This is a genomic window from Kitasatospora sp. NBC_01560, assembly GCF_045208415.1.
Lineage (GTDB): Bacteria > Actinomycetota > Actinomycetes > Streptomycetales > Streptomycetaceae > Kitasatospora.
In genome coordinates this window covers 8,098,669-8,214,011 of record NZ_CP109364.1, presented here as the reverse complement: position 1 = coordinate 8,214,011, position 115,343 = coordinate 8,098,669, and the positions used below count along the sequence as shown (strand labels likewise).

Annotated in this window: 91 protein-coding genes (1 of these 91 running past the window's edge); 48 read left to right on the top strand and 43 right to left on the bottom strand. The window is 74.5% G+C overall.

Annotated elements, in window-relative coordinates; all coding sequences use genetic code 11:
• Together OH807_RS35540 and OH807_RS35535 are read left to right on the top strand one after the other, a co-directional pair.
• A protein-coding gene (locus OH807_RS35540) for an RNA polymerase sigma factor (RefSeq protein ID WP_406207766.1) crosses the window boundary here: on the top strand, positions 1–288 show its 3' portion. It extends 330 nt beyond the left edge of the window; 288 of the gene's 618 nt are visible here — the last part of the coding sequence; the start codon falls outside the window, past its left edge; the stop codon is at positions 286–288.
• The gene (locus OH807_RS35535; protein ID WP_406207764.1) at positions 285–926 is read left to right on the top strand and encodes a hypothetical protein; all 642 of its coding nucleotides are present in this window, start codon (positions 285–287) and stop codon (positions 924–926) included. The genes OH807_RS35540 and OH807_RS35535 overlap by 4 nt, the downstream gene beginning before the upstream one ends.
• A 67-nt stretch (positions 927–993) precedes the next feature.
• On the opposite strand, the gene OH807_RS35530 is transcribed toward OH807_RS35535, so the two are convergent.
• Positions 994–1,665 carry a TetR family transcriptional regulator gene (locus OH807_RS35530; protein WP_406211355.1) on the bottom strand — a complete coding sequence of 224 codons (672 nt, stop codon included), beginning with the start codon at positions 1,663–1,665 and terminating at the stop codon, positions 994–996.
• Between the two features lie 104 nt (positions 1,666–1,769).
• On the opposite strand from OH807_RS35530, the gene OH807_RS35525 reads away from it, so the two are divergent.
• Both OH807_RS35525 and OH807_RS35520 read left to right on the top strand, forming a co-directional pair.
• Positions 1,770–2,726, top strand: a complete 957-nt coding sequence (locus OH807_RS35525) for an oxidoreductase (RefSeq protein ID WP_406207761.1) — start codon at positions 1,770–1,772, stop codon at positions 2,724–2,726.
• Positions 2,727–2,899: 173 nt separating this feature from the next.
• Complete coding sequence (locus OH807_RS35520; protein WP_406207759.1) at positions 2,900–3,826, top strand: NADP-dependent oxidoreductase; 927 nt, start codon at positions 2,900–2,902, stop codon at positions 3,824–3,826.
• A 122-nt stretch (positions 3,827–3,948) separates the two neighbouring features.
• On the opposite strand, the gene OH807_RS35515 is transcribed toward OH807_RS35520, so the two are convergent.
• The 4 genes from OH807_RS35515 to cseB all read right to left on the bottom strand — a co-directional run bounded on the left by OH807_RS35515 (position 3,949) and on the right by cseB (position 9,642).
• A complete protein-coding gene (locus tag OH807_RS35515; RefSeq protein WP_406207756.1) occupies positions 3,949–6,552 on the bottom strand; it encodes an FtsX-like permease family protein in 2,604 nt (867 codons plus the stop codon).
• Between the two features lie 94 nt (positions 6,553–6,646).
• The gene (locus OH807_RS35510) at positions 6,647–7,381 is read right to left on the bottom strand and encodes an ABC transporter ATP-binding protein (RefSeq protein WP_406211354.1); all 735 of its coding nucleotides are present in this window, start codon (positions 7,379–7,381) and stop codon (positions 6,647–6,649) included.
• 219 nt (positions 7,382–7,600) lie between these two features.
• On the bottom strand, positions 7,601–8,956 hold the full coding sequence (locus tag OH807_RS35505; protein ID WP_406207753.1) for a sensor histidine kinase: 1,356 nt from the start codon (positions 8,954–8,956) through the stop codon (positions 7,601–7,603).
• Complete coding sequence (cseB, locus tag OH807_RS35500; protein ID WP_406207750.1) at positions 8,953–9,642, bottom strand: two-component system response regulator CseB; 690 nt, start codon at positions 9,640–9,642, stop codon at positions 8,953–8,955. The genes OH807_RS35505 and cseB overlap by 4 nt, the downstream gene beginning before the upstream one ends.
• Before the next feature lie 329 nt (positions 9,643–9,971).
• Between cseB and OH807_RS35495 the strand changes: the two genes are divergently transcribed.
• Both OH807_RS35495 and OH807_RS35490 read left to right on the top strand, forming a co-directional pair.
• A complete protein-coding gene (locus OH807_RS35495) occupies positions 9,972–10,568 on the top strand; it encodes a hypothetical protein (RefSeq protein ID WP_406207747.1) in 597 nt (198 codons plus the stop codon).
• 68 nt (positions 10,569–10,636) lie between these two features.
• Positions 10,637–11,149 carry a GNAT family N-acetyltransferase gene (locus OH807_RS35490; RefSeq protein WP_406207745.1) on the top strand — a complete coding sequence of 171 codons (513 nt, stop codon included), beginning with the start codon at positions 10,637–10,639 and terminating at the stop codon, positions 11,147–11,149.
• A 40-nt stretch (positions 11,150–11,189) separates the two neighbouring features.
• Here the strand turns inward: OH807_RS35490 and OH807_RS35485 are convergent, their stop codons facing one another.
• From OH807_RS35485 to OH807_RS35475, 3 genes are all read right to left on the bottom strand, one after another.
• Positions 11,190–11,588, bottom strand: coding sequence for an Imm50 family immunity protein (locus OH807_RS35485; RefSeq protein ID WP_406207743.1), 399 nt, complete (start codon positions 11,586–11,588; stop codon positions 11,190–11,192).
• Positions 11,578–12,099 carry an Imm50 family immunity protein gene (locus OH807_RS35480; RefSeq protein WP_406207741.1) on the bottom strand — a complete coding sequence of 174 codons (522 nt, stop codon included), beginning with the start codon at positions 12,097–12,099 and terminating at the stop codon, positions 11,578–11,580. The genes OH807_RS35485 and OH807_RS35480 overlap by 11 nt, the downstream gene beginning before the upstream one ends.
• Before the next feature lie 110 nt (positions 12,100–12,209).
• On the bottom strand, positions 12,210–12,650 hold the full coding sequence (locus OH807_RS35475) for a hypothetical protein (protein ID WP_406207739.1): 441 nt from the start codon (positions 12,648–12,650) through the stop codon (positions 12,210–12,212).
• Positions 12,651–12,822: 172 nt separating this feature from the next.
• On the opposite strand from OH807_RS35475, the gene OH807_RS35470 reads away from it, so the two are divergent.
• Entirely contained in the window at positions 12,823–13,149 is a 327-nt protein-coding gene (locus OH807_RS35470; protein ID WP_406207737.1) for a hypothetical protein, read from the top strand.
• Positions 13,150–13,399: 250 nt separating this feature from the next.
• Here OH807_RS35470 and OH807_RS35465 read toward each other — a convergent pair whose 3' ends face one another.
• From OH807_RS35465 to OH807_RS35450, 4 genes are all read right to left on the bottom strand, one after another.
• Complete coding sequence (locus OH807_RS35465; protein WP_406207735.1) at positions 13,400–13,678, bottom strand: hypothetical protein; 279 nt, start codon at positions 13,676–13,678, stop codon at positions 13,400–13,402.
• Between the two features lie 266 nt (positions 13,679–13,944).
• Complete coding sequence (locus tag OH807_RS35460; RefSeq protein WP_406207733.1) at positions 13,945–14,286, bottom strand: hypothetical protein; 342 nt, start codon at positions 14,284–14,286, stop codon at positions 13,945–13,947.
• Between the two features lie 306 nt (positions 14,287–14,592).
• On the bottom strand, positions 14,593–15,114 hold the full coding sequence (locus OH807_RS35455) for a hypothetical protein (protein WP_406207731.1): 522 nt from the start codon (positions 15,112–15,114) through the stop codon (positions 14,593–14,595).
• A gap of 88 nt (positions 15,115–15,202) precedes the next feature.
• Positions 15,203–16,045: a hypothetical protein gene (locus OH807_RS35450; RefSeq protein ID WP_406207729.1), complete on the bottom strand. Its 843-nt coding sequence runs from the start codon at positions 16,043–16,045 to the stop codon at positions 15,203–15,205.
• A 127-nt stretch (positions 16,046–16,172) separates the two neighbouring features.
• On the opposite strand from OH807_RS35450, the gene OH807_RS35445 reads away from it, so the two are divergent.
• Complete coding sequence (locus tag OH807_RS35445) at positions 16,173–17,321, top strand: winged helix DNA-binding domain-containing protein (protein WP_406207727.1); 1,149 nt, start codon at positions 16,173–16,175, stop codon at positions 17,319–17,321.
• A 61-nt stretch (positions 17,322–17,382) separates the two neighbouring features.
• Here the strand turns inward: OH807_RS35445 and OH807_RS35440 are convergent, their stop codons facing one another.
• The 4 genes from OH807_RS35440 to OH807_RS35425 all read right to left on the bottom strand — a co-directional run bounded on the left by OH807_RS35440 (position 17,383) and on the right by OH807_RS35425 (position 23,717).
• Positions 17,383–18,210, bottom strand: coding sequence for a hypothetical protein (locus OH807_RS35440; RefSeq protein ID WP_406207725.1), 828 nt, complete (start codon positions 18,208–18,210; stop codon positions 17,383–17,385).
• A gap of 395 nt (positions 18,211–18,605) precedes the next feature.
• Positions 18,606–21,290 carry a class III lanthionine synthetase LanKC gene (lanKC, locus tag OH807_RS35435; protein WP_406207723.1) on the bottom strand — a complete coding sequence of 895 codons (2,685 nt, stop codon included), beginning with the start codon at positions 21,288–21,290 and terminating at the stop codon, positions 18,606–18,608.
• 566 nt (positions 21,291–21,856) lie between these two features.
• Positions 21,857–22,948, bottom strand: coding sequence for a vWA domain-containing protein (locus tag OH807_RS35430; protein WP_406207721.1), 1,092 nt, complete (start codon positions 22,946–22,948; stop codon positions 21,857–21,859).
• Positions 22,949–23,093: 145 nt separating this feature from the next.
• Positions 23,094–23,717, bottom strand: coding sequence for a LysR substrate-binding domain-containing protein (locus OH807_RS35425; protein WP_406207718.1), 624 nt, complete (start codon positions 23,715–23,717; stop codon positions 23,094–23,096).
• Positions 23,718–23,729: 12 nt separating this feature from the next.
• Here OH807_RS35425 and OH807_RS35420 point away from each other — a divergent pair, with 12 nt between their 5' ends.
• Both OH807_RS35420 and OH807_RS35415 read left to right on the top strand, forming a co-directional pair.
• Positions 23,730–23,918, top strand: coding sequence for a carboxymuconolactone decarboxylase family protein (locus OH807_RS35420; RefSeq protein WP_406207716.1), 189 nt, complete (start codon positions 23,730–23,732; stop codon positions 23,916–23,918).
• Between the two features lie 243 nt (positions 23,919–24,161).
• Positions 24,162–24,734, top strand: a complete 573-nt coding sequence (locus OH807_RS35415; protein ID WP_406207713.1) for a DUF4344 domain-containing metallopeptidase — start codon at positions 24,162–24,164, stop codon at positions 24,732–24,734.
• A 131-nt stretch (positions 24,735–24,865) separates the two neighbouring features.
• Here OH807_RS35415 and OH807_RS35410 read toward each other — a convergent pair whose 3' ends face one another.
• On the bottom strand, positions 24,866–25,330 hold the full coding sequence (locus tag OH807_RS35410; RefSeq protein WP_406207710.1) for a rhodanese-like domain-containing protein: 465 nt from the start codon (positions 25,328–25,330) through the stop codon (positions 24,866–24,868).
• 151 nt (positions 25,331–25,481) lie between these two features.
• Positions 25,482–26,864 (bottom strand): helix-turn-helix domain-containing protein, encoded by a 1,383-nt coding sequence (locus OH807_RS35405; protein WP_406207707.1) that lies wholly within the window; start codon positions 26,862–26,864, stop codon positions 25,482–25,484.
• A gap of 319 nt (positions 26,865–27,183) precedes the next feature.
• Between OH807_RS35405 and OH807_RS35400 the strand changes: the two genes are divergently transcribed.
• Together OH807_RS35400 and OH807_RS35395 are read left to right on the top strand one after the other, a co-directional pair.
• Entirely contained in the window at positions 27,184–30,378 is a 3,195-nt protein-coding gene (locus OH807_RS35400) for a M28 family peptidase (RefSeq protein WP_406207704.1), read from the top strand.
• Between the two features lie 209 nt (positions 30,379–30,587).
• Entirely contained in the window at positions 30,588–31,904 is a 1,317-nt protein-coding gene (locus OH807_RS35395; RefSeq protein WP_406207702.1) for a cytochrome P450, read from the top strand.
• A gap of 73 nt (positions 31,905–31,977) precedes the next feature.
• Here the strand turns inward: OH807_RS35395 and OH807_RS35390 are convergent, their stop codons facing one another.
• Positions 31,978–34,179 (bottom strand): discoidin domain-containing protein, encoded by a 2,202-nt coding sequence (locus tag OH807_RS35390; protein WP_406207699.1) that lies wholly within the window; start codon positions 34,177–34,179, stop codon positions 31,978–31,980.
• A 311-nt stretch (positions 34,180–34,490) separates the two neighbouring features.
• Positions 34,491–35,735, bottom strand: a complete 1,245-nt coding sequence (locus OH807_RS35385; RefSeq protein ID WP_406207696.1) for an ROK family protein — start codon at positions 35,733–35,735, stop codon at positions 34,491–34,493.
• A gap of 176 nt (positions 35,736–35,911) precedes the next feature.
• Between OH807_RS35385 and OH807_RS35380 the strand changes: the two genes are divergently transcribed.
• The 4 genes from OH807_RS35380 to OH807_RS35365 all read left to right on the top strand — a co-directional run bounded on the left by OH807_RS35380 (position 35,912) and on the right by OH807_RS35365 (position 40,482).
• A complete protein-coding gene (locus OH807_RS35380; RefSeq protein ID WP_406207693.1) occupies positions 35,912–37,228 on the top strand; it encodes an ABC transporter substrate-binding protein in 1,317 nt (438 codons plus the stop codon).
• 1 nt (position 37,229) lies between these two features.
• Positions 37,230–38,156 (top strand): carbohydrate ABC transporter permease, encoded by a 927-nt coding sequence (locus OH807_RS35375; RefSeq protein ID WP_406207691.1) that lies wholly within the window; start codon positions 37,230–37,232, stop codon positions 38,154–38,156.
• Positions 38,156–38,998 (top strand): carbohydrate ABC transporter permease, encoded by an 843-nt coding sequence (locus OH807_RS35370; protein ID WP_406207688.1) that lies wholly within the window; start codon positions 38,156–38,158, stop codon positions 38,996–38,998. Before OH807_RS35375 ends, OH807_RS35370 begins: the two co-directional genes overlap by 1 nt.
• Positions 38,999–39,132: 134 nt before the next feature.
• Positions 39,133–40,482, top strand: a complete 1,350-nt coding sequence (locus tag OH807_RS35365; protein WP_406207686.1) for a GH1 family beta-glucosidase — start codon at positions 39,133–39,135, stop codon at positions 40,480–40,482.
• Between the two features lie 97 nt (positions 40,483–40,579).
• Here the strand turns inward: OH807_RS35365 and OH807_RS35360 are convergent, their stop codons facing one another.
• From OH807_RS35360 to OH807_RS35340, 5 genes are all read right to left on the bottom strand, one after another.
• On the bottom strand, positions 40,580–41,440 hold the full coding sequence (locus OH807_RS35360) for an excalibur calcium-binding domain-containing protein (protein WP_406207683.1): 861 nt from the start codon (positions 41,438–41,440) through the stop codon (positions 40,580–40,582).
• Between the two features lie 242 nt (positions 41,441–41,682).
• Complete coding sequence (locus OH807_RS35355) at positions 41,683–42,021, bottom strand: PRC-barrel domain containing protein (RefSeq protein WP_406207680.1); 339 nt, start codon at positions 42,019–42,021, stop codon at positions 41,683–41,685.
• 48 nt (positions 42,022–42,069) lie between these two features.
• Entirely contained in the window at positions 42,070–42,330 is a 261-nt protein-coding gene (locus OH807_RS35350) for a GlsB/YeaQ/YmgE family stress response membrane protein (protein ID WP_406207678.1), read from the bottom strand.
• Positions 42,331–42,444: 114 nt separating this feature from the next.
• Positions 42,445–43,080 carry an NIPSNAP family protein gene (locus OH807_RS35345; protein WP_406207675.1) on the bottom strand — a complete coding sequence of 212 codons (636 nt, stop codon included), beginning with the start codon at positions 43,078–43,080 and terminating at the stop codon, positions 42,445–42,447.
• 218 nt (positions 43,081–43,298) lie between these two features.
• Positions 43,299–44,672, bottom strand: coding sequence for an FAD-dependent oxidoreductase (locus OH807_RS35340; RefSeq protein WP_406207672.1), 1,374 nt, complete (start codon positions 44,670–44,672; stop codon positions 43,299–43,301).
• A gap of 200 nt (positions 44,673–44,872) precedes the next feature.
• Here OH807_RS35340 and OH807_RS35335 point away from each other — a divergent pair, with 200 nt between their 5' ends.
• From OH807_RS35335 to OH807_RS35320, 4 genes are all read left to right on the top strand, one after another.
• Positions 44,873–46,690, top strand: a complete 1,818-nt coding sequence (locus OH807_RS35335; protein ID WP_406207670.1) for a sensor histidine kinase — start codon at positions 44,873–44,875, stop codon at positions 46,688–46,690.
• Positions 46,687–47,400, top strand: a complete 714-nt coding sequence (locus OH807_RS35330; protein ID WP_406207668.1) for a response regulator — start codon at positions 46,687–46,689, stop codon at positions 47,398–47,400. The genes OH807_RS35335 and OH807_RS35330 overlap by 4 nt, the downstream gene beginning before the upstream one ends.
• Before the next feature lie 192 nt (positions 47,401–47,592).
• Positions 47,593–48,375 carry an ABC transporter ATP-binding protein gene (locus OH807_RS35325; protein ID WP_406207665.1) on the top strand — a complete coding sequence of 261 codons (783 nt, stop codon included), beginning with the start codon at positions 47,593–47,595 and terminating at the stop codon, positions 48,373–48,375.
• 143 nt (positions 48,376–48,518) lie between these two features.
• Positions 48,519–51,095 (top strand): ABC transporter permease, encoded by a 2,577-nt coding sequence (locus OH807_RS35320; RefSeq protein ID WP_406207662.1) that lies wholly within the window; start codon positions 48,519–48,521, stop codon positions 51,093–51,095.
• Positions 51,096–51,150: 55 nt separating this feature from the next.
• Here the strand turns inward: OH807_RS35320 and OH807_RS35315 are convergent, their stop codons facing one another.
• The 5 genes from OH807_RS35315 to OH807_RS35295 all read right to left on the bottom strand — a co-directional run bounded on the left by OH807_RS35315 (position 51,151) and on the right by OH807_RS35295 (position 61,095).
• Complete coding sequence (locus tag OH807_RS35315; protein ID WP_406207659.1) at positions 51,151–51,717, bottom strand: exonuclease domain-containing protein; 567 nt, start codon at positions 51,715–51,717, stop codon at positions 51,151–51,153.
• A gap of 99 nt (positions 51,718–51,816) precedes the next feature.
• Entirely contained in the window at positions 51,817–52,551 is a 735-nt protein-coding gene (locus tag OH807_RS35310; RefSeq protein ID WP_406207657.1) for a hypothetical protein, read from the bottom strand.
• Positions 52,548–56,975, bottom strand: coding sequence for an NEW3 domain-containing protein (locus OH807_RS35305; protein WP_406207654.1), 4,428 nt, complete (start codon positions 56,973–56,975; stop codon positions 52,548–52,550). Before OH807_RS35305 ends, OH807_RS35310 begins: the two co-directional genes overlap by 4 nt.
• 30 nt (positions 56,976–57,005) lie before the next feature.
• The gene (locus OH807_RS35300) at positions 57,006–59,456 is read right to left on the bottom strand and encodes an endo-beta-N-acetylglucosaminidase (RefSeq protein ID WP_406207652.1); all 2,451 of its coding nucleotides are present in this window, start codon (positions 59,454–59,456) and stop codon (positions 57,006–57,008) included.
• Positions 59,457–59,901: 445 nt separating this feature from the next.
• Positions 59,902–61,095, bottom strand: a complete 1,194-nt coding sequence (locus OH807_RS35295; protein WP_406207650.1) for a LacI family DNA-binding transcriptional regulator — start codon at positions 61,093–61,095, stop codon at positions 59,902–59,904.
• A gap of 145 nt (positions 61,096–61,240) precedes the next feature.
• Here OH807_RS35295 and OH807_RS35290 point away from each other — a divergent pair, with 145 nt between their 5' ends.
• From OH807_RS35290 to manA, 7 genes are all read left to right on the top strand, one after another.
• On the top strand, positions 61,241–62,527 hold the full coding sequence (locus OH807_RS35290) for an ABC transporter substrate-binding protein (RefSeq protein WP_406207647.1): 1,287 nt from the start codon (positions 61,241–61,243) through the stop codon (positions 62,525–62,527).
• Between the two features lie 268 nt (positions 62,528–62,795).
• Complete coding sequence (locus tag OH807_RS35285; RefSeq protein ID WP_406207644.1) at positions 62,796–63,668, top strand: carbohydrate ABC transporter permease; 873 nt, start codon at positions 62,796–62,798, stop codon at positions 63,666–63,668.
• A 2-nt stretch (positions 63,669–63,670) separates the two neighbouring features.
• Complete coding sequence (locus OH807_RS35280; RefSeq protein WP_406207641.1) at positions 63,671–64,579, top strand: carbohydrate ABC transporter permease; 909 nt, start codon at positions 63,671–63,673, stop codon at positions 64,577–64,579.
• Positions 64,580–64,622: 43 nt separating this feature from the next.
• Complete coding sequence (locus OH807_RS35275; RefSeq protein ID WP_406207638.1) at positions 64,623–65,894, top strand: glycosyl hydrolase; 1,272 nt, start codon at positions 64,623–64,625, stop codon at positions 65,892–65,894.
• Positions 65,895–66,028: 134 nt separating this feature from the next.
• Positions 66,029–69,079: an alpha-mannosidase gene (locus OH807_RS35270; RefSeq protein WP_406207636.1), complete on the top strand. Its 3,051-nt coding sequence runs from the start codon at positions 66,029–66,031 to the stop codon at positions 69,077–69,079.
• 129 nt (positions 69,080–69,208) lie between these two features.
• Positions 69,209–70,147 (top strand): ROK family protein, encoded by a 939-nt coding sequence (locus tag OH807_RS35265; RefSeq protein WP_406207634.1) that lies wholly within the window; start codon positions 69,209–69,211, stop codon positions 70,145–70,147.
• 20 nt (positions 70,148–70,167) lie between these two features.
• Entirely contained in the window at positions 70,168–71,436 is a 1,269-nt protein-coding gene (gene manA, locus OH807_RS35260; protein WP_406207631.1) for a mannose-6-phosphate isomerase, class I, read from the top strand.
• Positions 71,437–71,720: 284 nt separating this feature from the next.
• Here the strand turns inward: manA and OH807_RS35255 are convergent, their stop codons facing one another.
• From OH807_RS35255 to OH807_RS35245, 3 genes are all read right to left on the bottom strand, one after another.
• On the bottom strand, positions 71,721–72,266 hold the full coding sequence (locus OH807_RS35255; RefSeq protein ID WP_406207628.1) for an acyl-CoA thioesterase: 546 nt from the start codon (positions 72,264–72,266) through the stop codon (positions 71,721–71,723).
• Complete coding sequence (locus OH807_RS35250) at positions 72,263–72,586, bottom strand: hypothetical protein (RefSeq protein ID WP_406207625.1); 324 nt, start codon at positions 72,584–72,586, stop codon at positions 72,263–72,265. Before OH807_RS35250 ends, OH807_RS35255 begins: the two co-directional genes overlap by 4 nt.
• 273 nt (positions 72,587–72,859) lie before the next feature.
• The gene (locus OH807_RS35245; RefSeq protein ID WP_406207622.1) at positions 72,860–73,846 is read right to left on the bottom strand and encodes a DUF6528 family protein; all 987 of its coding nucleotides are present in this window, start codon (positions 73,844–73,846) and stop codon (positions 72,860–72,862) included.
• A gap of 166 nt (positions 73,847–74,012) precedes the next feature.
• Between OH807_RS35245 and OH807_RS35240 the strand changes: the two genes are divergently transcribed.
• Positions 74,013–74,483 carry a hypothetical protein gene (locus OH807_RS35240; protein WP_406207620.1) on the top strand — a complete coding sequence of 157 codons (471 nt, stop codon included), beginning with the start codon at positions 74,013–74,015 and terminating at the stop codon, positions 74,481–74,483.
• Between the two features lie 43 nt (positions 74,484–74,526).
• Here OH807_RS35240 and OH807_RS35235 read toward each other — a convergent pair whose 3' ends face one another.
• Positions 74,527–75,747 carry a Dyp-type peroxidase gene (locus OH807_RS35235; protein WP_406207617.1) on the bottom strand — a complete coding sequence of 407 codons (1,221 nt, stop codon included), beginning with the start codon at positions 75,745–75,747 and terminating at the stop codon, positions 74,527–74,529.
• Positions 75,748–75,823: 76 nt separating this feature from the next.
• On the opposite strand from OH807_RS35235, the gene OH807_RS35230 reads away from it, so the two are divergent.
• Positions 75,824–77,131: a right-handed parallel beta-helix repeat-containing protein gene (locus OH807_RS35230; RefSeq protein WP_406207615.1), complete on the top strand. Its 1,308-nt coding sequence runs from the start codon at positions 75,824–75,826 to the stop codon at positions 77,129–77,131.
• Positions 77,132–77,196: 65 nt separating this feature from the next.
• Here the strand turns inward: OH807_RS35230 and OH807_RS35225 are convergent, their stop codons facing one another.
• The 5 genes from OH807_RS35225 to OH807_RS35205 all read right to left on the bottom strand — a co-directional run bounded on the left by OH807_RS35225 (position 77,197) and on the right by OH807_RS35205 (position 85,279).
• Positions 77,197–77,982, bottom strand: a complete 786-nt coding sequence (locus OH807_RS35225; RefSeq protein ID WP_406207612.1) for a hypothetical protein — start codon at positions 77,980–77,982, stop codon at positions 77,197–77,199.
• A gap of 237 nt (positions 77,983–78,219) precedes the next feature.
• The gene (locus tag OH807_RS35220; RefSeq protein ID WP_406207610.1) at positions 78,220–81,012 is read right to left on the bottom strand and encodes an SdrD B-like domain-containing protein; all 2,793 of its coding nucleotides are present in this window, start codon (positions 81,010–81,012) and stop codon (positions 78,220–78,222) included.
• 309 nt (positions 81,013–81,321) lie between these two features.
• Positions 81,322–82,818 carry a hypothetical protein gene (locus tag OH807_RS35215; protein WP_406207608.1) on the bottom strand — a complete coding sequence of 499 codons (1,497 nt, stop codon included), beginning with the start codon at positions 82,816–82,818 and terminating at the stop codon, positions 81,322–81,324.
• Between the two features lie 281 nt (positions 82,819–83,099).
• Positions 83,100–84,512: an NAD(P)/FAD-dependent oxidoreductase gene (locus OH807_RS35210; RefSeq protein ID WP_406207605.1), complete on the bottom strand. Its 1,413-nt coding sequence runs from the start codon at positions 84,510–84,512 to the stop codon at positions 83,100–83,102.
• A gap of 248 nt (positions 84,513–84,760) precedes the next feature.
• Positions 84,761–85,279, bottom strand: coding sequence for a cysteine/serine endopeptidase inhibitor (locus OH807_RS35205; RefSeq protein ID WP_406207603.1), 519 nt, complete (start codon positions 85,277–85,279; stop codon positions 84,761–84,763).
• 274 nt (positions 85,280–85,553) lie between these two features.
• Here OH807_RS35205 and OH807_RS35200 point away from each other — a divergent pair, with 274 nt between their 5' ends.
• Positions 85,554–85,778, top strand: coding sequence for a hypothetical protein (locus tag OH807_RS35200; RefSeq protein WP_406207601.1), 225 nt, complete (start codon positions 85,554–85,556; stop codon positions 85,776–85,778).
• Positions 85,779–85,938: 160 nt separating this feature from the next.
• On the opposite strand, the gene OH807_RS35195 is transcribed toward OH807_RS35200, so the two are convergent.
• A complete protein-coding gene (locus OH807_RS35195) occupies positions 85,939–86,223 on the bottom strand; it encodes a hypothetical protein (protein ID WP_406207598.1) in 285 nt (94 codons plus the stop codon).
• 24 nt (positions 86,224–86,247) lie between these two features.
• Positions 86,248–87,111: an SMP-30/gluconolactonase/LRE family protein gene (locus OH807_RS35190; RefSeq protein ID WP_406207595.1), complete on the bottom strand. Its 864-nt coding sequence runs from the start codon at positions 87,109–87,111 to the stop codon at positions 86,248–86,250.
• A 1,025-nt stretch (positions 87,112–88,136) separates the two neighbouring features.
• Here OH807_RS35190 and OH807_RS35185 point away from each other — a divergent pair.
• From OH807_RS35185 to OH807_RS35130, 12 genes are all read left to right on the top strand, one after another.
• Complete coding sequence (locus tag OH807_RS35185; RefSeq protein WP_406207593.1) at positions 88,137–89,093, top strand: TauD/TfdA dioxygenase family protein; 957 nt, start codon at positions 88,137–88,139, stop codon at positions 89,091–89,093.
• A gap of 115 nt (positions 89,094–89,208) precedes the next feature.
• A complete protein-coding gene (locus OH807_RS35180; protein WP_406207590.1) occupies positions 89,209–90,483 on the top strand; it encodes an ROK family protein in 1,275 nt (424 codons plus the stop codon).
• A gap of 153 nt (positions 90,484–90,636) precedes the next feature.
• The gene (locus OH807_RS35175; RefSeq protein WP_406207588.1) at positions 90,637–92,223 is read left to right on the top strand and encodes an ABC transporter substrate-binding protein; all 1,587 of its coding nucleotides are present in this window, start codon (positions 90,637–90,639) and stop codon (positions 92,221–92,223) included.
• A 3-nt stretch (positions 92,224–92,226) separates the two neighbouring features.
• Entirely contained in the window at positions 92,227–93,171 is a 945-nt protein-coding gene (locus OH807_RS35170; RefSeq protein ID WP_406207586.1) for an ABC transporter permease, read from the top strand.
• A gap of 5 nt (positions 93,172–93,176) precedes the next feature.
• A complete protein-coding gene (locus OH807_RS35165) occupies positions 93,177–94,034 on the top strand; it encodes an ABC transporter permease (protein WP_406207583.1) in 858 nt (285 codons plus the stop codon).
• The gene (locus OH807_RS35160; protein ID WP_406207580.1) at positions 94,031–95,749 is read left to right on the top strand and encodes a dipeptide ABC transporter ATP-binding protein; all 1,719 of its coding nucleotides are present in this window, start codon (positions 94,031–94,033) and stop codon (positions 95,747–95,749) included. The genes OH807_RS35165 and OH807_RS35160 overlap by 4 nt, the downstream gene beginning before the upstream one ends.
• Positions 95,746–98,169 (top strand): arylsulfatase, encoded by a 2,424-nt coding sequence (locus tag OH807_RS35155; RefSeq protein ID WP_406207577.1) that lies wholly within the window; start codon positions 95,746–95,748, stop codon positions 98,167–98,169. Before OH807_RS35160 ends, OH807_RS35155 begins: the two co-directional genes overlap by 4 nt.
• A 136-nt stretch (positions 98,170–98,305) precedes the next feature.
• Positions 98,306–98,959, top strand: coding sequence for a 4'-phosphopantetheinyl transferase (locus OH807_RS35150; RefSeq protein WP_406207574.1), 654 nt, complete (start codon positions 98,306–98,308; stop codon positions 98,957–98,959).
• A gap of 596 nt (positions 98,960–99,555) precedes the next feature.
• Positions 99,556–99,867, top strand: a complete 312-nt coding sequence (locus OH807_RS35145) for a type VII secretion target (protein WP_406207571.1) — start codon at positions 99,556–99,558, stop codon at positions 99,865–99,867.
• A 3-nt stretch (positions 99,868–99,870) separates the two neighbouring features.
• Positions 99,871–101,454: a peptidoglycan-binding protein gene (locus OH807_RS35140; protein WP_406207569.1), complete on the top strand. Its 1,584-nt coding sequence runs from the start codon at positions 99,871–99,873 to the stop codon at positions 101,452–101,454.
• A 25-nt stretch (positions 101,455–101,479) separates the two neighbouring features.
• On the top strand, positions 101,480–101,851 hold the full coding sequence (locus OH807_RS35135; protein ID WP_406207566.1) for a hypothetical protein: 372 nt from the start codon (positions 101,480–101,482) through the stop codon (positions 101,849–101,851).
• On the top strand, positions 101,848–102,306 hold the full coding sequence (locus OH807_RS35130) for a protease inhibitor I42 family protein (protein ID WP_406207564.1): 459 nt from the start codon (positions 101,848–101,850) through the stop codon (positions 102,304–102,306). Before OH807_RS35135 ends, OH807_RS35130 begins: the two co-directional genes overlap by 4 nt.
• 46 nt (positions 102,307–102,352) lie before the next feature.
• On the opposite strand, the gene OH807_RS35125 is transcribed toward OH807_RS35130, so the two are convergent.
• Positions 102,353–103,315: a polysaccharide deacetylase family protein gene (locus OH807_RS35125; RefSeq protein WP_406207561.1), complete on the bottom strand. Its 963-nt coding sequence runs from the start codon at positions 103,313–103,315 to the stop codon at positions 102,353–102,355.
• Between the two features lie 154 nt (positions 103,316–103,469).
• Between OH807_RS35125 and OH807_RS35120 the strand changes: the two genes are divergently transcribed.
• The 6 genes from OH807_RS35120 (at position 103,470) to OH807_RS35095 (ending at position 114,556) form a co-directional block, all read left to right on the top strand.
• Positions 103,470–104,321 (top strand): SMP-30/gluconolactonase/LRE family protein, encoded by an 852-nt coding sequence (locus OH807_RS35120; protein WP_406207558.1) that lies wholly within the window; start codon positions 103,470–103,472, stop codon positions 104,319–104,321.
• A 207-nt stretch (positions 104,322–104,528) separates the two neighbouring features.
• On the top strand, positions 104,529–106,238 hold the full coding sequence (locus OH807_RS35115; protein ID WP_406207555.1) for a CehA/McbA family metallohydrolase: 1,710 nt from the start codon (positions 104,529–104,531) through the stop codon (positions 106,236–106,238).
• 141 nt (positions 106,239–106,379) lie between these two features.
• Entirely contained in the window at positions 106,380–106,886 is a 507-nt protein-coding gene (locus tag OH807_RS35110; protein ID WP_406207551.1) for a hypothetical protein, read from the top strand.
• Positions 106,887–107,127: 241 nt separating this feature from the next.
• Entirely contained in the window at positions 107,128–110,883 is a 3,756-nt protein-coding gene (locus OH807_RS35105; RefSeq protein WP_406207549.1) for an ATP-binding protein, read from the top strand.
• Positions 110,884–111,220: 337 nt separating this feature from the next.
• The gene (locus tag OH807_RS35100; RefSeq protein ID WP_406207546.1) at positions 111,221–113,119 is read left to right on the top strand and encodes an acyl-CoA dehydrogenase; all 1,899 of its coding nucleotides are present in this window, start codon (positions 111,221–111,223) and stop codon (positions 113,117–113,119) included.
• 342 nt (positions 113,120–113,461) lie between these two features.
• A complete protein-coding gene (locus OH807_RS35095) occupies positions 113,462–114,556 on the top strand; it encodes a MinD/ParA family protein (RefSeq protein WP_406207544.1) in 1,095 nt (364 codons plus the stop codon).
• A 64-nt stretch (positions 114,557–114,620) separates the two neighbouring features.
• Here the strand turns inward: OH807_RS35095 and OH807_RS35090 are convergent, their stop codons facing one another.
• The gene (locus tag OH807_RS35090; RefSeq protein WP_406207541.1) at positions 114,621–115,127 is read right to left on the bottom strand and encodes a DinB family protein; all 507 of its coding nucleotides are present in this window, start codon (positions 115,125–115,127) and stop codon (positions 114,621–114,623) included.
• Between the last annotated feature and the right edge of the window lie 216 nt (positions 115,128–115,343).

Genomic DNA, 115,343 nt, shown 5'->3' with positions numbered 1-115,343 from the left:
GAGTCGCGCATCGACGCGGCCCGCGCCGCCCGCGGGCTGGCCACCCGGCACGCCGCCCTGTCCGAGCCGCTGCGCGCCGTGCTGGATCTGGTGGCCGTCGACGGCCTGCCCGTCCGCGAGGCCGCCAAGGCGCTGGGCATCAGCGCGGCCACCGCCCGGGTGCGGCTGCACCGGGCCCGCAAGGCCCTTCAGAACGTCACCCCGCAGAACGTCACCCCGCAGACCGGCGCCACCACCGGCGCCACCGGCACCACGTCCGTGAACGCATTCCTGGAGGCCGCCTCGTGACCACGCCCCTGAACTTCCAGCAGCAGCTCGGCGCCGAGCTGACCGCCCGCGCCGCGGACCTGCCCGCCACCGCCACCGCCGGCACGGGCCCGGTCCGGCCGCGCCACCTCCGCAAGGTGGTGGCGACCGGGCTCGGCCTGGCCGCCGCGGCCACCGCGGTCGTCCTGATGCCGCACACCGGCACGGACTCCGGTCCGCAGGCCGGCCCCACCGTCGCCCAGCCGGTCGGCGGCAGCCCGGCCTCGGTGCAGCTCACCACCGCCTCCTACTCGGTGACCCCCAACCAGGACGGCACCGTCTCCTTCCGGCTGATCGGCGCCGAGTGGACCGGGCTCCAGGACGCCCTGCGCTCGGTGGGCGTGCCCGCGCTGGTCATGACGCCTTCGGCCTCCTGCCACACCCCGGTGACCACCGACGGCAGCCGGCTGGAGTCGGTGATGTCGCTGGATCCCCAGAACGGCCGCATCGCGATCCTGCACCCCGGCGCCATCCCGCCCGGCGAGAGCCTGCTGCTGCTCAACAGGACCCCCCAGGGTGCGGCACAGGCGGACACCGTCGGGAACCTGGAGATCGCGCTGACCAAGGAGACTCCCGCCTGCTACCCGCTCTCCCAGACCAACGGGGTCGGCGTGGGCTGAACCGCCCCCGCGCGCTCCGCAGCGCATGACCGTGCCCGCCCCGGCCGCACCGCCGGGGCGGGCACGGTCATGCCCGGGCGGCCTGCACGGTGTCCAGCGCCGGGGCGAGGACGGCGAAGGCGCGGTCGAGCAGGACGGCCGGATCCTCGGCGCCGTCGCTCCCGCTCCACCGGCGCAGCACCGCGTCGAAGGCCGTCAGGGCCATCCCGGCGGCGAGCGGCGGGTAGAGGGCGGTGGCCGGGTCGAGCCCGAGGCGGCCCGCCAGCTCCGCCGCCAGCTCCTCGCGCCACTGCGCCTGGCGCTCCAGGAAGCGGGCGAGCAGGGCGGGGGTGCGCAGGATCAGCTGCACCACGCGCAGGGCCCGGCCACCCTCCCGGTCGCCCTGGTCGTGGCGGTCGTGGCGGTCGTGCCGGATATCCCGGACGTCCCGGCCGGCCCCGTCGGCCCCGTCGGAGCAGGCGGCGAGGGAGATCCAGACGGCGTGCCGCAGTGCGGTGGAGGGGCGTTCCCCGGCCGGACGGGCCGCCAGCTCCGCGCACATCCCCGGGCCGAGGTCGGCGAGGACTTGGACGACCACGTCCTCCTTGGAGGCGAAGTACCGGAAGAAGGTCCGCTTGGAGACGCCGGCCGCGGCCGCGATCTCGTCGATCGTGACGGCGTCGAACCCCTTCGCGGCCAGCAGCTCCAGGGCCGCTTCGGCCAGCTCGGTGGAGACCAGCCGGCGCTTGCGCTCGGCCATGGTCAGTTCGGGGCGGGGGATCACCGGGTCATGGTAGCGCGATGCCTCGGACGGCACTCGGGCGCGTCTTGACACCAAGTGACATGACCGACAGCATGTGCCATATGACAGCGCATCAGCACTGGACCACCGACCGGATCCCCGACCAGAACGGCAGGCTCTTCGTCGTCACCGGGGCCAACAGCGGTCTCGGCCTCGCCACCACCCGCGCCCTCGCCCGCCGCGGCGCCCGGGTCGTCCTCGCCGTGCGCGACGAGCGCAAGGGCCACCGGGCCGTCGAGCAGCTCGCCGCCGAACAGCCGGGCGCGGGGCTCGCCGAGCGGCTGGAGGTCCGCCGGCTCGACCTCGCCGACCTCGACTCGGTCCGCGCCTTCGCCGGCGGCCTGCGCACCGACGGCCGCCGGCCCGACGTCCTGGTCAACAACGCCGGGGTGATGGCCCCGCCGCACACCCTCAGCCCGCAGGGCCACGAACTCCAGTTCGCCGCCCACCACCTGGGCCACTTCGCGCTCACCGGGCTACTGCTCGACCTCCTCGCCGAGGGGCGTGACCCCCGGGTGGTCACGGTCAGCTCGATCAACCACCGGCGGGGCCGGATCCACTACGACGACCTCGACGGCCGGCAGCACTACGCGCCGATGGCCTTCTACAACCAGTCCAAGTTCGCCAACGCCGTCTTCGGCCGCGAGCTGCACCTGCGGCTCACCGCGGCCGGCAGCCCCGTCCGGAGCCTGCTCGCCCACCCCGGCTTCACCGCCACCAACATCGTCACCGACGGCCCGACCGCCCTCTACCGCCTGCTCTTCGGCCGCCTCGCCCGCCCCCTCGCCCAGCCGGCCGACCGCGGCGCGCTCCCGCAGCTCTACGCGGCCACCGCCCCCGACGCCGCGGGCGGCGAGTTCCTCGGCCCCGCCGGGTACGGCGAACTCCGCGGCGCCCCGGCCCGGGTGGAGCTCTCCCCGGCTGCCGCCGACCCCGCGACCGGCCGCCGCCTCTGGGAGCTGTCCGAGCGGCTCACCGACGTCCGGTACGCCCTGCCCGCCCCCGCCCGACAGCCCTGACGGGCCGGCGCCGGTCGCGGATCCACCACCACCGGCACGACCGGCACGACCCGCTCGCCGAACGACCGCTTTCCCGTGCCGTCCTGACGGAATGGGAGCCCGGTCGTCCCGGTTCCAGGGAGAGCCCGCCGGGGCCCGCCCGGTCAAGGCACCTGCAGAGAGAAGACGTGACGATGCGTGCCGTCATCCTGTCCGAGTACGGTGGCTCCGACGTGCTCCGCGTCGCCGGAGTCCCGACCCCCGAGCCGGGCGACGGTCAGATCCGCATCCGGGTCGCGGCGGCGGCGCTGAACCCCGCCGACGCCCTGATCCGCTCCGGCGCCCTGGCCTCGCGCGTCCCCGCGCGGGACCACTACGTTCCCGGTCTGGACGTCGCGGGGACGGTCGACGCCCTGGGCGGTGAGGTCCGCGGCTTCGCGGTCGGCGACGCCGTGATCGGCCTGTCCGACTGGCCGGACACCCAGGCGGGCACGCACGCCGAGTACGTCGTCCTGCCCGCCACCGCCGTCGCCGCCGCACCCCGGCACGCGAGCCCCGTCCAGGCGGCGACACTCCCGCTGAACGGACTCACCGCCTGGCAGGCACTGGACGGGCTCGCCCCGGCCGACGGCGCCACGGTGGCGGTCACCGGTGCGGCGGGCGCCGTCGGCGGCTACCTCGTCGAGCTCGCGGCCGCGCGCGGACTGCGGGTGGTCGCCGTCGCCGGGGCCCGGGACGAGGAGCTGGTCCGCACGTTGGGGGCCCACGTCTTCGTCCCGCGCTCCGAGGACCCCACCGCGGCGATCCGCGCAGCCGTGCCCGGCGGGGTCGCCGGGCTGGTCGATGCCGCGGCGCTGGGCGGCCCGGTGATCGGCGCGGTGGAGGACGGCGGCACGTTCATCAGCGTTCTCGGGGCCGGCCCGGCGGCGGAGCGCGGGATCCGGGTCTCGCAAGTCCGGGTGCACAGCGACGGGGTACGGCTCGCCGAGCTGGCTGCGCTCGCGGACGCCGGCGCCGTCACCCTGCGGGTGGACCGGACGATGCCCTTCACCGAAGCGGCCGCGGCCCACGACGCGCTGGCCTCGCGCGGCCTGCGCGGGCGCATCGTCCTCGTCCCCTGAGGGAGCCGCACGCCGGCGGAGAACCGGGGGCCGGACACCGAGCCTCCGGCTCTCTGATCCCCGGCCTCCGGTCCCCGGTTCTCCGGTTCTCCGGCTCTCCGGTTCTCCGGTGCGGCGGGCGGCTACTGCGCCGCCGTCGCCGCCGGGATGTCCACCCGGGCGGCCCGGCGGGCCGGCCCGAGCGAGGCGGCCAGCGCGCCCGCCAGGGCGACGAGCACCCCGAGCGCGAGGCGCCCCCACGGGAGGACCGTCGTGTAGCCCACGACGTGCTCCTGGAGGGTGCGGCCCAGCGCCCAGCCCAGGAAGACGCCCATCACCGTGCCGAGCGCGGCACCCAGCCCGCCCAGCAGCAGCGCCTCCAGCCGGATCATCCGGGCCACCCCGGCGCGGTCCAGGCCGAGGGCGCGCAGCGTGCCGATCTCCTTCCGGCGTTCGAGCACCGACATCGCCAGGGTGTTGGCGACACCCAGCCCGGCGATCGCCAGCGCCATGCCGAGCAGCGCGTGGAAGACGTCGAGCTGGTCGTCGATGCCGCCGCTGTCCCGGGCCCGGACGGCGTCCCGGTCGAGGACGGCCAGGGCAGGGTTGTCACCGAGCGCGTGCGTGACCAGGCCGAGCGCGGCCGGGCCGGGCCCGCCGTCCGTCGCGACCAGGATCCCCGCCGTGAACGGGGCGGCGTCGTACCGGGCGACGAGCGCGTCGGGTGCGGTGATGCTGGGCAGCAGGTTGCTCTGCTCGTCCGCCCGGTAGACGGCACCGACGGTCACACTGCCGTGCTGGTCGTCCCGCCGCTGGAGCGGCAGCACCTGCCCGACGTGCCAGCCGGCCTGCTTCGCCTTGAAGTCGGCCACCGCGATCTGCCCCTCGGCGAGGCGGCCGAGCGAGCCCTCCACCACGTCGAGGCGCAGCAGCCGCCCGATGGTGGCCGGGTCGACGCCGGTCAGGACGGCCGAGGTGCCGGCCAGCCGGTAGCCGGTGGACTGGTTGAGCGGGCTCACCGCGGCGCCGGGCAGCGCCTTCAGCGGCTCGGCGGTGGCGGGGGTCATCCGCAGGCCGCCCTCGGCGGGCTTCACCAGGTAGTCGGCGGCGAGGTCGTGGGTGGTCGCGCGGTCGAGGTACCGGGTGGCGGAGGCGCCGAGGACGGAGAGGCCCGAGGCGAGCGTGAGCGCGATGGCCAGCGCCGCGGCGGTGGCCCCCGTACGGCGCGGATCGCGCACGGTGTTGCGCGCGGCGAGGTCCCCGTGCACCGGCTGCAGACGGATCAGCGGCGGCCGGAGCAGGGCGACGAACGGCCGGGACAGCAGCGGGATCAGCGCGAGCGTCCCGGTCAGGGCCAGAACCGCGCCCAGGCCGATGACCGTCCGGGCGTCCTTCCCCGCGGCCGTCGCCCCGTACCCGACCGCGGCCGTGCCGGTGACCAGCAGGACGACGCCGGCCGCGGTGCGCAGCGACCCGGCGCGCGCAGGGGCGGCGGCCTCGGCCGCACCGAGCGCGGCGACGGGCGGAACCGCCATGGCGCGCCTGATCGGGAGCCAGCCGGCCACCATCGGCAGGGCCGTGCCGACCAGCAGCGCCGTGACCGCCGTGCCCGGGGTGAGGACCAGCGGACCGGCCGGAGCGTCGGCCGGGGCGAAGAACTCCCGGAGCAGGACGGCCGCCCCGGTGCCGGCGGCGAGGCCGACCGCCGAAGCGATCACGCCGAGGACGAGGGACTCGGCCAGCAGCAGGCGGCGCACCTGCCGGCGCGAGGCGCCGACCGCCCGCAGCAGCGCCAGCTCCCTCGTGCGGCGGGCGACGAGCATGGTGAAGGTGTTGGAGATCAGGAAGGTGGCGACGAACACGGCGACCGCGGCGAAGCCCAGCAGGATCTGGCTCCGGGTGTCGCCGTCACCGGTGGCGAGGCCGGTCCTGATCTGCGCGAGGCGCTCGCCGGTGACCGCCCCGGCGCCCCGGGGCAGCACCGCCTCGACCCGGCCGAGCAGCTCCTGCCGGTCGGCGCCGGACGCGGCCGTCAGCTCGACGTGCTGGAAGAGGCCCGGCCGGAGGAAGAGCCGCTGGGCGGTGCCCCCGGTGAACAGCGTCAGGCTGCCGCCGGGCGGGATCCGCATCCCGTCGGTGCGGAAGACCCCGCTGACGGTGTACCGGGCCGCGCCCTGGTCCGTGCCGACGCGCACCGCGTCGCCGACCCGGTAGCCGCCCTTCGCGGCGGTGGCCTCGTCGAGCGCGATCGCGTCGTCGCGGGCCGGACCGGCCCCCCGGGTGAAGCGGTACGCCGGGTCCGTGCCGTCCGCCCCCGGGGCGAAGTTGCCGCCCCGGTGGGACGGCCCGTCGCCGAGCGGCCGGCCGCTGCGGTCGGCGACGGCGGCGAAGCCGTCGATCCGGCCCGCGGCGCCGGCCACCCCGGGGAGTGCGGCCAGGACGCGGACGGTGGCGGCGTCGATGCCGGGCGGGCCGGCGGGTGCGGTGGGTGGGGCGGGTGAGGTGGTGGCGGGCGGGCCGGCGGGCGGGGTGGCGGCGGGCGCGGCGTCAGGATCGGCCTCGGCCGCGACGTCGACGGCGATGCGGTCGAAGCCGTCGGTCGCCCGGGCGGCGGCGGCGCGGCTCAGGCTGTCGCCGAAGACGAGGCTGCCGGTGACGAAGGTGACGCCGAGCACGACCGCGAACGCGGTCAGCAGCAGGCGGGCCTTGTGCGCGAACACGTTGCGCAGCGCGGTACGGAACAACACGGTGGCGGGTCCAGGGGAGGCGGGCTCGGCGGGTGCGAGCAGGCGGGTGCGAGCGGGCGAGTGTGGGGCGGACGGGCGGGGGGTGCGCCAGGCGTCAGGTCGTGCGCGAGCGGGCGTCGAAGGCCTTCATCCGGTCCAGCACCCGGTCCGGCGTCGGGTGCGCCATCTCGTCGACCAGCCGTCCGTCGGCCAGGAAGACGACCCGGTCGGCGTACCCGGCGGCCACCGGGTCGTGGGTGACCATGACCACCGTCTGCCCCAGCTCGCGCACCGACTCCCGCAGGAACCCGAGGACTTCGGCCCCCGCCCGGGAGTCGAGGTTCCCGGTCGGCTCGTCACCGAAGACGATCGACGGCCGGGAGACCAGTGCCCGGGCCACCGCGACCCGCTGCTGCTGCCCGCCCGACAACTGCCCGGGCCGGTGGTCCAGACGCTGCGCGAGGCCGACCATCGACACCACCCGGTCCAGCCACTGCCCGTCGGGCCGACGGCCGGCGATGGCCGTCGGGAGCGTGATGTTCTCCAGCGCGGTCAGCGTCGGCAGCAGGTTGAACGCCTGGAAGACGAACCCGATCCGGTCGCGGCGCAGCTGCGTGAGCCGCCGGTCGTCGAGCGACCCCAGCTCGGTGGTGCCGATGCGCACCGAGCCCGAAGTGAACGAGTCGAGCCCCGCCGCACAGTGCATCAGCGTGGACTTGCCGCACCCCGAAGGCCCCATGATCGCGGTGAACTCACCCTCCCGGAAGGCGAGGCTGACACCGTCCAGCGCGACGACGCGGGTGTCCCCGCTGCCGTAGACCTTCGACAGGTCGGTGACCTCGGCGGCGATCCCCGCCGCCGGGCGCGGACCGGGCGCGGCAGGGGCGAACGGGGGGACGAGCGGATCGGCGATCACGGGGGCTCCTCTTCGGGTGCGGAACGGTGCACTTCGAAGGGTGTCCGGGGGACGTATCGGAGCCTGGGCCACCGTGTATCGGCGCGCACTCCGCTGCGTAGCAGTTCCGCCTCGGGGCCGGTCGGCGCTGCGGCCGGTCAGCAGTGGGGCCGGTCAGCGCTGCGGCCGCTCCGGCCCGACCGGGGCCGGACCCGGCAGGCGCAGGGTGGCGACGGCGCCGCCGTCCGGGGCGTTGGCGAGGAGCAGCTCGGCCCCGAGCAACCGGGCCTGTCCCAGGGCGATGGTCAGCCCCAGGCCGTGCCCCGAGCCACGCGCCGACGCCCCCGTGTGGAAGCGGCGCGGCCCGTCGGCCAGCAGCTCCCGGGGGAAGCCGGGCCCGTGGTCGCGCACGACGACCGTCCGGCCCTCCACCGTCACCTGCACCGGGGCCGCCCCGTGGCGGTGGGCGTTGACGACGAGGTTGCCGACGATCCGTTCGAGGCGGCGCGGGTCGGTCTCCACGGTCTCCGCCGTCACCGCGCCCGATCCGTCGGCGGCCTCGGCGGCGGCGGTGACCTCAGCGACCTCGGTGACCTGGCCGACCTCAGCGACCTCGGCGTCGAGGCCGGTGCGCGCCACCGCCTCCGCGACCACCGCACCGAGCGGCACCCGGGCCCGGACGGGCCGTTCGGCACCGGCGTCCAGCCGGGAGATCTCCAACAGGTCCTCGACCAGGCCGCGCAAGTCCCGCACCCGGGCCCGGAGCAGGTCCTCCGTCTCGCCGGCCGGCAGCAGGTCCACCGCTGCCAGCAGACCCCCGACCGGCGTCCGCAACTCGTGGGCCACGTCCGCGGTGAACCGGCGCTCGATGCGCAGCCGCCGCCCGAGGCTGTCCGCCATCAGGTCGACGGTGGCGGCGATGTCCGCCACCTCGTCACGCCCCGCGGTGGGGCCGGTCCGGGCGTCCAGGTCACCCGCGGAGATCCGGGCCGCCGTCTCCGAGACCAGCCGCAGCCGCCGGCCGAGCAGCCCGGCCCCGTACACCGCCAGCGGCGTGGCCGCCGCCAGCGCGACCAGCGAGGCCACCGCCATGACGACGTCCAGCCGGTGCAACTCGTGCAGCTCCGTACTCATGTTGACCTGGACGGCCAGCACCCGGCTCCCCGGCCCGTCGACCCGCTGCGCGGCCCAGACGCTCGGACCGAGGTTCCCGGCGACGTAGCCGTCGTAGGCCGCGTGCCGGTCCCCGTCCGCGGGCTGCCGCAACGCGGCGGGCAGCTCAGCGGGGTCGAGCCCGGCACCGTCCGTGAGGGTCCCGGTGCGGCGGTAGGTGTCCATCGCCGAGTAGAGCCGGTTCAGCGCCTGTGCCTCCGCCCGGCTCCGGATGTCCCGCGCCGTCCACACGTGCACCAGCACGCCCACCGCCGCCACCACCAGGCAGGCCGTGGCCGCGGCCAGCGCGGCGATCTTCCAGCGCAGCGAGAGACGCGCCGGGCGCAGCCGCTCCCGCACCGTTCCCACCCCGCTCAACGCCTGAGCTTGTAGCCGAAGCCGCGGACCGTCTCGATCCGGTCCCGCCCCAGCTTGCCGCGCAGCCGCTGCACGCACAGGTCCACCACCCGGCTGTCCCCGTCCCAGCCGTACTCCCAGACGTCCCGCAGCAGGGTGTGCCGCTCCAGCACGATGCCCGGGTGGGCGGCGAACTCCAGCAGCAGCTTCAACTCGGTCGGGGTGAGCGCCACCGGACGCCCCGCGACCGAGACCTCCAGGCCGCCGGTGTCGATGCGCAGGTCCCCGAAGACCAGCACCGCCCCCTCGGGCGCCGTCGCCGCGGCTTCCGCCTCCACCCCCGGCGCCAGGACGGGCGCGTACGTCGCCCGGCGCAGCAGCGACCGGATCCGCGCCACCAGCACGTACGTGTCCACGGGCTTCACCACGTAGTCGTCCGCGCCCGCCTCCAGCCCGGCGACGACGTCGAGCCCGTCCCCACGGGCCGACATCATCAGTACGGGCACCAGGCTGGTCTCCCGGACCTTCCGGCAGAGGCCGATCCCGTCCAGCCCCGGCAGCATCACATCCAGGATCAGCAGGTCGAAGCTCTCCTCCCGGAACAGCTCCAGCCCCGTCAGCCCGTCCGCCGCCGTCCGCACCGAGTAGCCGTAACGCTCCAGCGCCACCGCGAAGGACCGCCGCATCAGCTCGTCGTCCTCCACCATCAACACGCGAACGGCCGGCGGCGGGCCCGGAGCAGGGGCGGACGAGGACACGGGCGGGCACCCTTTGCGTTCGGAGGGCCGGAGACACGGCGACTGCCAGGAACGATATGCCAGCCCCCACCCGTGACCGCCCCGTCACGGACCGGACACGCACCCCCTCGCGGCCGCCCCCCGCAGGCCCTGCGGCCCCCTCCGCCCCTCGCCCGGCACACCCGGTCGATGGCCGACCGAGCGCCCGCGGATACCCACCCGATACAAACCCCGCACCCGCTCGAACAGTCGCGCTAGGCTACGCCGACCGTACGTACACCGGGGGAAGCGGAACCGAGATGACGACCACCGAGCCGACCGACGCACCGTCAGCAACCGCTCCCGCCGGCGCCCCCGCACCCCGCCGGCGCCGGTGGCCGCTCCTCACCGCGGCCGCCGTGACGCTCGCGGCAGCCGCCGCCGTCGTGGCCTACGCCACCCGGGACACCGAGCTCAGGCAGACCCTCTGCGGACTCCCCCGCGCCGACGACACCGCCCTCGGACTCGTCCTGCCCAGGGACAGCCCCGGCGTCGAAGCCCGCACCCTCTCCGACGACTCCCTCGGCGGCCACGGCAAGCTCTCGTGCGTGATCTCGGTCGACGGCCACGAAGTCGTCCGCATCCTCCTCTACGCCGTCGATCCCGACCGCCCGACCGGCACCGGCATCAGCATCGGCGCGGGCGACCTCGTCACCACGGGCGTCATCACCGGCCCCGGCAGCGCCTCCGTCACCGCCCCCTGCCCCGACACCCAGGCCCTCGTCGCCACCGCCCTCGTCACCACCGACCCCACCCTCTGGCCCAAGCCCACCGAGGACCAGACCCCCACCAACCTCGCCCTCGGCGACCTCGCCACCACCGTCCTGGCCCAGCAACGGCAGCAGATCTGCCACTAGTGAGCTGGTCCGGCCTGGGCTCCGGACAGCCGAAGGCCGCCGACGAGGCGCCGGTTAGAGTCTGCGCCATGTCCTCCAGCACCGAGCCCCCGGCCGTCCACACCCTGCGTCCCGCGACCCGTACCGACCTGCCCGCCGTCCTGGCCCTGCTCGCCGACGAGGACCGCGTGGTGGACCCGGCCACCGTGGTGGTGACGGAGGCTCACGAGCGCGCCTTCACGGCGATCGACACGGACCCGCGCAACGAGATGCTGGTCCTGGTCGACGACGGCGACACGGTACTGGGATGCCTCCAGGCGACGTACATCCCCGGGCTCGGCAAGGGCGGCGCCGAGCGCGCCCTGATCGAGGCGGTACGGATCCGCGCGGACCGCCGCGGCGACGGGCTCGGCCGCACCCTGATGACGCACGCCGTCGCGAGGGCCCGCTCGCGCGGCTGCACGGTGGTGCAGCTGACCAGCAGCAAGCAGCGCGACGCCGCACACCGCTTCTACACCGCCCTGGGATTCGCCCAGAGCCACGAAGGGTTCAAGCTCGCGCTCCAGCCCCGCCCTTCCAGCAGGACAGTGACCTTGAGCTGAAGCTCCCCGCGCACGAAATCCCTTCGACCGTCGGGTGACGTCACTGCGCCCGACTGGCCAGCCATCCGGTCGGGGGCTCGGCCCGGATCTCGGCGGCCCGGAAGGACACGTGCTTGCCCCGGCCGCCGAGGACGACCGTCCCCCCTGCGAGGGTGGCGGTGGTCGTGGGCCAGCCGGACCAGGCGTCCACCTCGAAGTCCGTCACACCGAGGCAGACCAGGACGAACCCGACCGCGTTGTGGCCTCGCGCCTCCCACAGCTGCGCGGCACCGGCCGGCACACCGAAGGCGAAGAACCTCAAGGTGACCGACGCTTCGCGTTCGTCGATGAGGACGGAGGTCAGCTCGTAGTCGCTCAGCGGCGGCGGCGGGGAGCCGAGGACCACGCGAACCGCCTCGGGATCGGTCAGCTCGGCGGACCAGTCCTGGTCACCACGCATAGAACGCCTTCGCTGTCGTGGGAGGCAGGACCTGGTCCGGGTTCAGCCGCCGGTCGAGCGGGCTGTCGAACCAGCGGCGAGCCGCGTACGGATCGGCGCCGCAGGAGCGGTAGGCGTTGAGATGGCCGACCTTGAGCGCCGCATGCGCGGTGAAGTCCAGCGAGATCCCCGGCCCGCTCACCGCGACCCTGATCCGGCGTTCCCGCCCCTCGACGAAGGGGGCGAGCTCGACGTCGATCACGGTGCCGTCGGGAACACCCCGCATCCGGAGGTCCTCGCCCACGCCCATGAACTCGATCTGCGCCTCGAACCGGTCGCAGCCGGCCTCGGCCCAAGCCGGAGGAGCGAGATCCGGGAAGCGCGGGAACTCGACCCGCAACGTCACGCCGCCGCCGTACGGACTCAGGTGCACCGATCGGAGAACCAGGTGCTCCAAGGGCGGCAGCTCGGAATAGAGCGCCGTCAACCGCTCGGCGTGGACCAACAGTTCCGACCAGACGCCGGCCGACATGGGTGACTCCCTCCGCCCCGCGCTTCGCACCCTGCCGCCCGATCCTGCCCCAGGTACAGCCGGATCAACGAACGAGCCCTGTGACCTGGGATGATACTGCCCGTCCGGCCCTACGCGGGTCTCAGGACGGGATCGATCTCGGCCAGGATGCCGAGCAACCGACGAGCCCCCGCCGACAGACCCTCGTCGGCCTCCCGCAGCAGCGCTTCACATACCCGCACCGCTTCGTCCAGATCGTCGGAGAACATACCGAGCGCCTTGACGGCTGCGGTCGCGATCCATTCCACGTGGTTGTCGCCGGCCCCCGCCATGGCGGAGGCGACGACCACCGACCCACTGCGGTCCTTCCGCCGGAACAACGCTTCGGCCGTGGCCAGCGTGACGTAGGTGTCGCCCGGGTCGAGCACGAGCTCCAACAGCAACGCGGCCGCCTCCGGCAGCTCGGCGAAGCCGGCCAACCCGCGTCCCGCGTCGGCCCGGTCGCGATAGTCCGGGCTTCGGCCGAGCTCGCCGAGCGCCACCACACACGCGTACCGCAGGTCACTGTCCATCGGTCCCACCACGCCTTCCCACGCTCTCCGGTGCACGTACCGCCCCGAGGCCCGACGGACGATCTTGAGGAGGGTACCCGGGACGGTGCTCACCGTCCCGGGGCCGGTCGGCAGGTGCCCGGCCGGCTCGGCCGCGTACACCGGGCCCCGACAGAGCGGCATACTGCACGTCGTGGATCGCGATGAGCTGGTTGCCGCCCTCGAACGACACGGAACCGATGCCGCCGGCCGTGCCGCCGCGGCCTTGCGCGCCGGGGCACCGTTCAAGGTGTGGGCCGGATCGACAGCACCGGCCTGCAATCTCCACGGCATCTGGGCGTGGCGGGCCCAGTGGATGGCGGAGGACGGCGTCGTCACCTGCAAGGACTTCGAAAAGGGCTTGCCCGACCTTCAACGCGCGGGAGACACTCCGGTGGTCCTGGGACGAGTGGCTCTCACCGAAGACTCGCACCTGGTCTTCCTGACCGCCGACCTGAGTTCGTGCGTCGCCGTGCTGTAGCGGTTTTCATAGGTCGTTATCCTTGACGAGCAAGCGTGACGCGGCTCGGAGCGCGGGGACTAGATCTTTCGGGATCTCCGAAAGTTCGTTGGACGGTCCTTTAAGCGCCCCTGGGGCCTGCGGACGCTGTCGCAGAGATAATGTCAGAGATCCAGGCCATCCAGCACTACTGGTCGAACGCCCCTCGCAGGAGTAGAAACGGCCCGCCGAGAATCCGGTGGGCCATCACGACGCATTGGCTGATCTGTGCTCAGGCCGGGTCTTCGTAGAAATATGCCTCTTCGGCAAGCTTCTCAGCCTCATCTACGCCAATGACGGTCTCAAGCGCCTCGAAAACCTTCTCGCGCAGCCGCGCAATTCGTTGCATCACTTTCCGGTCGACCATGTAGTCAGCCAGGATTTCTGGACGGTACTCACCAGTGCCCAGTCGTGAGAAAATTCTGTCGAAACAGACCACATATTCATTTAGATCCTTAGCCGCTTCGATCGCATCGGCCAATGGGATTTTCACCAAAGGATCTTCCATCATCGCCTCACAGTAATATTTGAAACCTCAACGTCGCCGCCCGCCATCCACTCCGCGAATCCGTCCTTGACATTCCATCGCGAGGTCACTCGATCCGCCGGAACATCAAACTCAAACACCTTGCCCCTCTCGACCTCGACCGATGCCTGGCGCGCTTTCCCCATCCCTTGGGCTCATCAGCTTCCCCTCGGACAAGAAGACTGAATGGCACCCCCATTCCAGCCACCGCACCAACGGTCGGAATGGGGGTGCCATCAGGGAGACCTACGTCACTCCGCCGACCCAATCAGCATGGACAATACTGATTCGACTCCTTCATCGAAGAGCATGATTGCCGCCAGTTTGCCGATTTTGACTGGCACCATCCCAATGGGCGAATTTTTACCCTCCAGGACCGAGAAGAACCCGTCCCATCCTCTGCGAGAGTCACGAATTTCATCCATCGAGTACCGGTATCGGTAAGTATCCAGCAGCTCGCCGGCCTGCGGGAAGGTGATCCCGAAGGTCGCTTCGGGATCGACTTCGAGTGCTGCACTCAGCTGCCGTACACTCTCCTCCAGATCATCGCATCGGAATTGCTTCAGCAGTTCGGATAGCTTGCTGGCACTCACGAATACTTTCAACGCTTTCCCCTCAAAACCGGCTCTACAGTGCCAGTCGACGTTCCCTCAACTTGCACTTCAAATTCTGACCGGTACTGCACCCATGGTCGACGGATCAGGGCACACGCCTCGACATCTGGGACTGCCCCGTCCTCCAGCCCGCCAGCAGTGGACGCTCCAGTCCGAACGAACCCCGTGACGTCCACTTCCGCGCCCGCGTCCGAGTGACGTAGCTCGTCGTGTGGTTCGACGACTGAGTGGATCGCTGCGACCACGCGTCGTTGGGTGCCGCTTTCACGTCTTCTCGACAAAGCGCTACGGGGCGCCGAGGCCGTCGTCGGGCAGGTCGGACGGGAGGGGTGCGCACGTGTGTGTCGTGGTCCAGCTGCCGGCCGTGTCCAGGAGTGGCTGGGCTTCGACGTCGGTTCTGAACGTGAAGGCGACGCCCGTCGTTGCGGCCTCCAGGGCCATCTGCCCCGGCGGCTGGTGGAGGGTGACCGGTCGGTAGCGGCAGTCGATCGCGTCCAGGGCGTCGGTGACGTGTGCCAGGGTCAGGCCTCCCGGGTGGGAAGCGATAGTGGCGCTGCCGGGCGCGGGAAGGGCGATGGTGTCCCGCCAGGCCTGGAGACACATCATCGTGATGCGACGGCATCGGCAGACGCAGATCTCGACGTCTCCGTAGGAGAACAGGTGGGGCCAGCGACGTCGTTCGCTCACCCGGCCGATGTCCCAAGGGGCCCCGAGCGCCGCGACGACGTCGTTGAGCGACTCACCGCACCGCAAGGGGCCGATCGCCGCGGTCGCGCCGAACGCGGCCAGGGTCTGCTGCACGTTCACCCGGTCGAGCCTGCCAGATGACGGGCTGCATTCTCCACCGGGTTGATCACGCCATGCTCGGCCAGGACGGCTGTCGGCCCGGTGTCCGCTACGGGCGGCGGATCCGGGCCGGGGTGTGGGTGTAGTGGGGGGCGGAGTGTTCGAGGGCGATGCTCCGGAGGCGGGGGTTGGCGGCCAGGGGGTGGAGGTCGCCGTCGCGGATCACGGTCGTTCCGGCGATCGCCAGTTCGGTGAGGGATGGGTGGTCGGTGAGGGGGGTGAGGGAGTCGACCGGGCCGCAGTTCTCCAGGGTCAGCCGCTGGAGGTGGGGCAGTCGGGCGGCGAAGGCCACGGACGAGGTCTTGGCTCCGAGCAGGCGGATCTCCTCCAGCCGGGCGGCACCGGAGAGTTCGCCGGTGTCGTGCACCCGGCCGTCGTAGAGGTGGAGCGTGCGCAGCTGCGGGAGGCCGGCGGCTCCGGTGAGGGAGAGCTCGCCGTTGCGCAGGCACTCGATCCGCAGCCGGTGCAGCTGCGGATGGGTGCCGAGGTCTGCCAGTGCGCCGTGCCGCCAGCCGAGTGCCGTGAGGGATTCGAGGGCGGGCAGGGCGGCCGCGGTCTCCAGGCCGATCACGACCGGCGCTTCGAGCTCCTTGAGGGCCAGGAGCCCGGAGAGATCGACCCGCCCACGCTGCCGGCCGCCCAGCTCCAGGAGGGTGAGTTCGCGACAGGCGGCGGCCGGCCCGGGGTCGCGGATACCGAGGCCGAGCCGGAGGGAGCGGAGGTTCGGGAGGGAGGGGGCGAAGGAGAGGTCGACCCGGGCGCCCGGGCGGTGGCAGCCGATCAGCAGGCCTTCGCAGCGGCCCGATGCGAAGTGCTCGGCGTACTCGGGCAGCCAGTCCTCGCAGATGAGCTGCATCTCGGTGACGCCCGGGCGGAGCTTTCTCAGGTGCATGCGGTGTGGTCTCCGTGTCGTTCCGTACCTCCCCCGCCCGCGACTCTGCCACGGACCGCCGTCGGTGTCCCCTGTCGGTGCCGCTGCCGACGCCGCCGTGTCGGCGCGGAGCGGCAGAATGCTCCCCATGGTGATGACCGCGCGCGCCCTCAACCGCTCGACGCTCGCCCGGCAGTTGCTGCTCGCCCGTGAGCCGCTCGGGGTGGCGGAGGCGGTGCGACGGGTGGTCGCGTTGCAGGCGCAGCAGCCCGCCTCGCCGTACCTCGCGCTGTGGAACCGGCTCAGCGGCTTCGACCCGGCCGGGCTCGACGCTGCACTGGCCGACCGCCGGGCGGTCAAGTCGACGCTGATGCGGATCACCCTGCACCTCGTCCACGCCGAGGACTTCCGGGCCTTCCGCGAGGCCATGGAGCCGACGCTGCGCGGCTCCCGGCTCGGCGACCCTCGCTTCAGGGCGTCCGGGCTCACCGCCGCGGACGCCGACGCGGTGCTCCCGGGTCTGCTGGAGTACGCCGGCCGGCCGCGGACCGGCGCCGAGGTACGGGGCCGGCTGGAGGAGCAGCTCGGCACCCCGCTGGAGCCGGCGGCCTGGCGGATGCTCCGGCAGTACGCGCCGCTGTGGCACGTGCCGGTCGGCGGGCCCTGGGCGTTCGACTCCCGCCAGTCGTACGTCGCGGCCGGGCCGGCGCCCGCGCTGACCGACCCGGGGGCCGCCGCCGAGGGCATGAAGGTCCTCATCCGCCGCTATCTGGAGGGATTCGGTCCGGCGTCGGTCGCGGACATGGCGCAGTTCGCGCTGGTCCAGCGGGCCCGCGTCCGGACTGCGGTGCAGGCCCTCGCCGGCGAGCTGGAGGAACTGGAGGGCCCGGACGGCACCGCGCTGTACGACCTGCCCGGGGCGCCGCGGCCGGCCGAGGAGACGCCCGCCCCGCCCCGGCTGATGCCGATGTGGGACAGCATCCTGCTCGCCTATGCCGACCGCAGCCGCGTCCTCCCGCCCGACTACCGCAGGCACGTGATCCGGGTGAACGGCGACGTGCTGCCCACGCTGCTGGTGGACGGCCACGTCGCCGGCGTCTGGCGCCCCACGGAGGGAGCGATCGAAGCCTCCGCCTTCCACCCGCTGCCGGAGCACGTCTGGGAGGAGCTGGCCACGGAGGCACGTTCTCTCCTGGGGTTCCTCGCCGAGCGCGAGCCGGAGGCCTACCGCCGCTACGGCCACTGGTGGGTCAAGGGCCTGCCGGCCGCCGAAACCCGTCTCCTCACCGCCGGCTGACCCGCGCCGGACGCCGGGGCCGGTCTGTCACCGCCCGGGCGGGCTCGACGCTCCCCCTTGGTCACCGGCGTATGCCGGTGCCGGCCCGGCCGTCGGTCCGATCCGCTGCGGGAACGGCGGGCGTCGGGCTCGGGCTCTGGTTCTGGTTCTTACTCGGGCTCGGGCTCTGACTCGGGTTCGGGCTCGGGGCCGCCGGCATGGGGGGCAGGTCGGCGTGGTGGACGGTCAGGTCGCCCGAGGACACCGGGGCGAAGGGGGCCGGGGCCATGCAGGTACCGGCCCTGCCCTCGACGGGCTTTCCGGTGCTGTCGGTGTCCATGTTGGCCACGCCCCAGGAGAAGCCGACCCGGTCGGGGTGCTCGGGCGAGCCTCCGTCGTACACGCTGAAGCCGCGGCGCGCACCGATGGAGTCGGCGACCTCCGGGTCGGCCCGGGTGATGATCGCGGTGAACGTGGCCGTCCGGTCCCCCGTCACCAGGCAGTCCACGGTGGCCTCCGAGGTCACCGTGCGGTTCAGCGCCGCGACGTGGTGCGAGACCTTCACCGTGCCGCGTGCGTCGGTCGGCAGCCCCTGTGCCAGCTCCGGCAGGGGGTGGGTGAACGGCACGGCCTCCACGTCGAAGGTGAACCGTATGTCGTCGTCCGGCGAGTAGGCGTAGGCGATCCGGACCGAACCGGCCACCGTCGCCCGCGCGTTCGCCCCGGTGCCGGTGCCGGCGCCGGTGGCAGCGGCGGAGGCGGGGGCGGGGGCGGCGGCGGCCGTGGTGGAGGAGGGACCCTCGGCGGCGGGTGCGGATCCGGCGCAGCCGCCGACGGCGACCGTCGCCACCGCGACGGCGGCGAGCGCTCCGAGGACCTTGGTACGGCTCGTGGTGAGGGTGGCGAACATGGCGAACTCCCTGGTGGGCCGGGCCCGTCGACCGTGCTGGCCGGGGCTTGCTCCGTTGAGGGCTCCAGCCTCCCGCCGGACGCCCCGGCGTCCCAGTGCCGACCGGCAGGTTCTGGGGAGCAGCGCGGGCTCGGTACCCCTGCCGATCGGCAGGGGTACCGGGCCCCGGGCGCACGCGGACGCGGTGCCCGCCCGGCGAACCGGGCGGGCACCGCGTCAGGGCGTCACCGCACGCGTCACATGCAGGCGCGCGAGGACCAGTGGCTGCACCAGAGCGACTCGACGATGGACTCGGACTCCTCGTGCAGGCCCTGAAGGTCGAGGATGAAAGCCATGACACACCTCTTTTCTCGGTCGGTACCGCTGCCCGGGCGGGAGCGGTGGTGGTGCTGTGTTCACCTCGGCAGCGGGCTGCCGGGGTGGTCCAGGAGGGGAAGGGCGGTCGTGCCCTTCCGGGTCGACGCCGCGTGCAGCGCCAGGAGGACGCCGGCCGAGCCGGTGGCCAGGTCGGTGGAGAGCCGGTAGAGCTGCCGGCCGGGCACGGCGGACCGGCCCTGATGGCGGACCAGGTGCCAGGCGAGCCGGTCCACCTGGGGGTCCGCCTCGGGGTGGTCGCCGGCGGCGAGGGCGCAGATCAGGCCCGCGCGGCCCTCGAAGAGGCCGGGCATCAGGAAGAACTCGGCCGCGCAGGCCTGGTCCAACTGCTCGACGGCCGCCGTGAACCGGGCGTCCGGGCGGTGCCGGAGCAGTGCCCGGACGGCGATCGCCGCACCGGCCGATCCCGAGCCCAGGTACGCCGTGGACTGGTTGTCCTGGGTGAGCAGCAGCCCCTTCTCGTCCGACCGGGAGCTCGCCAGGTCACGGGCCAGCGCCCCTTCGGCGAGGTCCAGCCAGCGCCCGTCCCCGGTGTGCTCGTGGAGCCGGACCAGGAAGAGGGCCACCCCCGAGCCGCCGTGCAGCAGGCCGACCCGGCCCTTGCCGAGCAAGGGGCCGCTGCCGGTGGCGAACTCCTCGCCGATGGCGAGCGCCTCGTCCGCGAGGCTCCGGTCGCCGTGCCGGCCGGCGAAGTGCAGGAGGTTGAGGCCGATTCCGGCCAGGCCGCCGGCCAGGTCGGCGCCGAAGACGCCGAGCTCGCGCCGCTGCCGGGTGAGTGCGCGGGCGCGGGCGAGGATATCCAGCGCCTCCTCCTCGCAGCCGATCCCGTCGAGCGCGAGCGCCGCGCCGTGCAGGCCGTCGTAGAGGCCGGGCCGGACCACCTGGGAGTCCCGGGCGGCCCGCAGCAGCCAGTCGACGTGCTCCTTGGGGACGGGATAGCCGGTGACGGCGAGGGCGTGGATCACCCCCGAGGCACCGTGTGCGAGGTCGACGCCGGCCCGGTTGAACTGTTCGGGATCGCCCGGGTAGAGGCGGTCGGTGCGCTCCGGCGTGGCTGCGGCGAGAATGCCCTCCGCGAGCTCGTCCATCACGTGGCGCCGGTCGACCGGGGCCGGCGCCGCGCCGGACCGCCGCTCGTCGGAACCGCTCGCGACGGCGCCCGGCGGGACGGCAGCCGGCGGGACGGTGCCGGGCGGAAGGATGCCCGAAACGACGGTGCCTGACGTGACAGCGCCGGACACGACGCCACCCGGCTCGACGGCGCCCGGCGGGAGGGTGCCGCCCGTGGCGGCCGCGAGGTCGCGGACCACGCCCTCGGCCCAGCCGGCAGACAGGCCGAAGCGCTCGGCGGCGGCCCCGGCGAGCTGGGCGGCCTTGGCGGAGTCCAGCTCGATCAGGAAGGTGAGCGGGAGGAAGAGGAAGAGCCGCATGCAGGCGAGCGCGTAGTCGTCGACCGACCGGCCCGTGCGGGCGGCCGGGGAGATGAAGCCCGGTGCGCCGAACCCGGGCGGCGTACCGCCGTCGAGGTCGAAGGCGAGCTCGAAGTCGACCAGGGCCAGCCGACCGTCCGGCCGGACCATCACGTTGCCCGGGTGGAGGTCCCCGAAGGCGATGCCGCGCTCGTGCAGGGTGCGCAGCATGGCGGTGAGCTGCTCGGCGAAGTCCAGGGCCGTCGCGGTGTACTCGGCGAGCGCGGCCTCCTCCGGCGCGGCCCGCAGCAGCGGGTACCGGCCGGTGAAGAGGTACCGCTCCAGCTTCTCGCCCTCGATGAACTCCTCGACCAGGTACTCGTGCTCCCACACCTTCAGGTGGTCGAAGAGCTGCGGGACGAAGTCGAGCCCGGCGAGGCGGCGCAGCATGTCGCCCTCCCGGTGCAGGCGGCGGACGGCGTCCGCGCCGTACTGGTCGAGGCCGGCCAGCGGGCGGGCCTCGCGCAGGACGACCACCCGGCCGTCGCGGCGGTCCCGGGCCTTGTACACGCCACCGCCGTTGGAGAAGTGGAGGGCGCGGTCGATCTCGTACGGGAAGTCCTCCGGGGCGGCGGCCTCACCACCGCGGGCGGCGATCTGCTCGGCGAGGAAGTCCGGGATCTCCACCCACTCGGGGACGGAGAAGACCGGCCGGCGCAGGTCGGGGACGAGGGTGCCGGTGGCGTCGCGCAGGGCGGAGACGGTGCGGCCCTGTTCGTCCAGGCAGTACAGCTGGCGGAAGGCGCCGTAGCGGAGGTAGAGCAGGCTGTCCCGCCAGCGCAGGTCGCTGAGGATGTACGGGCCCTGCCGCCCGGCCAGCAGTGGGGTCAGGCCGTCGAGCAGGCGACGCAGTTCGTCCGGGTCGCGCGGGTAGAGGGTCAGCAGTTTTCCGCTGGAGCCGCGCGGCGCGTATTTCGAGTTCGCCTTGAGCACGGTTTCCCGGCCGGCCAGGAATTTCGCGCTGATCCGTTCGGTGCGGCAGAAGTCCAGCACGGTGCCGATGATGTCGGGCGCTTCGTCGAGGCTGCCGGAGACGTGCACCTTCCAGCCCTGGTCGGGCAATGTGGTGCCCTCCGGGTGCAGGTAGACCCAGACGGTGTCCCTGCTGCGTTCCCATCCGGCCGGCACCGGCCCGGTGGCGGGCGGGTACAGACCGGCCGCGTCGTCTCCGGAGCCGGGCCGGTCGTAGAAGACCGGATCCGTCTCGCAGAACTGCCCGTAGTCCGCTGGCCGCATTCCGGGGATCCCCCTCACACATTTCCGGCGGCCCGTGGGTTTTGCCCCGGCCGCATTTCCTGCTGGACCGGGCGGTTCACCCGGCGACGGCACAGGTATATCCGCATCCCGGAGAGCGACTCAAGGCTTGCGCGAACAATAACGGCGTGTTAAGCGGCGGCAGCCGGGGGGAATTCCGTCCGAATTGCCAGTGTTTCGTGTTGGCCGGAAACCGGTGAACCGGCGGGGCCCGCCGGCACGTCGGCGCTCGACGGCGGCTCGCGGGCCCGGTGCTGGTCACGGGCGTTCCGTACCCCCGGCAGCGGGGAACGGCGGCGGACCGGCAATCCGCCCCCACCCGTGGACGGCATCGAATTTCGGCCGACCCGCCGACGGCCCGCCCCGCAGGCCCGGGGGCCGGGACCGGCGGACATCTGCGGCTGCCCGATCAGGCACGGGGCCGCCGCCCCCACCGGATCGGAGGGTCGGAAGCGTCCTCCGGGTGGCGTCCCGGGCCGAAATCCAACGGGCGCACGGAGCCGGCGGCGCTGCGCCGGCTCCGTGCGCCCGTGGGGACGCGGCCTCCGTTACAGGAGGACGAGCAGCTTGGTGCCCGGGACCAGCTTGCGGTTGACGGAGGTGGACTGGACGAACACCGTGTAGGAGGGGTTGTCGCCCGGCTTCACGATGGCCTCCGCGACCGGCAGGCCCAGCAGGCGGCGGGCCGCCGGGCCCGAGAACACCCGGCCCGTCGTCCGCCCGGTGGCCGGGTCCTTCTCCGCGACGGCGAGCTGCTTGCTGCCCTGGATCTTCTCGCGCTTGGACAGCTCGTAGAAGGCGCAGCCGGTCTTGTAGGCGTGGCCGGCACTGGTGACGAACTCGCGGATCGGCGTCTGCTCGTCGACGGGGATGAGGATGTACTTGCCGGTGTCCAGCGCGTCGAGGTTGGCCTTGACGTCGGCGGTGTTGAGGTCCTGGCCCATGGCGAACAGGTTCTTGGTGCCGCGCACACCCTGCTCGCGGCCGCGGAGGAAGCTGGTGGCGGCCGACTTCACGGTACCGATGGCCTCCTCGACGCCCTGGGTGGAGTCCGCGTCCCAGATCGCGATGTTGCCCGCGGGGAAGCCGTACTCCTGGGCGGTGCGCTTGGCCAGGGAGTTGGGGACGAGGATCGCCGACGTCCAGTGGTCGGGGAGGTCGTCCATGGCGCCCTGGATGCGGCCCAGCCACTTGCCCAGGACGGCGGCGCCCCGGCTGCCGCCCATCCGGGTGTGCATCTGGCCGGACTCCGAGCAGCCCGAGGCGTTCTCCTCGCCGTCGGTGACGACGACCTGGAGGAAGGAGTGCTCCCCGTACCCCTCCCAGATGTTCTTCAGGTCGTCGATGGACTTCACGGCCGCCTCGATCAGCGCCGTCGCACCGTTGGCGACCCGGTAGAGGCCGCGCAGCGACGGCAGGTGCTTGACGTCCATGTCCCAGACCAGGTTCTGCACCTCGTGGTCGAAGGAATAGAGGCTGATCCGGGTCTCGTGACCGAGCCGGTCGGACTCCTCCTGAAGGCCCTTCACGAACTCGTCCACCACGCGAACAAGCTGTGCCTCGTGCTGGCGCATCGAGCCGGAATTGTCGACCACCAGCGAAACGTGGTTGACCTTGTGCTTGATCCTGTTCGCAGACATGCTTCCGCCCCTTTGTCCCAGGCAATTCCGGCGCCTTTTCCGGCGCTCCCTCCGACGTTGGTTCCACACTACGAGGAGGCACTGACAATCCGTTCCGCGCCGGATTTCGCGAAACGACGGCCGGCCCGGATCCTCCGGCGGGCCGTCAGGAGCGGGCTTCGGCGCCGGCTTCGGCACGGGCGTCGACGCCGGCGTCGGCGAGGGCCGCGGCCAGCGCGTCGACGAGCGGGTCCGCGGTGGCCGCCCGGCGGGCGGTGACGATGCGGCTCGGCGGGTGGCCGTCGGCGGGCACGAAGGCGAGGCCGGGGCGTGCGTGGCGCCGGGCGGCCCCGGCGGGGAGGAGGCCGACCGCACCCTCCCAGAGGACGGCGTGCAGGCACTCCTCGACGGACGCCACCACCGGGCCGGGGGCGTCCTCCGCCGCGGCGAGCCAGTAGTCGCGCCACTGTGGGTCGGTGCCCGGTGGGAGGCGGAAGTGCGGGCGGTCGGCGAGTTCCGCGACGTGCAGGCGCGGGCGGGTGGCCGGCGGATCGTCTGCGGGGAGGACGGCCACCACCGGCTCGACGCCGAGCTGACGAATCATCAGTCCTGCTGTGTTGAAGGGCAGTCGGGTCAGCGCGAGGTCCGCCAGACCCTCGCGCAGGCCCGCCGACGGGTCGGTGACCGGGGCCTCGCGCAGGCGCACCCGTACGCCGGGGCGGCTGCGCCGCAGGGCGGCCAGCGCCGCCGCAGCGACCTCCAGCCCCGCACCGGCCACCGTGCCCAGCACCAGCTGATCTCGGTGGCGGTCGCGCTCGTCACCCAGTGTTCCTACTGCCTGGACGTGCACACCGCCGCCGCCCGCCGGCACGGCGTCACCGCCGAGGAGCTCGCCGAGGCCGCCTTCGTGACCGCCGCCGTCCGGGCGGGCGGCACACTCGGGCACGCGCTGCTCGCCGACCGTCTCTACGAACAGCACGGGCACGGCTGAGCGGACCGCCCGGCCGCGACGACCGGCCGGGCGGGCGCGCGGCGCGACGGACCGGCCGGGCGGGCGCGCGGCGCGACGGACCGGCCGGGCGGGCGCGCGACCCCGGAGCTCCGCGAACCCGGCGCAGCGAACCCGGCGCAGCGAACTCCCGGAGCCCCGGAGCCCGGCCACCCCGGGTGCGGCACGGCGCCCTGCGGGCCCATCCTGGAAGAGGGCGCGCCGAAGCAGGGCGAGGTGATCCAGATGGTCCGGAACAGCAGCACACGGCTCCGGTTGGGCGCCATCTCCGCGATGGCCGTGGTCCTGGCCGCCCTGGCCGGGCCGCCGGCGAGCGCGGCGGGGCCCGCCCCGCAGCAGACCGAGGCCGTCAACAAGGACCTCGTCGGCTTCACCAACGGCACACTGCTGCACGAGCTGGGGCACGCCCTGGTGTACTTCTACGAACTGCCGATCACCGGCAAGGAGGAGGACGCCGTGGACCAACTGTCCCTCCTGCTGCTCGTCGGCGACGAGAAGCACGCCGACTACGCCCTGAGCACCATCAACGCCTGGGCGGCCCTGGCCAATGCGGACGAGCAAGGCCAACGACCGATCGAGGCCTACGCCGACCAGCACTCCCTCGAAGCACAGCGGTACTACAACTGGGTGTGCTGGCTCTACGGATCGGACCCCGAGGGCTACGCCGACGCGGTCGCGACGGCGGACAATCCGAACGGCTCGCTGCCCGAGGACCGTGCGCAGCAGTGCCCGACGGAGTTCGACTCGATCAACAATTCCTGGAGCACCCTGCTGGCCCCCTACCTCAAGGACCAGTGACCGTACGCGAGGCCCGGCAGCCGCCCCCGGTCGGCCGCCGGGCCTCGCGCTGCGATGCCGTCATGAACCGTCCCTGGCACAATATTGACGATCCATCAGAGATGGCTCGGAGGGCACGCGGCCCACCGCCCTCAGCAGGCGCAGGCGATGCCGGAGCGCGGCGCGGTGAGGTCGTCCACCGGGCGCTGCCCGGTGCCCGCGTCGGTGTCGTAGGCGAAGCCCTCGCGCGCCCAGTACTCGAAGCCGCCGAGCATCTCCTTGACGGCGTAACCGAGGCGCGCGAACTCCAGCGCCGCCCGGGTGGCGCCGTTGCAGCCGGGGCCCCAGCAGTAGGTGACGACGGTGGCCGAGCGGTCGATCGACCGCGGTGCCAGTTCGGCGATCCGGGCGGTCGGCAGGTGCACCGCGCCGGGGATCCGGCCCTGGGCCCAGGCGGCGTCGCTGCGCGAGTCGACCACGACCACTCCGGGGACGCCCGCCGTCAGGTCGGCGTGCACGTCGGAGACGTCGGCCTCGAAGGCGAGGCGGGCGAGGTAGTGGGCGGCGGCGACGGCGGGGTCGGCGGCCGGGACGGTGAGAACGGCGCTGGTGGTCATCGGGGTGCTCCTCGTGCGGGCGGCGCCGGCCTGCACGGCCGGGCGAGGTCCTCCCGGGGCGGGTTGTGCTCCGGGCCCGCCCTGTTCGGCGGTGGTTCGATCCTCGCCCGTCCGCGCCGGGCCCCGCGAGTGGCGTGATCGCCGGCGATCGTCAAGATCCCGCCAGACCGGCGGCGGTGAGCCGGCCGCGCAGCCCGCGCAGTTCGTGGCGGACCAGCGCGGGCAGCTCGGTGGCCTCGTCCAGCAGCGGGGTGAGCAGGGCGACGGCCGTCCCCGGGTCGTGCGCGCAGAGGTGGCAGTCGGCCATCCGGATGGTGAACAGCATCCGGGTGGTGGGGAGTTGATTGGGTGCGAGGAGGCGCAGGGCGGTGTCGGCGGCGGCCACGGCGCGCAGCGCGAGCCGGGGGTCGTCGACGGCCGCGGCGGCGTCGCGCAGGGCGGCGGCGGCCGCGGACTCCACCCGCAGCCGCATCGAGGCGATGGTGAGCCAGGGGGCGTCGGTCTCGTCGTGCTCGCCGATGTGGTCGAGGTGCAGGCGGGCCCGGCCGATGTGCCGGACGGTCGCCCGGACGTCCCCGGCCAGCGCGTGGGCGCGGGCCTGGCCGATCTGGGACATCGCCCCGGCCCAGTGCCGGCCGGGCGCGGCGCGGGCGATCTCGCGGGCGTAGCCGAGGGCGGCGGCCGGGTCGCCGTCGAGCCGGGCGAGGGTGCTCATGTCGCTGAGCGAGGCGACCTGGGTGGCCGGTTCGTCGGCCAGTTCGGACCAGCTGAGCGCGCGGTCGAAGCAGGCCATCGCGGTGGCGTTGCGGCCGTGCTGCATCCGCAGCCCGCCGGCGGCGTGCGCGTACTCGGCGGCGAGCCGGGTGAGCGGGCGGCGGTCGGCGGCGGAGCGGGTGCGGGTGAGCCGGCCGAGGACGGCGCGCAGGGTGTCCTCGACGACGGTGGTGCCGGGCCCGACGGGTGATTCGCCGGCCCGCAGGCGGGCGGCGAGCAGCCCGGTGAGGGCGTGGGCGGTGTCGGCGTCGAGCGGCGGCGCGGTGTCGGGGTCGGCGGCGCAGAACGCGGCGTGCAGGGCGGCGAGGTCGGCGGGGGCGGGGACGGCGCAGCCGGCGGCGCCGTGCAGCGGGCAGAGCAGGCCGTAGTCGGGCAGGCGGGTGGGTGGTTCGCCGCTGGCGAGGGGCGGGAGGAGCGGTTCGGGGCCGACGGTGCGGCCGGGCAGGGGCGGGCGGGCCCAGTCGGCCGGGCCGGCCGGGGTCTCGGGTTCGCCCTCCTCGGCGCGGCGGCACGCGGTGCGAAGGTCGCCGCCGGCGGCGAGCAGGTCGTCCAGCCGGCCGGCGATCCGCGGGCTGGTGCGCCGGGTGCCGTGTTCGAGTTTGCTGACGGCCGTGTGGTCGTAGCCGATCTCGGTGCCGAGTTGGGCCTGGGTGAGGCCGGCGAGGCGCCGCCAGTGGCGCAGGCGCGCGCCGAAGGCCCGCCAGTGAGCGTTTGCTGAGGCTGCGTCAGCCTGTGGCGGGTCGGCGTGGTTCCGGTGCACGGGGCTGCCCTCCCGAGTCTGTTCCCGGTCCTTCCGATGAGAAGGACGCTACTGGACGCCGGGCGCGCCGTACATGAGATGGCATCAACTGGTCTCAACCTCTTGGTCTCAACCTCTTCACAAAACCCGCAGCTTGACAGAACTTGCCAACCGCGCGAACTGCGTGCCGGACCAGTTGACCGTGGCATGACGGCGTGTGAGGGTTCCGGCACCCGAGCGTGGACGACCGCCCGGCCGTCCCCCGATACGGCCTGCGGTGAGCGCCAGTCAGGCGCGCACGGTCCGCGGTCGGGCACCCCCACGTTCGAGGAGCCTCGGAATGAAACGCAGATTGCTGACGGCGGGAACCACCCTGACCGTCCTGGCAGGCATGCTCACCGCCACCGCGGTCGGGCAGGCCGCCGCCGACCCGGGCCCGGCCGTCTCGGCACCGCCGAGCGCGCTGGCCGCCGCCGTCAACGCCGCCGACCAGGCGGCCGCGGCGGGCCTGGACGCCCTGGCCAAGGGCCCGGGCGAGACGTACGAGCGCCAGTCCGTCACCCCCTGGCTCGGCGGCCTGTACTCGGTCGCGTACGAGCGCAGCTACCGGGGCCTGCCGGTGGTCGGCGGCGACGCGGTCGTCATAGCCGACGGCCAGGGCAAGGTCCGCGGCCTCACCTCGGCCGCCACCGGCCCGGTCGGCGGTTCGACCACGCCGCTGGTCAGCGCCGCGAACGCGGAGAAGACCGCCCGCACCAAGCTGGCCGCGGTGGACGGCGTCGACACCCGCCGCCTGGTCGTCCGGGTCAAGGACGGCACCGGGCGGCTCGCCTGGGAGACGGTGCTCAGCGGCCGCACCTCGGCCGCCCCGAGCAAGCTGCACGTCTTCGTCGACGCCCGCACCGGCGAGGTGATCGACAGCTACGACGACGTCAAGGCCGGTACCGCCAACAGCAAGTGGAACGGCCCGGCCCCGGTCACCATCAGCACCACCAACTCCGGCGGCTCGTACTCGCTGCGCGACCCCAACCGCTCCGGGCTGAGCTGCGCCGACTACAGCAGCGGGCAGGTGTTCTCCAAGTCCAGCGACTCCTGGGGCACCGGCAACCCGACCAGCAAGGAGACCGGCTGCGCCGACGTGATGTTCGCGGCGCAGAAGGAGTGGGACATGCTCCGCGACTGGCTGGGCCGCAACGGCCACAACGGCAACGGCGGCAGCTGGCCGGTCAAGGTCGGCCTGAACGACGTCAACGCGTACTGGGACGGCACCTCCGTCTCGATCGGCCACAACAACGCCAACGAGTGGATCGCCTCGATCGACGTCGTCGGCCACGAGTTCGGCCACGGCATCGACCAGTACACGCCGGGCGGCGCCAACAACGAGAACGGGCTCGGCGAGGGCACCGGCGACATCTTCGGCGCGCTCACCGAGGCGTACGCCGCCGAGCCGGCCCCGTACGACAACCCGGACTACACCGTCGGCGAGATGATCAACCTGGTCGGCAGCGGGCCGATCCGGAACATGTACAACCCCTCGCTGGTCGGCAACAACCCCAACTGCTACTCCTCCTCGATCCCGAGCACCGAGGTGCACGCCGCGGCCGGCCCGCTGAACCACTGGTTCTACCTGCTCGCCGAGGGCTCCAACCCGGGCGGCGGCAAGCCCACCAGCCCGACCTGCAACAGCTCCACCGTCACCGGCGTCGGCATCAAGGACGCCGGGCGGGTCTTCTACGGCGGCATGCTGCTCAAGACCAGCGGCATGACCTACAAGAAGTACCGGGTCTCCACCCTGACCGCCGCCAAGAGCCTCGACCCCGGCTGCACCCTGTTCACCCGCACCAAGGCGGCCTGGGACGCGATCAGCGTGACCGCCCAGAGCGGTGAGCCGACCTGCACGCCGAGCGGCAACAACGACTACTCGCTGGCCGTCACCCCGGCCTCCGGCAGCGTCCAGCCCGGCGCCTCCACCACCGCCACGGTGAGCACCTCCGTCACCTCGGGCACCGCGCAGGCCGTCAACCTGGCCGTCTCCGGCGCCCCGGCCGGCGTCTCCGTCTCGGTGAGCCCGACCTCGGTGCAGGCCGGCTCCTCCGCGACGCTGACCGCCTCGGCCTCCTCCTCCGCCACGCCCGGCACCTACGTCATCACGGTGACCGGCACCGGCTCCGCCACCCACACCGCGCAGTACACCCTGACGGTCGGCGGCGGGAACCCCGACCCCGGGGTGCCCGACATCAGCGTCGCCAACGTGCAGGGCCACCTCGCCCAGCTGAACACCATCGCCTCGCAGAACGGCGGCAACCGCCGCGCCGGCACCGCCGGGCACAGCCAGTCGCTCGCCTACATCAAGGGCAAGCTGCAGGCCGCCGGCTACACCGTCAGCGAGCAGACCTGCACCTCCTGCACCTACCAGTCCAACAACCTGATCGCCGACTGGCCGGGCGGCCCGGCCGACCAGGTCACCATGTTCGGCGCCCACCTGGACAGCGTCTCGGCCGGCCCGGGCATCAACGACAACGGCTCCGGCTCCGCCGTCCTGCTGGAGAACGCGCTCACGCTCGCCCAGCAGAACCCCTCCCTCACCCGGCACGTCCGGTTCGCCTGGTGGACCGGTGAGGAGCAGGGCCTCCAGGGCTCCCAGTACTACGTCGGCCAGCTGGGCTCGACGCAGCGCAGCGCCATCAAGGGCTACTACAACTTCGACATGGTCGGCTCGCCCAACGCCGGCTACTTCATCAACAACCTCACCTCCAGCACCTCCGCGCCGATGAAGGCGTACTGGGACTCCCTGAACATCCAGCCCGAGGAGAACGTCGAGGGCCAGGGCCGCTCCGACGACTACTCGTTCCAGCAGGCCGGCATCCCGACCTCCGGCTACGCGGCCGGTGCCAGCGCCGTCAAGACCTCGGCCCAGGCCGCCAAGTGGGGCGGCACCGCCAACCGGGCGTACGACTCCTGCTACCACTCGGCGTGCGACACCAGCAGCAACATCAACGCCACCGCGCTGGACCGCAGCGCCGACGGCGTCGCGTACACCCTGTGGAAGACCTCGGTCGGCAGCGGGCCCATCCCGACCAACGACTTCTCGGTCGCGGTGAACCCGGCCACCGGCACCACCACCCCGGGCGGCAGCGCCACCGCGACGGTGTCGACGACCACCACCTCCGGCTCGGCCCAGACGGTGAACCTCGCCGTCTCGGGCGCCCCGGCCGGCGTGACGGCCACCGTCAGCCCCTCCTCGGTCCAGTCCGGCTCCTCCGCGACGCTCAGCATCGCGGTCGGCTCGGGCACCGCGGCCGGTACCTACAACCTCACCGTGACCGGCACCGGCTCGGCCACCCACAGCACCACCTACTCCCTGGTGGTCGGCACCGACCCGGGCAACCCGGGCGGCACCTGGACGCCGGGCACCACCTACAAGGCCGGTGACGTGGTGACCTACAACGGGGTCAGCTACCGCTGCATCCAGGGCCACACGGCCCAGGTCGGCTGGGAGCCCAACATCGTCCCGGCACTCTGGCAGCAGATCTGAGCGGACGGATCTGCCCAGGCTGACGGGACAGGCCGTGCCGCGGTTCGTCGAGGGGGACGAGCCGCGGCACGGCCGCGTCCGCGGGCCGCCCGCCGGCCGGTGCCCGGGGGCGGCCCGTCGGACCGGGCGATCGGTCACCCGCGAAGGGTCGCTGACGTACAGTCGGTCACGGCAGTGCCCTCCCCAGCGGTCGACCGAGGAGTGTCCCCGTGGCCACCGAAGCCCACCCCGCAGCCGTCCCGCCGCCCGCCGAGGGGGCGGCCGGCCGCCCCGTCCCCGAGCTGCCGGCGCAGAGCGTCGCGCGGTGGCGGGCCTCCGGGGCCGAGCTGGTCGAGCTGCTGGCCACCGCGCAGCGGCAGTTGGGCGGCGTCGCCGCGTTCCGGCTCGGCCCGGCGCCGACCGTCCTGGTCACCGACCCGGAGGCCGTGCAGCACGTGCTCGGCCGGCACCCCGACCGCTACGTCAAGCGCTCGCACCGGGCGCGGCTGCTGACCGGGGAGGGTGTGCTCTCCGCCACCGGTGACGCCTGGAAGCGCCAACGGCGGATGCTTCAGGCCCAGTTCACCGGCACCGGGATGCGCCGGCACGAGCAGGGGATCGCCGGGGCCGCCCGGCAGGCCGCCGACCGCTGGGCCGGGTACGCCCGCACCGGCGAGCGGTTCGACGTCGGCGAGGAGATGCGGCGGTTCGCCCTGGACACCGTCTGGCGCGCCCTCACCGGCCACCCGCTGGACGACCGCACGGACGGCGAACTCGCTGCCGTCGCCCGGGTGGTGGCCGCGCTGCCGATGCTGCCCGCGGACGGCGCGAACGCCCGGGACGCGGTCGCCGACGACCTGGCCCGGATCGACGCCGTCGCCCACGCCGCGATCGACGCCGCCCGCCGCCGCCCCGAAGGGCAGGGCCTGCTGCACGTCCTGCTGGATGCCGCCGACGAGCACCCCGAGTACACCGACACCCTGATCCGGGACGAGCTGGTCACCCTGCTGGTCGCCGGCCACGAGACCACCGCCACCACGCTCACCTGGCTGTTCCTCCTGCTGGACGGCCACCCGGAGGCCCGCTCCCGGGCGCTCGCGGCCGGTCCCGAGGGCTCGGCCGGGCGGCGGGAGGCGCTGCAGGCACTGGTCAGCGAGACGCTCCGGCTCTACCCGGCCGCGTGGATCCTGCCCCGGCACGCCACCGGGGCGGACACCGTGGCGGGCCACCGCATCGAGGCCGGTACCGACCTGCTGGTCTCCCCCTACCTCACCCACCGGGACGGCGCGCTCTGGCCCGAACCCGAGCGGTTCGACCCCTCCCGCTTCACCGGCGCCGGCGCCCGCCCGGGCCCGCTGGGCGCCTACTACCCCTTCGGCCTGGGCGCGCGCGCCTGCCTGGGCACGCAGTTCGCCGTGCGGGAGACCACGGCACTGCTCGAACTCCTGCTGCCCGCCCCCGCCCCGCGCTTCCTCGCCACCCCCACCGGGGCCGCCTACAGCATCACCGTCCGGCCGGACGGGCCGACGCCGGCGGTACTGTCCTGACGGCCGGGCGCGGGGGCGCGCCCCGGCCGGGTGGCCGGGGCGCGCCGTACGCGGAGCGGTCGGAGGCCGGAGGTCAGGGGTAGGAGACCACCGTCGACGGGGTGGTCGAGGTGCCCGACGTCCCCGGGCCGGTGCCGTTGACCACGTGCTCGAACTGCCCGTTCCCGCCGAGCGAGACCACCAGCAGGTCGTGGAACCGCACGCCCGGCCGGACCGGCGCCTCGAAGCCGTGGTCCTGCCGGATGGTCGGGTCCACGTTGAAGTAGCAGTAGCTGCCGAGGCCCCACCCCTCGTGGGTGGTCACGTTGTCGTCCACCTTGTAGGCGGCGAAGCCCTTGGTCGCGCCGTTCTGGACGGCCGCCTGGTTCGGCGCGTCGTACGCCTTCTCGTTCTGGAAGAAGATCGTCCGCCCGCGCTCGCCGGACCACTCGACGTCGTACTTCTTGAAGTGCTCGACGAACAGGCCGGTGCCGAGCACGTCGTCGCCGCGGACGACCAGGCCGTAGTCGGCGGGATTGGTGGTCCAGCCGACGCCGGCGCCGTGGTCGGCGCGCCAGATCCAGGTGTGGTCGACGATCACGTCGTCGCTGTTGACCACGATGCCGGCGGTGGCCGAGCCGGGGCCGGCCCCGCCGACCCGGATGAAGACGTCCTGCAGGGTGGTCGGGTCGGCCGCGTGGTCGGCGGCCGCGTTGTCCGGGCCGACCTGCACCAGCACCGGCGAGTTGACCGCGCCGGCGTCGACCAGCAGGCCGGCCAGCCGGACGCCGTCCACGTCCGCGACCTTGACCGCCGTCACCCCGTTGTCGGGGACGACGGTGGCCAGGCCGAGGCCGAGCACCACGGTGTCGGGCCGGTTGATCTCGATCGGCCGGTCCACGTGGTAGACGCCCGGGGTGAAGAGCAGGTCGAGCCCCTGCGCCAGCGCGGCGTTGATGGTGGCGGCGGTGGCGCCGGCCTTGACCACGTAGAAGTGGCTGAGCGGCCGCGAGGTGCCCTGCGGGGTGCCGTCCCAGGAGACGCCGCGGGCGTCGGTCCGCTTCGCCGGGACGAACACCTTGTAGTCGTTGCCATCCAGGTAGAGGAACGGCTTCTCGCGCGAGACGGGCGTGGTGTCCAGCGTGGTGTACGGCGGGTCGGGGAAGCTCTGCGCGGGTGCGCCCTGGACGCCGGAGAACACCTGGTTCCAGACGCCGTTGGAGAAGCCGCCGACCGCGCTGTCCCGGGTGTACCACTGCTGCTGCGAGTAGTTGCCGACGGAGCCGTCGATCCGGCTGTCGGCGATGTAGCCTCCGCTGGCCCAGCCGTAGCCGTTGGGCGCCAGGTTGAGCCCGCCCTTGACGTGCATCCGGCGGAACGGTGCGGCCTGGGCGACGGCCCAGCGGTCGGTGCCGCTGACCGGGTTGAGCGCGAGGTTCTCGGCGGAGCGCCAGAAGTTCTGCGTGGCGTTGCCGTTGAACCAGCCGGCGTCGACCGTCACGTCGCCGTTGATCGTGGTGTCGTCGGGCTTGAGGCCGAGGCCCGCGATCGAGGTGTAGAAGCCGAGTTGGGCGTTGAGGTTGTTGTAGCTGCCCGGCTTGAAGAACAGCGCGTACCGGTCGCTGCCGAACTGGTTGGACTCCTGCTTCGCGAAGACCTGGTCCAGCTTGGCCTGGATGCCGGGCGTGGCCGGGTCGAAGACCAGCACGTTGGGGCCGAGGTCGCCGCCGCCCTGCACCGGTCCGTCGGCGGTGTTGACCTGGAACTCCCAGAGCGAGTAGCCCCAACCGGTGGCCCGGGTCAGCCCGTTCATCCGGACGTAGCGGCCGCTGCCGGAGACGGCGAGCGTCTCGGTGCCGCCGGTGCTGTTGCCGTTGGTGTAGGCGGTGCGCCAGGCGACGCCGTCGTCCGAGGTCTGGATCTGGTACGAACGCCCGTACGCGGCCTCCCAGTTGAGCACGACGCGGCAGATCTGCCGGACGCTGCCCAGGTCGACCTGGAGCCACTGCGGGTCACTGAAGGCCGAGGACCAGCGGGTGCCGGCGTCGCCGTCCACCGCGTTGGCGGCGGAGGTGCCGCCGTTCTCGGTGGAGGAGGCGGTGGCCGGCCGGCCCTGGGCCGCGTTCGCGGTGCCGCAGTCGGCGGCGGCCGGGGTGACCGCCTGGGTCGCCGCGGCCGGAGCGACCGGCGCGGCGAGGGCGGCCTGGGCGGGCAGCGCCAGCGCGGGGCCGGCGAGCAGGGACAGACCGAGCAGTGCGGCCGGTGCCCTGCGGGGGCGTGCTGAAGTGAGCCTCACGGGCTTCTCCTGCGGTGGGGGTGGGTGGGGTGGCGGGGGCGCACGCCGAGGCCCGCGCCCGGCGCAGCGCAGGCGCCGGGTGGTGGGGAACGACGGGTGGGGCGGGGTCGCCGTCCGGTGGGCGGAACGAACCGCCGGAGCGGCCGCCACCGGGCACGTGACGGAGCGCAGCCGACCCGCCGTCCGGGTTTCGGGGAGCGCCCCCGACCGGGAGTCTCGGGGCTGCCGATCGGGGGTGTCAACCCTTCGCGCCGACTTTCCTCACACCGTGAACTAGCCTGCCCAGGCCGCTCCCTGCGTATCCCCGCAGCTCAGACCCGGGCCGCCGGGCGGCCGGCGGCCCGGCCCGGGAGCTCGCCGCCGGAGTCCAGGAAGTCGGTCAGCGGCAGGGTCGCGGCGCCCAGCGTGACGGCCTCCGGGCCGAGCGTGCCGAGCACGATCGAGGTCTGCTCGCGCGGGAAGTGCAGCGCGTACTCGGTGGCCGCGGTCCGGATCGCGGGCAGCAGCCGGGGGCCGAGCAGCAGGCCTGCCCAGCCGCCGATCACGATCCGCTCGGGGTTGAACAGGTTGACCAGGTCGGCGATGGCCGCGCCCAGGTACTCGGCGGCCTCGGCGAGCAGCGCGGCGGCGGCCGGCTCCCCCGCCTCGGCGGCCGCCAGCAGCGCGGCGAGCCCGGCCTTCTCGCCGCCGCCGGCCGGCGCCGCCCCCCACCGCTCCACCAGCGCCTCGGCGCCCACGTACGCCTCCAGGCAGCCGCGCGCGCCGCACCGGCAGCGCCGGCCGCCGACGTGCACCTTGGTGTGCCCCCACTCGCCCGCGCTGCTGGTGGCGCCGCGGAAGCGGACGCCGTCGGCGATCACGCAGGCGCCGACGCCGGAGCCGAACAGCGCGATCACCGCGTGCCGCACCCCGCGCCCGGCCCCGAACCACATCTCGGCCTGGCCGAGCGTCTTGGCGCCGTTGTCGACGAAGAGCGGCAGGTCGGTGCCGGCCCGCAGCAGCTGCCCGAGCGGGACGGCGTCCCAGCCGACGGTCTGGCTGTGCACGACGATCCCGCCGCCGTCCGACGCCCGGTCGCCCTGCTCGACGATGCCGGGGACGCCGATGCCGACGCCGAGCACGGTGGCCGGGTCCGCCCCGGTGCGCTCCAGCACCTCGGCCAGGCCGGCCAGGATCAGCTCGACCACGTGGTCGACGTCGTGGCCCTTGTCCGAGAGCGGCCGGTCGACGGCGGCCAGCTCGGCCCGCGCCAGGTCGAACAGCGCGACCCGGACCTGTGTCTCGCCGACGTCCACGCCCACCAGGTGGGCCCGGCCGGCGGCCACCCGGAGCAGGATCCGGGGGCGTCCGCCGTCCGAATCCACCGAGCCGCACTCCTCGATCAGCCCGTCGGCGAGCAGCTCGCCGGTGACGTTGCTGATCGAGCCGGCGCTCAGCCCGGTGATCACGCCGAGCTCCTGGCGGCTCAGCGGGCCGTCGAAGTACAGCCGTCTCAACAGCGTCGACCGACTGCCTCTGCGCAGGTCACGCACCGTCTTCTTGCCTCGCACGGTCATGGGGCCTCCCTCCTGTCCCGAATCTATCGCTGTCCGAACCCTTGACGGAAGCTTTTCTCACACGTTAAATCACGGCCTGAAGTAAGCCGTGGAGCACAGCACTTCATCGCACCCCGGCACACTCCACCGATTTTCGTGCCAGCACACCTCCACCCCGCCCGAGAGGGGCCTCCGTCGTGCCCACCAGACGCACCGCAGCCGTCACCGCCCTTGCCGCCGCCCTGGCCGTCACCGCCACCGCCTGCGGAGGCGGCTCCGCCTCCGGCGGCGGCGACAACAGCAGCCCCGGCACGCTCACCTACTGGGCCTCCAACCAGGGCACCAGCCTGGAGAACGACCGCCAGGTGCTGGAGCCCGAGCTGCGGGCGTTCGAGCAGCAGACCGGCATCAAGGTGAAGCTGGAGGTCATCCCCTGGTCCGACCTGCTCAACCGGATCCTCGCCGCCGCCAGCTCCGGCCAGGGGCCCGACGTGCTGAACATCGGCAACACCTGGTCCGCCTCCCTCCAGGCCACCGGCGCCCTACTGCCCTTCGACGCCGCCGCCTTCCAGAAGATCGGCGGCAAGGAGCGCTTCCTCCCCGCCGCCCTCGACTCGGCCGGCGCCGCCGGCAAGGACCCGGCCGCCGTCCCGCTCTACTCGATGGCCTACGGCCTGTACTACAACAAGAAGCTCTTCGCCGCGGCCGGGATCGACCACCCGCCGGCCACCTGGGAGGAGCTCGTCGCCGACGGGAAGAAGCTCACCACCGACGGCCGCTACGGCCTCGCCCTCGAAGGCGGCAACGTCTCCGAGAACGTCCACCACGCCTTCGTCCTCGGCAAGCAGCACGGCGCCGACTTCTTCGACACCGCCGGCAAGCCCGCCTTCGACAGCCCCGGCGCCGTCGCCGCCGTCAAGCAGTACGTCGACCTGCTCGGCACCGAGAAGATCGCCGCCCCCGGCAACGCCGAGTACGCCAACAACCAGTCCGTCACCGACTTCGCCACCGGCAAGGCCGCCATGCTGATGTGGCAGGCCGCCGGCGCCAACCTGAAGTCGCACGGCATGAACCCCGAGGACTACGGCGTCGCGCCCGTCCCCGCCCCGGCCGGCGCCACCGGCGACCGCGCCACCACCTCCATGGTCGCCGGCATCAACCTCGCCGTCTTCAAGAACACCCGCAACACCGACGGCGCCCTCAAGTTCGTCTCCTTCCTGACCGGCACCGAGGAGCAGACCCGGCTCAACCGGACGTACGGCTCGATCCCCCCGGTCAAGGAGGCCCAGGCCGACCCGGCCTTCACCACCCCCGAGCTCAAGACCCTCGCCGGCGTCCTCGGCAGCGGCGCGAAGCCGCTCCCCCAGGTGGCGAACGAGAGCCAGTTCGAGACCCTCGTCGGCACCGCGGTGAAGAACCTGCTCGCCGCGGCCGCCGCCGGCAAGCCCGCCACCGAGGACTCCGTCAAGGCCGAACTCACCAAGGCCCAGCAGCAGATGCCGGCGGCCGGCTGACGTGATCCGGACCCTCCTCGGCCGCCTCCGCCCCCGGCGGTCCGCGCTCCCCTACCTGCTGCTGCTCCCCGCCCTCGGGCTCGAACTGATCGTCCACCTGGTACCGATGGTGGTCGGCATCGTGATGAGCCTCAAGCAGCTCACCCAGTTCTTCATCCGGGACTGGTCCGCCGCACCCTGGGCCGGGCTGTCCAACTACCGCATGGCGGTGGACTTCCACGCCCCCGTCGGCAAGGCCCTGCTGCACTCGTTCTGGGTCACCTGCGCGTTCACCGTGCTCGCCGTCGGCCTCTCCTGGCTGATCGGCACCACCGCCGCGATCCTCACCCAGGACGCCTTCCGCGGCCGCGGGGTGCTGCGCGCGCTGTTCCTGCTGCCCTACGCGATGCCGGTCTACGCGGCCGTGATCACCTGGTCGTTCATGTTCCAGCGGGACACCGGCCTCGTCAACCACGTGCTCCACGACCAGCTCCACCTCGTCGACGACAAACCGTTCTGGCTGCTCGGCGACAACAGCTTCACCGCCCTGGTCACCGTCTCCGTCTGGCGCAGCTGGCCGTTCGCGTTCCTCAGCCTCACCGCCGGCCTGCAGAACATCCCGCGCGAGCTGTACGAGGCCTCCGCCCTCGACGGCGCCGGCGTCTGGCAGCAGATCCGCCGGATCACCCTGCCCTCGCTGCGGCCGGTCAACCTGGTGCTCGTCCTGGTGCTCTTCCTCTGGACCTTCAACGACTTCAACACGCCGTACGTGCTGTTCGGCCGGTCCGCGCCCGAGGCCGCCGACCTCGTGTCCGTCCACATCTACCAATCCTCCTTCGTCACCTGGAACTTCGGCGCCGGCTCGGCGATGTCGGTGCTCCTGCTGCTCTTCCTGCTGCTGGTGACCTCCCTGTACCTGCTGTTCACCACCCGCCGGAAGGAGGCCTGATGATCGACCCGCCCGCGTCCTTCCGCTGGTTCCGCCGGATCTTCCTGGCCGCGCTCACCGTGTTCGCGACCGTCCCGGTCCTGGTGATGCTCAGCAGCTCGCTCAAACCGCTGCAGGACGTCCAGGGGCCGTTCCGGTGGATCCCCAGCACCATCAGCTTCCGCCCGTACCTGGACATCTGGCACACCGTCCCGCTCGGCCGCTACCTGGTCAACTCGCTGATCGTGGCGGGCGGGGCGACCGTCTGCTCGGTGCTGGTCGCGATCCTCGCGGCCTACGCCGTCAGCCGCTACCGCTTCCGCGGCCGCCGGCTGTTCACCGTCACCGTGCTCTCCACCCAGATGTTCCCCGGCATCCTCTTCCTGCTGCCGCTGTTCCTGATCTTCGTCAACGTCGGCAACGCGACCGGCATCCCCCTCTACGGCAGCCGCGGCGGGCTGATCCTCACCTATCTGACGTTCTCGCTGCCGTTCTCCATCTGGATGCTGGCCGGCTACTTCGACTCCGTCCCCCGCGACCTCGACGAGGCCGCCCTCGTCGACGGCTGCGGGCCCGTCCAGGCGCTGGTGCGGATCATCGTCCCCGCCGCGGTGCCCGGCATCGTCGCCGTCGCCGTGTACGCCTTCATGACCGCCTGGGGCGAGGTGCTGTTCGCCTCCGTCCTCACCAACGACGAGACCCGCACCCTCGCCGTCGGCCTCCAGGGCTACGCCACGCTCAACGACGTGTACTGGAACCAGGTGATGGCCGCCTCGCTGGTGGTGAGCGTGCCCGTGGTCGCCGGCTTCCTGCTGCTCCAGCGGTACCTCGTCGCCGGGCTGACCGCCGGCGCCGTCAAGTGACCCGCACCCGACCGGCGGACCGGGCCCGGCCGGCGGCCCCCGAGCAGCCGTCGGCCCGCGCCCGACCGGTGCCGCCCGACCGGCCGGCGGCCCCCGCCACCCCGCCCCCTCCCGACCGCACCGAAAGGCCCGTCGTGAACGACCTCAGCGCCCTGGACTCCCTCCCCGACGACTTCCTCTGGGGCGCGGCCACCGCCGCCTACCAGATCGAGGGGGCGGCGGACGCCGACGGCCGCGCACCCTCCATCTGGGACACCTTCTCGCACACCCCCGGCAAGGTCGCCGGCGGCGACACCGGCGACACCGCCTGCGACCACTACCGCCGCTGGCCCGAGGACATCGCCGTGATGCAGCAACTCGGCCTCGGCGCCTACCGGTTCTCGCTCGCCTGGCCGCGGATCGTGCCGCACGCCGACGGTCTCGTCAACCCGGCCGGGCTCGACTTCTACGACCGCCTGGTCGACGCCCTGCTCGCCGCCGGCATCACGCCCTTCCCCACCCTCTACCACTGGGACCTCCCCCAGGCCCAGCAGGACCGCGGCGGCTGGCCGGTCCGCGAGACCGCCGAACGCTTCGCCGAGTACACCGCCGTCGTCGCCGCCCGCCTCGGCGACCGCGTCACCCACTGGGCCACCCTCAACGAGCCGCTCTGCTCCGCCTGGATCGGCCACCTCGACGGCGCGATGGCCCCCGGCCTCACCGACCTCACCGCCGCCGTCCGCGCCTCCTACCACCTGCACCTCGCCCACGGCCTGGCGGTCCGCGTCCTGCGGGAGACCGTCCCCGGCGCCCGGATCGGCATCGTCAACAACCTCAGCCCGATCACCCCCGCCAGTGACTCCGAGGCCGACCGCGCCGCCGCCGTCCGCGCCGACGGCCACATCAACCGCTGGTGGCTCGACCCCGTCCTCGGCCGCGGCTACCCCAAGGACATGCTGGAGGTCTACGGCGTCGACCTGCCGGTGCGCGACGGCGACCTCGACCTGATCGGCGCCCCGCTCGACTGGCTCGGCCTCAACTACTACTTCCGCCAGATCGTCACCGCCGACCCGGCCGGCCCCGCCCCGCACTTCCGTCAGGTGCCCGGCCCCAACCCCGAGCACACCGCCATGCCCTGGGAGGTGCACGCCCCCGGGCTGGAGGAGCTGCTGCTGCGCCTCACCCGCGAGTACGGCGTCGAACGCATCTACGTCACCGAGAACGGCGCCGCCTACCAGGACACCGTCGCCCCCGACGGCACCGTCCACGACCCCGAGCGCACCGCCTACCTCGACCGGCACCTCGCCGCCTGCGCCCGCGCCGTCGCCCAGGGAGCCCCGCTGGCCGGCTACTTCGCGTGGTCCCTGCTCGACAACTTCGAGTGGGCGTACGGCTACGACAAGCGCTTCGGCCTCGTCCACGTCGACTACGCCACCCAGCGCCGCACGGTCAAGAGCAGCGGCCGGCGCTACGCCGAGCTGATCGCCGCCCACCGGGCCCGGTGACGGGGCCGGACGGGACACCGAACGCCCGCAGTGCCCGCCGGGACCACCGGACTGCGGGCCCTGCGGGGCGGGGGCTACGGGACGACCGGGGCGACGGTCACTCGCAGGCGACGCCGTCGCCGTCGCGATCGAGTGCCGGGCGGTACCCCGCGTCGCCACGGTGCAGCGGGGCCGCGCCGGCGGAGCGGGCGGCCGTGCAGTTGGCGTAGTAAGGAGCCGCACCGCCACCACCGGCGGACGAACCGCCTGTGCTGGAGGACGAGCCGCCGGTGCTGGACGACGACCCACCCGTGGTGGACGACCCGCCGGTGCTGGAACCACCGCTCGCCGAGCCGCCCGAAGAACCGGCGCCGGAGGACGAACCGCCACTGCCGGAGGACCCGCCACCGGAGGTGGACTCACAGGCGACACCGTCACCGTCCGCGTCCAGACCCGCGCGGTACCCGGCGTCGCCACGGTGCAGTGGGGCCACCCCGGCGTCCCGGGCAGCCGTGCAGTTCGCGTAGTACACCGTCGAGGTGGTGGTCGGTGCGGGCACCGGGGCCGCCGGCTGTGTCGGAGTGGGCGTGGGCGTGGGCATGGGCGTGGGAGTGGGCGTGGCCGTCGGGGTGGGCGTCGGGTCCGGCGTGGGCATCGGCGACGGACTCGCGGTCGGTGACACGGTCGGTGACGGGGAGGCAGCGGCCGCGGCGGAGGAGGAGCCGGCGGCCGCGGCCGGCTGGACGAGGTCGGTGCGGCCGGGCTCCTTCGGGTCCGCGAGCACCCCGGCGAACCAGATCAGGCAGTAGATCCCGCCGATCACACTGGCGGCGATCTTGGCCGGCTGCTTCCAGAGCGAGGTCCACACCAGCACCAGGCCAACGGGTGGCACGAAGAGCAGTGCGAGGAGGATCGTCGCAGGTCGGCGCCACCACGGCAGGGTCGGAGCGGCAGCCGGTGGCGGGTAGGCGTAGGTCATGGGCACATGAGATCACCGACGGCTCGTCGTCCGCACAGGAATAGATCACATTTCAACCACACTCTGGGCAAGAACGTGTCAGCATCGTGCGAACGCCCGCTCCCTGGTCGGGAGCCCGGCTCCGCACGGTCAGGAACAGCAGCCGGTGCCGTGCGGGCGCCTCACTGCCCGGCGGGCCCGCCGCACGCACCCCGGGCGCGGACCGCCTCCGGTCCGCGCCCCTTCCGGTCCCTACCTGCCCGTCAGATCATCGGGCCGTAGTAGCCGCCGAGCAGCTGGAAGTACCCGGGGTCCAGCGGGTCCACCAGCGGCGGCGCCGAACGGATCTCCTCCTTGCTGCGGCCGACGTGCACCGTCCGCTCCTCGTGGTCGATCCGGGTGACCGTCCCGGCCGGGAGCAGCACCTGACGGCCGAGCAGCCACCCCGTGTCGACCACCAGGTGGGCGGCGTCGACCTCCGTCGAATGGCGGTCGACCTTTCCGACGTGGCCGTCCGTCGCCTCCACCGCGTAGCCGATCAGCTCGCGGGCGGCGTCATGACCGCTCGTCGCGGCGTGCGTCCACAGCTTGTCGTGGTTCACAGGAACTCCGTTCTCCGAGGGGCCGACAAGGGGCGGGCACCGGCGGGCTCAGCGACGCCGCCCCAGGTAGGCCGGGGCGACCGCCGAGATCAGCGCGGCGGCCACGGCCACCTGGAGCAGGTGGCGTATCCAGTCGACGCCGTCCGTGTGCCGCACCCCGAGTGCGGACGCGATGACGTTGCCGACCAGTGCGCCGACCAGCCCCAGCAGCACCGTCAGCCAGAGCGGAACCGGCTGACGGCCCGGCAGGACCAGCTTGGCGAGCAGACCGACGACCAGGCCGACGACGAGCGCCCAGATCAGCGTCATGGGGGGCTACCTCCTGCTGGCACGACTCCCGGCCGGTCGGCCGGGGACACCCCCCCGTCTGCCCCCGCCCCCCGCCTTCATGCCTCCCGCGACGGGCCCGGCCCGGGGCCGGGCTCAGCCCGCCTGCCGGTCCGGACCCGCACCCCCGTGGCGGGCCCGGACCGGCGCGAGGCGCAGCAGCTGCGGCTCGCGCAGCAGCAGGTGCTGCGGTGGGACGGCCGCCGCGGCGTCGGCCGCGGGGGCGGTGGTGAGCCAGACGAAGACGTCCTCGCCGGTCCGGACGGGCAGCGCGGGGAAGTCGTTCACGGCGTGCTCGGTGCGGGCCGTGCCGAGCAGCCGGCCGCCGAGGGCCGGCCGGACCAGCTGCTCGACGGCGGCCGCGAAGGTGCCGGGATCCGCCGGGTGGCAGATCACCGCGGTGACCACGTCCGCCGTGGGCGGGGGCGGCGGCAGGGTGCCGCGCAGCAGCAGGACGTCGTCGGAGTCCCGCATGGTCGCGTTGGCCTGCTCGCGGTGGGCCTGCCAGACGGGCCCGCCGTAGAACGTGCGCAGTCCTGCCAGCCGGGCGGCCATGTCGGGGAAGGCGCGCAGCCAGACGAAGCGGTCGGGGTCGTCCAGCTCGCGGTAGCGGCCGCCGACGGCGATGCCGGCCTCCTGCTGGCCGGTCACGAACTCCCGCTCGAAGAGCTCGATCAGGTCGTCCCGGCGGCCGGGGTGCAGGGTGTAGCGGCGCAGCTCGGTGACGGTCACGCACGCTCCCGGCGGGCGAGGCGAGCGAGGCGGGCGGGGCGGGCGGGGCGGGCCGTTCGGCTGTGCGCCGCGGTGCCGTGGCGCGGTCCGGGGTGGGGGCTGTTCATGACGGGGACGCTAGCCGCACTCCCCTGACACCTCCTGTCAGTGGAGCGGCGGGAGTCCGCCGGCACCCGGGGGCCCGGGGGTCCGGGTGCCGGCGGTGCCGGCAGTGGCGCTCAGGCCGGGAGGAGCGCCTCCCACTGGTCCCGGGTGGGGCCGTCGTATTCCGCTACGAAGTCCGGGCGGTCGGCCAGCCAGGCGGTGACGTGTCGTTCCACCTCGTCGGTGTCGTAGGCGTCGTCGGGTGTCCGGACGAGGTGGCGCACGTGGGCGCGGGCCCGCATCACCACGGGGTCGTCGAAGGCACAGGCCGCCAGGGCGGCGGCCCGCCGCTCCGGTGGCGCCGAACTGTCGGCGAGGCGCTGCTCGTTGACGCGGTCGGCCGCCACCTGGGTGTCGTGCCAGGGGCGCAGGGTCTCGGTCGTCCAGGTGTGGTAGCCGGTCGGGTCCGCGGCGATCCGGTCGGCGTGGGCGGCGAGGTGCTGGGCGGCGCGCAGGCCGAGCGCCACGCCGTGGCCCAGCGTGGGGTTGGTGTGGATCAGGCTGTCCCCGGCGTTGACGAGGCCGGTGACGACCGGCCCGTCGGCGTCGGCGAGGGCCGTCCAGCGGTTGTCCAGGCCGGCCATCGGCAGGACGGCCGACTGCGGTTCGGGGTCCAGACCGAGCCAGGCGGCGCAGGCGGGGAAGAGACGGGCGACGGCCTCGAACACGGCGGGGTCGGTCAGCGCCGTCCGGGTCGGGTCGCTCGTGGCGAGCACCAGGTTCACGGCGAAGGTGTCGTTGTCGGAGGGGAAGACACCGGCCAGTGCGAACGCCGCGGCCGAGCCGTTCCGCACCCGCCCGGGGTCGCGCGGGCCGTCGGGGCGCAGGCGGTACCAGCGGCACAGGTAGGTGATCCCGGTGCGGTGGCTGTCGACCACCGGCGGCCGGCAGCCGGCCGCGGCCAGCCAGCCGGGCACCGGCGAGCGACGGCCGGCGGCATCGACGACGAGGTCCGCCCGATGGGCCTGAGGGCCGGCCTGCACGCCGGTGACCCGCGGCGGGCGGCCCTCCTCGACGACGAGCCCGCTCACCCGGTGGCCGCACCGCACTTCGACGGTGGGTTCCCGCCGGACGGCCTCCGTCAGCGCCGCCTCCAGCACGATCCGGCGGGTCCGCAGGGTGACCAGCTCCTCGTCGCCGGCCCGGTGCGGCGGGTGCTCGTCGAACCAGTCGAAGTCGTGGTACTCCCGGGCTCCGCGCGCCAGCAGGTCCGCGTAGACGTCGGGGGCTTCGGCGCGCAGCACGGTGCGGACGGGTGCGAGGAGCGAGTGCGGCTGGACGGCCTGCGGGATCCGGGGCCGGTGCCAGTGGTGGAAGTCCTGGTGCAGGTCGTCCCCGGCCTGCCGCGCGTCCTGTTCGAACAGCGTGACCGCATGGCCCCGCCGACCGAGCATGAGCGCAACCCCCAGCCCGCTGATACCTCCGCCGATCACTGCAACCCGCGCCATCGCGTTCCCCTTCGCGTCGTGTTGCGGGCCGAGCCTACCGTTCGACGATCTTCGCTCGACCACCGGTCCCGCAGGTCACGGGCCCGCCGGAGGGCGAAGGGGGTGCGCACCCCCACCCCCTTCTCCTCCGGCTTTCGGCAGAGCAGCAGCTCATCCCCAAGTCGCACTCCGACGCGCACCGACGCCCCGAGAATGGGCCGATGGCCCCCGTCTCCCGCACCCTGTTCACCGCTCCCGGCACACCGGGCCGGGGGCGGTGGCGCGCGCTCGCGGAGGCGACCGGCGGCGCGGTGCTGATGCTCCTCACCCAGCAGATCCTGGGCGGCCGGGGCCCGGCCGGCTGGATCCAGCTCCTCCTCGGTGCCACCGCCCTCGCCCTGCTCGCCGTCCGCCGTCGCTTCCCCGTCACGAGCCTGCTCGGCATCTCCGTCGTGGTGGCCATGCTGCCCCCGGCCGGGCTGCCGGCCGCCGTGACCGCGTTCACCACGGCCAAGCACCTGACGGCCCCCCGGCACCGGAGCGCCGTGCTGCTCGCCGCGACGGTGCTGGCGACGCTGGCCGGCGCGGCCTCCGCCCCGGTGCTCTGGCACGGCAGTCACTCCTTCGGCCTGGCGCTCGGGGCCGTCCTCGCCGCCACCACGCTGGTGGTGCCGGGGCTCCTCGGCACTGCGGGCGGGCAGGAGGACCGTCTGCTGCGGGCGCTCCGGGAGCGCGCCGCCGCCGCGGAGGAGGCCCGCCGGCTGGTGGACAGCGAATCCAGGATCCACGAACGCTCCCGGATCGCCGCCGAGATGCACGACCTGGTCGGCCACCGCCTCAGCCTGATCTCGCTGCACGCGGGCGGCCTGGAGATGGCGCTGCAGAAGGAGTCCCCCGAACTGCGCGACGAGGCGGCCCTGGTCCGCCGGGCCACCGGGGACGCGATGCGGGAGCTGCGCGAAGTGCTCGGCGTGCTGGGCCCGTTGGGGCGGGACACCGGGACGGACGCGCTGACCGGCGCCACCGGCACCCGGTCCGACGTCGAGGCGCTGGCCGAGGAGTCGCGCAGCGGCGGGATACCCGTCGAACTCGGCTGGGACGGGCCCGACCTGACCGACCGGGCGGCCCAGGTGCGGCGCGCGGTGCACCGGGTGGTGCGCGAGTCGCTGACCAACGTGCACCGCTACGCCGCCGGCGCGCCGGTCACCGTGGCGGTCACGCACACCGAGGACCGGGTGGCGGTGGTCGTCCGCAACGGGCACCCGCCCGTTCCTCCGGAGGCGGCGACCGGCCTGGGCTCGGGGCGCGGCCTCGTCGGCCTGCGGGAGCGGGTGGCGGTGCTCGGCGGCACCCTGGAGGCGGGCCCGACGCCGGCGGGCGGCTTCGCGGTGACGGCCCGGATCCCGGCGCGGCCGGACCTGGCGGCGGGCCCGGCCGTCGTGGGCACCGTCGTGGGCGCCCCGACGGGCGAGGCGCCGGGTGAAGAAGCACCGTCCGGACCGGGCCCCGACGAGCCGCCCGCCGGGGCCGGGCGCCGTACCGTGCAGGCTCTCAGCGGGTTCCTCGGTCTGATGGGCGTGGGCGTGCTGATGATGGGCGGCCTGCTGCTGGTCTCCCAGGCGGTCTCGGAGACGGGCCCGCGCCACTACGAGCCGCCCAGGATCGGGATGTCCCGGGCGATGGTGGAGGGGGCCGTGTACGGGGACAGCACGCCGGCACGCGCGGCGGCGACGGGTCGCGAGCCGGCCCACGCGGCGGGTGTCACGAGCTGCCTGTACTCGACGTCCGTGCTCGCGGACGCCGCGCCGGCGGCCACCGGTCCCGGCCCCGCGGGCGCCGCGGGTGCCGCCGGTGCCACGGGTGCCGCGGGCGCCGCCGATGTCACGGGTGCCGCGGGTGCCGCCGGTGCCGCCGGTGCCGTGGAGGACGCCGACCACCTCCGGATCACCCGCTTCTGCTTCCGTGGCGATACGTTGGCCACGATCGACCGCTTCACCGTGCCGATGGTGTCGCGCACACCACCGTGGGAGTCCCGATGACCGAGTACCCCGCCCCCGGCCACCGCCCGGTCCGCGTCCTGCTGGCCGACGACGAGGAGTTGATCCGGCACGGCGTCCGGCTGATCCTGCGCCATGCCGACGGCATCGAGGTGGTCGGCGAGGCGGCGAACGGCGCGGAGGCCGTCCGGGTCGCCGGCGAGACCCGGCCCGATGTGGCCCTGATCGACATCCGGATGCCCGTGCTCGACGGGCTCGCCACGATCGAGCCGCTCCTCGCGCTGCGCCCCGCGCCGCAGGTCGTCATGCTCACCACCTTCGGCGACGAGCAGAACGTGACGCGCGCGCTGCGGTCCGGCGCCACCGGCTTCCTGCTCAAGGACGAGGGCCCGCAGGAGCTGATCAGCGCCGTGCGGGCGGCCGCCAACGGCGACGCCGTCCTCTCGCCCAAGGTCACCCGCGGCGTCATCGCGCGCATGCTCGACGGCGACACCGTCGGGCCAGGGCCCGACGGGGCGTCGGCACCGGCCTCCGCGGCCGTGCCCGAACAGCGGCTGGCCACGCTCACCGGCCGGGAGCGCGACGTCCTCGCGCTGCTCGGCCGGGGCCTGGCCAACGCCGAGATCGGTCGTCACCTGGGCATCGGCGTGGGCACGGTGAAGACCCACGTGAGCGCCGTGCTGGTGAAGACGGGCACGGACAGCCGGGTCCAGGCGGCGGTACTCGCCCACCGGGCGGGGCTGCTGGCCTGAGCGGTGGCCCCGGGCCGGCTCTGCCGGAAGGCAGAGCCGGCCGTCCGCCGCGGGGACCACGCTCCGCCCCGGGCCCGACCTTCGGCAGACGCTCCGGCCACACCCTGGGGCCGACGGTCCGCCGCCCCGGCGCACCGAGGATGGGAGGGGGTCGCAGGACCTCCTCCCCCTCCCCGATGCCCCGGAGCTGACATGTCGACACAGGCCGCCACCCCCGCGCCCGCCCGCCCCGCCACGGAGCCCGCCGCCCGGGCCACCGGGCTGGGCAAGGTCTACGGCGAGGGCGAGACCAGGGTCGTCGCGCTGGACGCCGTCTCGGTGGAGTTCGGGCGCGGCCGGTTCACCGCGATCATGGGGCCGTCCGGCTCCGGCAAGTCGACCCTGATGCACTGCATGGCGGGGCTCGACTCGATCACCTCGGGCTCGACGCGGATCGGTGGCACCGAGCTCTCCGGCCTGACCGACCGGCAGCTCACCCGGCTGCGCCGGGACAGCGTCGGCTTCGTCTTCCAGGCGTTCAACCTGCTCCCCACCCTGACGGCGCTGGAGAACATCACGCTGCCGATGGCCATCGCGGGCCGCCGGCCGGACCGGCAGTGGCTGGACACCGTCGTGGCGACCGTCGGCCTCTCCGGACGGCTGGGCCACCGCCCCGCCCAGCTGTCCGGCGGCCAGCAGCAGCGCGTGGCCGTGGCCCGCGCCCTCGCGTCCCGGCCGGAGATCGTCTTCGCGGACGAGCCGACCGGCAACCTGGACTCCCGGGCCGGCTCCGAGATCCTGGGCTTCCTGCAGCGCTCCGTACGGGAGTTGGGCCAGACCGTGGTGATGGTCACGCACGACCCGGCGGCCGCGGCCCACGCCGACCGCGTGGTCTTCCTCGCCGACGGCCGGCTCACCGACGAGCTGCTCGCACCGACCGCCGAGGGCGTCCTGGACCGGATGAGGCAGTTCGACACCGGGGCCCGCACCAGCTGACCCGGACCCGGCCGCCGCACGCTGTACGAACGCCGCCCCGCGCCCCGGGACCACACGCCCGGAAGGCCGCCTCCCGGCCCCCGCATCCCGTATCCCGCATCCCGCACCGCGGCCCCCGCATCCCCGGAAACGGAACCACCACCATGCTCCGAACAGCCCTGCGCAACGTCCTCGCGCACCGCGCCCGCCTGGTCATGACCGCCCTCGCGATCACCCTCGGCGTCGCCTTCGTCTCCGGCACACTCGTCTTCGGCGACAGCGTCGCCGAGGCCCTTCGCGGCGCCTCCGCCCGGAGCCTCAAGGACGTCGCCGTGGCCGTGCAGGCCGAGACCAGGCGCAACTCCACCGAGGCGGCGGACGACACCGTGTCCACCGCGCTCACCGGCCAACTCGCCGACCAGGTACGGGCCGTGCCCGGCGTCACCTCCGTACGCCCCACCGTCAGCGGCACCGCCACCCTGGCCGCCAAGGACGGCCGGCCGCTGAACGCCGACACCACCTGGCAGAACCTGGCGACCAACTACGCACCGGACGCACCCCGCACCGACCGGGACGCCCGCTACCCCGTCAGCGCCGGACGCGGCCCCGTCGCCGACGGGGAGATCGCCCTGGACCGCCGGACCGCCGAGAAGGCCGGCTACCGCCTCGGGGACTCCGTCCGCTTCGCCACCACGGGCCCCACCCTCACCAAGACGCTGGTCGGCACCGTCGACACCGACGACCCGCGCGTGCGGGCGGGCGGCAGCCTCGCGCTCTTCGACACCGGGACGGCACAACGCCTCTTCCTCCAGGAGGACCGCTTCGACGAGCTGGCCGTCGGCTCCGCGCCCGGCACCGACAACCAGGAGCTCACCTCCCGGATCCGCGCGCTGCTGCCCGCCGAGGGCATCACCGTCACCAGCGGGGCCCGGCTCGCGCAGCAGCAGGCGGAGCAGATCGCCGAGAACACCAAGGAGCTCACCCGGACGCTCCTGGCCTTCGCCGGGATCGCCCTGTTCGTCGGCGCCTTCCTCATCGCCAACACCTTCACCATGCTGATCGCCCAGCGCCGCCGTGAGACGGCGCTGCTGCGCGCCATCGGGGCGCTGCGCCACCAGGTCGTCCGCGCCGTCCTCGTCGAGGCCACGCTCCTCGGACTCGCCGCCTCCGCGGCCGGATTCGCCCTCGGCCTCGGCATCGCGACGGCCGTCGGGCCGCTCCTCGGCGCGAGCGGCCTGAGCCTGCCGGCCGGCCCGCTGGTCGTCTCCGCGGACACGCTCCTGCGCTCCCTCGCGGTCGGCGTCGGCATCACCGTGCTCGCCGCCTGGCTGCCCGCCCGCCGGGCCGCGAGGGTCGCACCGGTGGAGGCGCTGAACACCGTCGACCAGGCACCGCCCAAGCGCAGCACCGTACTTCGCCACAGCCTCGGCGGGCTGCTCACCGGCCTCGGCGTCCTCTGCATGCTGTACGTCGCCGCGCAGCGGGACGGCGGCGACACCAACCTCCAGGCCGCCGCGCTCGGTTCGGTGCTCACCCTGACCGGCATGATCGTGATCGCACCGCTGCTGTCCCGGCCGCTGATCCGGCTGGCCGGCACGGTCACCACCCGGTTCTTCGGCGTCAGCGGTCGGCTCGCCGAGGAGAACGCGCTGCGCAATCCGCGCCGCACCGCCGCCACCGCCTCGGCCCTGATGATCGGGCTCACCCTGATCACCGGCCTGAGCGTGACCGGCAGCTCCACCGGCGCCGCCCTCCGGGACGCGGCGGTGCGGGGCCTGACCGCCGACTACAAGGTGAGCAACGCCGGCTTCGGCGGCATCGACCCCGCGCTCGCCGCCGACGTCGCCCGAGTCCCGGGCGTCGCAGAGGCGGTGCCCGTCGCCTCCGCGGGCCTGGCCGTGCCGGGCGCCTACGACTCGATCACCGGCGCGGACCCGCGGCGGCTCGGCACGGTCACCGGGCTGACGTTCAGCAGCGGCTCGCTCGCGGACGTCGGCCCCGGCCGGATCGCGCTCTCCGACAAACTCGCCGCGCGGGCCGGCCTGACGAAGGGCGACACCTTCCGGGGCACCGTGGGCTTCGGCCGCGAGCAGCGGGAACTGACCGTCGCCGGCATCTACCGGCAGACCCGCATCGTCGGCGACGCCCTGGGCACCCTGGACGACGTCCTGCCGCACGCGATCGGCGGAAGGTTCGAGAGCATCCTGGTCAAGGCCGCGGCCGACCGGAGCCCGGCCGGCCTCGACCGGGGCATCCGCGAGGCGCTCGGCAACAGCCCGCTCCTCCGGGTGCAGGACCAGCAGCAGTTGACGAAGGCGCAGTCCGGCCCGATCGACGCGGTACTCACCATGATGTACGGCCTGCTCGGGATGACCGTCGCCATCGGGGTGCTCGGCGTCGTCAACACCCTGGCCATGTCGGTCTTCGAGCGGACCAGGGAGGTCGGGCTGCTGCGCGCGATCGGCCTCGACCGGAAGGGCGTCGGGCGGATGGTGCGCCTGGAGTCGGTGGTGATCTCGCTGTTCGGCGCGGCCCTGGGCATCGGCACCGGCCTCTTCCTGGCCTGGGCGTGCGGCAGCCTCACCGCGGCCTCGCTCCCGCAGTACACGCTCGTCCTGCCGTGGGCGCGGCTCGGCCTGTTCCTCCTGCTCGGCCCGGCGATCGGCGTGCTGGCCGCCCTCTGGCCGGCCCGCCGCGCGGCCCGCCTGGACGTACTGCACGCGATCAACGCCGACCAGTAGCGCCCTGTCAGGTGCCTTGTCAGCTAAGGGGGTTGGCGGTCGGTCGGGGCGGGCCTCAGGAGGATTCTGGCCAGCTGCCCCGGGCGGCCACACCGAGGACGAGGGCGGCGATGTTCCAGGCGTCGTCCTCGCCGCGGTGGTGGCGGCCCTCCAGCGGCAGCCCGGCGATCTGCAGGGCCTGGGCCATCCCGGGGCGCTTGCGGAGCCCGTGCGCCTCGGTGAAGGCCGCCTTGGCGTTGGTGTGGTGCTGCCCGAACGGGTACGCGGTGCCGGTGGCCCGGCACTGGCGGGTGAACTGGTGCCGGTCGTAGTCGCCCCAGCTGGCCCACGGCCGGGCCCCGGCCCGGTGCTCGCGGGCCAGCAGGCGGCAGGCTTCCGCGAACGAGAGGCCGGTGTCGACCTCGGCCTGGGTCAGACCGGTCAGCTCCGTGCAGAACCCGCTGACGGTGGACCGCGCCGGTCTGACGAGGATGCGGTGCCGCCCGACCCGCTCGGCCGTTCCGAGATCGACGACGGTCAGCCCGATCTCGATGATCTCGCCGACCGCCCCGGGCGGCGGGTCGCCGTCCCAGCAGGTGGCCTCGACATCGACGACGTTCAGCAGTCCCCCGGTGGCGTTCATTTGGTTGAGCGTAGGGGCGGGACGCACGACGGTCACCCCGTTTTCCGCCGTGCAGCGCCGGTCCGGCGGGCCTCCGGACCGGCGGGCGCAGGAGGGGTGTCAGTGCCGGTGGTGGTTGTCGGGCTGGGCCGGGTCGCCGGGGTGTTCGAGGCCGGGGACGAGCGTGAGGCGGGTGGCCCGGGCATGGTCGAGCCAGCGGACGAAGGCGGCGCGGCGGGCGGCGGCGCGGACGGTCGCCGCGGGATCGGTGACGGGATCGGCAGCGGGATCGGCAGCCGGGCCCAGCCGGGCGGCGGTCCGGCCGCCCGCCGTGACCCAGGTACCCGGGGCGGCCGCACGCAGCGCGGCGGCCAGGGCGAGCGGGAGGGTCGCCGGGTCGGCCTCGCAGCTGCCGCCGTCCGGGAGGGCGAGGTGCCAGCCCGCGGGGGCCGGCCGCGGCCCGGTCATGGCGCGGTAGTGGGCGACGTCCTCGGGGGCGGGGAGCACGGCGGCGGTCACGGCCTCGAAGACCGCCCGGACGGCCGCGCTGCCCTCGTACGCGGCCGCGGTGACGGAGCCGAGTTCGACGGCGGCCTGTTGGTCGAGACGGGCCGGGCCGGCCCCGGGGCGCACGGACAGGCCGCGCTCGGCGGCCACCGCCTCGCACAGCGCCTCCGTCAGCAGCACCTGGGCCACCCAGCGCGCCAGTTGGCGGTCCTCCCCGCTGCCGGGCTGCGGCAGGGCGGCGGCCCTGGGCCCGGCCCGGAGGGCGGCCAGCCGGGCGTCGAGGGCGGTGCGCGGCAGCGGGCGGCCGTCGAGCAGGCCGAGCACCGGGGCGTCGGCGGGCGCGGTCACGGCTCGACCACCACCGCGACGGTGGGGGCGTACTGGCAGCGGCCGAACCACATCACCTTGGCGAGCGCCCAGTACGCGCCCGGGTCGGCGTCCTCGGGGGCGGTGAGGGCGAACTCCTCGACCGACTCGGCACCGGCCGCGAGGGTGAAGCCGCGGACCGGGGCGCCGATCGCCTCCCAGGTGCCCCAGGGCGAGACGAGTTGGAGTTCGCCGCGGATCTCGCCGCGGGTGCGGTTGGCGAGCCGGACGCCGAGGGCGGCCCGGCCGCCGGGGGCGACGCTCAGCGACTCCTCGACGGCGGTCACCGTGAGGCCCGTGTCGCGGCCCTCGGAACGCCCGGTGCCCTGGGCGGCGGTCCAGTCCTCGGGGATCTCGCCGGGAGCGGGCAACAGGCCAGGGAGCGTGCCGACGGCGAGGGTGACGACGTCCTCGATCTCCTGCCCGTCGTGGGCGATCCGCACCGCCGCGAAGTACAGGCCGGGCTCGACACCGGCGGGCGGGGTGAGGGTGACGGGGAAGCGCAGGTGGCCGCCGGCCTCCAGCCGGTAGGGGCGGCTGCGCAGGCTCACCGTCCAGCCCTCCGGCGCGTGCACGACGGCGTCGCCCTCGACGGCGGCGTCGCGCAGGTGGGAGGAGAGGGCGACGGAGAGCGTGACGGGCTCGCTGCCGGTCCGCAGCAGGCCGGGCGAGGCGCCGACCGAGACCGGCAGGTAGCCGAGCGGGGCGGGGCCCCGGTTGTGCAGCCAGTACCGGGCGTGCACGGGCTGGGCGGCCTCGGCGACGGCGCCGAGCACCGGCCGGTCGGACCGCACCGGGCGCTCCTGGTCCACCCGGTCCGGCCGGTCCACCGGGTCGGCCGGGTCGGCGGTCACGCCCGGGCGGGCCAGCAGGGTGACGATCTGCGAGCCGGCGAGCTCCAGGGCCGCCGGGCCGACGGGGGCCGGGCCGGCCGGGCCGTCCAGCGGTCGTTCCAGCAGGTCGGCCCGGTGCAGCCCGGTCAGGCCGAGGGCCCCGCCGAGCGTCGCGGTGCGGCCGAGCCCGGTGGATTCGACCAGCCTGACGGTGAGTTCACCGCCGACGGGCGCGGCCGAGCCGTGCGCGACCGGGTTGCCGGCCGGCTTGAGGGCGCCGAGCAGGACGTCGCGGGCCGGTTCGACCCGCAGCCACGAGAGTACGGCGGGCAGCGGGCCGTCCTGGGTTGGAGCAAGCCTGGCGTACAGCGGGTGGTTGAACTCCTGCCCCCGGGAGGGCAGTCGGAGGCTGCGCCAGTCGCCCTCGCCGGCCACCAGCGCGTAGTCGAACTCGTGCGTCCAGTGCTGGAGCTGGAAGGAGGCGCCGTCCGGGAGGGTTCGCCGCGGCGGGTCGATCCAGACGCCGGAGGGCCAGCCGGTGCAAGAACGCATCAACGAGAGGTGCAGGGCACCGGTGGTGTCGACGGCGAATCCGGGGAGGCCGTAGCTGAGCAACGCCACGGTTCGGTCCGCGAGTTGTTCGGAGGCCGGGACGGAGCCGGGGCAGACGGCGCCGATCCTGGCGTCGGCGAGGTCCTGCACCAGCACCGCGGGGTCGGTGACCACCAGGGCGGGCAGCGCACGGACGTCCCGCAGGTCGGCGCCGGGCTGCCAGACCTCGGCGAGCGGGGTCAGCGCGGGCACCCAGACGGCGCCGTGCGCCTTGAGGACGGCCGCGTACTCCCCGCCCGAACCCGAACCCGAACCCGAACCCGAGCCCGGGTCCGAGCCCGAGCCCGGACCCACGTCCACGCCCGAGTCCGCGCGCTCGATCAACTCCCGCGCCACCGGGTTGACTTCCGGCCCGCCGACGACGATCCGGAAGTCCGGCAGGTTGGAGTCGACGTCCAGCCAGCCGTACCGCGCCCAGTCGGCGCCGGAGGTGGTGGCGGTGACGCCGGCCCTGGCGAGGGCGACCACCAGATCACGGACGTCGGCCGCCGAGTCGAGGTCGGGGACGACCACCTCGGCCACGCCGAGCGCCCGTTCGCCGAGCGGCCGGCCCGACGGGTCGGTGAGCGCGACGCGCGCGGTGGCCCCGAGGCCGAACCAGGTGTTGGCGGGGTTGTCGAGCGTCCACGGCGCCTCGGCGGAGTCGACGTCGGGCAGCGCGAAGCCGCGCCCGACGACGGCGCCGGCGACGTCGCTGACCGGCAGCCCGCCGGGAAGGTCGACGGGGAAGCGCAGCCGCAGCAGCCGGTCGGCGCCGGAGTGGTCGAGCACCCGCGTCCGGCAGTCCACCCGGTCGAGCCCGTGCCACAGGGTGACGGTCTGCTCGTAGCGGATGCCGTCCACCGTGCCGCCGACGACCAGCCGTTCGCCGAGCGGGCCGGTCTCGCGCCGGACGTCGGCCGGCCGGTCGCCCGAGCCCAGCACCGGACCCTTGGGGACGAGGTGCCAGGGGCCTTCACCGAAGTCCGGGTGCTGGGGGTACTCCTCGTAGACCCGGAGCTCGTTGCCGATCCGGCCCCTGGCAATCAACTCCCGCCCATCAAAACGGTCATGAATGGACGTCAGGCCGCCACCGCGGGCCGGGTCGGCGGTGATCCGGTAGCGCGCGTTGGTGATGGTGCAGCCGTCGGCCACGGACCACGCCGTGTCCGGCTCCGCGGCCTCCGTAGCCTCCGCGGCCTCGGCGAGCCGCCAGGTCCGCCAGCCGAGCGCCGGCACGTCGGCGGCCAGGAACCGGAGCGTGCCCCGGTCGACGGTGCTGGGCACCTCAGCGCCGGCGTCGTCCAGCACCCGGACGGCCCGCCGCCCCGCCGGCAGCCGGACGGCGACCAGGTCGGTGCGGTCGAAGGAGAGCGTGTTGGTGACGACCACGGCCGTACCGGCACCCCCCGCACGGCCCGCCGTGACCACGTCGGCCGCACCCCGGCCGGCCGCACCGGCCCGCGCGCCCGCGCCCACCGTACCGATCCGGGCGGTCAGCGCGTCCAGCGCGCGGTCCCGGACGTCGGCGGCCAGGTCGTACGCCTCGCGCCAGCCGCCGAGCAGGTCCAGGTAGACCTGGTCGGACTCGGAGCCGGTGATCGCGTCGTGGTGGGCTCCGTAGGCGAGTTGGCGCCAGACCTTGTCCAGCGCGGCCGAGGGGTACCGCCCGAGCCCGTGCACCGCGGCGACGGTGGCGAGCTTCTCCGCGTCCAGGGCCGCCACCTCGGCCGCCCGCTGGGCCTGCTTGGTGTCGATGTAGGAGACGTCCTTGCCGGTGTAGACCGGGTTCATGTCGCGGGTCTGCGGGCTGGGCCGGCGGCCGTCCGCGGCCAGCTCGGCGCGGACGGCGTCCAGGAAGTCGCGCGGGGTGGCGCAGACGAACCGCGGCCAGAGGTACTTGGCGGCCCAGGAGCGGTGGATCGCGGTGACCCACTTGTTCGGCGGTGTGTAGTCGGTGCCGACCGGCAGCAGCAGGTTCCTGGTCGCGCCGACCGGCTTGAGCTTGCGGTACAGCTCGTGGACGGCCCGTTCGGCGGCGGCGAGGTCGGCGGAGGAGTCCATCCACCAGCCGGCCGAGTAGTGGTGCGGCATGTAGTGGGTGAGCACGCCGTCGCCGGAGGGCGCGATCCACTCGAACTCGCTCGGGAACTGCATCACCCGGGCGTCGTCCTTGGCCTCGCGGAAGTTCTTCTGGATCGGGCCCCACTGGTGGAACGGGCCGCGGGCCCAGGCGCTGCCGGTGAGCCCGGCGGCGGCCAGGTGCCCGGGGAACTGCGGGTCGTGGCCGAAGACGTCGAGCTGCCAGGCCGTCCGCGGGTCGCCGCCGAGGATGTCGCGCTGGTACCCGATGCCGTGGACGATGTTGCGGATGGTGGTCTCGGCACCGGTGAGATTGGTGTTGGGCTCGTTGTAGGTGCCGCCGACCAGTTCGACCTGGCCGCGTTCCAGCAGCCGCCGCAGGGTCTCGCGCCGCTCCGGGTGCTGGTCGAAGTAGGGCTTGAGGTAGTCGACTTCGGCGAGGACGAACTTGTACACCGGGTCGCGCAGGGCGAGGTCCAGGTGGGCGTCGACGAGGGCGAAGCCGTTGCGCTCCCAGAGCGGCCGGGTGGTGGCATCGGCGGAGAGCAGCTCCCACGGCGAGGTGTAGGCGGCCTGGGTGTTCCACCAGACCGGGTCGTAGTGGAAGTGCGAGACCATGAACATCGTCCAGCCGGGCTCGGCGACCTCGACGACGCCCTCGGCCCGGGCGCCGTCGGCGTCCACCAGGACGGGCACCCGCGTGCCCGGCGCCGGTCCGCTGATCTCCAGGGGTACTTCGACCGTCCCCGTGCCGGCCGCCTCGCCGCGTACCCCGGGGCCGGTGACGGTGATCCGGGCCGCGGGCGGGCCGTCGAGGGTCACCCGCAGCAGCTGGCGCGGTGCGTCCTCGGGGCCGGTGAAGAGGTCGGTGCTGTCGACGGCGGTGATGGTGACCGACACGGGGCTGGTCCTTTCAGCGGGTGCGGCGCGTTACGCGCCCCAGGCCTCGAACTCGTAGACGCGGGCGGCGGGGTCGGTGGTCTGGGTGGGCTTGGTGACGACCAGCCGGACGTAACGGGCCGTGGCGGTGACCGGGTGGGTGGTGGTGCCGGCGGTGTTGCCGGTGACGGTCGCGACGGTGCTCCAGGCGTCACTGGTGGAGTTGCGCACCTGGATGCTGAAGTCGCGGGTGTTGAAGGAGGCGCTCTCGCCGCCCGCCGACGCGTGCTTGACCACGAACTTGGTCAGCGGCTTGGCCGAACCGAGGTCCACCTCCAGCCACTTGGCCGAGCCGGTGGTGCACCACTTGTCGCCGTTGCCGCCGTTCACGGTGCCGTTGACGGCCTTGGCCGCCGTCTCGTTGGCGTTGCACTGGCCGGAGGCGGTGGCGGGCCGGTTCAGTGCGAGGTTCCCGCCGGTGGGCGGGGTGCCGGTCCAGGAGACGGTGGTGCTGGCGGCGGTGGAGCGGCCGTACTCGGTGGAGACCGCCTCGACGTCGATCGTCGTGCCGGCCTCGGTGCCCGCCCGGTCGAGCTTGTTGACGAAGTACGCGTCGGACGGGGTGGCGCCGAGGTACGTCCGGGTGCCGTCGGCGCCCAGCCGGTACAGCTCGTAGTGGTGGACGGCGGCGCCGCCCGTCGGGGCCGTCCAGGAGAGCCGCAGCGACTGACTGGAGCCGGCCACGACATCGCTCGCGCCGAGCACGGTGAGGCCGGTGGGGGCACCCGGTGCGTCCACCGCGCCGTCGTAGACGGCGAGCTGGCCGATCCGGATGTCGTAGGCCGGGCTGGAGCCCTCGGCCCGCAGGCCGATCTGGGCGATGGTGCGGCCGGAGTAGGCGGAGAGGTCCAGGGTGTGCCGCTCCCACCCGGTGCCGGAGTTGGCGCCCAGGTCGAGCGTGGTGAAGCTGTTCGGCGCGTCGGTGAAGGAGATCGCCGCCTTCAGTCCGGTCGCCCCGGCGGCCGGGGTCTTCAGCACCAGCGACAGTTTGCTGTCCGACGCCACCGGCAGCCTGCTCTGGTAGAGCCGGACGGTGTTGGCGGCGTCCAGGGTGCCGCTCAGGCGCAGCGAGGAGCCGCCCTCGTAGGCGTCGGTGAAGTCGACGGACGGGGTGAGCCGGCTGCCGGTGGAGCTGACCAGCCAGCGGTAGGTGGGCGGGACGTCCTGGAGCGAGAGGTTGTTCCAGCCGCCGGTGGCGGTCCGGGTGCCGGCCGTGTTCCAGAAGTCGCCCTGGCCGGTGGAGAAGTTGGTGACGAAGGGCTTGGCAGTGATCGGCGAGGACTCCGCGACGTACGTCGCGAGGCCCTTCCAGCCGGCGGAGGTCGTGGTGTTGGAGGGGTCGCTGTTGGCGCCCACCCAGTAGCGGGCGTCCTTGGCGTAGAAGTCGGCGCGGTCGGTGGCGGACTTCCACGTCCACTCGGGGCGGTAGAGGCCGAGCGAGGTGGTGTGCGGCCGACCGGCCGGGAAGAGCGCGTTCCAGTCGACGCCCGTGTTGTAGCCGTTGGCCTCGGTGTCGATGCCGGAGTAGAGGTCGTACTCGCCGCGGCCGAGGCCGCGGGCCAGCGTGCGGGACGAATCCAGGCCGCCGGCACTCCAGTTGAAGTTCAGGAACATCGAGTCGGAGGTGCGCCTGGCGCCCTCCTGGAGGAAGGAGTCGTTGGCGGGGGTCAGCGCGTTCTGCCAGTTCACCGAGCCGGACTCGGTCATGGCGTCGTACCACATGAACTCGGTGCCGCTCTGGGCCCTGGTGTACTGCATCAGGTTGCGGACTTCGCCGGCGAGCGCCGAATCCCCGCCGCCGGTCTCCTGGTTGATGAACCAGCCGTCGAAGCCGTAGTACTGGGCGGCCTGGGTGAGCTTGTCGGCGACGGGGTAGCGGGTGCCGGACTTCTGGACGAAGTCGCGCACCCACTGGAGCTGGCCGCCGTACGCGGCGGGCGGGAAGAAGACGGTGCCGTACACCTTGACGCCGTTGCGGTGGGCGGCGTCGATGACGGTCGGGTTGGGGGCGAGGATCAGGCCCTCGCCGGCCGATCCGCCCCAGAAGACCAGCTTGTCGACGTACTGCCAGTAGCCGAAGGCGTAGTAGTTGGGGTCGGCGGATCCCTGGGAGGGGTTGTTGGAGGTCGGCCCGAAGGAGACCAGCGAGGCCACTTTGCCCTCGCCGGCCCGGGCGTTGGGGTTGGCCTTGAGGGCGGGGTCACTGGTGCGGGGCTGGAGCGGTACCCGCGAGCGGTTGAACCGGGCGTCCGGATCGGTGGCCGGGTCCCAGTTCAGGATGCTGTTCGGGTACCAGTACGAGGCGTAGGGCTGGGTGCCGGGGGCGGCAGTGGCGGGGGCCGGTGCGGGGGCGGCCGTGACGTCGGCGTGGGCGGCGGGGGCGGCGCCCAGGACGGCGGCCCCGAGGGCGGCGCTGAGCAGCAACGGGAGGCGTCGTGACATGCGGTGGCTCCGATCGGGCGGAGGAGGGTGGGGGTGCGGGCCGCCCGCTCGGGGCGGCCCGGGTACCGGCATGGGTGGCGCTGTGCAGGTGGCGCTGTACGGGTGGCGCTGTACGGGTGGCGCTGTGCAGGTGGACGCGGCGCGGCCGGCGGTGCGGGAGCGCGGCGCGGGGGTGGGGGCGCGGTGCGGGAGCGCGGTGCGGAGCGGCGTGCGGGTGCGTGCGGACGGCCGCGAGCCGGACCGTCCGAAAGGGCATGCGTGGGGGCAGCGGTGTGCGGCTCCCGCCGGGCGTGGTGCGGTGCCCGGCCGTGCAGGAACGGCGCCCGCGGCACCGGCGGGCCGCACCGGGCACGAACGCTCCGCGCGGCCGGCGGCGGGCCGCGGGCGGCCCGCCGGCTCCCGCCCGCGGTGGTGCGCCGAGCGGGAGTCGCTCGGCGCAGCGAGGCTAAACCGGTTCAGAGGTGCTGTCAACGGTGCCGGCGGAGGCCACCCCCACCGGTGAATCCGCCACCGCCCGATCGACGGCGGGTGCCTCCACGGACGGACGGGCCGCCGCCGGACCGGCCGCCGCCCGTCCGGTAGCCGCCGGACCGGCCCCCGGCGGATCGCCCCCCGCCGGACCGCTCCCCGGCGGCGAGGTGGACTCGCGCACGGTCAGCCGCGGGGTCGGCATCTGCAGGTCCCGCCCGGGCCCGGCGTCGTCGATCACCGCGAGCAGGCTCCGGGCGACCTGCTCGCCGAGGGCGAAGGTGTCCCGGCTGAGCGCGGTGAGCGGCGGGTGGACGATCCGGGCGAGCACCGAGTCGTCGAAGGAGACGATCGACAGCTCGCCGGGCACCGCGACGCCCATCTCGCCGGCCACGCCGAGGCCGGCCACCGCCATCACGTCACTGTCGTAGACGATCGCGGTGGGCCGCCGGGGGCGGGAGAGCAGGGTGCGGGTGGCGGCGGCGCCCTCGGCGTCGCTGAAGTCGGTCGGCACCGAGACCGCCTCCTCCAGGCCGAGCCGCCGGGAGGCGTCGCGCAGCGCCCGGATCCGGCGCTGGGTGTGCTGGAAGTGCGGCAGCCCGGCCAGGTGGGCGATCCGCCGGTGACCGATCGCGGCCAGGTAGTCGACGATCGAGAGCATCGCCTCCCGGTCGTCGGCCCAGATCCGCAGCGGACCGGTGCCCTTGCCGGGGCCGCCCAGGACGACGGCGGGTGCGCCGAGCTCCTCCAGCACGGCCAGCCGCGGGTCGCGCAGCTGCAGATCGACCACGATGAAGCCGTCGACGCGGTGCTCCGACGTCCAGCGCCGGTAGACCTCGATCTCGGCCGCGGTGTCCTCGACCACCATCAGGTGCAGGGCCACCGAGTGCGCGGAGAGCACGCCCTGGAGGCCGGAGAGCAGTTGGCTGAAGAACGGCTCGACGCCGATGGTCCGGGCCGGGCGGGCAATCACCAGGCCGACGGCGTCGGCCCTGGCTCCGCCGAGGGCGCGGGCGGCACTGTGCGGCCGCCAGTTCATCTCCTCGGCGACCCGGAGAATCCGGGCCCTGGTCGCCTCGCTCACCCCGGGGCGCCCGTTGAGCGCGAATGACACCGCGCCCTTGGAGACACCTGCCTGGCGGGCGATGTCGGCGATGGTCGGTCTGCCCACAGGTTCCGACTCCTCTCTTGACATCCAAGTTTAGGCGGGAGCATAGTCCCTGCAACAGCTAGACCGGTTTAGTAAGCCAGGTTCTGAAACCCAGCGCAATCCCCGCAGCATCCCTCCACCCACCCCCCTGGACCGGGAGACCCTCATGCGAAGAATCTGGGCGGCAGTGACGACGGCGGCGGTCGCCGCCAGCGTGCTCACCGGGTGCGGACTAGGCTCCGACACCAAGAGCGACGACACCGCGGCGAGTGCGGCCGCCACCGGCGAGGTCAAGGGCAAGGTCTCGCTCCAGACCTGGTCGCTCAAGCCGAAGTTCACCGACTACGTGCAGGGCGTGATCGACGGCTTCAAACAGAAGTACCCGGGCGTCGAGGTCGATTGGCTCGACCAGCCCGGCGACGGCTACTCCGCGAAGGTGCTCAGCCAGGCCGCGGCCGGCACCCTGCCCGACGTGGTCAACCTCCCGCCGGACTTCGCCCTCCCGCTGGCGAAGCAGAACCTGCTGCTGGACGTCGCCAAGGCCGACCCGAAGCTGGCCGACGAGTACGTGGCCGGCGGCATCGACGCCTACCGCTTCACCGGCCAGGACGGCACCTACGGCTACCCCTGGTACCTCAACACCGACGTCAACTACTGGAATGCCGAGCTGCTCACCAAGAACGGTCTGGATCCGCACAAGCTCCCCGGAAGTCTCGACGAACTCATCGCCCAGGCAAGGGTGATGAAGGAGAAGTCGGGCGGAGAGACCTACCTGATGAGCCGCAAGCCGGGGCTCGGCGACCTCGTCGACGCCGGCGTCCGGGTGATGGCCGAGGACGGCAAGTCCTTCACCTTCAACACCCCCGAGGCCGCCGCCCTGCTGGACAAGTACCGCGACGCGTTCAAGGAGGGCCTGCTGCCGAAGGACGTCCTGACCAACACCTACGTCGGCAACTCCAAGCTCTTCAACGCCGGGACGGCGGCCTGGACGACCGGTGGCGGCAACCTCATCACCAGCCTCGCCGTCGACAACCCCACCCTCGCCCCGAAGATGGTCTCCTCCGCGGCCACCGGCACCCCGCCGCTGTACGTGCAGGGGCTGTCCATCCCGAAGAGCACCAAGAACCCGGCCGCGGCGGTGGCCCTGGCCCGCTGGGTCACCAGCCCGGAGAACCAGGCCAAGTTCGCCCACCTGACCAGCATCTTCCCGTCCACCAAGGCCTCCGCGGGCGACCCGTTCTTCAGCCGGAGCGACGGCACCAACGCCGGCGACGCCAAGGTGGTCGCGTTCACCTCGCTGGCCAAGGCGAAGATCGTCCAGCCGGTCCAGGTGGACGACGCGATGAGCACGATCATCAACCAGCAGATCGCCCTGGCGATCAGCGGGGACGCGAGCTCCCAGCAGGCCCTGAACACCGCCGTCGAGCGCTGCAACCAGCTGCTCAAGGGCTGACGGCCCCGCCGGAGCCGGTACCGGCCGCCCGGCCGCCCGGCGGCCCCACCGAGGGGGTTCCCCGCCCCCGGACCCCCGACCCCCGGGGGCCGGGGAGCCCCCTCGGCCCCGGGCCGCCCCCGGGCCCACCCACCCCCGGACCCCGAGGCGGACCCCCGAGGCGGACCCCGGGGCAGCACGCCCGAGGCAGGCCCCCGGAGATGCAGGCCCACCCCCGGGGCCGCCGCCCGCCGGGCACGACCCGCACCACCCCCAGGAAGGCCACACAATGACCCACCGGCGTTGGTTCACCCCCTGGCTGCTGGCCGGGCCCGCGATCGTCTGGCTGGCCGTCTTCAACCTCTGGCCGGCCGCCAACACGGTGATCCTGTCGTTCACCAACGCCAAGCCCCTGGGCGGCGGGCACTTCACCGGCCTCGCCAACTACGAGCGGATACTCGACGACGACCAGCTGGCCGACGCCCTCCTCAACAGCATCGTCTACCTGCTGATCTGCCTGCCGCTGCTCACCGTCCTGCCACTGCTGCTCGCCCTGCTCGTCCAGCGCAGGCTGCCCGGCATCACCTTCTTCCGCACCGCCTTCTACACCCCCGTCGTCGCCTCCGCCGTCGTGGTCGCGCTGATCTGGGGCTGGGCGCTCGACGACCGCGGCCTGGTGAACGGCGTGCTCCGGCAGAGCGGGCTCACCGACACCCCGGTCGACTTCCTCACCGACCGCTGGCTGCTGCTGCTCAGCGCCATCGCCCTGACCACCTGGAAGGGCCTCGGCTACTACATGGTGATCTACCTGTCGGCGCTGGCCAACGTCGGCCGCGAGCTGCACGAGGCCGCCGCCGTGGACGGTGCGAGCGCCGTCCGCCGCTTCTGGCACGTCACCCTGCCCGGGGTGCGGCCCACCATGGTGCTGATCTCGGTGCTGATCTCGGTCTCCTCGCTGCGCGTCTTCTCCGAGCTGTACGTGCTCTCCAACGGCACCGGCGGCCCCGGCGGCCGGGACATGTCGGTGGTGATGCTGATCCAGATGTACAGCCGCGGCTTCACCGGTCACCTGGGCTACGCCTCCGCGCTCAGCCTGCTGCTGTTCGTCATCACCCTCGGCCCGATGCTGCTGCTGACGCGCCTCAACCGGAAGGCGGCCTGACCATGACCCCGACCGTCGCACCGGCGCCGCCCGCCGACACCGCCCGGGCAGCCGGCCCGCCCCGGCGCCGGGCCCGGAGCTTCAACACCGCCACGCCCGCCCAGCTCGCACTGCGCTACCTGCTCCTGGTCCTGGTGCTGCTGCTGGTCGTCGGCCCCTTCCTCTGGCAGCTCTCCACCTCGCTCAAGGGCCCCGACGAGGACATCTACACCAGCACGCCGCGGTTCTTCCCGGAGGACCTCACCTTCGCGAACTACGCCAAGGTCGCCGACACCATCCCGGTGTGGACGTACGCGGCCAACTCGCTGATCGTCGCCGCCATCGCGATCTTCGGCAACGTGGTCGGCTGCACGCTCGCCGGCTACGCCCTCGCCAAGCTGCGCTTCCGCGGCGCCCGGCTGCTGCTCGGCCTCTTCCTGGCGACCCTCGTCCTCCCCGGCGAGGCCACCGTGGTCTCCCAGTACGTGACGGTGCGCGGCCTCGGCCTGGCCGACACGTTGGCCGGCGTCGCCCTGCCCGGCGCGCTCGCCATGCTCAACGTGCTGCTGATGCGGACCGCCTTCGCCGCCGTGCCGCCCGAACTCGACCAGGCCGCCCTGGTGGACGGCGCCAACGTCTGGCAGCGGCTCTGGCACGTCGGCCTGCCGAACGTGCGCGGCATGCTCAGCGTGATCGTCATCTTCACCTTCATCGGCGCCTGGGACGACTTCCTCTGGCCGCTGATCGTGCTCAACGACCCGCAGAAGTACACCCTCACCGTCGGCCTGCAGTACCTCAACGGCACGTTCACCGCCAACCCCCGGCTGATCGCCGCCGGCACCATGATCGCCTTCCTGCCGATCGTCCTGGTGTTCGCCGTCTGCCAGCGCTTCTTCTTCCGCGGCGTCGAGGAGGGAGCCGTCAAGGGATAGCCGCCGCCCCGTCAGCACCGCACCCACCGAGGAAGCCCCGAGGATGACCGCCGCCCAGCACCCCGCCCCCCGCGCGCCGCGCTTCGGCGTCAACTACACCCCGACCGCCGGCTGGTTCCACCACTGGCTCGACTTCGACCTCGACGCCGTCCGCGCCGACCTCGACTCGATCGCCGGCCTCGGCCTGGACCACGTCCGGGTCTTCCCGATCTGGCCGGTCTTCCAGCCGAACCGCACCCTGGTCCGCCCGCGCGCCGTCGAACAGCTCACCGCCCTGGTCGACGCCGCCGGCGAGCGCGGGCTGGACGTCGCCGTCGACGGCCTCCAGGGCCACCTGTCCAGCTTCGACTTCCAGCCCTCGTGGACGCAGACCTGGCACCGGCGGAACCTCTTCACCGACCCGGACGTGCTGGACGGGCAGGCCGAGTACCTGCGCACCCTCGCCGCGGCGCTGCACGGGCGGCCCAACTTCCTGGGCATGACGGTCGGCAACGAGGTCAACCAGTTCTCCGGCGAGCCGCACCCCGACCCGGACCGGGCCGACCCCGGGCAGGTGGACGCCTGGCTGCGCCGGATGCTCGCCGCCTGCGAGCAGGGCGCGCCCGGCGGGCTCCACCTGCACGCCTCCTACGACGCTGCCTGGTACCTCGACGAGCACCCGTTCACCCCCTGGCACTCGGCCCGGATCGGCGCCGCCACCGCCGTGCACTCCTGGGTGTTCAACGGCACCGCGCAGCGCTACGGTGCGCACTCCACCGCCACCGCCCAGCACGCCGCCTACCTGGTCGAGCTCTCCAAGGCCTGGGCGGACGACCCGCACCGCCCGGTCTGGCTGCAGGAGGTCGGCGCGCCCGCCCCGCACATCACCGCCGGGGACGCCGCCCGCTTCACCGGTGACACGGTGGCCGCCGTGCTGGACTGCCCGGACCTCTGGGGCGTCACCTGGTGGTGCTCGCACGACGTGGACCGCGCGCTGGCGGACTTCCCCGAGCTGGAGTACAGCCTCGGCCTGCTGACCACCGGCCGCCGGGTGAAGCCCGCCGGTGCCCGGATCGCCGCCGCCGCCCGGGAGGTACGGGCCGGCTGGCAGCCGCCGCCTGCGCGCACCACCGCCGTGGTGGTCGCCACCGGCGACGAGGTCACCTCGCCGAAGCGGTCGGTCTGCGCCCCCGGCGGCGCCGTCTTCGAGGCGTTCATGCGGCTGGCCGCGGACGGCGCCCGGCCGACCACCGTGCTGGCCGAACGCGCGGGCGACGCCGCCCACCTGGCCGCGCGCGGGATCACCGAGGTGGTCCACCCGTACGACGTACCCTGACGACCACCCCGCCGACCGCCCACCTCGGCAACCACCCGCCCCGGTGACCGTCCTGACGACCACCCCGACGCCCCTCACGATCACCGCCGACGATCACCGCCCACCCTCTCAGTACCGCAACGGAGCCCGCTGACATGCACGATGACCGCAGCCTGGTCGAGTCCCGTCTCAAGCGCGTCCTGGACGAGCGCATCCGCCCGGCGGTGTACCCCGCCGCCGTCCCGCTGGAGGTGTCGGTCTGGACGGCTCCCGGCGAGCCCGTCCCGGTCGCGGAGGGCCTGGCCGCGCCGCGCACCCCGATCGCCGTCGGGGACGCCTGGGGAGCGCCCTGGGGCACCAGTTGGATCACCGTCACCGGCACGGTGCCCGAGGCCTGGGCCGGGCGGACGGTCGAGGCGCTGATCGACCTCGGTTTCGACGCCAACATGCCCGGCTTCCAGTGCGAGGGCCTGGTCTACCGCCCGGACGGCACCCCGGTGAAGGGCCTCAACCCGCAGAACCAGTGGGTGCGGATCGCCGCCCCGGCGGCCGGCGGCGAGCAGGTCGAGCTGCACGTCGAAGCCGCCTCCAACCCGGTCATCCTCGACTACCACCCCTTCCTGCCCACCGAGTTGGGCGACAAGGAGACTGCCGGGGCCGAACCGCAGTACAAGCTGGCCCGGATGGACCTCGCCGTCTTCGACGAGACGGTCTGGCAGCTCGTCCTCGACCTGGAGGTGCTCGGCGAGCTGATGGCGGAGCTGCCGGTCGACGGCGCCCGTCGCTGGGACGTGCTGCGGGCCGTCGAGCGGGCCCTGGACGCGATCGACCTCCAGGACGTCAACGGCACCGCCGCGGCCGCCCGCGTGCAGCTCGCCGAGGTGCTGGCCGCGCCCGCGGCGCCGTCCGCGCACCGGATCAGCGCCGTCGGCCACGCGCACATCGACTCGGCCTGGCTCTGGCCGCTGCGCGAGACCGTCCGCAAGGTCGCCCGGACCACCGCCAACATGACGGCGCTGCTGGAGGACGAGCCGGACTTCGTCTACACCATGTCCCAGGCGCAGCAGTTCGCCTGGATCAAGGAGCACCGGCCCGAGGTGTACGCGCGGGTCAAGAAGGCCGTCGCCGAGGGCCGCTTCGTCCCGGCCGGCGGGATGTGGGTGGAGTCCGACACCAACATGCCCTCCTCGGAGGCGATGGCCCGTCAGTTCGTGCACGGCAAGCGGTTCTTCCTGGAGGAGTTCGGGATCGAGAACGAGGAGGCCTGGCTCCCCGACACCTTCGGCTTCACCGGCGGGCTGCCCCAGGTGATCCGCAACGCGGGCTCCAAGTGGCTGCTGACGCAGAAGATCTCGTGGAGCCAGGTCAACAAGTTCCCGCACCACACCTTCCTCTGGGAGGGCATCGACGGGACGCGGATCTTCACCCACTTCCCGCCCGTGGACACCTACAACTGCTCCATGAAGGGCAGCGAGATCGCCCACGCGGCACGCAACTTCAAGGACAAGGGAGTCGCCCGGCACTCGATCGCGCCGACCGGCTGGGGCGACGGCGGCGGCGGCACCACCCGCGAGATGGTCGCCAAGGCCGCCCGGCTGCGGGACTTGGAGGGCTCCGCCACCGTCCGCTGGGAGCGGCCCGCGGAGTTCTTCGCGAAGGCCGAGGCCGAGTACCCGCAACCGCCGGTCTGGGTCGGCGAGTTGTACCTCGAACTGCACCGGGCCACGCTGACCAGCCAGGCCCGGACCAAGCAGGGCAACCGGCGCAGCGAGAGCCTGCTGCGCGAGGCCGAGCTGTGGTGCGCCACCGCCGCGCTGCGCACCGGGCTCCGCTACCCGTACCAGGAGCTGGACCGGATCTGGAAGACGGTGCTGCTGCACCAGTTCCACGACATCCTGCCCGGCTCGTCGATCGCCTGGGTGCACCGCGAGGCGGAGGCCACCTACGCCGGGCTCGCCGCCGAGCTGGACGCCCTGATCGGCGCGGCGCAGCAGGCCCTCGCCGGGGACGCCGCGGGCGGGCGTGAACTGGCCTTCAACGCGGCCCCGCACCGGCGCACCGCGGTACCGGCCGGCGGAGCCCTGGCGGTCGCCGCACCGGACGGACCGCGCTGCACCGTCGGCGCACGGCCGGAGGGCGGCTTCGTGCTGGCCAACGGCCTGCTGTCGGTGACGGTGGACGGTGACGGCCTGGTGGTCTCGGTGGTCGACCTGGCCACCGGCCGGGAGACGGTGGCCCCCGGCACCCGGGCCAACCTGCTCCAGCTGCACCCCGACTTCCCGAACATGTGGGACGCCTGGGACGTGGACCAGTTCTACCGCAACACCGTGACCGACCTGACCGCCGCCGACTCGGTGACGGTCTCCCTCGACGCGCCGGACGCCGCGGCCGTCCGGGTGGCCCGCTCCTTCGGCTCGTCCACCGTCGTCCAGACGCTCACCCTGCACGCCGGGGAACGGCGGCTGGACATCGACACCGAGGTGGACTGGCACGAGACCGAGAAGTTCCTCAAGGCGGCCTTCCCGCTCGACGTGCACACCGAGCGGTACGCCGCCGAGACCCAGTTCGGCCACCTGTACCGGCCCACCCACACCAACACCAGCTGGGAGGCCGCCAAGTTCGAGGCCTGCAACCACCGCTTCGTCCACCTGGACGAGCCCGGCTGGGGCGTCGCCCTGGTCACCGCCTCCACCTACGGCCACGACGTCACCCGGACGGTCCGCGCGTCGGACGGCGGCACCACCACGACGGTGCGGTTCTCGCTGCTGCGCGCCCCGCGCTTCCCCGACCCGCGGACCGACCAGGGCCTGCACCGGTTCCGGCACGCCCTGGTGCCGGGCGCCGGGATCGCCGACGCCGTCCGCGAGGGCTACCGGATCAGCCTGCCCGAGCGGCGGGTCACCGGCTCCGTGGACGCGGTGCGGCCGCTGGTGGAGCTGGACGAGGACGCGATCGTGGTCAGCGCCGTCAAGCTCGCCGACGACGGCAGCGGCGATCTGGTCGTCCGCGTCTACGAGGCGCACGGCGGCCGCGCCCGGGGCCGGCTCGGCACCTCGTTCCCGCTGGCCGGCGCGGTGCCCTGCGACCTGCTGGAGCGGCCGTGGGACGGCACGCGCGGCGAGGTCGTGCCGGACGGCGACGGCGTGACGCTCGCGCTGCGGCCGTTCGAGCTGGTCACGCTGCGGCTGACGCCCGCCGCGGGCTGACGGCGGGGCGGGCGTCGGCCCGCGCCGGGCCGGGTGGGGCGGGGCCCCCGCCCGGCCCGTGCCCCGCCCGGCCTACCCTGCTGACTGATCCTGCCCGTCTGCCGCCTCACCGCTCCGGAGCACACCGCCATGACCGTCCCCCCGTCCGCCGCCCCGCTGTTCGCCGCCCTCGACATCGGCGGGACGAAGATCGCCGGGGCGCTCGTCGACCCGGCCGGAGCGCTCACCCACCGGATCCAGCTCCCCACCCCGGCGCAGGAGTCCGGCGCCGCCGTGCTCGCCGTGGTGCACCGGGTGCTGGACCACCTGGCCGCCGCCCCCGAGTGGGGCGCGGTCGGCGCGGTCGGCATCGGCAGCGCCGGCCCGGTGGACCTCGTCCACGGCACCGTCAGCCCCGTCAACATCCCCGGCTGGCGCGCGTTCCCGCTCACCGCCGAGGTCTCCGCGCACCGGGCCGTCGACGGGCTCCGCGTCGCCCTCGCCGGGGACGGCGTCGCGATGGCCGCCGCCGAACACTGGCGCGGCGCGGCCCGCGGCGCCGACAACGCGCTCTGCCTGGTCGTCTCCACCGGTGTCGGCGCCGGCCTGGTGCTCGACGGAGCCGTCCGCCCCGGCCCCAGCGGCAACGCCGGCCACCTCGGCCACATCACCGTCGACCTCGACGGCGCGCCCTGTCCGTGCGGCTCGCGCGGCTGCCTGGAGGGCATCGCCAGCGGCACGGCCATCGCCCGCCACGCCCTCGACCTGGGGTGGCTGCCCACCGGGGAGGACCGCTCCGCGCGCGCGGTGGCGGCCGACGCGCAGGCCGGCCACCCCGTCGCCCTGGCCGCCTTCGACCGGGCCGCCCGGGCGCTGGCCGCCGGCATCGCCGCCACCGCCGCGCTGGCCGACCTCCGCCGGGTGGTGATCGGCGGCGGGGTCGCCGCCGCCGGCGCCGTGCTCTTCGACCCGCTCGCCCGCCACCTGGACCAGTACGCCGCGCTGCCCTACATCCGCGGGCTCGACGTCCGCCGCGCCGAACTCGGCACCGACGCCGGCCTGATCGGCGCCGCGGCACTCTGCCGCTGACCTCCCACCGGAGCTCCCGCATGCCCGCACCCGCCCGGCCCCCGTCCCCGGCCCTTCTGCCCCCGGCCGCCGTGCCGGCGTTCGCGCTGCTCGCCAACCCGGTGCGCGACTACGCGTGGGGCTCCGTCACCGCCCTCCCCGCGCTCACCGGCACCGCGCCGACCGGCGCGCCGCAGGCCGAGCTCTGGATGGGCGCCCATCCGTCCGCACCGTCCGTGCTCGACGACGGGCGCGGCCCGCGGCCGCTGGACCACCTGATCGCCGACGCCCCGGCGGCCTACCTCGGACCGGCCACCGTGGGGCGGTTCGGCCCCCGGCTGCCCTTCCTCCTCAAGGTGCTCGCCGCCGACCGGGCCCTCTCCCTCCAGGTCCACCCCACCCGCGCGCAGGCCGAGGCCGGGTGGGCGGCCGAGGAGGCCCGCGGCATCCCGCCGACCGCCCCGCACCGGGTCTTCAAGGACCGCGACCACAAACCCGAACTGATCTGCGCCCTGGGCGATTTCGAGGCGCTCTGCGGGTTCCGCCCGGCCGCCGGCACCGCCGCGCTGCTCGACGAACTCGACGTCCCGCTGCTCGCCCCGTGGGCCGGCGCCCTGCGGCACCGGCCCGCCGAGGACGTCCTGCCCGCGCTGCTGCGGCACACCCTGGACGACGTCCGCCCCGGCCCGGCCGACCTCGTCGCCGTGACCGACGCGCTGCACCGCACCGCCGCGGGCGGCGGCCCGTTCGCCGGTGCCTGCGCCGCGTACGCGCGGGCCGCCCGCGACTACCCGGGCGATCCCGGGCTGGTCGCCGCGCTGCTGCTCAACCATGTCCGGCTCACCGCCGGCCAGGCGCTGTACCTGGACGCCGGCGTGCCGCACGCGTACCTGCGCGGGGTGGGCGTGGAGCTGATGGCCAACTCGGACAACGTCCTGCGCTGCGGCCTGACCGCCAAGCACGTCGACGTGGACGGCCTGCTCGCGGTGACGTCCTTCCGCACCGGCGAACCGCCCGTCCGCACCGCCGAACCGGTGACCGGCCGCAGCGGGATCGAGCACCGGTACCCCTCCCCCGCCGCCGAGTTCGGGCTCTCCGTGCTCCGCCCCACCGCCACCCCGGTCCGGGTCGACCTCGCCGGCGCGCCGCAGATCCTGCTCTGCACCGCCGGCCGGGCGCGCCTGCGCACCGCCGACGGCGCCACCCTCGACCTCGGCCCGGGCCACTCCGCCTACCTGCCCCCCACCACCACCCCCGTCCAGCTCACCGGCCCGGCCGCCCACCTCTTCCGCGCCACCACCGGCGCCTGACCCCGCCTGCCGGGCGCCGGGCCCGTCCACTTCCGGGCCCGCCCGCGCCGGCTCGGCGGCCGGGGCCTCGCGGGGCTCCGCCGGGCCGGCGCCCACCTGCGGCGCCGGCCCGGCGGGAACGCCCGGGCGCCGCTCCGATGGTGCGTCCCGGGCGGAGCCCCGGTGTCAGTGCGGCGCGGCGGTCGGCTCCGTTGCCGCCGCCGGCACCACTGATCCTGGTGTTGTCACTCCTGTGCATGTGGCCGATGCCGCCAGCGTCGTCGGTGCCGGCATCGGCGCCGCCGTCAGCGCGCCGCGGTGCGGAAGCGTCTGCGCGTACGGTGGGCCGGGACGGCCGGACCGGTGCCGCGCGGGACCTTCACCGGCAGCCGCTGGGACGGTGCCGGGGACAGCTGCCCGGCCGGGGCCGTGCCCGGCGCGAACGCTTCGAGAAACCGTCGCTCGGACGGGCTGAGGGTGCGGGAGCGGCCGGAATCCCGGTCCCGGGCGACCACCACGGTGCGCGCCCGCATATAGGTGTGCGGATCGCGGCAGACATTCACCTCGACGTGCGCGGAACTCCGCCCCAGCCGTTCCACGCTCAGCCGTACGAGCAATGGCTCGGGCCGGTGGTGGAGCTGCTCCAGGTAATCGATCTCGTGCCGGGCGATGATGAATCCGGACGGGAAAAGGGATTCCCGGACGGCGACCGCGTGGTGGCGGAAGAGGTCGTAGATCCCCTCCTGGACGTACGAGACCAGCCGGACGTTGTTGATGTGTCCGTTCTCGTCGACGTCACTCCACCGGGTGGGGCAGGTCAGGACGTGCGCGTTGGGGTTCGGCGCGCTCACTGCTTCTTCAGCCCGGCGTCGCCCTGGCCGGCGGCCGCGGCGGGCAGCAGCGCCCGCTGCAAACGGGCGTAGTAGACGGCGTGTTCGGTGGCCATCCGGGCGGCGGTCCAGCCCTCCTCGGCGGCCTCGGCCGCGGCCTGGACGACCAGGCTGTCGAGCACCCCGTCGACGGCGCGGCACAGCTCGGCCACCGCCGCCAGGCGCTCGGGGACGTCGGCCCCCTCGGCGCCGCCGCGGGCCGGGAACGCCGCGAGCGAGTCCACGGCGAGGCGCAGCTCGTCCACGTCGCCCGAGCGGATTTCCGAAAGGCAATTACGCATGGTTTTCCTCCGAAAGGAATACGACTTTTGTCGGATGCGTTCGAATACGCCGGAGCGGCTCAGTCGCGGATCGCGTACCCCCCGGCGCAACGGACGCTATCCCAGCCCGGCCACGTCATCGCAGGTTTACGGATCCTCGGGGGAAACTGCCCACCATTGGAGTAGTTTGCCGGAGTATAAAATCTGCCGCATCAGCCGGATGCGCCTCCGCGGCCGCCGGACGGGGCCGCCGTGGCGATCCGACGGGGCGACCCGCCGGGGCGGGCCCTCCGGTCAGCCGCCGCCCCAACTCGTCCACCACCGGGCCTTGTACAGCTGTGTGCCGCGCAACGCGCGCACGCCGTCGGGCCCGTGGAGCGTCAGCACGGACGTGCACCAGGTGCAGGGGCCGGCGTGGTCGGGGGCCACGGTGAGCAGCCGCCCGGTGCCCGGCTCGTCACCGACGCTCTTCAGGTCCTGCTCGTCGGCGCCGGTGCCGAGCCGCACCCGGGTGAAGCCGCCACCCTCCGGGTCGACCTGCCACAGGTGCGCGGCGGTGCTCACCCAGAACCGGCCGGGCGCGGCCAGCACCGGCGCGAGGTCGTGCCCGCCCGGCTCCGGCAGCGGCAGCGACCGGACGGCGGTGAGGACGGGCACCGCCGGCGTGCCGGACACCCGCAGGGCCGTGAGCGTGTCGTCGCCGACCGCCCAGAGCAGCCCGGTGCGCCCGTCCCGGTGCACGCCGTGCGCCCCGGGCAGCCGGTACTCGGCGTGGGCGGTGGCCCGCGGCCCCTGCGAGGCGGCGTAGACCCGGACCCACCCGCCGGTGCTGGCCACCACGGCCACGTTGCCGTCGGGGAGCAGCTCGGCGCTGTGCGGGTTGGCCGCGCCGCCGACGTCCGCCGCCCAGGCGGTGCGGCCGGTCGCGGTGTCGACGGCGGCCACCAGCCCGCCGGAGGCGGTGGTGAGCAGGTACCGGCGGCCGGCCCTGGTCCGGCTCTTCGCCTCGTCCGGCTGCGACCAGCTGTGCGCCGGGGAGAGGTCGGCGAGGTCCGGCGCCCGGTCGGCGCTCCAGGACCACACCACGGGCAGCCGGCCGGGCCCCCGGTAGGCCATCAGTTCCGCGGCACTCTGCAGGACGAGGACGCTCCGGGAGCCCTGGTCCACCACCACGACCGCCCAGCCCGGCCGCACCACCCCGGCCGCACCGGCCGGGCCGGCCGGCACCCCGAGCCCGAGTGCCACCAGCACCGGCACCACCGCCGCCCGCAGCGCGCGCATGCACCCGTCCCTCCGTCGTCCCGCCCGGGCTCCACGACCCGGGCTCCACCGTCCGGGCTCCACCGTGCGGGGCGGCCGGCCGCGCGGCCAGCGGATGCGCCCGGACGGCCGACGCCGTCGCCGGACCGGTTCGACACCGGCCCGCCCCGTCGGTGAGACTGCCCCGGTGCTGCTGACGTACATCGCGGAGATCGCCGACGAACCCCTGCTGCTGGAGCCCACCGACCGGTACCAGGAGGTCGAGACCAACACCTGGTGGCTGAGCACCGAGGACGCGGACCGGCGGTCGCTGTCCGTCCCCGAGGTGGTGGCCGCCTTCGAACGGACGGCGGACGCCCTGCGCGCCCGCGTGCACGCCGCCGGCCACTCCGGAGCGGCGACCTTCTACGTCTGGCACGACGAACAGGCCGACCAGCTGCGCTGCTCCACCGGCTCGGTGGACGGCACGGAGCTGCCGTTCGACGGCGCGCACCTGCCGTCCGACGACCTCGCGCCGGTCGTCGCCGGCTACCTGGCGAACCGCCCGGCGGGGCCCGCCGTCCCGGTCGGGCCGGCCCCGGACGGCAGCCCCGAACCCGAGGCCGACCTCCCGCCCCTCCTGGTCTGGGTGCGCAGCATCGGAACGCCCGCCCCCTGACGGCCCGCGGAGGCACCGGACCGGCGGAGAGCGGACCGGCGGGTCAGGCCCAGAGGTGGTCGCCGAGGGTGGTGCCCTCCGGGGCACCGGGGAGGACGTAGGCGACGGCGGAGGCGGTGTGTTCGACGAAGGGGTTGAGCGCGTCGCGCTCGGCGAGGCGGTTCTGGACGCGGGTGAACTGGCCGGGGTCGCGCATGAAGGCGCAGAACAGCAACCCGCTGTCGCCGGGGGCGTCGTCGTAGCTGTAGCCACGGCGCAGCATCCGGGCGCCGCCGTCGAGTCGGGGGCCGGTGAGGCGGACGTGGGCGGTGGCCGGGATGACGTAGGCGCCGTCGGGGTGCTTGGCGTAGAGGTCCGGCTCATCGTGCTCGGCGGTGCCGGTCAGCGGGGCGCCGTCACCGGCACGGCGGCCCATGACGAGGTTCTGCTTCTCCTCGGGGAGGGCGGCGAACGCCGCGGTGTCCATCCGGATCCGCCGGTAGACCAGGACGGTGGCGTTCTCGTGCGGCCCGGCCGGGCCCCAGACCCACTGGCGGGCGGCGTCCTCGTCGGGGTTGGCGGTGCCGTCCTTGAAGCCGAGCAGGTTGCGGGGCGTGGCGCCCGGTGCGGTCCGGGGCAGGAAGCCGGTCTGCGCCCAGCGGGGCGTGGCGCCGGCCTTCCGGGCCGCCGTGGTGGCGAGTTCGGCGACGACGGCGAGCGTCCAGTGGTCGGCGGCGCACAGTTGGAGCAGCAGGTCTCCGCCGCTGCGGGCCGGGTCGAGACGGTCGCCGGGGAACGGCGGGAGGTCGGCGAAGCCGGCGGGGAGGGCGAGCGCGAGCGCGAGCCGGGTGGTGAGGGCCGGGCCGAGGCCGACCAGCGAGGTGAGCCGGGGCGCGCCACCGTCGGTCCGCAGGCGCGGATCGGGCGTCGGTCCGGCCGCCGCGGCCAGGGTGCTGGTCCAGGCGGCGAGGAGGGTGCGCACGGCCTCGCGGTCCGTGGCGGCGGAGGTCGGTGGGAGGTCGAAGGCGAGCAGCTTCGTCGCCGGGAGCTGAGGAGCCGTCAGCCCGGCCTGCCGGGCGCCGTGGAAGGGGATCGGCGCCTCGGGCGGCGGCGCACCGGTGGTGGCGCCGGCGCGACCCGGGGTACGGTCGCCGCCCACCGCTTCGCCGACCGTCGCGCCGACACCGGCGGCGAGCACCGCCCCGGCCGCCAGCAACGCCCGCCGCCGCCCGACACCGGACCCGGCGGAGCGGTTCGACGGCGCATTCTCCGGTTCGGTCGGCATGCACCCTATTGGAGACGATAGAACACGTACCATGCAAATCAAGCTTCATGATTGCCAGTCACCTCGTCGGGCTGCTGTGGCCGTCGCGACCGCCGGGGCCGTCGCGGTCGCCCTGGCGGCCGCGGGGTGCTCCTCCAGCGGCCCGGCGGCGGAGGACGCCAAGCACCCGGCCGGGAACGTGGTCCGCGTGCCGGAGGACTTCCCCACCGTCCAGAAGGCGGTGGACGTCGCGCGCGAGGGCGACACGGTGCTGATCGGCCCCGGCACCTACCGCGAGAGTGTGCGCGTCACCCGGCGGAACGTGGTGGTGCGCGGCACGGACCGCTCCGCCGTGGTGTTCGACGGCGGGCTGAAGCTGGCCAACGGCATCACCGCCACCGGGCCCGGCTCGGTGGTGGAGAACCTCACCGTCCACGGCTACCTCGCCAACGGCGTGCTGTTCACCGGCGTCACCGACGAGAAGTTGCAGCAGCGCGGCGCGGGCGGCTCGGCGTACGACCCGCTGGACACCGCCCGCTTCCCGCCCGTGGAGGGCTTCCGGGCGACGCGGATCACGGCGTACAACAACGGCCTCTACGGCATCTACGCCTTCGACGCGCGGGCCGGGGTGATCGAGGAGTCCTACGCCTCCGGGCACGCCGACTCCGGCATCTACGTCGGCCAGTGCAAGCCGTGCGACACCCTGGTGCGCGGCAACACGGTGGAGCGGAACGCGGTCGGCATCGAGCTGACCAACGCCTCGGACGGGCTGTCGATCCTGGGCAACCGCGCGGCGGGCAACCGGGTGGGCGTCACGGTGAACTCCAACGACCTGGAGGCGCTGGCACCGCAGCACGGCGCGGTGATCGCGGGCAACGTCGTCGTCGACAACAACGCCGCCGACTCGCCCGAGCAGGCGGACGGCGGCTTCGGCATCGGGATCGGCATCGGCGGAGGCACCGCGAACCGGGTGGAGCGCAACCTCGTCCGGGGCAATCGCGCCGCCGGTGTGGTCGTCACCGACCCGGCGGGCCACCCGGCGAGCGGCAACCGGGTGGAGGGCAACCAGGTGGACGGCAACGGCGCCGATCTGGTGCTCGCCTCCGTCGACCCCGGCAACTGCTTCAGCGGCAACCGGCCGGTCAGGCAGAGCCCGGAGGGCCTGGAGGCCGCGGCGGCGTGCGGCGGACCGGGGCGCGGGCCGCTGTCCGCCGGCCGGCCGGCGCCGGTCCAGGCGCCGCCGGGCGTTCCGTTCAGCAAGGTGCCCGCGCCGCCCGCGCAGCCGTCGCTGCCCGACCCGGCGGCGCCCGGCCGCCCGGCGACCGGCCTGCCGGGGGCGGTGGACCCGGGCGCTTACCCGCTCCCGACGGACCCCGCCGCGTTGCCGCCGCAGCCGGCGGGGTGACGGACGCGCGGGACGGCCGGCGGCTTACGGCGGGTGACGGGTGGCGGACCGACGGCGAGCCGGCTTCAGCCGGTGAGCCAGGGGGCCTCGGGGAGCTTGGCGGTGTCGTCACGCCCGGCGAACTCGACCGTGGCCGGGGTGCCCAGACCCGGCATCCGCATCGTCACCCGCCGCAGCCCGCCGTCGTCGTCGACCCAGTAGGTCAGCGGCGACCGCTCGCCGTCGGGCGCCGCACCCTGGGCGCGCGGACCGGCGAACCGGTCGTGACCGCGGCCGTCGAGGCGGTCGCGGCCGAGCCACCGCGCGCCGGACTGGGCCAGCAGCAGCGGGTTGTCGGGCCGGTCGGCGCCGAGCTGGACGATCAGCTGGAGCCCGGCGTCCAGCGGGTCCGCGGTGTAGGCGCGCGGGGACCAGCCCTGCCGGGGGACGCGCTCGGCCTGCTGCCAGGCCGGGCCGTCGGCGCCGGCCGGTTCGGGGGCGAGCCCGAGGCCGCCGGCGTCCCAGACCACCAGGCCGTGGTCGAGCGGGCCGTTCGCCCCGGTGACCCGGTAGCGGCCGGTGCCGCGGCGGGTGCGGTAGTCCACGACGCCCTCGACCCGGACGTCGACGCCCCCGCCCTCCGCCGCGGTGAGCGTCACCGCGACCGGACTGGCCTCGAAGAGGTTCAGCCGCGACAGGGCCAGCCGGGAGGCCTCGTCGACGGTCACCGCCCGCTCGCCCGGCTCGTCGGCGGCGGTGCGGTAGGCGACCAGGCCGCCCGCGGTGGCGCACACCGCGAGGGCGACCAGGCTCCCGAGCCAGACGGTCCGACGACGCGGCCGGGGGGTGTCGGCCTTCGTCTTCCGGGCCATGCGTGTGCCTTCTCTCGTCGGTCGGTCAGTAGGGCGTCGGTCGGTAGGGCGTCGGCCGGTCGACCAGTCGGTTGTCGGGCATCGATCGGTTGTCGGCCGGTCGATCACACCACACGGGCGGGTCCGCAGACTTGAGGTCCGCGGACCCGCCCGATCAGTACCGGCGCCTCGGCGGCGGTACCCGCCCGGGCCGGTGCGGGCCCGGGCGGGGGTGGGCTACCGGAAGTGGATCACCGGCTACCGCTGCTGGGCCCGGCGCCGGCGCGCCAGCAGCACGAACACCGCGCCGAGGCCGGCCAGCGTTCCCGCACCGGCCAGCATCACCGGGATTCCCTCGTTCGCACCGGTGCTGGCCAGGTGCGATCCGGGGGCGGGCCGCGGCGCGGGCGGCGTCACCGCCGGGGACGGCAGCGTCGGGGCCTGCGTCTGCGTCGGAGCCTGCGTCGGCGTCGGCGTCGGGGCCGGCGTCTCGGTGGGCGTCGCCGTCGGGGTGGGCGTCGGCGTCGGGATCAGCCGGTTGACGGCCGTCACCTCGACTCCGGTGGCGAGATTCTCGGCGTTCAGCACCAGCGGCCCGAACACCGTGCTCTCCGGCGCGGAGTAGCCCTCGGGCGGGCTCACCTCCTGCCAGTAGTACGTCCCCGGCGCACCGCTGCCCGTGCAGAGACCGTCGGCCCCGGTGGTGCAGGGGTCGCCGACCGCCGTGTCGGCCTTGTCCCCGGTGCTCTGCAGCCCGTCGGTGCCGTTGGTCTCCTTCCAGAGCCGGAACTTCGCGCCCGCCAGCGGCTTGCCGTCCTGGTCGTGCTTGACCAGGCGCAGCGCGCCCTCCTGCTGCCGGAACCCGAAGTCGTAGGTGTGGTCGTTCTCGCCCGGTCCACCCGTGGTCAGCGCCCGTTCGGCGTACTGCCCGCCCGCCGGGACGACACCCTTGGAGTCGATGAAGGCGTTGTCGCCGACGTCCGCGGCGGTCGGCACCCACTGGTACAGCGGGCCGCCCTTGGCGTAGTCGGCGGGGTTGTCGAGGCGGACGGTGTACTTCGTGCGCGGCTTGAGGCCGCCGGTGACGTTGGAGTCGTCGAAGTAGTACTCACCGCGCGCGGTGGTCCTGGTGGTGCCGACGAGCTTCCCCGCCTCGTCGTACAGGTCGACGGTCGCCCCCGGTACGGGGCGCTGGCCCGGACGCTGGATGCCGCTGCGCTCGGGGTCGTACCAGACCCGGTTGCCGATCTGGAGCGGGGCCTGGTCGCAGAGCACCTCGAGGTCGCCCATCGAGGCGCCCTTGCCGAACGGGGCGACCTCGCCCGGCGGGGTGAGCCGGAAGCCGAACTTCGGGTCCTGCGCGCCGTTCCGCTGGAGGAACGACGTGCCGTAGCCGAGCGCGGTGTGGTTGGGGTCGAAGGCGGAGGTCGCGATGGTGTTCTCGACCTTGGAGTCGGCCATGCCCGCGAACGCCGTGTTGCGGTGACCACCCCAGGTGGTGTCGAAGAAGCGGGTGCCCCGGGGGGAGAGTCCGCAACCGCCGTTGGTGTCCATCACGTAGGTGCCGTTCGCCGGGCAGGCCTTGTTGAGGTCACCGCCCGACATGACGGAGGAGTAGGGGACACCGGACGGCCCGCGGTCGGCGAAGCGGTCGCGGAAGGCGAGCAGCATCGACCCGTCGGTCTCGAACGCGATCTCGCCGAGCTCCGGTTCGGGCTGGGCGATGGTGGCGTTGCCGCACGCGTTGCCGTTCTGCGAGGTCGGCCACGTGTTGGTCCACGGGAACCAGGCCGCCCCGTCGCAGGGGCCCCCTCCGACGGTCGTCTGGCGCGGGTAGTCCAGCGGCTGGTTCAGGACCGGCGCCGCGAAGGCGCCGGTGGCCAGGTCGAACGGCAGCACCACGGCGTGCAGGTCGGAGGCCTTGCCGGTCGACTCGCCCGAACAGACGCCGCCGAGGTAGCCGGTGCCGTCCTGGAGGCCGAGGCCGAACGGGCGCCAGTCCCCGGCCGCCGGGCAGCCCGGGTCCGGGACGGGGTAGACGGCCTTCGGCGCGGCGGCCGTGGGCGCGGTGGCGTCGTAGCGGTAGAGCTTGCGGTCGTGGAGATTGACGACGAAGAGGTCCTTGCCGTCGTCGGTGACCTTGATGCCGCCGAGGCTCTCCTTGCCCGGCACCGCGAGGAACGCGTCGTCGGTGCCGCCGCCGTGGACGGTCGTGCCGGTGTCCGGGACGGTGGCGAACAGCGTGGTCCGCTTCGTCCCGACGTCGGTCACGTAGATCCCGCCCGCGCCGCCGGGGCCGTAGTCCGTGGTGCGCTTGGCGACGGCCGAGGAGAACACCCGCCGGTCGGCCCGGCTCCACGCGATGCCGAACAGCGTGCCGGTCTCGGCGTTGGTGGCGATGTTCGTGGCGTTCGCGTCCACGCCGTCCTGGCCGCGCGCGCTGTACGGGAAGGAGACCAGCGTGCGCTGCGTCCCGCCCTCGCGCGTCGCGGGCTGACAGGTGGTCACCAGGGTGGCGTTCTTCTGGCAGTAGTCGCCGGGGCTCCACAGTCCGGTGGTGAGCGCCGCGTTCTTGCCTCCGGAGAGGTCGACGAACTCCTCGTTGCTGCTGAGCTGGTTGGGCGCGCCGTCCAGACCCTGGCGGGAGGCGAAGGCCGGGTAGAGCTTGCCCGGCTTCGGATTCACCACCTGGACGCGGTACTTGCCGCCGGTGAGCCCGTTGCCCGGCACCAGCGTCACCGTGCCGTCCGCCGCCGTGGTGCCCTCGACGCCGGCGCCCGCGTCGTCGGTGAGGGTCACCTTCACGCCGGCCATCCCGGGCTCCAGCGCGGGCGTCCACACCCCGGTGGTGTCCACGGCCCGCACCACGCGGACCGTCACCGTCCCGTCGGCCGCCTGCGGGAACGCGGCCGGGGCGGCCAGCAGCGAGCATGCCCCGATCCCGAGGAGCAACGCCGCGGCGCCACCCACGGTACGGCGGCCGAGCACACCCGGCCGCCGCCGCTCCGGGCCGCGCGCGGCACCGGAATCCTGTTCACGTGTGGTTGTCATCCCTGCTCTCATTGTGCAGTTGGGCCTGCCGCCCCGACCCGCGAGGACTTCGCGCGTGGCGGAAAGCCGCCATTGGTAAGGGGAGCCTAAAGGGATTTCGGACAAGTTCGCAGGGAAACCAGGAACTTTGACGACCAGTCAGGTACGTGGACGCACGTGCGCGACGGTGGGACCATCGGCACGAGGAGCACTGGCGGCGGGATCACCGCGGGCCGGCCCGGTGGCCGCCGGTCCGGCTCGTCGCCATCCCGATTCCCGCTGATCACGAACCGCATGACGCTGCCCCCGCCGGCTGCGCAACAGGTGGGGTCAACGGCGTCCCGACAGGATCGGGTCGGCGGGCTCGACGGCCACGTACGTCTCGGCCGTCCTTGCTTCCAGCAGCCCGCCGGCTTCGGGCCGCTCCACCGCCAGGCGAGCGCCGCGCAGGAGCCCGGTCGGAACCTCCTGGGTCGCATACGCGCGGGCCATCTCCCGCCTGGCCGCCGCCAGCCTTTCGTCCTCGCGCTCGTAGTAGGTGCGCCGCGCCTCGCGGCTCATCTCCTCGCGTACCTCGTCCTCCCCGCGCCGCGAGAGGAACGGGTCCGCCGAGAACAGAGGCTCCTCCCCGGGGATGTCCGCCTGGACCTGGTGCAGGCGGGCGCAGGCTGCGTACAGGCCACGCGACAGACCCAGGTGGACACCGATGCCAGGGATGCGTCCCACCACGAACTCCCGAACAGCCGGGCCCCGTTCCTGCCGGATCCACTCGTAGGGCACTCCTTCGTCCAGCAGCAGGCCGCGCAGCTCACGCGTACCGGCGTCCCGCTCCAGCGGCCTCGTCCTGCCCACTCGTCCAGGCCGCCCGGCCGGTTCCGTCCCCGTTTCCGCCAGCGGCACGATCCGCAGATCCTGCACCGCACCGAACGCCAGCGCCCGGAACACGAGCAACTGGTCCCGCGCGACGCTCAGCAGTTCGTCGGGGGACTCGTCCAGCGGGGGCACGCCCGGACCGCTCGGGGGGTCCGGCAGGGAGTGGACGCCGCCGCCCGGGGAGGGGCCGGCGAGAGCGGTGTGCACCATCATCACCAGATGGTCGTCCTCCCATCGGCCGGGCTCCGGCAGGACCGTTCCGCAGAGCACCTGCCGGTGCGGCACGGCGATCTCCGCACTCGCCTGATTCAGCTGCTCCTGCCCGCTGCGCATGCCGGCCGCGCCCAGTGACTTGCGTGCCTTGGCCTCGATCAGCCACGGCAGCCCCTCGGCCACATGGTTGCCGTAGAGGTCGGGGAGCTTCTTCGCCGGGTCCGTCAGCGCGGGGATCCCGCACGCCTCCAGGTGCACGGTGGCCGGCAGCCCGGCCATGCCAACGGTCAACCACTGGGCCATCGTCATGCCGAGGTGGTAACCGAAGGCGGCGTGGGCGCTGCGCTCCGTGCCGTGGCGGTAGACGGCGTTCACGAACAGACGACGCCCCGCCGCTGCCAAGGGCGCCGGGACGTCCTTGAGCGACAGGTACGCCTGCAGCGGGGCGACGCGGGCGATGAGTTCGTTGACGGCGAAGGCCGGCGTCTTGCGCAGCCAGGGCGCCAGGTCGCGCCCGGCGCCGGCCGCCGCAGTCACGAGCTGACGCCAGGTGGTCGTCGCCAGGTACTCGCCGTCCACCGGCAGCACGTCAGCAGTCGGCCACGGCTGCACGGCCTTGGGCGCCTTCCTACGGTCCCATTTCGACAGATTTCCGTCGGATAGCACGCGAACCGGGACATCGAGTGCGTCGCTCAGCGCGAAGGTGAAGTCTGCGGCATCGGCAGGAGGGATCATCGCCATGCAAGGAGCCTGCCAGAACGCTACGGACGGGGCCCTACCAACCCTTGACTCCCCAAACCGGACAGAAGGCGGTCGTCGCGGGGCCGAGTACTTCGTGCACGGCATCAGGTTGACGCTCGACAGATCCGCGGACCACCCGGACGCGACCTCCGAGCCGGTGACCGTCACCGGCGTCTCCGACGCGAAGGTGTGGACCCCGACCGGCTGAGCGACCCGGCCAACACGTGAGCGGCTGTGTGAGCGGGGGGCTGGGAGGCTGGCGGCTCCGCTGCCCCTCTCTTCTAGGACCGCCCCGAGACGAGGTCCGCGAGGCGGGCGATCGGGGAGGTGGTCGGGCGGCCGGCGGATTCCTGGTGGTCGGCGGCGTGGTAGGCGGCGTAGAGCGCGTGCACACCGAGCCAGCGCAGCGGTTCGGGCTCCCAGCGGCGGACGGTGTGGCCGACCCAGGGCAGCCGGGTGAGTTCGGTGTCCCGGCCGAGGACGAGGTCGCGCAGGGTGCGGCCGGCGAGGTTGGCGGTGGTGACGCCGCTGCCGACGTAGCCGCCCGCCCAGCCGAGGCCGGTGGCGCGGTCGAGCTCGACGGTGGCGCACCAGTCGCGGGGGACGCCCAGCACGCCGGCCCAGGCGTGGTCGATCCGGGCCTCCGCGGCGGCGGGGAAGAAGCTGTCCAGGATCGCGCGGAGCTGGCGGACGGTGGCCGGCTGGGTGGTGCCGTCGGAGTCGGTGCGCGAGCCGTAGCGGTAGGGGACGCCGCGCCCGCCGAGGGCGATCCGGTCGTCGGCGGTGCGCTGCGCGTACATGTAGGCGTGGGCGAAGTCGCCGAGCACCTCGCGGCCCGCCCAGCCGGCCTGCTGCCAGAAGGACTCCGGCAGCGGTTCGGTGGCGATCATCGCGGAGTTCATCGGCAGCCAGGTGCGCCGCTCGCCGCTCAGCCCGGCGGTGAAGCCCTCGGTGGCGCGCAGCACGTGCTCGGCCGTGACGGTGCCGTGCGGGGTGACGGCGCGGGCGCGGCGGCCCGGCCCGGCGGGGTGGAGGGCGGTGACCTCGGTCTGTTCGTGGATCCGGACGCCGAGGTCCGTGACGACCCGGGCCAGGCCGCGGGCCAGGCCGGCGGGCTGGATCCGCGCGCCGTACGGCGTCCAGGTGCCGCCGAGGGCGCCGGCGATCCGGATCCGCTCGGTGGTCTCGGCGGCCGTGAGCAGCTGGATGCGGTCGGGGCCGTACGCCGCCTCGGTCCGCGCGAAGGCCTGCAGCCGGACGAGCTGGGCGGGCGTCCGCGCGACCTCCACGACCCCGCCGCGGACGATGTCGGCCTCGATGCCCTCGGCGGCGGCGGTGTCGGCCACCTCGCCGACCGCCAGGTCCATCGTCCGCTGCATCGCGGCGGCCGGGCCCGGCCCGTAGCGGCGGGCGAAGGCGGAGCGCCCGGCGAATCCGTTGTACAGCCAGCCGCCGTTGCGCCCGGAGGCGCCGTACCCGCAGAACCGGCGCTCCAGCAGGGTGATCCGCAGCCCGGGGTCGGCCTTCTTCAGGTAGTACGCCGTCCAGAGCCCGGTGTAGCCGCCGCCGACGATGCAGACGTCGACGTCGGCGTCGCCCGGGAGCGCCGGCCGGGGCTCGGGCAGCCCGTCCGCCGCGTACCAGAACGACACTCCGCCGTTCACGGCCGGGGTGTCTTCGCCGTTGCGCGTCACGGGAAACCTGCCTTCGCTCGGTGATCTCCCCGGACGCTACGCCGGGCCCTCCGCCCGGGCCACCGGCACGCTGCCAGGATCCGGCGGCCCGCCCCTGCACAGTGTCAGGCCCGGCCGGGGGTGCTCGACGGATCGGCGCGGCGGACGGCGGGCGGCGGGCGGCGGGCGTGGTGCGCCTGCCCGCCGCCCGCCTCCTCGTCCACCGTGACGCACTCCCCGGTGCCCGGGTGCGCCGGGCCCTGTCCGGGCTAGCCGATCGTCGAGGCCTCGACGGGCGCGGAGAGCGGAATGGTCTCGCCCGCGACCCCGGCCTTGACGAACTGCCAGGTGAGGCCGTTGATCACGCCCTGGCCGAGCGGGGCCAGCCGGGCGAACGCGGGCTGGCTGAGGTCGATGTGCGTCGAGTCGCAGGAGGGACACTTGTCCCGGACCGGCACGGTGACGGTCTTGCCGTTGTACGTCACCTTGACCGAGATGCCCTTGCAGAGCGGGTCGTTGTTGGGGTTGGCGGTGGTCCACCAGCTGTGCGGGACGGCCACCAGCATCTGGGTGGCGGCGTTGATCTGGGTGCCGCAGGCGCCGAACCCGGCGTCGTTGTAGTACGTGGCCTTGCCGGTCATCGGCTTGTTGATCGGGATCGCGGCGCTCGCCGTCCCCGCGGTGAGCGCGAGGAGCGCGGCCGCGGCGAGCGGGGCGCCGGCCAGGATCCTGGCGCTCCTGGAGCGCTTGAGGCTGGTGAGGCTGGTGGAGTTCTTGACGAGTCGCATGGTTCCCCTCCGGATTCGGCGCGCATCGGCGCACGTCGGCACAGGGAGGACTCCGCCGGCGAGCCGGATCGGCCCCGGCGCAGCGGAGTCGGCCCCTGCTGGGCTTGCCAGTGCCAGGACGCTATGCCGGTCCACCCAAGCCGGTCCAGACCTTTGATGTGTTGTCATGAACACCAGTGAGGATGCTTTACGAAAGCGGCCGAAGGCGGGACTATACGTGACCGCAGGATCCGCGGCGCGTTGTCAGGGCACGACCCGCACCCCAGGAGACCTCGTGCACCCCGCGCTTCGCACCGCCCTCACCCGCACCCTCACCGCCGCGCTCGTCGGCGCGGCCGCCCTCGGCACCGCGGCGGCGGCCGGGACCACCCCGGCCGCCGCCGCCCCACGCGAGGTGAACCAGGGCTACAGCATCCCGGTCGGCGGGGTCACCGACCTCGGCGCGCTGCCCGTACTCGGCAGCCTGGGGCTCGACTTCGCCCGACTGCTCGGGACGTGACGCCCCATCGGGCCACCGGCCAGCCGCCTGCCGCCTGCCGCCTGCCGCCTGCCGCCTGCCGGACGGTGACCCGTCGGTCGGTGACCCGTCGGCCGGCGGTGCCCCCCGGCCGGTGACCCGCCGACCGGCGCCCCGGCCGGCGGGCGACCCGAGCCGCGCCCTACCCGGCGATGTCGGCGAGCTGCGCCCAGAGCGCCCGCTCGGCCTCGCTCGGCGGGACGTGCCCGGCAGCGCACTCCGGGTGGGCCGCCGGCGGGCCCGACCCGGCGGACGGCCGACCGGGCAGCGCCGAGGACAGCCCGGGCCGGTGGAGCCGCCCGGGCTCGGCGAACATCCCCGCCCCGGCGGGCGGGGACGGCGGACACGGGCCGAGGCCCCAGCCGCACGCTAGCGCGGACAACCCCGGCAGCACCTGCTCGAACCAGCTCGCCCAGTACCGTCTCATCGCTCAACCATCCCCCTCCGAACGTCAGTCCAATCCCGGACCGATCCCCGTCCCGCCTCCCACCGCCCCCGTGGCGCCGGCCGGCCGACAGGCGAACAGCGCGCCCGAGAGCGGGTGTTCGGGCGTGCGGGCGGTGGTGATCCAGAGCGTGCGCAGATCAGGGCCGCCGAACGCGCAGCTCGTCGCGCGCGGAACGGGGAGCTCCACCGTGGCGAGCACCGCACCGTCCGTCGAGAGGCAGTGCACGGCGGCGCCGCCCCAGAACGCCACCCAGAGGTTCCCGTCCGCGTCGAGGCACATGCCGTCGGGCAGGCCGGGCAGGTGGGAGACGTCCAGCGAGCGGATCCGGCGGCCCACCGGACCGTGCTCGGGGTACTCGTAGAGGTCGATCCGCCGGGTCGGGGAGTCGATGTGCCAGAGCCGGTCCGGCTCGGGCCAGGCAATGCCGTTCGGCACGGACAGCCCGTCCAGTACCGGCCGGACGGTGCCGTCGCGCTCCAGCCGGTACAGCGGACCGGGCTCCCAGGGTTCGGACCGCAGCATCGTCCCGGCGACGGGGCGGCCGTACGGGTCACGGCCACCGTCGTTCATCCGGCGGTCCGGCCGGTCGGCCTCCACCGGGGCCAGCAACTCCGTCCGGCCGGTGGCGAAGTCCAGCAGCTCGAAACCGCGCTCGGTGGCCAGCACCGGTGGGCCGTCCGGACCGGTCATCAACGCGCCCGGCACGACGTCGAGTTCGGTCACGGTGACCCGGCCGTCCGACGGGTCGAGGGTGAGCACGCGGCGGTCGGGGATGCCGATCCAGTGCAGTCGGCGGGCGGCGGTGTCCCAGACCGGGCCCTCTCCGAGGGCGAGGTGCGGGGTGTCGGCGACGGGTTCGGCTCGCAAGGCGGGGTCCTCTTCTTCACTCGGGCAGCGGGGGCCGGCCTCTGAGCCGGTACCCGGGACGTTAGTGGGGCCGGCCGCGAACCGGCAGTGCCGTCACCGCCGCAGCGCCTCGGGCAGCATCGCGGCCGTGCCACCGTCCACCGGCCGGGCAGGCGTCGTGGGCGAACGAGGCGTCGTCGCCCGCCGGGAAGGCCACCGCGCGCGCCACTTCGGCCGCGCTGCCGGACCGGACGGGACCGGCAGGGCGGGGCCCGCAGGACTGCGCGGCGGCACCGAACAGCACCCGCGAGCGGTGCGGGACGCCTGCGGAGGCCCGTCGGCGTTTCTTCCGCTCCGAGAGTTAATAACTCCGGCAGGCCCGCAACAAGGTCGAATGCCCTCGTGACGCACGCCCGCCATCGCTCGGACACCGGCCGCAACGGGACGCAACACCACCGCAACTCTGCTGGCCAGCAGGCAGAACGGCGATTGACAGCAGGCCTCGCCGTTCAGCACGATGAGCGCCGAGCCCACTCGCAGCACGCCGGAAGGAGGGCCGATGACCGACGTACTCGGGGTCCCGTGCCCTGCCTGTCCCCGCCCCTGCCGCGGCCACGGCCGCAGCCGCTGTTGTCGCTGAACGCCCGCTCCCGCCCGTGTCCGTGCTGAGCCCGTACCGCTGATCCGGTAGAGCCCGGCGCCCGCCACCGGGCAAGGCGCCCACCGACCGTGCACCCGTCGGACACCCGTCCGCCGCGGCCGCACACCCGGCGCAACCGGCACCACCGGCACTCCCTGCACGGCACCGCACAGCACCGCGCTGCACCTGCATGCGCCGCGCCGCCCTGCGCCGTACCTCCCCGCACCCCCTCCCCCTGCCACACCGCCCCGCGCCGCGCGTTCCGTATCCGGTCCGCACCGCGCCGCGCCGGCCGGTCCTGCCACACGCCCGGCCTGCCCCACACCGGCACGGCCGGCCGGCCTCTCCCTCCCCGTTCGTTCCTTCACCGTCCCTTCCCCCTCCCCGCGAAAGCCGAGGTTCCGCCATGACCACCGCCCTCACCGAGCTCCGCATCACCCCGGCCGCCGGCCGGATCGGCGCGATCGTGCACGACGTCCGGCTCGGCGGCGACCTGCCCGCCGAGACCGTCGCCGCCGTCGAGGCCGCGCTGTACGAGCACAAGGTGCTGTTCTTCCGCGGCCAGAACCACCTGGACGACGCCGAACACGAGGCGTTCGCCCGCCTGTTGGGCCAGCCGGTCGGCCACCCGACGGTGCCGAGCGCGGACGGCCGGTACATCTTCGAGCTGGACGCCACCAAGGGTGTGCGCGCCAACAACTGGCACACCGACGTCACCTTCGTCCCGTCCTACCCGAAGGCCTCGATCCTCCGCTTGCTGGAGCTCCCGCCGGCCGGCGGCTCCACCGTCTGGGCCAACACCGTCGCCGCCTACCAGGACCTGCCGCAGCCGCTGAAGGTGCTGGCGGAGAGCCTGCGGGCGGTTCACACCAACGACTACGACTACGCGGCGAGCCTGGCCCTGCGGCCCGAGCTGGCCGACAACGCGGAGATCGCCAAGCTGTTCCGCCAGGTGTTCGTCTCGACCGCGTTCAAGACCGAGCACCCGCTGGTCCGCGTCCACCCGGTGACCGGCGAGAAGACGCTGCTGCTCGGCGCGTTCGCGCAGCGCATCCTGGGCGTGTCGGGGGCCGACAGCCGCGCCCTGATCGACCTCTTCCAGCGGTACGTCGAGCGGCTGGAGAACACCGTGCGCTGGGAGTGGCAGGTCGGCGACGTGGCGGTCTGGGACAACCGCGCCACCCAGCACTACGCCGTCAACGACTACGGCGACGAGCCGCGCCTGGTCCGCCGGATCACCCTCGACGGTGACCTTCCGGTGGGCGTGGACGGGACCCCGAGCCGCCTGCTGGAGCCGACCGAGCCGCCCAAGGTGGCCGGTCTCGTCCCGGCCGAGGAGCTGGAGGCATCCCTCCCGGCGTGAACCGACCGGCCCGGGCCCGGGCCGCCCGCCGTCCCCCGGGCCCGGGCCACTGCCCGCAGCCCCGCGACCCGCAGCCCTACAGCCCCGCAGCCCCGCAGCCCGAAAGGCACCCGCGATGTCCCGCGCGCTCACGCACCCCGCCCTCCGCCCCGCGGACGAGCGCCGGACCGGTGACGAGCGCCGCATCGGCGACGACCGGCGGGACGTCAACGCCGCCACCGTGCTGCGGACGGTGCTCGACCGCGGGCCGATCGCCCGCAGCCGGGTCGCCGCACTCACCGGGCTGAGCGCCTCCGCGGTGTCCCGGCAGGTGGTGGACCTCACCCGGATCGGACTGCTCTGCGAGCGGCCCGAGTTGACCGGCGGCAGGGCGGGCACGGTCGGGCGGCCGCAACTGCCGGTGGACGTCGACACCGGGCGGCTGGCGGTGGCGGGGCTGCACATCGGGGTGCCGTACACCACCTTCTCCCTGCTGGACCTGCGCGGAAACGTGCTCCACCGGCAGGAGTTGAGCAACCGGGGCCGGACGGGGCACGCCGTGCTCAAGCCGCTGCTGGAGCGGCTGCCCCGGCTGCTCGCCAAGGTGCCGGGCGGCCGAACGGTGGTCGGGCTCGGCGCCGTCACCGGTGGCACGGTCGATCCGGACCGTGGCATGACTGTTCGTCATGATCCTCTCCAGTGGCGGGACATGCCGCTCGGCGAGCTGCTCTCCCGGGCCTCCGGGCTGCCGGTGCGGGTGGACAACCACGCCAGGGCGCTCACCCAGGCGGAGATCCTCTTCGGGCACCCGGCCGCCCGCCGCTCCATGGTGCACCTCTTCGTCGGGCACGTGGTGGACGCGGCGCTCGCGGTGGCCGGCGTGGTGCACCTGGGCCCCGCCTCGGCCACCGGCGACGTCGCCCACCTGCCGGTGCCGGGCGACGACACGCTCTGCCACTGCGGCCGGACCGGCTGTCTGGCGGCCGCCGCCTCGGACACCACGCTCTTCGAGGCGGCGGCCGCGGACGGGATCACCTCCCGGCCCGACCGGGCCGAGCTGATCGCCGCCGTGCAGGCCGGGGACGAGCGGGCCGACCGCCTGGTCCGCCGCCGGGCCGCGATCGTCGGCCGGGCCCTCGCCCTGCTGGCGGACGTGGTCAACCCGGACCTGCTGGTGCTCACCGAGACCTTCGCGGTGCTCGATCCGGTCTACCTGGACGTGGTCCGGGCCGAGTTCGCGCTCCGCTCGCACCTGCACCGGGACGCCGACCTGCTGATCGCCCAGCGGCGCGGCGCCGACGTGCTCGCCGTGGCGGCCGGCGCCGCCGTCCTGGGCGTGCTGTACGCCCGGCCGCTCCAGGCGACGGCGTCCGCCCCGGCGCCGCCCGCCGGCGCCGGCCGGCTGCTGTGACCGAACGACCCCGCCACCCCGCCGCCCGGCACCGCACCACCCGATGACCCAGCCCCCTCCCCTCCCGCCGTTCCGCCCGCTCCCCTCCTGCCGCTCCTCCCCTCCCCCTCCCCTCCCACTCGCCTGCCCGACCACCCCGCCGAAGGACCCGCCATGACCGCGTTCACCACTCCCTCCGCCCCCGGCGTCTCCCGCCGGGCCCTGCTCCGCGGGGGCCTCGCCGGCGCCGGCCTGCTGGCGCTGGCGGCCTGCCGTTCGGCCGCGGACACCGCCACCTCCGCCGCGAGCGGATCGGCGGGCCCGCGCCGGGGCGGCGTCCTCACCGTGGGCGCCGGTGTCGACTTCACCCCGAGCCTGCTCTTCGCCCAGAGCGCCAACACCCTCGTCCAGCGCCTGGTCTTCAACACCCTGACCAGGTACGACGACCGGCTCCAGCCGCAGCCCGAGCTGGCCACCTCCTGGCAGGTGGCCGCGGACGGCACCGCGGTCACGCTGAAGCTGCGCGAGGACGTGCTCTTCCACAGCGGCCGCAAGTTCACCGCGGACGACGTGGTGTTCGCCGTCAAGAACCTCCAGAACCCGGCCCGCTCGGCCCAGTTGCGGTCCACTGCCGCGGCCGTCACGGACTTCCGGAAGAACGGCGACTTCGAGCTGACCCTCGTCCTCGCCCACCCGGTGAGCAACCTCTTCGACCTCTTCGAATTCATGATCATCACGGATTCGGCCAGCGTCGAGGAGGCCGTCGCCGGCACCAGGCTGATCGGCACCGGCCCGTTCACGCTCACCGACCGCAAGCCCGGCAGCTCCATCACCTTCGCCCGCAACGAGAAGTACTGGAACCCCGGCCGCCCCTACCTGGACGGCGTCGAGATCCGGATCGTCCCGCAGGCGGAGTCCCTGCTGTCCTCGCTCCGGACCGGCCAGACCCACCTGTCCTACTCCGTGCGCGGCAAGGACGTGGCCACCCTCAAGGACGACCCGCAGTTCCACATCAAGCAGTACGACACCGGCGCCGGTGCCTACTACATCGGCGCCAACCTCACCGGCGAGCACGTGGGCGACAAGCGCGTCCGGCAGGCCATCGCCTGGGCGGTGGACCGCGAGCGCCTCGTCCAGCAGGCCCTCGGCGGCTACGGCACCGTCTCCTCCGCCCCCTGGCCCAAGTCCTCGCCCGCGTACAGCGAGGCCAACGCCACCCGCTACAGCCACAACCCGGACAAGGCGCGGGCGCTGCTCAAGGAGGCGGGCCTCGACACCATCACCCTGCCGTTCGCGCACTCCAACGACCCCGGCTCCACCGCCGTCGCCCAGATCCTGCAGTACGACCTCAAGCAGGTTGGCATCGAGACGGTGCTCCAGCCCACCGACTCCCCCACCATGCAGAAGCAGCTCATCTCCCAGACCATGCCCGCCCTCTGGACGCTCAGCCACGGCTTCGCCCAGCTGCACCCGGCCACCCTGGCAGTCAGCGCCTACCCGTTCAACGAGGCCAAGAACAGCTCGCGCTTCAGCTCGCCCGCCTACACGGACATCGTCCAGAAGGCCTGGAACCGGCCGGACAGCGACAGCGCCGAGGCCAAGGCGCTCTACCAGCAGATCACCGACGTGCTCCTGGACGAGGAGTTCGTCATCGACCTCGCCATCGCCGGCCTGGTCGAGGTCGCCGGCGGCAAGGCCCGCGGCGCCGACCTCAACAAGTTCGGCTACCTCAACCTCGACGACGCCTACCTGACGGCCTGACCGATGCGCACCTTCCTCGTCAAGCGGCTGCCCTCGGGGCTGCTCGTCCTCGTCCTCGCCTCCTTCGTGGTCTTCCTCATCCTCCGGCTGATTCCCGGCGACCCGGCCACCTCGCTGGCCGGCCCCGACGCCGGACCGGAGGCCGTCGCCGCCGTTCGCGACCGGCTCGGCCTCGACCGACCGCTGCTCACCCAGTACGTCAGCTGGCTCGGCCACCTCCTCACCGGGGATCTCGGGCCCAGTTACGCGATCGGCGGGCAGGTCGCCGACCTGATCGGCAACGGCCTCGGCGCCACCGTCCAACTCACCCTCGGTGCCCTGCTGCTGGTGATCCTGATCGCCCTCCCGCTGGGGGTGCTCGGCGCGACCACCCGGCGCCGCCCGGTCGCCGCCGCCGTCCGCGCCTTCACCACCACCGTCCTCGCCGTGCCCCCGTTCGTCACCGGCGTCCTGCTGGTACTGCTGTTCGCGGTCACCCTGGGGCTGCTGCCGGCCGGCGGCCACGAGTCGCTGCTCGACCAGCCCGATCTCGCCGTCCAGTACCTGCTGATGCCGGCCGTCTGCCTGGCCCTGCCGAGCGCCGCCGTGCTGGCCCGCTACCTCAAGGACGGCATGGAGCGCGCGCTCGCGGAGGACTACGTCCGCACCGCCACCGCGCTCGGCGTCTCCCGGCGGCGGATCGTCTGGCAGCACGCACTGCCCAACGCGCTGCCGCCCGCGATCACCGTGCTCGGCCTGCAGATCGGCCAACTCATCGCCGGCGCCGTCCTGGTGGAGCGGATCTTCGCCTGGCCCGGCCTCGGCCAGCTGATCGAACAGGGCGTGATCCGCCGCGACTACCCCGTCGTGCAGGACCTCCTGCTGCTGATCGTCGCCGTCTACGTCACCGTCCAGCTGCTCACCGACCTGGTGTACGCGTGGCTGGACCCCCGGATCCGGTGGGAGTGAAACCGATGACCGCCCTCACGGCCGACCGGCCGAAGTCCACCGGCGCCCGCCGCCGCAACCGCTACCTGGCCGGGCTGCTGACCGGCCGCGGCCTCACCGGCCTGGCCCTGGTCGGCGTGATCGCCCTGGCCGCCCTCGCCGCGCCGCTGCTCACCGACCTCGACCCGAACGCCCAGAGCGCGCTGGCCCTGGCCGGACCGAGCGCCGCACACCCCTTCGGCACCGACGACCTGGGCCGCGACCTCTTCAGCCGGGTGCTGCACGGCACCGGCACCGACCTCGCGATCACCTTCGGCGCCGTACCGGCCGGCGCCCTGCTGGGCTGCTCGTTCGCCCTGCTCGCGGCCTCGTCCCGGGTGGCCGACCTCGCCGTCCAGCGCGTCTTCGACCTGCTGCTCGCCTTCCCCGGCATCATCCTGGCCCTGGCCGTCACGGCTGTCCTCGGCCCGGGCCGCTGGCCGGTCCTGATCGTCATCGCGCTCGCCGAGATCCCTGGCTTCGGCCGCCAGTTGCGGGCCGGCATCCTCGTCCAGCGGGAGCGCGAGTACGCCCTGGCCGCCCGGGTCGGCGGAGCCTCCCGGCTCCGGGTGCTGCTGCGCCACGTCGTCCCCAACGCGGCCGACCCGCTGATCGTGCAGACCGCCGTCGCGCTCTCCATCGGCGTCTTCATCGAGGGCGCGATGAGCTTCCTCGGCCTCGGTGTCCGGCCGCCGGAGCCCACCCTCGGCTCGATCCTCAGCCAGTCCGTCGCCTACCTCTCCACCCAGCCCACGTTCGCGGCCGCCCCGCTGGCCGTCACCACCGCCCTGGTCCTCGGCTTCACCCTGATCGCCGAGGCGCTGAACAAGGGAGTGCGCCGATGAGCCGCCCGGCGAGCCACCCGGAGCACGGCCCCGAGAGCCGCCCGGTGCTCCACGTCCGCGACCTCACCGTCGAGTTCGGCGGCGCGGGTGCCGGCGCCGGGAGCGGCACCGGCACCGGCACCGGCCGGAGCGCCCGCGCCGTCGACGGGGTCCGCGCCGTCGACGGGGTCGGCTTCGATCTGGCGGCCGGCGACACGCTCGGGCTGGTCGGCGAGTCCGGCTCCGGCAAGTCGACCACCGCGCTGGCCCTGCTGCGGATGCTGCCGCCGGGCGGCCGGATCACCGGCGGTTCGGTCGAGCTCGACGGCCGGGACCTCGCCGCGCTGCCCGAGCCGGCCCTGCGCGAGCTGCGCGGACGGCGGATCGCGATGATCTTCCAGGATCCGATGTCCTCGCTCAACCCGGTGCTCACGGTGGGCAAGCAGCTGGACGAAGCCCTGCGGGCGCACGGCACGGCGGACCGCACCGCGCGGGCCGCCCGGGCGGTCGAGCTGCTCGGCCTGGTCGGCATCACCGACGCCACCGGCCGACTGCGCGACCACCCGCACCAGTTCTCCGGCGGCCAGCGCCAGCGGATCATGATCGCGCTCGCCCTCGCCCACGACGCCGAGGTGCTCGTCGCCGACGAACCGACCACCGCCCTCGACCCGACCGTCCAGCAGCAGATCCTCCGGCTGCTGGCCCGGATCAACCGGGAGACCGGCACCGCGCTCGTGGTGATCAGCCACGACCTCGGCGTGATCGCCCGGACGTGCCGCCGAATCCTGGTGATGCGGGACGGCCGGGTGGTCGAGCAGGGCCGGACGGCCGAGGTGCTCGCGGCGCCCCGGCACCCGTACACCAAGGAGCTGCTGGCCGCGGTGCCGCGCCTGGACGCCCCCTCGGAGGCCGCCGCCAACAGCACCCCGGGCGCCGAACCACTGCTCACCGTCAGCGGGGTGGGCAAGACGTACGGGCCGCGCCGGCGCGCCGTCACCGCGCTGGACGGCGTCGACCTCGTCCTGCACCCCGGCGAGACCCTCGGGCTGGTCGGCGAGTCCGGCTCCGGCAAGTCGACGCTGGCACGCGCGCTCGTCCAGGTGCACGCCCCCTCGGCCGGCACCATCCGGTTCCGCGGCGAGGAGTTCGGCCGCGGTGGCGGTGCCGCCGCCCGCCGCGAGGTGCAGATGGTCTTCCAGGACCCGTACGCCTCGCTCAACCCCCGGATGACGGCCGGTCAGATCATCGCCGAACCGCTGATCGCCCACGGGCTCGGCGACCGGGCGGCCCGGGAGAAGCGGGTCGCCGAACTGCTCCGGCAGGTCGGACTGGATCCGGCCACGGCCGACCGGCACCCGCGCTCCTTCTCCGGCGGCCAGCGCCAGCGGATCGGCATCGCCCGGGCGCTGGCGCCCGAGCCGAGCGTGCTGATCTGCGACGAGCCGGTCTCCGCGCTGGACGTCTCGGTGCAGGCGCAGGTGATCGAGCTGCTCGCCCGGCTCCAGCGCGAGCTCGGCCTCGCCATCCTCTTCATCGCCCACGACCTCGCGGTGGTCCGGCAGGTCAGCCACCGGATCGCGGTGATGCACCGCGGCCGGATCGTCGAGACCGGCCCGGCCGACCGCGTCGTCACCGCCCCCGAACACCCGTACACCGCCGAACTCCTGGCCGCCGTCCCCCGGCTGGAGTCCGCCCCGCAGCTCGCCCCGCACCTCACCACCCGGAGCCCCGCATGACCAGTAGCCCGGACCAGCACCGCCCCGCCACGAACGGCACCGACGCCGGCACCGACGCCGGCACCGACGCCCCTGGCGACACCGGTAGCGACACCGCCGCGGACCCGCACCGCCGTGACCCCTACGCCGGGTTCCCCGGCACCGTCGGCCGCACCTTCGGCGCCTCCACCCCCGCCTGGCCGGAGCGGCCCCGGCCGCGCGAGGGCGCGCCCAACATCGTCGTCGTCCTGATCGACGACATGGGGTACAGCGACATCGGCCCGTTCGGCTCCGAGATCCCCACGCCCACCCTGGACGGGCTCGCGGCGAACGGCGTCAAGCTGGCCAACTACCACACCATGCCGCTCTGCTCACCCGCCCGAGCCGCCCTGCTCACCGGGCTCAACCCGCACCGGGTCGGCTACTCCTTCGTGGCCAACGCCGACCCCGGGTTCCCCGGCTACGGCATGGAGGTCGCCGGGGACATCCCCACCCTCGCCGAGCTGCTGCACGACCGGGGCTATGCCACCTACGCCGTCGGCAAGTGGCACCTCACCCGGGACTCCGCCTCCAATGCGGCCGACAACCGCGCCAACTGGCCGCTGCAGAAGGGCTTCGACCAGTACTACGGCGTGCTGGAGGGCCTCACCAGTCTCTTCCACCCGCACCAACTCGTGCGCGACAACAGCCCGCTGGACATCGACGAGTTCCCCGACGGCTACTACTACACCGACGACATCACCGACCAGGCGATCGCCATGGTGAAGTCGCTGCGGGCGCACGACGCCGAGAAGCCGTTCCTCCTCTACCTGGCGCACAACGCCGTGCACGGCCCGCTCCAGGCCAAGCCGGCCGACCTCGCCCGGCACAGGGGCCGGTACGACGGCGGCTGGGACGAGCTGCGCGCCGCCCGGTTCGCCCGCCAGCTCGCCGCCGGTCACTTCCCGCCCGGCACCGAGCTGCCCGAGCGCAACGGCGAGGCCGGCCACGACGTCGGCCCGTGGAGCGAACTAACCGACGTCCAGAAGAAGTTGTACGCCCGCTACATGGAGGTGTACGCCGCCATGGTCGACAATGTCGACCAGAACCTCGGCCGGCTCACCGACACCCTCGCCGCGCTCGGCGAACTCGACAACACCATCATCGTGTTCACCTCCGACAACGGCGGCACCGGCGAGGGCGGCGCGGAGGGCACCCGCAGCTACTTCAGCCGCTTCGTCCACCACCCGAACCTGCCCGAGGACTGGAACCCCGACGTGGAGCGGGAGATCGAACTGATCGGCGGCCCGCAGTCCCTCGTCCACTACCCGCGCGGCTGGGGCATGGCCTCCAACACGCCGTTCCGCTTCTACAAGGGCCAGACCTACGCGGGCGGCGTCCGGGTGCCGTTCGTGCTCTCCTGGCCGGCCGGGCTGCCCCGCGCCGAGGCCGACGACGGGGTCCGCGCGCAGTACCAGTACGTCACCGACATCCTGCCCACCCTCCTCGAACTCGCCGGTTTCGAACGGCCGTCGGAGCGCGGCGGGCAGCCGGTGCAGTCGCTCGACGGCGTCAGCTTCGCCCCCGTGCTGCGCACGCCCGGCGCGCCGTCCACCCACCCCGAGCAGTACTGCGAGATGACCGGCAACCGCAGCTACTACCGCGACGGCTGGAAGCTGGTCACCCTGCACCGGTTCGGCGCGCCGTACGACGACGGCGAGTGGGCCCTGCACGACCTGCGCACCGACCCGACCGAGATCCACGACGTCGCCGCCGACCACCCCGGTCTGGTCCAGGAGTTGGCCGCCGCCTGGGAGGCCGCCGCCTGGCGCAACGGCGTGTTCCCGCTCGCCGACGGCAGCGGCGCCCTCGCCCTGCGCGGCCCCGAGGCCGACCGCCTCCGCCGGCCGGTCACCCTGCTGGCCGGCACCCCCGAGCTGGAGCGCTACCGGTCCTCCCGCCTGATCTCCTTCCGCTCCTTCGCCGTCGAGGTCGAGCTGACCGCCCACGGCGCCGCCGACCAGGGCGTCCTGGTCTCGCACGGCGACCAGGGCGGCGGCTACAGCCTCTACGTCGAGGGCGGCCGGCTGCGCTTCGCCTACAACCAGTACGGCGAGCTCTTCGAGGCCGACGGCGGCCCGCTCGCGCCCGGCGCCCGCCGGATCACCCTGGAGGCCACGGCCGTGGCCGACCTCAAGTGGGAGTTCCGCATCCTGGTGGACGGCACCGAAGGCGGCCGGCTCGGCCCGGTGCACCAACTGATCGGCATGGCACCGTTCCAGGGCATCAGCGTCGGGATCGACCGCAAGTCCCCCGTCTCCTGGCCGGTGCACGAGCGGCACCGTTCCTTCCGCTACACCGGCGGGCTGCACGCCGTCACCTACCTGCCCGGCGAACCGGCCCCGTACGACCCCGAGACGGTCGTCCGGGCGCTGCGCGAGGCGGCGGCCGCGTTCGAGTAGACCGGCCGGCGGAGCGGTGGGGGTCGGCCCGCCCCCACCGCCGCGCCCTCGGCCGGTCTCCCGCACCACCCCCGCGGCGGGGGCCGACCGGGATACGCTCGTGCCCGTCCGCACGACACACACTCAGGGGGGACCTGTGATCGGCGAACTGCTGCCCGCTTCCGTGCTGGTGGAGGTCGCGTACGACGACCCGCCGCAGGCCCGGCTGGAGCCCGCCGAGGAGGCGGTGATCGCCCGCGCGGTCGACTCCCGCCGCCGCGAGTTCACCACCGTCCGGCACTGCGCCCGGCTCGCGCTCACCCGCCTCGGCGTGCCCTACCGGCCGCTCGTCCCCGGCCTGCGCGGCGCGCCGGGCTGGCCGGACGGCGTGGTCGGCAGCCTCACCCACTGCGCCGGGTTCCGCGCCGCCGCCGTCGCCCGCGCCACCGACGTCACCTCGCTCGGCATCGACGCCGAACCGGCCCTGCCGCTGCCCGAGGGCGTCTTCGACGCCATCGCCCTCCCCGCCGAACAGAAGCGGATCGCCGAGCTGCTCGCCGAACAGCCCGAAATCCCCTGGGACCGCATCCTGTTCAGCGCCAAGGAGTCGGTCTACAAGACCTGGTTCCCGCTGACCGGGCTCTTCCTCGACTTCAGCGAGGCCGATCTCACGCTGCGCCCCGACGGCACCTTCCACGCCGAGCTGCTGGTGCCCGGGCCCGTGGTCGGCGGGCACCGCCTCGGGTCCTTCGCCGGCCGCTGGGCCGTCCGCGACGGCCTGCTCGCCACCGCGATCACCGTCCTCGCGTAGGACGCCGCCCCGCCCGCGCCGGCGCACCCCGGCCCGGGCGGGGCGACGCTTTCGCTCGCTCTGTTCGAGTGCGCCCGACACGACGGCATGTCATGCTTGCGTCAAGTCATTTCGTCCTCGACGAACAGAAGCACCCTGTGCGCATGCGGCAACGCCTCATCACGGCGGCCACCGCCTCGACCGTCGTCGTCGGAGCCGCGATCACCCTCGCGCCCCCGCCTCCGCCACCATCACCGGCTGCACCCAGAGGTACGTCACCGGCAGCGGCGGGCACCGCGGTGCCGCCATCACCGTCGGCCCTCGCCCGGAGCCTCCGGGCGAGGGCCGACGGCCGTCCCGGACCCGCCCCCGCCCGGCCGCCCGGCCACCCCCGGGTCACGACCGCACCGGGGCACGTCCGGCCCCTCGGCCCGCATCCCGCCCCGGCTCTGCCCGGGCCTTGCCGCAGCTTGACCGCAACCGGCCGGTTCCCACCTTTTCGTGCCGCTCCCGGGTCGATCCTGTGCGCGCGCCGTGAGACGGCCGGACACCCTCCGAGCTGCGGCTATGCTGTGCGGCGGCCTTTGACGGGCCGTGAGGAACGGGGGCAGCACACCATGGGTGACACAGCAGGGCCGGGCTTCACCGCCCACCCGGAGAAGATGGACTCGGCGGCGGACAAGCTGACCGCCGCCGGCACTGACGTGGGGACGGTCCGCGACGCACTGGGCAGGCTGAGCATGTCCGGCGAGGACACCTTCGGGCCGTACGGGGCGCCCGAGGCGGCGAAGGCCTTCTGGTCGGCCTGGCAGGACGAGCTGGGCGTCAACACCGACGCCCTGCACGACCTCGGCGACAAGGTCCGCCTGAGCGCGGCCAACTACGGCGGCGTGGACGGAAAGATCTCCCAGCACCTCCAGGGGGCGTGACCGGTGCCCGACCACGACGCGCACCCGTTCGGCATCGACCCGGGCAACCACCGGCAGCAGGTCGAACGGCTCAAGCAGACCATCGACTCCTCGCACGGGATGTGGGGCGCCGGCGACCTCAAGTACGCCGTGCACGACGCCCTCCAGCTCGACGCCCCGAAGGGGGACCCAGGGCGGCTGGGTGCGTTGGCCGCCGCCTACCACGCGGCCTCCGGCCGGCTCGACGAGGTGCAGATGGAGGTCGCCCGGACGGCGTCCGAGCGGCTGCCGGAGGCCTGGACCGGCCAGGTCGGCGAGAAGGCCGCCGAGGTGGTCCACGCCTCCGGCGACGACCTGTTGCGCTGCCGCGACAGCCTGGCCCGGGGCCGCGACCACCTCAAGGCACTGGCGAGCGCCCTCCAGGAGGCGCAGACCCTGCACGGCCGGGGTGACGCACCGCTGCGGGAGGCGCTCGGCCTGCTGCACGAGATCACCGTCGGCGGGGCACCCGACCCGGTGCACTGGGACGACGACAAGATGCACACGGCCCACGCCAAGGCCAAGGACGGCATCAAGTCCGTGCACGACGCGGCTGTGAAGGCCGAGGACGCCGGACGCGCCGCGGCCCGCGAACTGAACGCCCTGGCGGGCAAGGCCCTGGCCGGGAAGTTCAAGAACAAGGGGCTCGGCGCGGCCGACAAGCTGGTCCTCGTCGACGCCTCGGTGGCCGGCTACGACAAGGCGGGCGCCATCCTCACCGCCAACGACGTGACCCGGGCCGGCCAGTTCATGGACCGGATGAGCGACGCCGACCGGGCCCGGTTCGACGAGCTCCTGGCGGGTGCGAAGTCCCCCGAGGAGCGCGCCTACCTGATGAAGGCGCTGGCAGCCGGGCACAGCTACGACGAGGTCAAGGCCTTCGGCGCGCAGATCCACGAGCACGGCGACGACCCGAACTGGCTCGCCCAGCGGATCTCCCCGGTGCAGCTCGACTCCGTCTCCACCGACAAGGCCGGCACCGGCTACGGGGGCGTCGCCTGGGGCCAGGGCCAGCACCCGACCTGCGTCGCCGCCTCGACGGTCACCGCCCGCGCGACGGTCGACCCGCTGTTCGCGTTCCAGCTCACCACCGGCGGCCACCCCGGCGACCCGAAGTTCGACAACGGGCAGGCCGCGAAGGAGCGCTGGGACAAGGAGACCAACCGGGTCTACGACGAGCGCAGCTGGTGGGGCAGCTGGCAGGACGGCATGTCCGACGGCGACTCCAAGGACGTCGCCGACGACGAGATCGGCAAGCACACCGGCGCCGGTTACCGCACCGTCGACCTGAAGGACGACGCCGAGCAGCGCCGCGACGTCCTCGCCGAGGTCGAGGCGGCGGTGGACCAGGGCAAGCCGGTGCCGGTCGGCGTCAAGGAGGACACCTGGTTCCGCCCGGACGGCCACCAGATGATGATCATCGCGCACCGCGGTGACCAGCTGGAGATCTACAACCCCTGGGGCTACACCGTCTGGGTCAGCGAGGACGACTTCGTCAACAACCGCATGGAGGGTGCCGCCGCCGGTGGCGGCATGCCCGTCGCCGACCACGTCCAGCTCCCGAAGTGAGGCCGCAGTGAGCACCCCGCACTCCATGAGCGACAGCCTGCTGGCCGCGCTCGACGTCGAAGTCCTGCTGCGCTTCGGCCTTCCGGCGGACGGCACGCACCGCTCGGCCCTGTTCGGGGACGGCGCGGTGGCCGCCGCCATCACCTGCGACCGGCTCGGCGTCCTGCCCCGCGCCCTGGTCTTCCTCGGCGAGGTGGTCACGGCCGGCGGCACCCGGTTCGCGGCGGCCCTGCCCGAACCACTGCCCGGCCCGGCGGCGCCGGTCGCCCGGGGGTGGCTGGAGGCGGCCGCCCTCGTCGTCCGGGACCCTTCGGGGGATCTGCTGGTCGCCCGCTGGCTGGAGGCCGTCGCCGCCGTGCTCGCCCTGCGGCTCACCACGCGGGAGGCCCGGTCATGACGCGGCGACGGATCCTGCTGACGCTGGCCGGCGTGCTGGTCCTCGTGGTGGCGGCGGGGGCGGCGGGCGTCCACCTGCTGACCCGGGGCCGGCTCGACCACGGCACGGTCTTCACCGCCGACTCGGGGCCGCTGACCGTCAAGCCGGGGCAGCTGTTCTCGATCGAGGTCACCGCCCACCCGACCTGGGGCGACAGCTGGCAGGTGGCACCCCCGGGGGCCGACGCCGCCGCCGTCCGGGCCACCGGCGCCGAGTTCGTCAAGAACCTCGGCGTGGTCTCCGGCGACGGCGTGTTCGGCTCCGGCGGCCACTACTACTTCGTCTTCCGGGCCCAGGACGCCGGCCGGGCGACGATCACGCTGCACAACCGGTCCGCCGACCGGCCGATGGCCCCGCCGGCCGGTACACCGCCCGAGCACCCCGACCGTACGTACACCGTGGAGGTACGGGCGTAGGACACCCCGACCGGCCCGCGGGCAGCCCGCGGGCCGGTCGCGCGGCTCAGCCCAGGACGTCCGAGAGCCGGACGAAGCGGCGGCCGGCGGCCAGCAGGGCCGGGAGGGCGGCGGCGAACCCGGGGGCCGTTCCGCCGCCCGGGTGGTTCAGGTGGGCGATGACAACGGCGCCGGGCGGGGCTGCCGCCACCTCCTGCCGGACCTGGGAGGCGGTCAGGGTGGCGCCGCCGTCGGCGTTGACGCCGAACCCGGCGACCAGCTGGCCGAGATCGCCGGCGATCCGGGTCGCCACGTCGTCGTAGTGGGCGGTGCCGGAGCGGAAGAAGCGGGGCGGCCGGCCGAGCAGGGCGGTGAGCTTGGCCAGGTTTCCGGCGACTTCGTCGTACGCCTCGCCGATCCCGCGGGTGCCCGCGATGCCGTAGGCGGAACGACCGGTGACGGAGAGCGGCCGGTGCAGGGTGCCGTGGTTGGCGATCTCGAACAGGGGATCGTCGGCGAGGCTCTCGAACTCCGCGGGGTTGGCGTCGATCCAGCGGGCGTTGAGGAAGAGCGTGGCGGGCACGTCGTGGGCGCGCAGCAGGTCGATCAGGTCGGCGTCGTAGCCGGAGCCGCCGGGCCCCCCGCAGCCGTCGAAGGTGAGGGCGGTGGCCTGCCGGCCGGCGGGCAGCTCGGTGATGACGCCGGTGGTGTCCAGGCCCCATTCGGTGGGCTCGACGCCCTCGTAGCGGGCCATCACCTCGGCCCGCGCGATCGGCGGGGCGAGGGTGGGGGCCGGGGCCGGGGTGGCCGAGGGGGCGGGTTCGGGGCCCGGCTCCGGCGCCGGGGCGGCTGCCGCCGGTCCGGGGGCCTCTGCACCGGGGGCCACAGCTGCGGGGGCCTCTGCGCCGGGCCCCGCCGGGGCACCGGGTGCCACCCCGGTCACCCGTTCGGCGGGCCGCAACGCCGCCTGACACCCCGCCAGGGCGCCGCCCGCCGCCACCAGCAGCAGGGTCCGCCGAGTCAGCGACATGCCCACCTCCGCAAATGTCAGACCGTCCGATCATCTGTTTCTATGAACCGATCGATCGTCACCCGCCGCAACCGCACCCCGCCGGAACGGCCCCCGTCCCGGCGGCCGCCGCCCCGGCAGCCCGTCCCCCGGCACCCCTGCGCAGGGAGCACCCATGCCCGACAGCCCCGCCCCGCTGCTCACCGGCCTGGCCCTCGGTGAGTCCCCCCGCTGGCACGACGGCCGGCTCTGGGTCTGCGACTGGGGCGCGCAGGAGCTGCTCACGGTCGGCCCGGACGGCACCGCCACCGTCGCCGAGCGGGTGCCCGCCTTCCCGTTCTGCATCGACTGGCTGCCCGCCCCCGACGGCCGCCTGCTGGTGGTGGCCGGCAGCGACCGCCGGCTGCTGCGCCGGGAGGCGGACGGCGCCCTCGCCCCGTTCGCGGACCTCCGGCCGGTCTGCGACCGCCCGTGGAACGAGGTGGCCGTCGGCCCCGGCGGCCTGGCGTACGTCAACTGCATCGGGTTCGACCTGATGGGCGGCGAGACACCCGGGCCGGGGCTGATCGCCCTGGTCACCCCGGACGGCGCCGTGCGGCGGGTGGCGGACGGCCTCGCCTTCCCCAACGGGATGGCCGTGACCCCGGACGGCACCACGGTGATCGTCGCCGAGTCGTACGCGGGCCGGCTGACGGCGTACACCGTCGCGGCCGACGGCGGCCTGACGGACCGGCGGGTCTGGGCGGAGGTGCCCGGATCGGCGCCGGACGGGATCAGCCTGGACGCGGAGGGCGCGATCTGGTTCGCGGACGTGCCGGGCCGCTGTTGCGTCCGGGTCCGCGAGGGCGGCGAGGTGCTGCAACGGGTCGGGTTCGACCGGGGGTGCTTCTCCTGCGCGCTGGGCGGCCCGGACGGGCGGACGCTCTTCGTGACCGCCGCCGAGTGGCCACCGCCGGAGGGCACCCGGACCGGGCAGGTGCTGGCCGTGCCGGTGGACGTCCCGGCCGCGGCCCCCCGAGCCGCCTGACCGCCCCGCCCCTGCCGCGCTCGCCCCACTCGCCCCGCCGGCCCCGCTCGCCCCGCCGGCCCGGCCGGCGATCCGGCCGCCCGGCCCCTTTCACCGGCCCGCCGTACGCCGGTGGGGCCCGGCTCACCCCGGGTTCACCGGCGCGGGTAGGGAGGCGGGCGAGCCGGCCGGGAGTCCGCCCGCCGGCGCCCACCACCGGAGGCACCGATGACCGACCGCGACGATCCGCAGCCCGCCCGCCCACCCGGCCCGCAGCCCGAGCCGCGGCCCGTCGAACAGCCCGGCCGGGAGCCGCTGGTCGACCGCCGCGGTCTGCTCCGCACCGGCCTGGTCACCGGGGCCGTCACCGCGCTCGGCCTGGCCGCCGCCGGGCTGGCCGGCGCGAGCGGCGCCACCGGTACGCCGGGTGCCCCCGACCCGGGCGGTGCGGCGGCCGGGCCGCCCGCTCCCGACCGGACGGTCACCCTCACCGGCCACCTCCCCACCGGCGCACCGGACTTCGTCTACCTGCCGTTCGAAGTACCGGACGGTGTACGGGAGATCGCCGTCTCCTACAGCTACGACAAGCCTCCGGTGCCCCCGGGCACGCCCGGCAACTCGTGCGACATCGGCCTGTTCGACGAGCGCGGCACCGACCTCGGCGGGCGCGGGTTCCGCGGCTGGTCGGGCGGGTTCCGCACCGATTTCACCGTGTCCCGGGGCGGCGCGACGCCCGGCTACCTGCCCGGCCCGATCCGCCGGGGGACGTGGCACATCGCCCTGGGCCCGTACCAGGTGGCGCCGCAGGGGCTCGACTACCGGGTCACGGTCACGCTCCGGTTCGGCGCCCCCGGGCCGGAGTTCACGCCCGCCTACCCGCCGGAGCGGGCCCGCGGCCGCGGCCGCGCCTGGTACCGGGGCGACTGCCACCTGCACACCGTCCACTCCGACGGCCGCCGCACGCCGGCCGAGGTCGCGGCCGGGGCCCGGGCCGCCGGGCTGGACTTCATCGTCTCGACGGACCACAACACCACGTCCTCGCACGGGGTCTGGGGCCCGCTGGCCGGGCCGGACCTGCTGATCGTGCCGGGCGAGGAGGTGACCACCCGCAACGGCCACTGGCTGGCCCTGGGCCTGCGGCCGGGCCAGTTCGTCGACTGGCGGTACCGCTCCCGGGACGAGGCGTTCCCGCGCTTCGCCCGGCAGGTCCGCCGGCAGGGCGGCCTGGTGGTGCCGGCCCACCCGTACTGCCCGTACGTCGCCTGCCAGTGGAAGTTCGGCTACCAGGACGCCGACGCGGTCGAGGTCTGGAACGGACCCTGGACGTACGACGACGAGTCGGCCGTGGACAGCTGGGACGCCCAACTCGCCGTCGCCCTGCGGGAGGGGCGCTCCTGGCTGCCGGCCGTCGGCAACAGTGACGCGCACAGCGACCCGCAGGTCATCGGCTCCCCCCACACCGTCGTCCGGGCGGACGACCTCACCCGCGACGCGATCCTCGACGGCCTCCGCGCGGGCCGCAGCTGGCTGGCCGAATCGGCGGGCGTCCGGCTCGACCTCACCGCCACCGGGCACGGCCGGCAGGCGGGCATCGGCGAGCGGCTCACCGTCCCCGCGGACGCGCCGGTGGACGTCCGGCTCGACGTCTCCGGCGTGCCGGGCGGGACGGTCCGCCTGCTCACCGACGAGGGCCAGCTGCACCAGGAGTCGCTGCCCGCGGGCGGCGCCGGCACGGTGGTCTGGCGCACGACGGCCTCGCTGGCCGCGTTCGTCCGGGCCGAGGTCCGCCACCCGCGGGCCGACGGCACGCCGGGCCGCGGCAACGCGATGGGCCCGGAGCTCCCGTGGGGGCCGATGGCGGCACTCACCAACCCGATCGTGCTCTGCCCGGAAGGGCAGCCGGCCGGCCCGGCCGGGGAGCAGTCCGAGGACCGGTAGGGGAGGACTCGGGGTGCCGCGGTGGACTAGGTTGATCTCCGACAGCAGTCAGTCGTAGGGACGAGACGCTCGGCTGTCCGCACCCGGGCCGGCATCGCCCCGGCACCCGTCCGTCCCCGGCCCGCGAAGGGATCAGCAGCCGTGAACCGTACGACCGTAGGTGGGCCGGAGATCGGTGGCGGACGGGGCGCCGGCGGCGTCGTCGTCCTCGCCGACCCGGCCGGAGCCGGGAGCGGCACGGTCGCACCCCTGCTGGCGGACGCCCTCCAACCGAGCGTCCACCTGCGGGCGGAGGACTTCCAGCGGGCCGTCCGGCAGGGGTACGTCCCGGCGCACCTGCCGGAGGCCCGGCGGCAGAACACCACGGCCCTCGCGGCCACTGCACAGGCCGCGTTCGCCTTCGCCACCGGCGGGTACCAGGTGGTGGTGGAGGCGGCGGTCGGACCGACCGCCCTGGACGCCTTCCGCCGGGAGAGCCGCACCACCGGCGCGGCGCTGCACTACGTGGTGCTGCGCTCGCCGGGCACCCCGGCCGCGCCCGGCCCGCTGGAGCGGCACGCGGTGGACGCCGAACCGGTGGCCCCGGAGCGGACGGCGGAGGCCGTGCTCGCTGGCCTGGCGCAGCGCTCGTTCCTGCTGGGCTGGTGAACCCCGGGGCCGCCCCGGCCTCGACCCCGCCCCGATCGTCAGGGCCCGATCGTCAGGGCCCGATCGTCAGGCCCCGGACGGTCAGGGCCCCGATGTCAGTGCCGGGTGCCATGCTCGGGCCCGTGCGAACTCCTCATTGCGGTGGGCGGCCGAGCGGTCGCCCCTTCCTGACAGCCGGGCCCGGCCTGCGCCGCTCCGCCGTGCGGCGCCCCGCTGACCGGCCCGGTCGCCCGGAGGCCCGGTGACGGCGGTGGGCGCGAGCCCGTACGCGACGGGCGGCGGGGGTGTCACGTTCGAGCGCCGGTTCGCGGCCGTCTGCCTGGCGCGCCTGCTGACCGGTTGCCCGGCGCCCGGGCTCGGCGAGCACCGCACGCTGACGGGCGTGCTCTTCCAGCAGGCACCGCAGTACGCCGTCGACGACCTCGTCCTGCGGGCCGCCGGGCCGGGCGGGCCCGACGACGCGGCCGAGCTGCTGGTCGCCGTCCGGCGTGCGCCCCGGTTGGGCGCCGGCGATCCGAAGAGTCTGCAGCTCGTCGCCCAGCTGCTGCAGGCCGCGCCGCACCGGGTGGCTGTCGCGGTGGCCGGTTCCCAGCCGGCCGCGGACCGGCTCGCCGGCCTCGCGCACCTGGCGCGCATGCAGGCCGACGAGGCAGGTTTCTTCACCCTGCTCGGTACGCCGGGCAAGTTCAAAGCCCCGCTGCGGACCCAACTCGGCCTGCTGGGCCGTCTCGTGGCCGGCGCCCTGCCGGGGCTCCCCGGCGACCGGGACGAGGACGGGAACGGCCACCGGGGCAACGAGGCGGGCGGCGACGGGAGCGTGGCGGACCGGGCCGTCCGCCGTGCGGTGTTCGGCCTGCTCTCCCGCCTGGTGGTGCTCCCGTCACGGCTGGAGCCCCCGGACGAGAGCGACTGGCACGCCGTGCTCGATCAGCTGATGCCGATCGCACGCGGCCGCGACGCGGCCGGTGCGGTGCGGCTCCGGGACCGCCTGGAGGTGCTCGCCGCCGCGTACGGACCGGCTGCGGCACACGTCGACCTCGGCCTGCTCCGCCGCGACGTGGACGGCCTGCTCGCGCCGGAGGCCGGCCCGCACGGACCGGCCCCGGCGGCCGGAGCCGGCCGGCCCACCGGCGCCCGGGCGCCCTGGGCGCCGCCCCCGGCCCCGCGATACGGCCTGCCCGCCCGCTCGACCACGTTCGAGGGCCGGACGGACGAGCTGGACGGCATCGTGGCCGGCCTGGCCCCCGACGCCGGCCGGCCCCTCCCGCTCACCGTGCTGACCGGCATGGCCGGGGTCGGGAAGACCGAGCTCGCCCTTCAGGTCGCCCACCGGGTGCTGGACCGCCCCGGCTGGTTCCCCGGCGGCGTACTGTTCGTCGACATGCTCGGCTACGACCGCGAGCGCCGGCTCTCCACCGGCGACGCCGCGGGCGTGCTGCTCCACACGCTGGGTGTGCCACCGGAGGCGGTACCGCCCGCGCCGGAGGACCGGACCCGGCTGTACGCGTCGGTGCTCGACGCCCGCGCCGCCGCCGGCGAGCGGATCCTCGTGGTCGTCGACAACGTGGCGGACGCCGCAACGGCCGGGCCGCTCCTCCCCGCCGGCGCCGTCCACGCCGCGCTGGTGACGTCGCAGAAGGTGCTCGCGGAGCTGGGCGCCCCCCTGGTCGACCTCGACGTCCTCTCCCCCGGCGCGGCCGCCGAGGTCCTGCGGTCCGTACTGCGGCGCAGCGGGCGGCCCGGTGCGCCGGGGCACGACACCCGGATCGACGACGACCCGGCCGCCGTGGCACGCATCATCGCCCGGTGCGAACGCCTGCCGCTGGCCCTGCAGATCGTCGGCGCGCTGCTCGCCGAGGAGCCGGGCCTCCCGGCGGCGGCCGTCGCCGAATCCCTGGAGGACGACCGGCACCGTCTGGACGAACTGGAGCGCGAGGGCCGGGGCGTCACCGCCGCCTTCGACCTCTCCTACCTGCACCTGTCCGACGGCCTCGCCACCCTGTTCCGCCTGTTCCCACTGAACCCCGGCCCGGAGCTGTCCGCCACGGCCGCCGCCGCCCTGACCGGCCGCAGCGAGCGCGTCGTCACCCGCGAGCTCCGGGCGCTCGCCCGGGCGCACCTGATCCGCCCGGCCGGCACGCCAGGCCGGTGGCGGATGCACGACCTGGTGGGCCTGTACGCGGCGCGGCGCCTGTACCGGGACTGCCCCGCCGCAGAGCGCGACGCCGCCTTCGACCGGCTGGTCCGCCACTACCTGGACAGCCTGCTCGCCGCCAACACCCACGTGGACCCGCGCGCGCCGGACGCACGGTCGGCAGCCTTCGCGGACCGCACCGAGGCCCTGGAGTGGCTGGAGTCCGAGCAGCTCAACCTCCTCCTGACCCCGCTCCGGGCACCCGCCGCCGGCGTCGCGTTCAGCCTCGCGCTGTTCCCGTACCTGCACCTCCAGCGCCGCCACCGCACCTGGCTCCGCCTCTCCGAGCAGGCCCGCGCGGCCGAGGACGGGCAGGTCGACGACAGCACCGCGACGATGCTGCTCGGCTTCACCGGCACGGCCCTGCGGGCCGTCGGCGAGGTGGCCGAGGCGCTGCTCGTCCAGCGCCGGGTGGCCGAGACCTTCCGCCGGGCAGACGACCGCCGGGGCGAGGCCGTCGCCCGGCTGAACCTCGGCAACAGCCTGGCCGAGGCCGGGGAGGCGGCCGGGGCCTTGGCAGCGCACGAACGGGCCCGGGCGCTCAGCCTCGGTACCGGTGACCTCAACCTGGCGGCGAAGGCACTGGACCATATCGGCCAGGACCTCCACGGGGCCGGCCGGACCATGGAGGCGATCGCCGCCCACCGCGAGGCCGCCGGAACCCTGCGGGAGCTGGGCGACCACCGGGGCCGGGCCACCGCCCTGACCAACCTCTCCACCGTCCTGTGGAGTTCGGGGCGGGTGGCCGAGGCCGTCGACGCGATCAGCACGGCGATCGGGGCGTTCACCACCGCCGGGGACCAGCAGGGCCGGGCGGACGCCCTGACCAACCATGCCGTCTACCTCGCCGCGGACCGGCCGGAGGCGGCGGTCCCCCTGGCCGAGGAGGCGGTGGCCCTCTGCCGGCGGTCCGACGATCCCGCCCGGCTCGGCCGGGCGCAGCTCAACCTGGCGCGGGCACTCGTCGCCGCGGCGCGGCTGGAGGAGGCCGTCCTCCCGGCCCGCGAGGCCCTGGAGGTGTTCGACACGAACGGCTCCCCTGCCGAGCAGGCTTCGGCCCTCGGCGCCCTGATGGCGGCGCTCGGACCGCACCACCCGTCGGCCGAGGTCCTGGACCTCGCCGTGCGGGCCGAAGCCCTGCACGCCCGCCTCGGTGACGACGCCGCCCGGCTGCCGCTCCTCCTGACGATCGGGACGGCGTTGTGCGAGACCGGTGATCCGCTCGGGGCCCTCGCCCCGCTGGAGACCGCGGCCGGCCTCGCCCGGACTGCGGGGGACACGGGGACCGAGGCGGAGGCGCTGCTGATGACCGGCATCGCGCTGATGGACGCCGGACGCCCGGAGCAGGCGCTCGACGTACTGGCCCGGGCCGACGAGGTGCTCCGGGCGGGCATTTCGTCGGAGGCGGAGGCGGAGGCGGCAGAGACGGAGACGGCGGAGCTCCGGACCCGGGTCGGCCTGGCCCGGGGCTGCATCCTGGCCGAGCTGCGCCGCTTCGAGGAGGCGGTGCCCCGGCTGCGGGCCACCGCGGACGGCTACCGGGCGCTGGGCGACCTCGGACAGGAGGCCCTCACCCGCACCTGGTTGGGACTGGCCCTGGAGGAGTGCGGTGACGTCCCGGCCGCCGCCCACGCCCACCAGGATGCGGTGGCCGCCTACAGCGACCTCCGGGACGTCGAGGGCACGCTCGGCGCGGTGGCCAACCTCGTCCGCTGCCTGCTCGCGCTCGGAAGGCTCACCGAGGCGGAGGAGTACCTGCACTGGGGCTCGGCCCTGAACGCCATGCGTGACGACGACGGGTGACGACGACGGGTGACGACGACGGGTGACGGCGGCGGGTGACGGCGGCGGGTGACGGCGGCGGGTGACGGCGGCGGGGATGGCCGCACCGGCGGCTCCACCGACCCCGACGCAGCCGCCGGCCGGGCCGGGAACGGCCACGACACCTCCGGAAACGGAACCGGCGCCCGCACGGGGGGTCGGGCGCCGGTGGCGTTGCCGCCACCCTGGACTACGTCCGGCCGACCGCGAACGGTTCACCGGATTCCGGGGCCACCTTCCCCCGTATCCGTCCGGACACCCTCGGTGATCTTGATCACAGAACCGTTTCCCCTGGCGCCCTCGGTCCATTGATCAGCTCATGACGATCATTCCGGGCAGCCGCACCGCCCCCACGGCGGACGAATCGTGCCCCCCTGCCACCGATGCGACCACCACCGAGCTGACCGCGCTGCTCTTCGGCCCCGACCGCGCACGGGTCCACGCCCCGTGGCGCCGGCTGATCAGCGACCCCCGGATGCACACCGACCACACCGCCGGGGCGGCGGACCGCACCGCCGCCTCCTACCGGCGGTTACGGCTGGTGAACGACGCGACCGACGCCGCCGGCCTCGCCACCGACCCGCAGCTGCTGACCGCCCTGCACGAATGGACCGGCCCGGTGGACGGTGCGCTCACCGTGCTCGCCGGGATCCACTACAACCTCTTCCTCGGCAGCCTGCTCGACCACGAACCGCACGAGAAGCGGCCGTTGGACGAGTTCCTCGCGATGGACCGGATCGGCACCTTCCTCTGCACCGAGCTCGGCCACGGCAACGACGCCACCGCGCTGCGGACCACCGCCGTCTACGACCGCACCGACCGCACCTTCACCCTGCACACCCCGGACGCCGGCGCGCAGAAGTTCATGCCGAACACCGGTCCCGCCGGCGGCCCCAAGTCCGCCGTGGTCGCGGCCCGGCTGCTGGCCGACGGCCGGGACCACGGGATCTTCCTCTTCCTGACCCCACTGAGCGACGCGTCCGGCCCGCTGCCGGGCGTCACCGTCCGTCCGCTGCCGCTGCGCCCCGGCAGTCCGGTGGACCACTGCCTCACCTCCTTCGACGAGGTGGTGCTCCCCCGGCAGGCGATGCTGACCGGCGATCACGGCCGGTTCGGCCCCGACGGGAGTTTCACCAGCGCCCTGGGCAGCAAGCGGAAACGCTTCCTCACCAGCATCGGCCGGGTCACCCTCGGCAAGCTCTGCATGAGCGCGAGCGCGATCGGCGCCGCCCGCACCGCCCTGACCACCGCGGTCCGCTACGCCCACCACCGCGAGGTGACGGGCTCCCGCCCGGACCGCCGGATCCCGGTCTGGGCCCACCGCACCCACCACGGCCCGCTGCTCGACGCGCTCGCCACCGCGTACGCCATGACCGCCCTGCACCGCGCCGCGGTGGACCGCTGGGCCGGGCGGGACGCCGACGACCCGGCCGACGTCGCCGACGCGGAACGCCGGGCCGCCGTCGCCAAGGGCTGGATCACCTGGCAGGCCCGCAGCCTGATCATCGAGTGCCGCGAACGCTGCGGGGCCCAGGGCCTGCTGCCGGTCAACGGCATCGTCTCGCTGGCCTCCGACATCGAGGGGACGATCACCGCCGAGGGTGACAACCTCGCCCTCTGGGCCAAGGCCGGCGCCGAACTCCTGCACAGCGCACCGGCCTCACCGGCCGCCGCGCCCGTCGGGGACGTCGGGGACGTCGGGGACGTCGGCGATCCGGCCGTCCTGCTGTCCCTGCTGGGCGCCGCCGAGCAGCTCCACCTGGCGCGGGCCCGCACCCGGCTGCGGCAGGCTCCCCCCGGGGACGGCCTGCGCCGCTGGAACCACGCCTCGCCGGCCGCCCTGGCCGCCGTCACCGCGCACGCCGAACGCTCGGCCGGCGCCGAACTCCTCGCCACCGCCCGGCGCGCGGCCGACCCGCAGGCCCGCACGCTGCTGCTCGGCCTGCACCGGCTCTTCGCGCTCCGCCGGGTCGAGACCCACAGCGGGCCGCTGCTGGCCGCGGGCCTCCTGACGGCGGACCAGGTGGCCGGGCTGCCCGACCTGGTCGAGCAGGCCATGGCCGGCCTGGTCGACGACGGCCGACGGCTGGCCGACGCCTTCGACCTGCCGGAGGAGGTCCTGGCCACCCGCCCGATCGCCGGCCCGGGCTACCAGCAGGCCTTCGACGACCCGTGGGCGCACTGGCACCCGGCGACCCCGGCCGGCGCCGGCACCTGAGCACGGCGGCGCGGCCCGGTGTGCTTCCACGCCGGGCCGCGCCGCCCGCCGAGCGGACCGGCATCGGCCCCGGCAGGCCTCGCCACCGGTGTGCGCGAGGTCGGTCACGACCGTTGCCCGACCGTGCTCCGGCCGCCCCGCTCCTCCGGATCCGCGCAGGGCACCCCGCCCCGGTCCGGCCGGTCGCCGCAACCCGCCGCACCGTCCACGGCGCGGCTGGCGCGCCCGGTTCAGCCCGGCCGTGGCCGGCGGACCAGTGGACGGACCAGTGAACTGACCTGCGCCGCAGCCCCGTAGTCCGGGGTGGAGCGCGCGCCGCCGACCGCAGCCGAAGGAGACCTCGTGAGGACCGTCCACCCTGCCCCCGCCCTGTCCCTCGACCCGTTCGGCACCCGGCTCCTGCCACCGCTGCCGTCACTTCCGCCACGCCGGCCGGCGACACCGGTGCTCCCGCCGCGGATGCCCGTGCCCGCCGCGCAGGTCGCAGCCTCCGGTGCGCCCTCCCCCGCCACAGCGCCCGCCCCCGCCACAGCGCCCGCCCCCGCAGCCCCGCCCGCCGCCGTGCGGCGTCGCAGCGTGCTGGACCGGCTGCGCACCGTCGAGCGCCACGGCCGCGAACAGCTGCGCCTCATCCGGTCACCGCTGCACGGGAGTTACCGGATCGCCGTGATCGGCGCGAAGGGCGGGACGGGCCGGGCCTCCGTCGTACTGGCGCTGGGTGCGCTGCTCGCCGCCGAGCGCGGCGAGCCGGTGGTGGCGGTCGAGGCGGGGACGCACGCCGGATCGCTCGGCCGCCGGGTCCACCACCGGGCGCCGGGCGGACTGCCCGGTTTCGCCGCCGCCCTCCGCGCCGCGCCCGCGCCCGGCACCGGGCCCGGTGCCGGCTCCGCGGCGGCCGCCGACCCGGCCCGCTACCTGTCACCGGCCGCGAGCGGGCTGGCCGTGCTCGCCGGAGCGGACCGGCCGGGCACGCTCACCGAGGCCGACTACCGCGCCGTCGTGGGCCGCCTCGCGCAGTGCTACCCGCTCACGATCACCGACGCCGGCACCGGCCTGCTGGACGCTCCGATGCGCGGCGTCCTCGACCTGGCCGACCAGGTGATCGTCGCCACCACGCCGAGCGTGGACGGCGCCGGCAGCGCGGCCGCGACCCTCGACTGGCTGCACGCCCACGGCTACGGCGAGCTGGCCGGGCGGTCGGTCACCGCGATCTCGTCGGTGCGCGGGGCCACCCGGCTGGTCAACTCCGCCGATCTCCGGGCCTACTTCGGCGCCCGCTGCCGGGGCGTGGTGGAGCTGCCGTGCGACGAGCACCTCGCCGCGGGCGGCGGCTTCGACCCGGACCGGCTCGCCCACCGCACCCGCGCGGCCGTCCGGGAGCTGGCCGCCCTGGTCTGCTCCGACCTCTGGCGGGCCGGCCGCCCCACCGGCTGGTGAAGCCCCGGGCCGGCGGGCGGCACCGCTCCCGGTGCCGCCCACCGCACCGCTCGACGGCCCGCCGCTACGCCCCCACTTCGCCGTCGATCGACTCGCGCAGGAAGTCGGCATGCCCGTTGTGCCGGGCGTACTCGTGGATCAGGTGCAGCATGACCAGCCGCAGCGAGACGTCCGCCTCCCACCTCGGCATGTAGCCGGTCACGTCGAGCGACTCCGCCTCCCGCTCGATCCGCCGGGCGTGGTCCACCTCGGCCTGCCAGACCGCGAAGGCCTCGGCCCGGTCGGCGTCGACGGCGTCGTAGGCGGCCTGGAAGTCACCCTCGGGCGACCAGACGAGGCCGATGTCCTCCTTGTCGATCACCCGGCGGAACCACGTCCGCTCGACCTCGGCCATGTGCCGGACGAGTCCGAGCAGCGAGAGCGTGGAGGGCGGGCTGGACTGCAACCGCAACTGCTCGTCGCTCAGGCCGTCGCACTTCATCGCGAGCGTCGCCCGGTGGAAGTCGAGGAAGGCGCGCAGCGTCTCCCGCTCGCCCCCGGTCAGCGGCGGGGCAATCCGTTCGGTGGCCATCTGGTCTCTCCCGTCCTCCCCGGTGACGGCGCCCTCCGACGCCGCCTCCCGTCCGGTACCTCGGGTACCGACCAGTAGCTCTAGCCGCTCCCCGCCCCGGCTGTCCACTGCGTTCTCCGCGGCCGCCCGGCCCGACCCCGGCCGGGCCGTACAGCGGGTGCCGCCGCCATGACGCTGCGCAGCCGTTCGCGGGGGTCGGCCCAGGCCCGGCGGGCT

Coding starts and splice junctions, on each gene's coding strand:
- OH807_RS35135 (WP_406207566.1), top strand. CDS start 101,480: ATGAGCGACAGCCTGCTGGCCGCGCTCGACGTCGAAGTCCTGCTGCGC.
- OH807_RS35205 (WP_406207603.1), bottom strand. CDS start 85,279: ATGCGACTCGTCAAGAACTCCACCAGCCTCACCAGCCTCAAGCGCTCC.
- OH807_RS35445 (WP_406207727.1), top strand. CDS start 16,173: ATGGTGATGACCGCGCGCGCCCTCAACCGCTCGACGCTCGCCCGGCAG.
- OH807_RS35220 (WP_406207610.1), bottom strand. CDS start 81,012: ATGACAACCACACGTGAACAGGATTCCGGTGCCGCGCGCGGCCCGGAG.
- OH807_RS35440 (WP_406207725.1), bottom strand. CDS start 18,210: ATGTTCGCCACCCTCACCACGAGCCGTACCAAGGTCCTCGGAGCGCTC.
- OH807_RS35185 (WP_406207593.1), top strand. CDS start 88,137: ATGACCACCGCCCTCACCGAGCTCCGCATCACCCCGGCCGCCGGCCGG.
- OH807_RS35335 (WP_406207670.1), top strand. CDS start 44,873: ATGGCCCCCGTCTCCCGCACCCTGTTCACCGCTCCCGGCACACCGGGC.
- OH807_RS35145 (WP_406207571.1), top strand. CDS start 99,556: ATGGGTGACACAGCAGGGCCGGGCTTCACCGCCCACCCGGAGAAGATG.
- OH807_RS35370 (WP_406207688.1), top strand. CDS start 38,156: ATGATCGACCCGCCCGCGTCCTTCCGCTGGTTCCGCCGGATCTTCCTG.
- OH807_RS35165 (WP_406207583.1), top strand. CDS start 93,177: ATGACCGCCCTCACGGCCGACCGGCCGAAGTCCACCGGCGCCCGCCGC.
- OH807_RS35340 (WP_406207672.1), bottom strand. CDS start 44,672: ATGGCGCGGGTTGCAGTGATCGGCGGAGGTATCAGCGGGCTGGGGGTT.
- OH807_RS35280 (WP_406207641.1), top strand. CDS start 63,671: ATGACCCCGACCGTCGCACCGGCGCCGCCCGCCGACACCGCCCGGGCA.
- OH807_RS35485 (WP_406207743.1), bottom strand. CDS start 11,588: ATGCGTGGTGACCAGGACTGGTCCGCCGAGCTGACCGATCCCGAGGCG.
- lanKC (WP_406207723.1), bottom strand. CDS start 21,290: ATGCGGCCAGCGGACTACGGGCAGTTCTGCGAGACGGATCCGGTCTTC.
- OH807_RS35090 (WP_406207541.1), bottom strand. CDS start 115,127: ATGGCCACCGAACGGATTGCCCCGCCGCTGACCGGGGGCGAGCGGGAG.
- manA (WP_406207631.1), top strand. CDS start 70,168: ATGCCCGCACCCGCCCGGCCCCCGTCCCCGGCCCTTCTGCCCCCGGCC.
- OH807_RS35130 (WP_406207564.1), top strand. CDS start 101,848: ATGACGCGGCGACGGATCCTGCTGACGCTGGCCGGCGTGCTGGTCCTC.
- OH807_RS35245 (WP_406207622.1), bottom strand. CDS start 73,846: ATGCGCGCGCTGCGGGCGGCGGTGGTGCCGGTGCTGGTGGCACTCGGG.
- OH807_RS35270 (WP_406207636.1), top strand. CDS start 66,029: ATGCACGATGACCGCAGCCTGGTCGAGTCCCGTCTCAAGCGCGTCCTG.
- OH807_RS35320 (WP_406207662.1), top strand. CDS start 48,519: ATGCTCCGAACAGCCCTGCGCAACGTCCTCGCGCACCGCGCCCGCCTG.
- OH807_RS35125 (WP_406207561.1), bottom strand. CDS start 103,315: ATGTCGCTGACTCGGCGGACCCTGCTGCTGGTGGCGGCGGGCGGCGCC.
- OH807_RS35195 (WP_406207598.1), bottom strand. CDS start 86,223: ATGAGACGGTACTGGGCGAGCTGGTTCGAGCAGGTGCTGCCGGGGTTG.
- OH807_RS35410 (WP_406207710.1), bottom strand. CDS start 25,330: ATGACCACCAGCGCCGTTCTCACCGTCCCGGCCGCCGACCCCGCCGTC.
- OH807_RS35300 (WP_406207652.1), bottom strand. CDS start 59,456: ATGTCACGACGCCTCCCGTTGCTGCTCAGCGCCGCCCTCGGGGCCGCC.
- OH807_RS35120 (WP_406207558.1), top strand. CDS start 103,470: ATGCCCGACAGCCCCGCCCCGCTGCTCACCGGCCTGGCCCTCGGTGAG.
- OH807_RS35495 (WP_406207747.1), top strand. CDS start 9,972: ATGACGACCACCGAGCCGACCGACGCACCGTCAGCAACCGCTCCCGCC.
- OH807_RS35490 (WP_406207745.1), top strand. CDS start 10,637: ATGTCCTCCAGCACCGAGCCCCCGGCCGTCCACACCCTGCGTCCCGCG.
- OH807_RS35160 (WP_406207580.1), top strand. CDS start 94,031: ATGAGCCGCCCGGCGAGCCACCCGGAGCACGGCCCCGAGAGCCGCCCG.
- OH807_RS35265 (WP_406207634.1), top strand. CDS start 69,209: ATGACCGTCCCCCCGTCCGCCGCCCCGCTGTTCGCCGCCCTCGACATC.
- OH807_RS35115 (WP_406207555.1), top strand. CDS start 104,529: ATGACCGACCGCGACGATCCGCAGCCCGCCCGCCCACCCGGCCCGCAG.
- OH807_RS35520 (WP_406207759.1), top strand. CDS start 2,900: ATGCGTGCCGTCATCCTGTCCGAGTACGGTGGCTCCGACGTGCTCCGC.
- cseB (WP_406207750.1), bottom strand. CDS start 9,642: ATGGTGGAGGACGACGAGCTGATGCGGCGGTCCTTCGCGGTGGCGCTG.
- OH807_RS35525 (WP_406207761.1), top strand. CDS start 1,770: ATGACAGCGCATCAGCACTGGACCACCGACCGGATCCCCGACCAGAAC.
- OH807_RS35275 (WP_406207638.1), top strand. CDS start 64,623: ATGACCGCCGCCCAGCACCCCGCCCCCCGCGCGCCGCGCTTCGGCGTC.
- OH807_RS35465 (WP_406207735.1), bottom strand. CDS start 13,678: ATGATGGAAGATCCTTTGGTGAAAATCCCATTGGCCGATGCGATCGAA.
- OH807_RS35480 (WP_406207741.1), bottom strand. CDS start 12,099: ATGTCGGCCGGCGTCTGGTCGGAACTGTTGGTCCACGCCGAGCGGTTG.
- OH807_RS35330 (WP_406207668.1), top strand. CDS start 46,687: ATGACCGAGTACCCCGCCCCCGGCCACCGCCCGGTCCGCGTCCTGCTG.
- OH807_RS35170 (WP_406207586.1), top strand. CDS start 92,227: ATGCGCACCTTCCTCGTCAAGCGGCTGCCCTCGGGGCTGCTCGTCCTC.
- OH807_RS35360 (WP_406207683.1), bottom strand. CDS start 41,440: ATGACCTACGCCTACCCGCCACCGGCTGCCGCTCCGACCCTGCCGTGG.
- OH807_RS35215 (WP_406207608.1), bottom strand. CDS start 82,818: ATGGCGATGATCCCTCCTGCCGATGCCGCAGACTTCACCTTCGCGCTG.
- OH807_RS35175 (WP_406207588.1), top strand. CDS start 90,637: ATGACCGCGTTCACCACTCCCTCCGCCCCCGGCGTCTCCCGCCGGGCC.
- OH807_RS35430 (WP_406207721.1), bottom strand. CDS start 22,948: ATGTCTGCGAACAGGATCAAGCACAAGGTCAACCACGTTTCGCTGGTG.
- OH807_RS35315 (WP_406207659.1), bottom strand. CDS start 51,717: ATGAACGCCACCGGGGGACTGCTGAACGTCGTCGATGTCGAGGCCACC.
- OH807_RS35100 (WP_406207546.1), top strand. CDS start 111,221: ATGACGATCATTCCGGGCAGCCGCACCGCCCCCACGGCGGACGAATCG.
- OH807_RS35235 (WP_406207617.1), bottom strand. CDS start 75,747: ATGCCGACCGAACCGGAGAATGCGCCGTCGAACCGCTCCGCCGGGTCC.
- OH807_RS35450 (WP_406207729.1), bottom strand. CDS start 16,045: ATGCACCTGAGAAAGCTCCGCCCGGGCGTCACCGAGATGCAGCTCATC.
- OH807_RS35290 (WP_406207647.1), top strand. CDS start 61,241: ATGCGAAGAATCTGGGCGGCAGTGACGACGGCGGCGGTCGCCGCCAGC.
- OH807_RS35180 (WP_406207590.1), top strand. CDS start 89,209: ATGTCCCGCGCGCTCACGCACCCCGCCCTCCGCCCCGCGGACGAGCGC.
- OH807_RS35250 (WP_406207625.1), bottom strand. CDS start 72,586: ATGCGTAATTGCCTTTCGGAAATCCGCTCGGGCGACGTGGACGAGCTG.
- OH807_RS35415 (WP_406207713.1), top strand. CDS start 24,162: ATGGTCCGGAACAGCAGCACACGGCTCCGGTTGGGCGCCATCTCCGCG.
- OH807_RS35285 (WP_406207644.1), top strand. CDS start 62,796: ATGACCCACCGGCGTTGGTTCACCCCCTGGCTGCTGGCCGGGCCCGCG.
- OH807_RS35155 (WP_406207577.1), top strand. CDS start 95,746: ATGACCAGTAGCCCGGACCAGCACCGCCCCGCCACGAACGGCACCGAC.
- OH807_RS35225 (WP_406207612.1), bottom strand. CDS start 77,982: ATGGCCCGGAAGACGAAGGCCGACACCCCCCGGCCGCGTCGTCGGACC.
- OH807_RS35530 (WP_406211355.1), bottom strand. CDS start 1,665: ATGGCCGAGCGCAAGCGCCGGCTGGTCTCCACCGAGCTGGCCGAAGCG.
- OH807_RS35325 (WP_406207665.1), top strand. CDS start 47,593: ATGTCGACACAGGCCGCCACCCCCGCGCCCGCCCGCCCCGCCACGGAG.
- OH807_RS35350 (WP_406207678.1), bottom strand. CDS start 42,330: ATGACGCTGATCTGGGCGCTCGTCGTCGGCCTGGTCGTCGGTCTGCTC.
- OH807_RS35385 (WP_406207696.1), bottom strand. CDS start 35,735: ATGACCGTGCGAGGCAAGAAGACGGTGCGTGACCTGCGCAGAGGCAGT.
- OH807_RS35400 (WP_406207704.1), top strand. CDS start 27,184: ATGAAACGCAGATTGCTGACGGCGGGAACCACCCTGACCGTCCTGGCA.
- OH807_RS35475 (WP_406207739.1), bottom strand. CDS start 12,650: ATGGACAGTGACCTGCGGTACGCGTGTGTGGTGGCGCTCGGCGAGCTC.